The organism is Aquirufa sp., assembly GCF_044377215.1.
In the GTDB taxonomy this organism is placed as follows: Bacteria; Bacteroidota; Bacteroidia; order Cytophagales; family Spirosomataceae; genus Aquirufa.
In genome coordinates, this window is the sequence record NZ_JBILJM010000004.1 from 1 (window position 1) to 113,574 (window position 113,574).

A 113,574-nucleotide genomic window follows, 5' to 3' on the forward strand; every position below is an offset into this window, starting at 1 on the left:
TCCCGTAAAATAAAAGAATCCACCCTTTTGAGGTGGATTCTGGTGGTCCCACTAGGATTCGAACCTAGGACCCCCTGCTTGTAAGGCAGGTGCTCTGAACCAGCTGAGCTATAGGACCAATGTGTTAAATTGGTTTGCAAATATCTGTCTTTTATTTTTTTTATGCAAGTCGGCACTTGAATAAACTTGATTTTTTTTATCTCTAAGGCCTATTTTTTGATTATCTGCCTGAAACACACCATCTTTGCAAGCAAATAAATTTACCATGGAATCGCTTTTTAGTCTACACAATCTCATTAGTCTTCTTACATTAACCTTTTTGGAAATCGTTTTGGGAATCGATAATATCATTTTCATTTCCATTACAGCTTCCCGACTACCCCAAGAAAGTCAAGCGAAAGCCCGAAACATCGGTTTGGTCTTAGCCATGGTATTCCGTGTCATCTTGCTTTTTGGTATTTCCATATTGATTTCGCTGCAAAAGCCCTTCATGCACATTGATACCACATACTTTAAAGTTGCACCCACCGGTCAAGGCGTGATTTTGTTCATCGGAGGATTATTTTTGTTGTACAAGGCTACCAATGAAATCTTTATGAAACTAGAAGGGGAGGAGGAGCACAGTACTAAAGCCGGTAAGGCGATAAACAGTGTCGCTAAAGTAGTGACTCAAATTGCACTGATTAACCTAGTATTTTCAATTGATTCCATCTTGACGGCCATAGGTCTTTCAGATAATATGTGGATTATGATCATCGCCGTTGTTGTGTCGGCTGTCATCATGATGGCTTTTTCGGGGCCTGTTGGCCGCTTTGTCAACAACCACCCGTCGCTTCAAGTACTCGGTTTATCTTTCTTGATCATGATTGGTTTTATGTTAATCGCTGAAGCTAGCCACGGTTCTGAACTAAGCATCCTTGGAAATAGTATCGGTGAGATCCCCAAAGGCTATCTATATTTCTCCATTGCATTTTCGCTCTTTGTAGAATTTATCAATATCAAAATGCGTAAGCGTTCTAAACCGGTGGAGCTTAAAAACTAAATGAAGTAAGAGATGAGAGGTAAATAAAAAAGCCCAGGAAAATTTCCCAGGCTCTCAATATCTCTCACCTCTTACCTCTTACTTCTTTATTGCCTTCGCTACGCCCAACAACTCCTTAGCGCCACCTTGTGGTAAACCCAATACCTTCTTTTTTACTTTGCCAGACGCATCCATAAAGAGTATCGTTGGGTAGCCTTCAATTGGATACATATTTGCCAAAGCAGGACCTTCACCTGCTTCCATGTCGACACCAATCGATACGAAATTCGCATTGATATAATCACCCAACTCTTTATTAGGGAATACTTTATTCTTCAATACTTTGCACGGTCCACACCATGTGGTGTAGGCGTCCAACATGATTAATTTGTTTTCCTTCTTTGCCTTCTCTTTCGCCTGGCGAAATGTTCCCTCAAAGAATCGAACCCCATCACCTTCCGCTGCGATAGCTGGGAGAGTTAAAAGGGCTAATGCAAGGATACTTAGTAGTTTTTTCATTATGTTTCAGTTGTCTGTGGTCAGTATTCAGTGGTCAGTTGGATGGGTTATGTATAATGATAAGAATTATACTGATTACTGACCACTGAATACTGGCTACTGTTTAATTGTAAGAATTTAACATCACCGGCATCACCAGCAACAACACATCTTCGTGCTCATCCTGGTCAGACGGTATAATTAAGCCAGCTTTATTTGGCTCACTTAATCTAATATCTACAAATTTCGAAGATAAATTACTTAGTAATTCAGAGATCAATTTGGCGTTGAAGCCGATTTCCATGTCCTTACCACCATATTCGCAGGCCAACGACTCATTCGCCTCATTGGAGTAATCTAAATCTTCCGCCGAAAGAGTCAATACATTCGCCGTTAACTTCAAGCGAATTTGGTGCGTCGTCTTATTCGAGTAAATCGAAATACGCTTAACCGAACTCAAGAATTCCAAGCGATTAATCGTCACAATCTCATTGTTCTCCTTCGGAATCGCATTCTCATACTCTGGGAAACGCTCATCGATAATCCGACAAATCAACTGGAAACTTTCAAAACTAAAGAATGCATTCGATGCACTAAACTCAACCGTCACCTGCGTGTCCGTCGTAGGCAATGTCGACTTCAACAATGACAACGCTTTCTTAGGTAAAATCAAGCTGCTTTGCGCCTCTGGACGAATGTCCGTTCTGCGGTAACGTACCAAACGATGTCCATCCGTCGCCACAAAATTCGTGTGATCACCCATCATTTGAATCAACACACCCGTCATCGCCGGACGCATATCGTCATTTGAAACAGCTAATAAGGTATTGGCAATCGCCTCACCCAATGTCAACGCAGATAATGAAATTGATTGGTTCTTAGCAACCTCTGGAATCCTCGGGAAATCAATTGGATTCTCCCCACTCAATTTAAACCGACCATTCTGTGTCGAAATCTCTGCTCCAAATGTGCCTTGATCCGCGCCAAATGTTACCGGTTGATCCGGTAAACTACGCAACGTCTCCAACAATAAACGTGCCGGCAACGCGATAGATCCATTCTCAAATCCTTCCACATCCAAGGTCGTAGTCATCACCGTCTGCAAATCAGACGCCGTTAATTTTAAGGTATTACCCTCCAATTCAACTAAAATGTTCTCCAAAATTGGGATGATTGGATTACTTGCGACAACCCCATTAATGGCGGAAATCTGCTTCAATAACACATTGGAGGCGACTAGAAATTTCATTGCTTATCGTTAATTTATGACGTACGTTTTCAAACCTCGAAGTTAAAAGAATTAAGCTACAAAGCCAAGCCCTTTAGCGATTGTATTTATTCCTGCGATAGAGCACCACCGCCAAACTAAACAAGCCACCAAACAAAATAGGTAGTAGCATATTTATGCCTTGCCAAAATCCCTTCTCCGCCTGAATCTTTCCTTTATCCAAAGGACGAAGTCGGATGTTTTTGCTGCGGGCCAACAAAGCCTTTTGGTCATCCAAAAGGTACTGTAATCCATTCAAGATAAAGTCCACATTCGCAAAGGTATGCTTGGAAAATGGATCAAACCCCAAAGCCAACAGTCCCTTCGTTTCCGGATCAATGCCATTCAATGCAATGTCACCGTCACCTACCAGAATCAACCCGCCCGCTTGATCGGATTCACCTACAAACCCTTTTTGTAAACTATCGTTTGGCAAAGGCCTATTTTGAAATACCGACTTAAATCGACCTTCCAATAAATAGGCTACCACCTGAACACCCGCTTTGTATTTTGCCGGATCAAAATCCTTACCCGTTGATGCAAACGGCAAGGTCGCCGGTGCCTGCTGCACTTGTGTATAGGTACTCGTCTGCAATAATGGGGTCTTTTTTAATGAATTAGCACTTGCTACCGTATCTATACTCGACACAAAACGGCCATAGACCGCATCTAAATTCTTAGTTATCAACGTTGCGGGATTACCACGCAATAACGGAAACGCAGGCCAAGGCATTAATTCGATACGTGGTTTATTTCCATAATTGCCTATGGCCAAAGGAATCGCCCCACACAATGACGCATCTTTCACCCAATTGCTATTCAAGCGTAATCCATATCGGTAGAAAAGAGCATTTAAGCCAACATCCATCACTGAACTTACCAAACCCTGATTCGCAATGGTATCCGTCCGTACACCCTCCATAAAAAAAATACCCTTACCTCCTTTGACCAAAAACTGATCAATCTTGTATTGATCCGACGGGCTGAAAACACGGTCTGGCTGAATCAAACAAATGGCATCCAATCCATCTAATGTCGCCGAAGCGCCTAAATCAACTGGATATAAATCGTATCGCTTGCGTAAAGCCGCAATCAGACTTAACTGATTTATTGCCGGGATGTGATTGTAATCCATCAGAAAACCGATCTTCTTACGCTCTGTTTCTGCCAGACTTTGTATGCCCTGCATAATCTCATACTCCAATCCCTCAATCGACTGATTCAATACCTCTTGCGGATTCGCTAATTGATTGCCTTTAAGTAATAAAACGCCTACCGATCTTTCCCCTTTTGTAATTACCAAGCCCGGAAAAGCCAATTGCTGCACCTGCTTCCCATCCTGCTTATTGACAATATTCGTCGGCGGTAACCCCAAGGAATCCAACTGAAAAATCATCCGCTCCCGTTCCTGCTCATCTGGGTACTCCGCGTATAAATCAATTTGCTCGATTTCGATAGTCTGAGGGCTTTGACTTTTTATATCTGCCAATATACTCATCGTCGCCTGCTCGAGGCGCTTAAAGCCACCCGGAAGTCCATCGCCACCTAAGTAAACTTGAACACGAATGGGCGCATCCAATGCTTGTAGGTTCGTCAGCGTAGATGCACTTAACGTAAATTTTTTATCCTCACTGATATCCCAACGCATACGAATGAATGGACTCGCAACTAGTAGCGCGATACCCAATCCAAGCCATAAGATCCAACGATTTTTTTTCATGTTTAGCTTTCAAAAAAGAAAAGCATTCCTTACAGAATGCTTTTCGATCTATCTTTTAACAAACGATCAATAAAATTTGTACCGCTTATCTTCAATTTTCGCATTTTCTTTAATCGCCTCATTAATGTAGAACGAAGTACGTTGCAAATTCATCGATTGAATTTGATTTTTGTAAACCGAATAATCAGCTAAAGCAGGTGCTACCATTGAACTGGTTTTCTCTGCGATAAACACGCCATTTTCGCCTACGAATACCGAACTACGTTTTCCATTTTTCAAACCTGCTATGCGGCCTAAGGCAATCGCATCTGGTCCAGCTGTATTTAACATACCTGTAGATAACGTAATATCTTGAACAGATTCAACCAATGCCCCTGCACCATATTTCTGTGCAATTTGCTCCAATGAACCTTTGATTCCCGCAAGCTTCGTTGAAATCTGCTCACCTTTCATTTGATTACGAACCATGGCAGTCAACTCCTCACGGAAGTCGTTCACTTTTACATTTTCTTTCTCTGTTTTTCCAGTTAAATAAGCCACAATGTATTGATTATCTTGTTCGAAAACTTTCTTCGAACCATCACCTATCGATGTGTTATCATCAAATGCCCAACGAACAATTTCACGTGCATTACTTAAATTATTGATCGCTGAGGAATTCTCTAATAAACGTTCAGCACGCATCATGATAATGTTTTTGTCTTTCTTTATCGCAACTTCAAATGCAGCTTGTGTTCCGTTTGCATTCGCAAAAGCATCTGCTTGTGTGAATATTTTATCCAATGTAGCCTGTGAAGGAGCAATCGTTTTGTTGATGGCTGCCAATTTATAGCTCGTATTTGTTTTGGCATCTGTTACTTTAACTACGTGGAATCCGAAATCAGTTTCAACAACACTAGGCATTAGACCAACACCATTATAGCCAAACAATTCTTTTTCAAATGATTTGACCATCGACCCGTTGTTTTTGAAATAACCTAAGTCACCACCATTTTGAGCAGTGCCATCCATGCCATTCATTTGAGCCAATGTCTCAAAACTTCCACCACCTTTAACTTGCGTTAAAATAGCCTCCGCACGTTGTCTTGCCTGTGCTTTGGCCGAATCAGATTTATTGGCAGGAGCAATCAAAATATGACTAGCACGCATCGTAAACAATGAGTCTTTCTTCACGCCACCATATTTATAGATCGAGTACGTTAACCCTTCTTTAAATGGACCATAGATTCCACCCACTTGGAAAGTACCTAGTTGAGTTTTAACCACTTCTGGAATTTCAGCGTATGGTAATAAGTATGGAGTCCGAACATCTGAATTTAACATTGCAAATGCTGAGTCATTCGGTGCAACCGCTAAATCTTTCGCTAATTTTTTGATTTGTGAATAGAATTCGGCTGTGTCTTGCTTCGTTGGAATAACAGGGAATGTCGCATACTGAATAGAGCGAGTATTTGTTCCCTTGTATTGATCTTTATGCTTAGCTAAATAATCTTCCAATTGCGAATCTGTCACTTTAAGAGTAGAGTCCGAAACAGAGAAGAACGGTACATATAAAAAACGTGCATTGAATTTAGATGTCTGCGCTTGGTATTCTTTCGCCGCATCTGCCTGTGTCACGTAGTTCGACATACGCATCAAATTCTCATACTTCGCGCGGATACGATCTTGTGCAATTGATTTCTCAAAACTCGCCCAGCCTTGTTGCTGTTGTACCGGCATTGTCTTCAAATTCTTTAAAAACTGAATGACAAAGGTCTTGTCAAATTGACCCGTTTGTGGATTAGTGAATTGTTGGCGCACCGAAGGATGAATGTAATTTCCTTGGACCATATCAATTAATTCTTCCTCTGAAACACGTAATCCCAACGCATCAAACTCTTTTTTATAAGCAATATCCAAAACGTATTGGTTCCAAACTTGATCGCGAATCATCGTCGCCTCTTGCTCGGACGGGCCTTTGCCTGTTTGTGCTGTGTAATTTGCCGTCGCCTCTTCTACCTTTTTTTGGAAATCTTGAATGAGAATACTTTCACCGGCAATATTGCCAACCTCCTGTGAGCTTCCACCGAACAAGGATGATTTTCCTTGGAAAATATCACTTCCTATGAGAAACAACACTAAACTGATCGCGATAGCCGCTGCTGCAACCCCTGATTTCTCTCTAATTTTTGTAATTAATGCCATTGGTATGAATAAATAATTGTTTTTAATTTCTCTTTAATTGCCGATAATTTCGTGAACAAAAGAAACGCAAAATAATCACATTTCTATTCAAAAAGCAAGTCGGAACTAAACTAATCTATGCCTTTAAGGTCTTTGCCAAACTTTCTAAGAACCGATCTGCAATGGATTGGTCTATGCCTAAACTTGGTAGTAACCGTAAGGTGTGTTTTCCAGCGTAGCCGCAAAAGATGCGATGGGTGTTCAATAACGTATCACGGACAGGTCCTACGGGGGCTTCAAGTTCAATTCCAATCATCAAACCACGGCCACGTACTTCCTTGATTCCGGAGATTCCTGCCAATTCTCCCATTAGATAATCCCCTAGTTGTGTGGCATTTTCCAGTAATTTTTCTTCCTGAATGATGTCTAATACCGCATTCGCTGCCGTACAGGCTAGGTGATTTCCACCAAAGGTCGTCCCCAATAAGCCATAACTTGCTTGAATATGTGGTGCGATTAAAACGCCACCGATCGGAAAACCATTTCCCATGCCTTTTGCTGTGGTCATCATATCGGGATGAATATCGGCGAATTGGTGTGAAAAGAATTTACCAGAACGTCCGTAACCACATTGCACGGAATCTAATATTAATTGTGCGCCCGTTTCATCACAACGTGTTCTTAACGCTTGTAAAAATGGGTTAGATGCTACTTGAATTCCACCTACGCCTTGAATTCCTTCAACAATTACTGCTGCTGTTTCTTCGGTAATTACCTGTGCCAAACCCTCAATTTGATTGAATGGGTGGAAGCTTACATGCGACGTGTCATTGATAGGAGCGACGATGCTTGGGTTGTCAGTGACTGCCACCGCACCCGCCGTTCTTCCATGAAATGCTTTGGTAAATGAAACTACTTTCTTGCGTCCTGTATGAAATGAGGCCAATTTTAAGGCGTTCTCATTGGATTCAGCACCTGAATTCGTTAAGAATAATTGGTAGCTTGGATAGCCTGAAACGCGACCTAATTTTTCGGCTAATTCTTCCTGACCTGAAATGATAATGGAGTTCGAATAAAAACCAATATTACGTAGTTGTTCCGTCATCTTCGCCACATAATGTGGGTGCGAATGCCCGATGGAAATCACGGCATGACCTCCATATAAATCTAGATATTCTTTCCCATCTTTGGCCCATACCGTACTTCCCTGTGCTTTCACAAGTTCGATCGGGTAAAGTGGGTAAACGTCGAATAGTTTCATAAATCAGTTGTCAGTGGTCAGTAGTCAGTTGTCAGTCGTCAGTTGTCAGTGGTCAGTAGTCAGTTGTCAGTCGCTAGTCACTAGTTTATTATTTAGTTCTTAATTCTTACCTCTTACCTCTTACCTCTCACCTCTTACCTCTCTAAAAGCTTGCTGCCTTCAGCCTCAACCCCGCCGTTTCGTCCCAGCCGAGCATTAAGTTCATATTTTGAACTGCTTGACCGGACGCACCTTTTAGTAGGTTGTCGATCACGGAGCTAATTAAAATTTGGCCTTCGTGAACTTCTAGGTGCAAAAAGCATTTGTTCGTGTTCACCACTTGTTTGACATCCACCGCTTGGGGGCTGACAAAAACAAAGGGTGAATCGCGGTAGTAATTTTCGAATAATTCCATCGCCTCTTCCTGAGTTCCCGCGAAATCCGTGTACACATTCGCCATGATGCCTCGAGTAAAATTACCGCGATATGGAATGAAGTTGACCTTAGGCGCAGGGTACTCAGACCCCAAAACCATGCCTATTTCTGTCAAATGCTGATGTGTGAAGGCTTTATAGATGCTAACATTGTTATTTCTCCAGGAGAAATGACTCGTTGGCGATAATGCCTGTCCTGCACCCGTGGAACCTGTAATCGCTGAAACATGCACGGCTGATTTGATCAATCCTGCGGCGGCTAATGGCATCAAGGCTAATTCAATCGACGTGGCAAAGCAACCCGGATTGGCAATTTTGTTCGCAGTACGGATTTTTTCCTTTTGAAATTCAGGTAGACCATAGACAAATCCCTCCGATTCATCCCGGAAATCTGTGCTCAAATCCACGATTTTGGTATGCCAAGGAACCTCGTTGGCAGCTAAAAATTTCTTCGATTCCCCATGTCCAGAACATAAAAACAATACATCCACAGGACATAGCTGATCGCAGAATCGCGCATGCGTCGAGCCTAGTAAGTCGGTGTGCACATCTGAAACCAATTTCCCAGCCTGTGAATTTGACATAATACACGTCAAAACTACATCGGGGTGGTTCACCAAAATGCGGAGTAATTCACCTCCCGTGTAACCTGCCGCACCTACGATTCCGATCTTTGCCATTAGTTTGATTCGTTAACTTTCCGGTGGATCATGGTTTGGTTCGAAACAATTTTCGAGAATCCACGTACATCATCGCCCGTCCAGGCTTTATTCATTTCGCCATATGCACCAAATGCGGATGACATTAAGTCAAATTTAGACTCAATTCCTGTTACTTGGAATTGGTACGGCGACAATACCACATGTACCGTTCCCGTCACATTATCTTGGGTATCTGCTAGGAATGTTTCAAAATTACGCATCACTGGCTCTAAGAATTGGCCTTCGTGCAACAAGGTTCCATACATATCACCAATGTTCTGCTTCCAGTATAATTGATGTTTGGTCAACACATGTTTCTCTAATAAATGATGTGCCTTGATGATGATCAATGGGGCAGGAGCCTCAAAACCAACACGGCCTTTGATGCCAATAATCGTATCGCCCACGTGAATGTCCCGACCAATCGCATAGGCACCCGCTCGTGCTGTTAACTCGCGAATCGCATCTACCGTGCTTGGGAAGGTGTTTCCGTCGATACCTACCAATTGGCCATATTCAAATTGTAATGAGATTTTAGTTGGCTTCGTTTCTGTCAACTGCGTTGGCCAGGCTTCTTCGGGTAAATAACCATCCGAAGTCAGGGTTTCTTTTCCGCCTACCGACGTTCCCCAAAGACCTTTGTTGATGGAATAGGTCGATTTATGCCATTCCTGAACGACACCTTTAGATTTCAAATATTCGATTTCAGCTTCTCTAGATAATTGCAAATCGCGAATTGGGGTAATAACCTCGCATTCAGGAGCAAGTATACGGAAGACCACATCGAAGCGCACTTGGTCATTTCCGGCACCTGTACTGCCATGCGCAATTGCTTTCGCACCAATCTTTGCTGCATATTTAGCTACGGCTGTGGCTTGAAAAACGCGCTCAGCAGATACAGAAAGTGGATATGTATTGTTTTTCAACACATTGCCAAACACTAAATATTTGATGCAGTCTTGATAATACGATTCAACGACATCCAAAGTTACATGGGATGTAACGCCTAAGGAATATGCTTTTTCTTCAATGGTTTTTAATTCTTCAGGAGAAAATCCGCCGGTGTCAACTAAGGCTGAATGCACTTCCATGCCGCGTTCCTCTGTTAAATACTTGACACAATAGGAGGTATCTAATCCGCCACTAAAGGCTAAAATTACTTTCGGCTTGCTCATATTTACTTCGTTTTTCCTTTCGAATGGAAAGGCATTAACAATTTTTCTTTCATTTTTTTCAGCTGCATGAAGTCGGCAATATTCTTCAAGAATATCCACTTCTCATCTTTTTCAATGTTAACGGCAGCTTGGTTTGGGTCGAAAATCATGCCCGTACACAAGCAGATTTTACGTTCCGTACGGGTCAAAATATCGTAGTTCACGCAGGATTGACAACCTTTCCAGAAATTATCATCTACGGGTAACTCGGAAAAGGTGGTGGGCTCATAGCCTAAGTCACTATTGATTTTCATCACAGCGAGCGAGGTGGTTATACCAATGATTTTTGCGTCCGGATAGCGTTCGCGTGACAATTCAAACGCTTTTTCTTTGACAGCTTTGGCTACGCCAAATTGCCTGTAGCTAGGTCTGACGATTAAACCAGAGTTAGCAACAAATTTACCGTGTTGCCAGGTTTCGATGTAGCAAAAGCCTACAAATTCGCCCGTAACATCATCGGTAGCGATGATTGCTTTGCCTTCCGACATCTTCTCTTGAAGGTAATCAGGGGTTCTTTTGGCGATTCCGGTGCCTCTTGCTTTGGCAGATTCCGCCATTTCGTGGCAGATTGATTCCGCTAAGTCATAATGGGATTGACTGGCGACTTGAACAGTGTATGAATTCATGAATGATAATCAGAAATAAATAATTTATTGAGTACGTGAAACTGCACAGGGTATCAAACCCTGAAAATAAACCTTCGTCGTCGGACGGAGGTAATGACGTATTTAATTGAATTATTTATCTTCATGTTCTTGTTAAACAGCGGATAAAGCCGCTAATTTGTCGCCAATTAAGCGCCAAATTTCACTAATTTGATGGGTAATTCCCAATAAACCTCCAATTATTTCATGGAAAATAATAATTCCTTGAGCACGGATCAGTTGATCTACGCATATGCCTCCGGTGTTTTTCCGATGGCGGATGCGGAATCGGGAGAGATAAATTGGTATCGACCTGATCCTCGGGCGATTATTCCTATCGAAACTTACCAGCCAGGACGTTCGCTCAAACCCATACTTAATAAGGGTATTTTTGAGATTCGGGTGGACCACCAATTTAGACGTGTGATGGAATTTTGTGCTGCGCCGCGCGCGCATGAGTCGGAGACATGGATTTCCGCTGAGATTATTGACGTATATACCGCATTGCATGAAATGGGTCTAGCTCATTCCGTTGAAGCCTATGTAGCGGGGGAGCTGGTGGGTGGATTGTATGGTGTACATATTGGCGCTGCTTTTTTTGGTGAATCGATGTTTACACGTGTTTCGAATGCCTCTAAAGTTTGTTTTCATAATTTGATTCTTATTTTACGTGCAAATCAGTTTGAATTGTTGGATTCTCAGTTTATGAACGATAATGTGCAGCGCTATGGGGCTATTGAAATTTCGCGGGGGGCCTACGAAAAACGGTTAGTCAAAGCGATTAATCGTTCGTGCAACTTTGTATTTAAACCTGTATAGAGCTCAAATTTCAGTCTAAAAGCCTAAATTGCATTTTTAATTTTTTCCTTATGTCAAAGCCAATTCTCGTTATCAAGTTCGGTTCGTCTTCCATCACCCATGCAAATGGGGAGGTTAATGAGCTGACATTAGCGAAAATTGCCGAGCAAGTGGCTTCGTTAAGTTCACAGTATTCCATCGTTTTAGTTTCATCAGGTGCTGTGGCTGCGGGTAAATCAGCGTTGCATAATTATAAGGCTACACTTTCAGAACGTAAGGCTGCGGCTGCCATAGGTAATCCAATTTTGATTGCGAAATACAGTCATTACTTCCAAAAGTATGGCATTTCTATTGCGCAAAGTTTGTGTGAACGCCATCATTTTTCGGAACGAGAATCCTTTCTACAATTGAAGGAGACGTATCAGGAATTATGGCGAAGTGGGGTAATTCCCATTGCGAATGAAAATGATGTAGTTAGTAATGTCGAATTAAAGTTTTCAGATAATGATGAATTAGCGACATTGATTGCGACGGGATTTGGGGCGGAGAAATTATTGATATCTACGTCGGTAGGTGGTTTATTAGACGCACAAGGTCAGATCATCCGTCATGTAGAACGCATTGATTCAGACATTTTAAATGTAGTAAATACCGAAACGTCGAGTACTGGTTTGGGAGGGATGATTTCCAAATTAACCTTTACGCGGTTAGCGACACGGATGGGAATTAAGGTCGTGATTTTCGGACTTGATCAGGGTCAGGGAATCGTAGATGCCCTCCATGAAGAAATAGGCACGGTTTTCGAGGCACAGGAGGCTTCATTTACGGCTCGCCAAAAATGGTTAGCCTCCGGAAGTCTAATTGCCGGCAAAGTAGTCTTAGACAAAGGTGCTGTAAAAGCCATCCAAAATCGCAAAAGCCTATTATCAGTGGGCGTCACTGAATACCTCGGCGAATTCGACAAAGGCGAAGTGATCGAAATCCTAGATGTCCAAAAAAATCCGATGGCTGTAGCTCGAGCCCGCTATTCTAAATCAGAATTGCAGCAGGCAAATCAGGGGATGGAAGTTGCGCATGCGGATGATATCGTTCTTTATTAGACGCTAGACTTTAGACGTTAGACGCTGGACGTTGCACTGATTTTGTATTAGACGCTAGACGCTGGACGTTAGACGCTGGACGTTGCACTGATTTTGTAGAGACGCGATTCCTCGCGTCTGGTTATCATCATATGAGTTTACTTATTTTAATTTCGCTTTATCAGTTTCTCAATAATTAATACTCTCTTATTTCTTTTCCTTTACTTCCCATGGAGAATCAAAGGAAATTCGAAAATCTGTTAGTCTGGCAACGCTCAGTACTTCTGACCCAAAAAATCTATTTTCATTTTAATGTATCAGACGATTTCGGATTTAGAAATCAGATTCAGCGTGCAGCCATTTCAATTTCCAATAACATAGCAGAAGGTTTTGATCGTAAATCAGACCGGGAGTTTAAGCGTTTTTTAGCGATTGCTTTAGGCTCCCTAAGTGAAGTTAAATCAATGGTTATTACTGCTTTTCACTTAAGTTACATTAATGAAGAGGATCAACAGGAACTAGTTGGTCATATCGATGCCATCGGTAAAATGACAAATTCCTTGATCAATTTCTTAACCAAGGAATTAGCGAAAAATAAATAATATTTTGTCCAACGTCTAACGTCTAGCGTCTAGCGTCCAGCGTCTAATGTCTAGTGAACGTCTAACGTCTAAGATATCACAATCGCTCTCCCACTCTCCACATCCGCCTCCACAGCCTTGTACTTTACATTTTCCTTAATACTACCATCTACGTATTGAACCGTCACGCGCTGATTTCTGTCCGCGATTTTAATCGCCTGACGTGGTGCGACACGCTCTTGAGTCGCTTCGGATGGATCGTAATATCCGGGATCTTCTTGTGCGCCAGATAGGCCGCCCAACAGCGATGATAATGCCTCATCTTTGCTCATCTGTAATTTAGGAGCCTTTTCTTTCGGTGCTTTTGCCGCCGATTGATTCGTCGACTGCACCGCCGGAATCTCCGCCTTAACCACAAAACTAATCGTGTCCATATTCACCCGAGCCACAAAACGCTGGAATAAATTCACCGCCTCAAATTTGTAAATCAACAAGGGATCTTTTTGCTCGAATACAGCATTTTGCACCGACTGCTTTAAGTCATCCATCTCACGCAAATGTTCTTTCCACTCTTGGTCAATTAAAGTCAACGTGATGAATTTCTCCATCTCTGTAATCACTTCCTTACCCTGTGAAAGAATTGTTTTATCTGCATCAACTACAATTCCAGTGACCATTTGGCCATTCGAAATAGGTACTTGAATGCCTGAAAAACCCTGACGTTTTGCCTCTTCCGCCACCTGAATCACCTGATTCGAAATCACCTCATTCTTCCCTTTATAGTGCTGCTCCGCCGCCAAGAACAATTGTTCCGTCTTGCGATCAGGTGCCAAACGACTAAATTCCTCCGCCGTAAACGGAGGCTCCATACCCAAAATCTCAATCACCTTTAATTCTAATTCGGTGTAGTCGGTGTAGTTTGCCGACAAATCTTGGCACACGTCAAATAAAATATTAACGATGTCCAACGATAAACGCTCGCCCAAAAGTGCATTTTGCCGACGCTTATATATAGCATTTCGTTGGTAATTCATTACGTCATCGTATTCCAATAAACGCTTACGAATACCAAAGTTATTCTCCTCCACTTTCTTCTGCGCACGCTCAATCGACGACGTAATCATCGAGTGCTGAATCACTTCTCCCTCTTCCATCCCCAAACGATCCATCACTTTCGCAATACGATCCGACCCAAACAAACGCATTAAATTATCCTCCAAAGACACAAAGAATTGTGACGAACCCACATCCCCTTGCCGTCCCGCACGACCACGTAACTGGCGATCGACGCGACGCGATTCATGTCGCTCCGTTCCTATAATGGCCAAACCTCCCGAAGCTTTCGATTCTGGACTTAACTTAATATCCGTTCCACGACCAGCCATGTTGGTGGCAATCGTAACCTTGCCCGATTGACCCGCTTCCGCCACAATCTCCGCCTCGCGCGCATGTTGTTTGGCATTCAATACATTGTGCTGAATCTTACGAATACTCAATAAACGACTTAATAATTCTGAGTTTTCAACAGACGTTGTACCCACTAAAACCGGTCGGCCTGCCGTAACTAATTCCTGAATCTCCTCCGCAACGGCATTGTATTTTTCGCGGACCGTACGGTATACTTTGTCCTCATGATCCTTTCGTTGAACCACACGATTGGTTGGGATGGATACGACGTCCAACTTATAAATCGTCCAAAACTCACCCGCCTCTGTTTCCGCTGTTCCTGTCATACCACCTAATTTATGGTACATCCGGAAATAATTTTGTAAGGTAATTGTCGCGTAAGTCTGCGATGCATCCTCCACATTTACGCCCTCCTTTGCCTCAATCGCCTGATGCAATCCATCTGAATAACGACGACCCTCCATCACACGACCTGTTTGCTCATCGACAATTTTCACTTTCCCTTCAACTAAAATATATTCAGTATCTTTTTCGAATAGGGCATAGGCTTTCAATAACTGGCTCACCGTATGAATACGGGATGCTTTTTCATTGTATTCGCCAATTAATTGTTCTTTTTGAGCCAAACGCTCACCATCACTTAAGTCTTTATTTTGTTCGATTTTGTTTAAATCAATCGACAAATGGGGCAACACGAAGAAATCAGGATTTTCTGTATTCCCACTCATAAAGGCCAAGCCTTTTTCAGTCAATTCAACCTGATTGTTTTTCTCCTCAATCGTAAACAATAAAGGCTCATCCGCTTGTGGCATCAGTTTTTGATTCTCTGCCAAATAGATTGATTCCGTCTCATTCATCAATTGCTTCATGCCGCTTTCCGACAAGAATTTAATTAATGGCTTCGACTTAGGAAGTCCGCGGTGAGCGCGAAATAATGCTAATCCACCTTCTTTGCGGTCTCCCGCAGCGATCAGTTTTTTAGCCTCAACTAAGAAATTTTGTACGATTTGTTTTTGGGCTTCAACCAATTTGTGAACGCGCGGTTGGAACGCCTCAAACTCCTGTTCATCACCTTTGGGAATTGGTCCCGAAATAATTAATGGAGTACGTGCATCGTCAATCAATACGGAATCGACCTCATCCACCATCGCAAAATGGTGTGGTCTTTGCACCTGATCTTCCAAACTTCGTGCCATATTATCGCGCAAATAATCGAAACCAAATTCGTTATTTGTGCCATACGTAATATCCGCCATATAGGCTTGTCGGCGCTCATCCGTATTCGGCTCATGCTTATCAATGCAATCCACTTTCAAGCCATGGAATTCAAACAAAGGTGCATTCCACTCGGAGTCACGCTTCGCTAAATAATCATTGACCGTTACAATATGCACGCCACGCCCAGCTATCGCATTTAGGTAAGTTGGCAGCGTAGAAACCAACGTCTTACCCTCACCCGTACCCATTTCAGAGATTTTTCCTTGATGCAAGACAATGCCACCGATCAACTGTACATCGTAATGTATCATCTCCCAAGTAATCTGATTGCCTGCCGCGAGCCATTGATTATGCCAAATTGCTTTTTCGCCCTCAATAACCACATTGGCTTTTTTGGATGCGATGAATTTATCTTCTATGGTTGCCGTAACGACTAATTTTTTATTCTCTGTAAATCGACGTGCCGTTTCCTTCACAACAGCAAAGGCTTCGGGCAAAATGTCTAGAAGTACAACCTCCAATTGCTTGTTGCGCTCTTCATTTAATTTATCAATTTGTTGGAAAAATGTCTCCTTCTCATCCACATCAGCCGTAGCCATTCCTTGTGTATGTAATTCAGTAATTTGCGTGTCGATTTCCGAGAGAAATTCGGCAATACGCTGTTTAAATTCGGAGGTTTTGCCACGAAGTGCATCATCTGAAATCTCATGCAGCTGGGCGTAGGCTTCTTTAATTTTATCAACAATCGGAAGAATTACTTTGATGTCGCGGTCCGATTTAGTACCAAATATCTTTGTAACGGTTTTGCTTAGTATCGAAAACATGTTTGACAGTGCCTACCTAGGCTTGGTGAAAATTTAAATTGCAATTTACCAATTTGAATTTTTATCCGTGCTATGTTCGAACAATTAATCCAGTTTTTTTGAGAATTTGAACCTATAATTGGTTTATTTTGTATTCCAAATTTCATTTTCCATGGCTGATTATCCCGTATCACCCCGCCGTACCCCGCGCAAAAAGTTAAAAATGCCAATATTTGGTGGCATGATGGGTGGATCCTCTTCAGGTCCTGCAGATACAGGAAAGAATTTCACCACCTATCTGATTGCCATTGTAGCTGTCGCATTAATCGCACAAATCTACTTGCCTCAATTCTGGGCTGAAAATTTATATGACTCTCCAGATGAACTGACTGAGATGACTTTAGATGGAGCGATTCGAAAGAAGTATGCGGACGCATCAAATAAAAATGAAATCCATTATATTTTAGTTGTTAAAGAAAAGGGCAATGCGCGAAAAAAAATTGATTTGTATTTAGCTGACCCTAATTTTTTCGATCAGGTAGCTGTTCCTTTTCGTGTCAAAAAAGAAGCCGGTAGCCTCGCAGTGCGTGTCACACGCTTCGCCAAACCCGATACTGTATTGAATATCAATCTGTTAAAAAAATAATCAATTAGTTGATTATTCGGTTATGACTTTTATATTTGCGTTATAACATACCTCTATGCCTGGCGCAACTGCATCAAACATTAGACATCTTTTATCTAGATCTTTATTCGGTTTTTCTGCTAATGACTATGAAAAAGCGATGGGATATGGGTCACTAACTTCTTTAGTGGACCAAGCTTTATTAGCCCCAGTTCCACTTCCTGCTGCTCCTAATGCGTGGGTTTCGCTCGTTCCTGCTCAGGCCCAACAAGATTCCGGCGATGCTGGACGCTGGTATACGGAATTAACGCAATGGTGGAATAAACGCATGTTTACTCAGGGTTTAAGCATGCAAGAAAAAGTCGTTTTATTTCTGCACAACCATTTTTCCTGTGAACGTGCCAAGGTGAATTATCCCCAACACATGTATCAGCAGAATCAATTGTTTCGGAAATTTGCCTTTGGCAATTTTAAACAGCTTGTAAAAGAAATAAGTGTAGATCCCACCATGCTGATTTATCTTGATGGTAATAATAGCCGCGGGGCAGCGCCAAATGAAAATTATGGTCGGGAATTATTGGAACTCTTTACGATCGGTATCGGTAATTATTCGGAGAATGATGTTAAACAAGCTGCTAAAGCTCTCTCTGGATACCAAGTGCGTGGCTTAACGGTTACCTATGATCCAGCCCGTTCCTACACAAATGCCTCACTTACCATTCTAGGTAAAACAGCCAAGTTTAATGTTAATTCGTTGGTCGACTTAATTTTCGAGCAAAAAGCAACGGCTGAATTTATATGCCGCAAGATTTATCAACATTTCGTATACTATAAAGCGGATGAAGTTTTTGTAAAGAAAATGGCAGACGTTTTTCGATCCAATAATTTTGAGTTGAAACCAGTATTTCGATTTTTGATGCTTTCGGATGAGTTTTACCAACCAAGTATTTTGGCTAGTCGGATAAAAAATCCACAAGAATTAATGATTGGGTCATTAAAGCTTCTGCAAATACCAGTGCCAGATTGGAACAATGTATTTGAGCTAGCAAGAACGTTGCAAATGCAATTATTTCAACCACCTGATGTCGCGGGCTGGCCCGGACAACGGGAGTGGATAAGCTCGACGACCTATTCGCACCGAGGCGGATTTACGGATTCGTTACTATCTGGAAAGCGGTTCAATGGCGCTAATGTTACGGGCAAATTGAATCCTTTGGTATATGCGCGAAGTTTTGCCAACTGCGAGAAAGCGGTGGCCTTTGTCAATCAACTCATTGACCTATTTATAGTATTTCCAATTTCGGATACTAAGCGTGCATTTTTGCTAGAAACGATGTTGGAAGGCACGATTGCGGCCAATTGGTCTACAAATACACCTCAAGCAGATGTGCGTATTGCTCGTTTAATTAAGGCCATGATGCGCATGCCCGAATATCAATTGAACTAAGGATGAAAAAGAAGATCAGTCGGCAATCATTTTTACAATCGATGGCAGTTTTGTCCGGAGGCGTTTCGTTTGGCATTGGTTCGATACCAGGTAAAGCCTTTGCACAGATTCCTTCTGCTCTTGCAGGTCAAGCAGAGCCCGGAAAAGTTTTAGTAATCATTCAGTTGGGTGGAGGAAACGATGGATTGAACACCGTGATTCCAGGTGAAGATGATAAATATTACTCAGCCCGTCCCAATATTGCTATACCAAAAGCAAGTGCCCTTAAGTTAGATCAAGACATGTATTTGCATCCCTCGATGGTAGGGATTAAAAAATTATATGATGCGGGCCAAGTAGCCATTGCCCAAAATATTGGGTACCCGAACCCGAATCGCTCGCACTTTAGAGCTACGGATATTTGGAATACAGGTTCTGCCTCAAATGTGGTTTTGGAGGAAGGTTGGGCTGGCCGTTATTTACTGACGCAGTACCCTAATTTCCCGATTCAAATGCCTAAGCATCCGATGGCGGTCCAATTGGGCTCTGTTGAATCCTTGGCTTTCCAGTCAGATCTTGGCCGTTTTGGCACTGTTTTTGAAGATCCGAACCTATTTTATCAATTGGTTAGTGGTTCCACTGCTGATATAGATGCTCCGCCGAAAACGCAGGCAGGAGAGGAGTTAGGTTTTTTAAATCAAGTGGCAGCAGCTTCGATTCAGTTTGCTACGGTCATTCAGTCCAGTGCGGCTAAGGGGAAAAATTCGTTAACCTACCCAAGTACAGGTTTAGGTAGGCAGTTGGGAATCGTGTCAAAGTTGGTGTCTGGAGGCTTAGCCACCCCCATTTATCTAGTTAATATAGGTGGATTTGATACGCATTCGAATCAATTAACGCAGCATGCCAATTTGTGGCGAACGATTTCAGAGGCTGTTTCTGCTTTTCAAACAGATTTGAAGAATCAAAATTTGGCTGACCGGGTAAGTGTGATGACATTCTCGGAGTTTGGTCGGCGCATTAATCAGAATGGATCATTAGGTACGGATCATGGAACGGCTGCGCCTATGTTTATTATTGGAAAAACGGTTCGTGGAGGTATTGTGGGTGCTAATCCGGATTTAACTTCCGTGGATGCAAATGGTGATTTGAAATTTAAATACGATTACCGTCAGGTATATAGTACAGTTTTACGGGATCACCTAGGCTTAGATAATGTGCGCACGGCGACGATTTTTCAATCTACTTTTGAGCGACTTCCTTTGTATAACAATTCGATCGAGGGAATGCCTGAGCAACATACGATGGAATTATTGGTGCCTTGGCCGAATCCGATTCGCCAAACTGGCTTAATTCAATATGGTATTTTTGTGGAGACGGATGTATTAGTAGCAGTTTACGATATTCAAGGCCGCTTAATTCTGAATTTGTTTGAAGGAAAGCGCGCGGTAGGTTCTTATTCTGTAACCTTGGAGGGTTCTTTGCTAGCCTCAGGTCATTACATTCTGAGTTTGCAAAATCTTCGTGGTGGCCGAATAACACGAAGTATCCAGATTCAAAACGATTAATTTTTTCCGGCCAAGCAATATTTGTTACCTTTGATGAATCAAATGCAGGCAACAATTCTACATTTTGGTCGTTATTCATCAAATTTTAACTAATGCGTTTATTTCTGCTAGCAAGTTTTTTGTTGACCGGGTTTACTTCAATAGCTCAAAATCCGTTTTGGTTTTTAGGTCAACGGTCTGGTGGGTATACCGATCGCTTTGATGCCCATTCTACCGTTTCGATCGGTATGGGATCTTCGAATTATATAGGAGATTTAGTTCCCTTAGGTGGTTTTACACAGGCCGGAATTCAGTCGATGCGCTGGAATCTAGGAGCTCAGTTTACACGTCATTTTTCAAAAAATTTCAGTGCTCGATTTGGTTTGTCGTATGTGCGACTTGCCGGGGACGATAATTATTTTGATCAAAATGGGGACTTTTCAGGCAGTTATTACCGCAATTTGCACTTTCAAAATGACTTAAAGGAGTTAACTGTTTTAGGTGTTTTTGAACTGATGGGTAATAAAGAATTCATTCGCAAAAGACCCCAATTTGCACCATATGTAATGGCGGGAATTGCGGCATTTTCACATGACCCCCGGGCTCGAAAAGATGCTGTTATGTCGAATGGGACATTAGTCAAAGGAAATTGGATTAGTTTACATGGTCAAAATACCCCATCCGAAGGAAATTCCTACAGTTTGGTGGGACTGGCCATTCCGGTGGGCGTAGGTTTTCGCTACCGTTTGACGGATGATTTTGATCTTGGTTTTGAAATCATGCACCGCGTGGCGTTTAGTGATTATTTGGATGATGTATCAGATAATCGGAGCAGTATTTCGCCAGCAACTAGTTTTTATACGAATCGCTCTACACTTAGCGTTGCCCCCAATACCTTAGCTGTTCGAAATACGACCAAACCCACTGTTGTGCCCGAATATTCATGGGGAGTAGATCAGTATTTTACCACCCAAATTCAGTTGGTATATCACATTCCTAAAAAGTAGTCTGTTGAACCGCTTCCTTTTTTTTGTTGGTTTATTTTTGAGCTGTCTGACGTTTGATACGCTAGCACAACGCTGGGCCTTATCGGCCACGACAGGAATGAATCTATATAAAGGAGATGTAAGTGATTGGAAGTTATTGCCAAATTTTGACCAAATTAAAAATTTAGGCTCTACAGTAAAATTTAATGTTCGTTATCAACGTACGCAGGCTTATGCATATCGGGCACAGGTAAGCATTGGTAGTATACGAGGTAATGGAGTGAATAATCCAGGACCCAATTCGACATTTAATTCGTCGACATTTACTTCGCCTTTAGTCGAAATTTCAGGTATTGTGGACTATAATTTTTTGGATTATCAGACTGATAAAAGGATTAAGAACTGGTCGCCTTATGTGTATGGTGGTTTGTCGTATGTATTTGCTAGCCCTAAAGGTGGAATACCATCAATGAATGCTTTAGGTAAAATCCCCTTTTTTACCTGGGCCATTCCGTATGGGGTGGGCGTTAAGTATCAATTAACTCCTCGGTTGGGATTGCAGTGGGAGTTTGGTTCGAGTAAAACTTTTACAGATGTATTGGACAATGCCCCCTCTGATATATTAAATCAGAGTCACTTTACGACCCAACAAACGGATCAGGTTTTACAGAGTTCAATTACCTTAACGTATGTGATCAAATCCGTTTTTTGTCCTCGCGAATAATCCCTACCTTTGCCACCTATGTGTAAGTTTAGTTCATTGTGAATCAGAATTTAAAAGAATCTATTGACCTGGGCAATCTGCCTGCTCACATTGCCGTTATTATGGATGGTAATGGTCGCTGGGCAAAACAGCAGGGATTTGCGGATCGAATTTTTGGTCACCGCAATGCGTTGACGGCTGTTCGGGAAACAATTGAAGGGTGTGGAGAGCTGGGAGTGGGGTATTTGACATTGTATGCATTTTCTACGGAGAACTGGAATCGTCCACAATCTGAAGTAAAGGCATTAATGAGTTTGTTGATAAGTACCATTCACGATGAATTACCATCGATGATGAAAAATAAAGTGCGTTTGCAAGCGATTGGTGATTTAAGTTCGTTGCCTGTGAACTCCCAAAAGGTTTTGCAGGATGCGATAAACCAAACGGCTGAAAATACGGGTTTGACTTTAGTTTTGGCCTTATCTTATTCAGGTAAATGGGATTTAGTCCAGGCAACTAAGCAGGTGGCGTTGAAAGTAGCTGCTGGTGAATTATCGGCTGATGCGGTGAATTCAGAAGTGATTGATCAGCATTTGGCTACGGCGGGAATGCCGGATCCGGATTTAATGATTCGGACGGGTGGGGATCATCGAATTAGTAATTTTATGTTGTGGCAATTAGCCTATGCAGAGTTATATATTTTTGAAGAGTTATTTTGGCCTGATTTCCGAAAAGAGCATTTACATCAGGCAATTTTAGATTTCCAAATGCGGGAACGTCGGTTTGGGAAAACGAGTGAACAAGTTAAACGCGAGGGCTAAGCCTATTCATGAAAAATATCAAGTGCATGCAGTTTCAAAAAGTGTCTAATCAATTTAAATTGTTCCGATTTATAGTTTTGGGATTATTTCTTTTAGGTAGTCAATTAGGTTTTGCTCAAATACGTGGGGGTAGATTATTTCCCTCTACTGCACCGTCAGGTCCCACATTTTCCTTTGCTGATCCTCAAGAATTAGAGATTGCGGGTATCGAGGTAACTGGTTCACAGTTTTATGATGGAAACTCGATGATTAATATTTCGGGTTTACAAGTTGGTGATAAAATCAAAGTTCCAGGAGATGCGATAGCGACAGCAATTCGCAAGATTATGGATCAAGGAATTTTGGATGATGTGGAGATTTATGTGGTTAAAACGGAAGAATCTAAAATTTGGTTAGGTATTCAATTAAAGGAGCGTCCTAGATTGTTTGCGTTAAAATATACGGGTATTCGTAAGGGGGAGACGGAGACTTTGAATGAAAAAGTCAAGACATATAAGGGTAAGATTATTACGGAAACGTTACGCAAAAATCTGGAACTAGTTATTCGAAAGTATTACCAAGAAAAAGGGCGATTGAATATCAAAACGAAGTCACAAATCGTAGTAGATACCTTACGTGGTAATAATGCTACGCTTGTAATTGCGGTAGACAAAGGTGCTAAAGTTAAGGTGAATAAGATTATTTTGAATGGAATTGAGGCTAAACAAAGAGCATTAATCCTACGAAAAATCAAGAATACCAAGCAGCAGCGATTTGGTCGTGTTTTTAAGCCTTCTAAATTTGTTCCTAAGAAATGGGATGAGGATAAGGAGACATTACTTGCGGCGATGAATAAGTTGGGTTTCCGTGATTTTCAAATTGAATCTGACTCAGTTTCTCGATTTAATGATGAGTCTGTTAACTTAACAATTAATTTAGTTCAGGGCAAAAAATACTTTTACCGGTCGATCATTTTTGATGGGAATTACATATATCCGGACTCGGTTTTGAATGATGTTCTGGGTATAAAAAAGGGAGATGTGTTTAACACGGAAGAGTTAGATAAGAAAATGGCTGGAAATCCAGGTGAAGACTTGAGCTCTGTTTACATGGATAATGGGTATTTGTATTATAATGCTGAGGCTGTAGAAACAGCTATTGTAGGTGACTCGATTGATTTAACGATTCGTATTAGTGAGGGAAAGCAGGCGACCATCAACAAGGTTGTGTTGAATGGTAATACCAAAACTTCTGACCATGTTGTTATGCGCGAAATTCGTACGCTTCCAGGTCAGAAATTTAATAAGTCGGCAATCATCCGTACTGTTCGTGAGTTATCGACCATTGGTTATTTTAACCCAGAAAAAATTACACCAAATCCAATTCCGAGACCGGATGGTACGGTGGATATTGAATATAATGTGGAGGAGAAACCTTCTGATCAGATTGAATTATCTGGTGGCTGGGGTGGATTCATTGGTTTTGTGGGAACATTGGGGGTTGTTTTTAATAACTTCTCTGCGAAAAATTTAACAAAATTGTCGGCATGGCGTCCTTTGCCAGCTGGAGATGGTCAAAAATTATCGGTTCGTTTTCAGGCGAATGGTGCGGCTTTTCAAAACTATAGCTTAACGTTTACGGAGCCTTGGTTAGGTGGTAAAAAACCTAATTCATTTTCTGTTTCGTTGAATCGAAGTGTATCGTATCCGTATCAGTTTCGGAATACGGGATTTGGTGGTCAAAATCAGTTTGGTGGAGGCGGTTTCGGTGGAGGCGGCTTTGGTGGTGGTGGTTTTGGCGGCGGTGGATTTGGCGGCGGCGGCTTCGGTGGTGGTGGTTTAGGAGGATTTAATGGTGGTTTGGGTGGATTTAATTCCTTTGCTGTTCCTGATTCATTACGTACGGCGCACTTTAATGTGACTAGCATTACGTTCAGTTTAGGAAAGCGCTTAAAATGGCCAGATGACTATTTTTCGTTAAGTAATTCCCTAGCGCTTTCTTCGTTTGATGTTGACCGTTATTACACATGGGCTTATCCACAGGGTATTTCTACTTCGATTACCTTCATGACTAACTTCTCTCGGAATAGTATTGATAACCCAACTTTTTCGCGAAATGGTTCTAGTTTTTCACTGACAGGTTCCTTGACTCCACCTTTTTCTTTATTGGGCGGGAATAAATCAGGAACCTTGATTGAATATCATAAATGGATGTTTGATGCTAGTTGGTTTACCCCTTTGATTGGCAAATTGGTACTTCATACCCGTGCCCACTTGGGTTTCTTGGGGGCTTATGGCAATCGGGAGACAACTCGTTTCGAGCGTTTTGATGTGGGTGGTTCCGGTATGGTGCAAGGATTTCAATTTAACCGCGATATCATCGGGTTAAGGGGTTATAAAGATAGGTCGATTGGGCCATCAGGTTCGTATGGTAATGGAGGTGTCGCGTACAATAAGTTTGTATTGGAAGCGCGTTATCCTGTTTCGTTGAATCCCTCGGCAACGATATTTGTTTTGGGATTTGCTGAGGGAGGAAATAATTTTTCTTCTTTAAAAGAGTATAGTCCGTTTAATTTGTATAAGTCGACAGGTATAGGCGCGCGTATTTTTATGCCTGCTTTTGGTATGATTGGTATCGATTATGGTTTTGCGTTGGATAAGCCGCGTCCTGGGGAATCGGATTTTGGCCGACAAGCATTTACGTTTTCGATTGGTCAGCAAATTAGATAAGCATGAAAAAGTCGATTTTTTTCTTAATTTTGGTGCTTGCATGTATAGGTCAACGGACCTTTGCGCAGAAATTTGGATATATCGACACGGAGTTTATTACATCTAAAATGCCAGAATATCAGAAGGTTCAAGTGAAAATTGACCAAATGACCGAGGCTTGGATGAAAGATATTGAGCTAAAAAACGAAGAAGTTCGGAAGTTGGAGAAAGACTATCATTTGGAGGAATTACTTCTTACAGATGAGTTGCGTCGGCAGCGATTAGAGCAGATTCGATTAAAAAATAAAGAGGCAACTGATTTTCAAAATATGATTTTCGGATCGGAAGGTGAATTATTCAAAGCCAAATTAAATGGATTTAAGCCCATTTTAGATGAAATTTCGAAGGCAGTTGAGCGTGTAGTGCGCCAAAAACGCTTGGATTTTGTCTTCGATAAGGCAAGTGAAGGTTTAGCAATGATCTACACGAATCCGGTACATGATTATTCTGATTATGTGTTGGAGGAACTAGGATTGGAATTAGACCCTAACATAAAAAAGTAGCGACTTGTACGTTGCGCAGTTAGTAGATAAAAAAAATAAAAAACAACTAGATTAAACTTTTATGAAAAACAAACTATTCTTAGCGATGAGCCTTGTGTTTGGTATGGCTATTTTACCAGCAAAAGCACAAGTTAAAATTGGATTTATTAATGCGGATTATATCCTAAGTCAAATGCCAGAAGCAAAGCAAGTGGAGGAAGATTTGAAAAATACGCAAAAACAATATGAGACCTTGTATCAAGGAAAGGTGAAAGATTTTCAAGATAAGTTAGCTGCGTTTGAAAAAATGAATGCAGATCCAAAAGCTGCTGACATCATTAAGCAGGACAAAGAAAAAGAATTGCAAAATTTACAAACGTCGATTCAAGAGTTTCAGCAAAACTCACAGTCTTCATTGCAAAAGAAGCAAGCGCAATTGTTGCAACCTCTATTGAAGAAAGTTGAAGAGAACATGCACGCAGTGGCTACTGAAAATCAATTTACATACGTATTTAACTACGATGCAGGTATGGGAACAGCGCCTATTTTATTGCACTACCCAACAGAAGCAAATATTTCAGATTTGGTATTGAAGAAAATGGGTATTACACCAAAGCCAGCTACGGCGGCAGCGGCTCCAGCAGCAGCACCAGCACCCAAGAAAAAATAAGTTGAGTTAGAATCATTTTAGAAAGCCCTGACGAAAGTCGGGGCTTTTTTTGTTTCGTAGAGACGCGATACTTCGCGTCTATTATGTCGCGTCTATTTTGATTTAGACGCGGGGTATCGCGTCTTTACATGTTACCAGAAAAATCGAATAGTTTGAACAATGGAAGTCAAAGCAATTACGCTTAAGACAACGAAATGAAAGCTTTTTTCGGGGATTCGCTTAAGTATTAATTTGCCTATATAAGATCCTGCGATACTGATTAAGATTAAAAATGGGATTAAGATAAGGTGATCCTTAGTAAAATACCCACTAGCGATGTAAACTGCTGCCCGACTAGAATCTACGCCTAGGTCAATAATAGCAGAGGTAGCTATAAATACATTTTTTTCAAGGCTGAATGCCGTTAAGATTATCCCGCGAACGGCTCCGCCTGTGCCAATTAAACCTGCTAGAAATCCTGAAATTGTTCCTCCTACATAAAGATTTGTTGATGTTTCCTTACGTGTTTTGGCGTGTCCAGAAATTAAATAAAGAGCAAGCAAGAGAATTAGTATATTCATCGCTAGTTCAATCGACTTTTGTGGGATGTAATTTGTCAATAAAGCCCCTATTGTCACGAAAATTACGGCCGGTATGCCCAATTTAAGAACGATTTTCTTGTCGATTCCTTCGTGGAAAAAATAGATTTTGGCTAAGTTACTGAACACATGAAAAACAGCGGTTATTCCAAGAACGACTTTAAAGTCAAGAAAAATGGATGCTATTGGTACGAAGAGAATGGATGATCCGAATGCGCTGACAGTACCAATGATTTCAGCGAGTAATGCCAATAAGAAAAAAAGCGAATAGTCGCCCATGTACCTTATTCTTCTTTTTGGAGAAGTTTATTTTGAAAGAGTAATATAATGACTACTCCACAAAAAATGGCGGCATCTGCAAAATTAAAAATGGGTGTCGAATAGTAACTACCGCCCCAAACAGGAATCCAAGATGGTAAAATACCTTCCCAAAAATCAAAGAAAAACATGTCAATAACTTGACCATGAAACAGGCGGAATGGCGATTCCAGTGGAGCATTGTCAAACCAAACGCCATAGAATACCGAATCAATCAGGTTACCTACAGCCCCGCCTAAAACAAGAGCTACACATGTTAAAAATAAGGGCTTGTTGTTTTTAACCGTTAATTGGTATAGGAAATAACCGATACCAAACATGGCTACAATTCGAAATAAAGTTAAAATCAATTTCCCATAAGCCGACCCTAATTGCATTCCAAATGCCATACCTGGATTAAGGGTATAGTGAAGTTTTACGTAGGATCCGATTAGCTCTATTTGGCCAAAATAGCCTGGCTCCATAAAAAAGTGGACGCTAATTTTAATGAGTTGATCCATGCAAATAATCAGCAAACTGAGCAAAAAATACCGGTAGTTAGATTTCATTAGGTAGTTTTTCTTCGACGAACTTCTTTTTGTAATAGGGCAAATTCTCTGGATGTTTGGCCAGCAATGGAACTGTTTTCATCTGCCCGACGGAATAGATACGGCATTACTGACTCGATTGGGCCATATGGCACATATTTAGCCACATTGTATCCTGCAGCTGCTAAGTTGTAACTGACATTATCCGACATCCCTAATAATTGCGCAAAATAAATATGTTTGTGATCATTCGAAACTTCGGCCGCATGCATTGCCTCTGTTAATTGCAAACAACTTGCTTCATTATGCGTTCCAATGCAGAAATTAACTTTATCGATGTGCTGGAGGCATACTAACATACCCTGATTAAAATCGTGGTCTGTTGCCGATTTTTCTTTATGTAGCGGTTCTGAATATTCATCTTCATGCGCCCTTTGTCTTTCTTTTTCCAAATAGGCACCACGCACGAGTTTAACCCCTAAATAGTATCCTTTCGTTTCAGCCGTAGCAATCGCTTCGGTGAGATTTGCCAACATATCTACGCGGTACATTTGGTACGTATTGAATATGATGGCTTCGTCTTTATTAAACTTTTCCATCATTTCGTACGCCAAAACATCGATCGTTGTTTGAATCCAACTTTCTTCCGCATCAATAAATAATTTCACATGTAGATCAGCGGCTAATTGGCATATATCAATGAGCAAATCTTTGCTATGCTGGTAAGCAGCCTCATTTTCTTCGGCAAGACCTACTTCTGTTTGAAATTCTTCTAATAGTTCAATTTGAAAAATACCGGTCATCTTAAAGACTGCAAATGGAATAGCGGAATCTATGTGCGCCTTCCGAATTGTTTCTTGGATTTCGTTTTTCGTTTTTTGGAAAGACTTTTCGCTTTCTTCACCTTCCACAGAGTAGTCCAGGATAGTTCCGATTTTTCCATTGTGAAGTTGTGTAATTATTTTTTGACATTCTTCAATGCTTTCACCCCCACAAAATTGTTCGAAAAGAGTTGATTTAATCAGTTTTTTGATGGGAAAGTGAAGGAAAAGGAGCAATTTGATAAAAAAAGTCCCTAACTTTACAATCCAAATTTGATTCATAGCAGCAAAAATCCAATAGGATTTACTGAGTTTGAAATCAGATTTTGATGAGAAGGCAATTTTTGTGTCTTCGAATGATAATTGATTCAAGGTCTTTGAATACGAAGGTTGATTCATTTATTTCAAAAGTAGGGTGCAAATATAAGAGAATATATCTTCCGTTTTTCGGAAATTTTATAAATTAATAAACAAAAATTAGGGGACGCGTGTCCTTGTTAATCCAATAAATATGAATGCCAATTTAGACATAGTACCGATGCAGGAGTGGATTCAGACTGGTGGAAAACCGTTAATTATTGCGGGTCCATGTTCTGCTGAAACTGAGGAGCAAGTGTTAGAAACTGCTCGCCGTATCAAAGCGGAAGGTTATGCACACATTATGCGTGCTGGTGTATGGAAGCCACGTACACGTCCAGGAAGTTTTGAAGGGATGGGAGAGCCTGCTTTAAAATGGTTGGTAGAAGCGAAGAAAGAAACAGGTTTGCCGCTTGCAATTGAAGTAGCAACTCCAGAGCACATTGAATTGGCATTGAAATATGGTGTAGATGTTTTGTGGATTGGTGCGCGTACGACAGTTAATCCATTTAATGTTCAGGATTTAGCTGATGCATTAAAAGGAGTAGATGTACCCGTTTTGGTAAAGAATCCAGTAAATCCTGATTTAGCTCTTTGGGTAGGTGCTTTTGAGCGTTTACAAGGTGCAGGAATTAAGAAATTAGGTGCTATTCACCGTGGTTTTTCGAATGCTCAAGAAACAAAATACCGTAACTCACCCATGTGGGCAATGGCTGTTGAATTGAAACGTTTATTTCCGCAAATGCCATTGATAGGTGATCCTTCACACATGGCGGGTAAGCGTGCGTTATTGATGGAATTATCTCAACGGATTTTGGATTTGAATTACGATGGTATGATTATCGAGACGCACCGTGATCCGGATGCTGCTTGGTCTGATGCTTCGCAGCAAGTAACTCCTGAGAAATTAGGCGAGATGTTGCGTGAATTAGAAGTTCGCAATGCAAATTATGGGGCTGATTTCTCTGATGAATTAGCGAGTCTTCGTGAGAAGATTGATAATATTGACCGTGAATTGTTAGAGGTTCTTGCAGCACGTATGTCGGTCGTTGAGAAATTAGGGGAATACAAGCGTGACAATAATGTAGCTGTTTTGCAATTAGATCGTTGGAAGCAATTGCACAATGATCGGGCTAACCAAGCAAAAGGCTTAGCCTTATATCCAGAATTTGTAGAAGAATTGTTTAAGTTGGTGCACCTAGAATCAATCCGTAAGCAAACGGAAGTAATGAATTCTGCAACAGCTTAACACATATTGAATTAAGAGGTAAGAGGTGAGAGGTAAGAGGTGAGAGGTAAGAGGTGAGAGGTGAGAGGTAAGAGGTGAGAGGTGAGAGGTAACATGGTTCACCTCTTACCTCTCACCTCTTACTTACCTGATAGCTCCCCCAAAACACAAGTCCCATCCCGATACATACAAGGAAAGATGGGAATCCGTGTCCTATAATGATTTCTATCAAGATAGAAAATAATACGGCGCTGTTGCCTACGGCACCAGCAATACTTGTCTTTTCATTGAGAAGGGCCTGTGTTGTGAAGTATTGAACACCAAGTGCCAATAAGCCCATAATCAACGCCCATGCCCATTCCGCTCCTTGAGGCGTCACCCATTTTCCAGTAAAAAAACTATTGGGATAATCTCCCCACGTACCTAAGGCCAATGAGACACTGGATGCAATAAATCCCGCCGCCATAAACGATACCACCACCCAACGCGAATCATAATATTTTTGAGCTTCTTTAATTGCTAAATAGCCTAATGCCGTTCCCATAGCATAAATAATCCCAGTAGCATGATGGAGTAGCTGGCCTTGTGCCTCTGGTTGAAAAATTAAAAGAATTCCCAAAAAGCCAATTATCAAATACAAAATCTGTCTAGACGTAAGTCGTTCATTGGGGAAAATAAAGAAGCTAAAGATTGCAATGAAAAGAGGGAAGGCTTGACCATAGGTATTTGTTAAGGAAAGGCCGAGGTGCTCCAACGTGAAAAATAGGCAATATAGGGTAAAAGCGCCCAATAAACCGCGCATTATGATGAAGTACAATTTACCCCCAGTTTGAATGGCTGGGGTACGGTATAAACTAGTCAATAAAAATGGTAGGCCCACAGCGCTGCGAAAAAATACGAGTTCAACAGATCCGAATCGGGTGCTCATGGATTTGGCGATTGCCGACATGAGGGCAAAACACAAAGAGGAAAGTAGCATATAGCCAATTCCCTTATTTAGAAATAGTAGTTTTTTGAAGTCTATTTGCATGAAAAATCAGTCACAGGCCCCACGGGGATTCGAGCAAATTTTGGTAACTTGCGTCTCAATTTCAAAGGTATGACAAAAAAGATTATTTTTTCTCCTGATGCTCCAGCGGCCATAGGTCCTTACTCGCAAGCCGTGGAAGTAAATGGCATGTTATTTGTATCTGGCCAGATCGCATTAGCTGCGTTTGAAGCAGGTGTTTCTATCGAGGATGAAACGGAGCAAGTGATGAAAAATTTGGGTCATATCTTAGCCTCTGCTGGATATACGTATCAAAATGTCGTAAAATGCACCATTTTCGTGAAAGATATGGGACATTTTGCTCAAATTAATGCCGTTTATGGCTCCTTTTTTAGTGAAAATTTTCCTGCACGTGAAACTGTTGAGGTAGCTCGTTTACCCAAAGATGTTCGTGTAGAAATTTCTTGTATTGCCCATAAATCATAAATCATGTCTCAAAAAGTTCGCGTTCGCTTTGCTCCAAGTCCTACAGGACCCTTGCACATTGGAGGTGTTCGAACAGCTTTATATAATTATTTATTCGCTCGTAAAACAGGTGGTACGTTTATTTTACGTATTGAGGATACAGATCAAGCACGTTTTGTGCCCGGTGCCGAACAATATATTTTAGATAGTTTAGCTTGGCTTGGCATTAGCCCAGATGAGGGCGTAGGAGCCGATGGGCCACATTCGCCTTATCGTCAAAGTGAACGCAAAGTGCTTTACAGGCAATATGCTGATCAATTATTAAAAGAAGAGAAAGCATATATTGCTTTTGATTCTTCCGAGGAGCTTGAAGCCATGCGTACGCTCTACGAAAGTAAAGGCTCTGCATTTCAGTACAATGCCCTAACACGGGTAAAACTGCGTAATTCGTTGGCTCTTTCAAAGGCCGAAGTTGACGCATTACTGGCCTCGGAGACTCCCTATGTAATCCGGCTAAAAGTTCCAGCGAAAGGCGAAATTCGATTTCAGGATAGCGTTCGGGATTGGGTGCACGTACATACTTCGAGCATGGATGATAAGGTTTTAATGAAATCAGACGGTATGCCTACCTATCATTTAGCCAATGTTGTGGATGATCACATCATGGAAATAACCCATGTTATTCGAGGTGAAGAATGGTTACCATCCGCTCCATTACATATTTTATTATACCAATCTTTTGGTTGGCAAGCACCCCAATTCGCTCATTTGCCTTTATTGTTAAAGCCTGAAGGGAATGGAAAATTATCAAAGCGCGATGCGGATTTAGGTGGATTTCCTGTTTTCCCAATGGAGTGGACCGACCCACAATCAAGTGCTATTTCAAAAGGGTTTAAGCAAGAAGGCTATTTGCCAGCAGCAACACTTAATTTTTTAGCTTTTTTGGGATGGAATCCCGGTACAGAACAAGAATTGTTTAGTTTGGATGAGTTGGTTGATGCTTTTTCATTGGAGCGCATCAATAAAGCAGGTGCTAAATTTGATGTTAATAAGGCGAAATGGTTTAACCAGCAATATTTAAAGCAATCGGATAGTAAGGAATTAGCGCAAGTCTATTTACCTAATTTGCCAGCGAAAGATGCTGATGCCTTTGTTCAGTTGTTTTTGGATCGTGTTACTTTTCCGCAGGAATTAGGCCAATTGGTTCATGAGTTTTCTCAAAAACCTCATGCGTATGATGAGGTTGTTTTAGCTACTAAGTGGAATTTAGAAGCGCAAAAAGGGCTACATGTGCTCGCTGCTTCATTACCTACCTGTTCCACTTGGGATGCCGATGGTATTAAACATGCGATTCATGTTGCTTTGGAGGAAACTGGAATTAAAATGGGAAAAGTGATGCAGATATTACGTGTTGCATTGAGTGGGAATGGTGCAGGTCCGGACTTGATGATCTCCATGCAATTATGGGGAAAGGACGAAGTAAATGAACGAATAAATGCGGCTTTGTCCGTTTTTCCTAAACTTGCGTCATGAAAGGTAAATTGAAATCCATTCCGAAAGTACCTAAAGTTCATCCCGATTTGGCTGGCTTTGAAATGAATATAGATTCATTTGGTCAGATAACGACGACGTTAAATCGAGATAAGTTGAATACCTTTTTAGATAAAGAAATGCCTGAGGATAAAAAAAGAAAGTCGAAAAAAGATGAAAGTAACGAAGGATGATGTAGTTAAGATTGCGCATCTAGCCCGTTTAGAGTTGAAAGATTCGCACGTGGGTGATATGCAGGATTCCATCAATAAAGTTTTGGACTGGATGGAAGCGTTAAATGCCGTAGATACAACGGGTGTGGCTCCTTTGGTGCACATGACATCTTCATTAAATCACTTTCGGGAGGATGTGGCTAAGGAGGGTTTGGATCGGAAGATGGCATTGGTATTGGGTCCCGATACAAATGAGAAATATTTTAAAGTTCCTCAGGTAATTGAATAATTAGCCGATGTAATAGGCAATTGCCTTTTTCATTTCGGATGTTGAAACCGGTATGTCATATCCGCAATCTCCGATACCTGTAAGTAATGAAAAACGAATTTCCCCTCCTCTGTTTTTTTTGTCTTGAGCCGTTAATTTGATGATGGCAGGAATTTCGTCTATAGTTAATTTCACTCGACCGTAGGTTTCAAAAAGATAAATCTCAATCGACTCAAGTTCTTCTTGACTAATTAAGCTGCGATGATAGGCAATAAATGCCTCCATGATCATGCCTACAGCAATCGCTTCTCCGTGTAAAATTCGTCGTTTACCTAAATTTAGTAAATACGTTTCCACAGCGTGGCCGAGGGTATGGCCAAAATTTAATATTTTGCGCAATCCTGCCTCTTTGGGATCTTCAGCAACGACCGCTTTCTTTATTTCTACTGAATGGCTAATAAGGTCAGCAAAGTTGATGTTTTCAAAACCTTTGTGGCTAATTTCTTCCCATTTTTCTTCATCACGAATCAAACAATGTTTGATGATTTCGGCATAACCAGACAGTTTTTCCCGTTCAGGAAGTGTTTGGATAAATTCAGGGTCTATCAGCACCATTTTGGGTAATTGAAAAACGCCAATGTGGTTTTTGTAATGTTGAAAGTCAATGCCTAATTTTCCACCAACACTTGCATCTACTTGGGCTAAAAGTGTAGTTGGGATTTGAATAAAATCGATACCTCGTTTATAGGTTGACGCACAAAAACCGCCCATATCGCCGATTACCCCACCACCTAGATTAATCACCAGGGCGTGTCGGTCCATATTAGCTTTCGTCATCGCATCCCAAATGCGCGCACACGTTTCAATGGTTTTATTCTCCTCGCCAGATTTTATGATGATTTTTGTGAATTTACTTGGCAGTAGTGATTTGATTTTGGGTAAGCAATATTTGTTTGTATGTTCGTCGGCAATCACCGCGATATGCGAATACGAGTTCTCGGCTAAATAGTGGTAGAGCGATGTGGAAATTGGGCCGATTTGAACAGACATGGATGAAAAATTTCGAATTAAATTCAAAAATACAAGGAATTTAGCAAAATGGGTGATTTGTAACCTGAATTTTGGTTTTGTGGAATGCTTTTTCTTGCCTAATTTTGTCACCGCTTGAGTAAGTCCACAACTTAGAACATATTATGAGAGAAATTCAATTTAGAGAAGCCTTGCGTGAGGCGATGCAAGAGGAAATGAGACGTGATGATACGGTCTTTTTGATGGGAGAGGAAGTTGCTGAATACAATGGTGCTTATAAAGTTTCTCAAGGCATGCTGGACGAATTTGGTCCTGATCGCGTGATTGATACGCCGATTGCTGAATTAGGTTTCGGTGGTATTGCGGTAGGAGCATCTGCGAATGGACTTCGCCCGATTGTTGAATTCATGACCTTCAATTTCTCGTTAGTTGCGATTGATCAAGTTATTAATTCAGCAGCAAAATTGATGTCTATGTCCGGAGGCCAATATTCTTGCCCAATTGTTTTTCGTGGTCCTACGGGAAATGCAGGTCAATTATCTTCACAGCATTCGTCTAATTTTGAAAATTGGTTTGCCAATACACCTGGTTTAAAAGTAGTTGTTCCTTCAAATCCTGCGGATGCAAAAGGTTTGATGAAATCAGCTATTCGTGATAATGATCCTGTTATTTTTATGGAGTCGGAAGTGATGTATGGTGACAAGGGTTTTGTTCCAGATGGTGAATATTTAATCCCAATAGGTAAAGCTTCTATTGTTAAGGAAGGAAAAGACGTTACGATCGTAACATTTGGAAAAATGCTTTCACGCGTGGTTATGCCTGCGGTAGAAGAATTGGAAAAACAAGGATTTAGTGTTGAAGTGATTGATTTACGAACTGTTCGTCCAATTGACTATGCAACTGTTGTTGAATCTGTCAAGAAAACGAATCGCTGTGTGGTTGTTGAAGAAGCAAATCCATTGGCAGCTATTTCTTCTGAAATCACCTACCATTTGCAACGCTGGGCCTTCGATTATTTAGATGCTCCAGTTGTGCGTGTTAACTCACGAGATTTGCCTTTACCTTATGCACCTACGTTGATCGATGAGATTTTACCAAGTGTTGAGCGTACGATTGCAGCCGTAAAAACGGTAACATATCGGAAGTAGTCTGCTAGTCGTCAGTCGTCAGTCATCAGTCGCTAGTCGTCAGTCATTAGAATAAAAATTTAATATAAAAAAGCCCTACCTGGATCTCCAAGTAGGGCTTTTATTTTGGTTTAAACTAGCGACTAGCGACTAGCGACTGATGACTAGCGACTGACGACTGACGACTAGCGACTATAGTACATAAATAAACCGGGATCCATCGACATCCACACCTTCAAGTTTTGTTCTCCCTTTGCGAGCCTCTAGTAATTCAGCGGCTTCTTTTGGATTGGTTACCACCTTATCGTTTATTTTGGTGATAATTGAACCTTTTGATAAGCCATACATTTCGAGGCGGCCATCTGGTAAAACATCAACAACCTTTACGCCTGAACTGACATTAAATTTCTCTTTATCGGCATTGGTAATCGGGCCAAATTTAGCTCCTAAGAATTCTGATTTATAGGATTCACTAGATTCGCCTTTTAGAATGGACGTATTACCATCCTTGTTTTTAAGCATTACGTTAAATTCCTTTGTTTGGCCATCACGGTTAACTGTGACACGCACGGCCTCACCTGGACGTTTGCTACCTACAATTTCCATTAATTTCGACGTTGTCTTTGTCTCTATTCCTTCCACTTTGGTAATGACATCGTTAATTTTCACTCCGGCATCCTTGGCTGCGGAATTCTCTGAAAAGCCACCTACGTAAATTCCCGTGGATATTTTAAGATCTTTTTCGTCTACTAATTTAGCGTTGACCTCTGAAATATTTACGCCAAGGAATCCACGTTGTACGTTGCCATATTTAATAAGATCCCCTGAAACTTTTTTGACAATGCTTACAGGGACAGCAAATGAATAACCGGCAAACTGGCCTGTGCGGGAATAAATGGCTGTATTTATTCCTATCAATTCCCCTTTCAGATTAACTAAAGCTCCACCGGAATTACCAGGATTTACGGCCGCATCTGTTTGAATAAAGGATTCTAATGGGTTTGCGGCTCCGTCGCCATCGCGATCGATAATATTTTGACGGCCTTTAGCTGATATGATTCCTGCCGTTACTGTTGACTCTAAATTGAAAGGATTTCCTACGGCAAGTACCCATTCGCCTACTTTTACATTGTCAGAGTCACCAAAATTCAAAAATGGCAATCCAGTTGCCTTAATTTGAATTACTGCCAAATCAGATGATGGATCTGTCGAGATAACCTTAGCTTTAAATTCGCGTTTGTCATTCAACATGACCGTGATTTCAGAAGATTCAGCTACTACGTGATTGTTTGTGACAATATATCCATCTGAACTTATGATTACTCCTGAACCCGATGCTTCTTGTGGCTGAGGTGATTGGCGGCGACCACCACCTCCAAATGGATCTCCATATCCGCCAAATAATTCTTCGAATGGGTTAGATGGCTGGCGTGATCGTTGTTGCATTTTAGTTTTAATGTGCACGACAGCAGGCGTTGTTTTTTCAGCTGCATAGGTGAACTCTCCAGGGTTCCCTGGTGCATTTATACTTGAAATATTACTTGTAAAGGCTGATGGCGCATTGCTTATAGAAGCCGACGAACCTAAATCGAATAATTGATAGGCCCCTAGTGTGGCTCCACTAGATAATAAGGCTATGACTACATAGGATTTTAACTGATTTTTCATTTCCATTTTTTGCTTTTTTTATTTGTTACGAATTTAACGTAAAAATGAATTGCTTATTGACTTATTAACAAGTTTTAAGAATTTGTAGAAAATTTTATTTGCCAATGGAAATGGCTATTTTTGTTGCTTTAATTTTACCCAACGAACATTCGAATGATTTTAAGTGAGCAAGAGCAATTAAGGCGTCAAAAACGGAATGAGTTAATCGCATTAGGTATTGATCCGTATCCAGCAGCTGAATATCCGGTTAATGTTCATTCGGATGAAATATTGGCTCAATATAAACCAGATGAAAATAACTATCAAGAAGTAGTTTTAGCTGGTCGCTTGATGGGTTTTCGAATCATGGGTAATGCCTCTTTTGCTGAGTTGCAAGATGCTGAAGGGCGTATTCAATTGTATTTTCGTCGAGATGATTTGTGTCCTGAGGAAGATAAAACCTTGTATAACACTGTTTTCAAGAAGTTATTAGATATTGGTGATATTATCGGTGTTAAAGGATATGCATTTACCACGCAGGTGGGTGAAATTTCCGTTCACGTGCGCGAGTTTACGATACTTTCCAAAGCCCTCCGCCCTTTACCTGTTGTCAAAGAAGCTGAAGGTCAAACGTATGATGCCTTCTCTGATCCAGAAATGCGTTATCGTCAACGTTACGTTGATTTGATTGTCAATCCACATGTAAAAGATATATTCATTAAGCGTGCCAAAATCGTTTCTACCATGCGCAGCATGTTTGATTCACGTGGCTGGCTTGAAGTTGAAACGCCCGTATTGCAAGCGGTTCATGGAGGAGCGGCTGCTCGTCCGTTTAATACACATCATAATACGCTGGATATGCCGCTTTATTTGCGCATTGCAAATGAGTTGTATTTGAAGCGTTTGATTGTTGGCGGTTTTGACGGCGTATACGAGTTTGGGAAAATGTTCCGTAATGAAGGAATGGATCGGACACATAATCCAGAATTTACTTCATTGGAATTCTATGTGGCCTATAAGGACTATCATTGGATGATGGATCTTACTGAGACTATTTTCCAAACAGTTGCACAAACACTGCATGGCCAAACCAAAATACAAGTTGGCGAAAATCAAATCGAATTTGCCGGACCATACCCGCGTTTAACAATCTCAGGTGCAATCTTGCAGTATGGGGGAGTGGATGTAGATGCGATGTCTGAATCTGAATTGCGCGCACATTGCTTGAGTTTAGGAATGGACGTAGATAAGCAAATGGGTAAAGGGAAATTGATCGACGAGTTATTTGGGGAAAAGGTAGAGGCGAATTTAATTCAGCCTACGTTCATCACCGATTACCCCGTTGAAATGTCCCCATTAACCAAAAAACACCGTTCAAAGCCAGGCTTGGTTGAGCGATTTGAACTGTTTGTCAATGGAAAAGAGATTGCGAATGCCTACTCAGAATTAAATGATCCGATTGATCAGAAAGAGCGTTTTGAAGATCAATTACGTTTGGCTGAAAAAGGAGATGATGAGGCCATGGCGATGGATTTCGATTTTTTGCGCTCGTTGGAATATGCGATGCCACCTACATCTGGAATTGGTATTGGCATTGACCGTTTGACCATGTTGATGACCAATCAATCATCTATTCAAGAAGTATTGTTTTTCCCTCAAATGAGGCCAGAAGTAATTAAAGAAGTTTCTTCAGACAGTGATTTCGTACAAGCAGGTGTCCCTGAAGTTTGGATTCCGGCCTTGCAAAAAATGGGAATTTTAACATTAGCTATACTTAAAGAAGCTAATCCTAATAAATTATTTAATGACTTAGGAGGTATGCGCAAGAAGTTGAAGATTGATGTGGCATTGCCTTCCAAAGAAGAAATTATCGCCTGGATTGGATAGAACATAAAAAAAGCCTTCATGATGAAGGCTTTTTTTTCTCTTTAACTAGAGATCAATGGGGCAATAAATATATATTGAAATCTACTGATTTGCTCTAATCAAAAATCCGAAAGAAAAATTAGATTTTCTTTACGTTGATTGCGTTTGCTCCACGCTTTCCATCAGTAACTTCGTAAGATACTGAATCATTTTCGCGAATTGTAACACCTGAAAGGCCAGTTACGTGTACGAAAATGTCTTCACCTGTTTGATCGTCAACTACAAATCCAAATCCTTTGGTCTCGTTGAAAAATTTTACTTTACCAGTTTGCATAAAAAAAATGTTAAAAATTAATACCTAAATAAACCTTTCTGCGATCAAGTCGAACGTTGCGAAATCTAGAATCAAAAACTAATTAAAGAGGAAGATACTAGAGAGGGCAGGTCTGAGCTATGGCTGAATTAAATCTTTTAAGTGGTCAAATGTATAAAAAATTATATTGTATGCAAGCAATTTAAAATAAATTATCAGTTTATGAAAAATAATTTAGTATTTTATTTATAATTTATATAATATTTTTAATTATATGAATTTTAATTCTGTAAATACTTATTTTTCAAGTATTTTTGAAAGTTATTTTTTTTCACTTTATGAACAGAATAAAATACTTCGTTGAGAATCAAGCCTTTGGAGTCTGTACACATATCGGTGAAAAATTTAAAATCTCTACAAGTAGCATTCGCTTATATTTTATTTACACCTCATTCCTGACATTGGGTTCCCCAATCATCATCTATCTGTTTTTAGCTTTCTGGATGAATATCCGTCGGTATTTACGTCAGCGAAATAATCCTTCTGTTTGGGATATTTAGAATCGTATTGATTGAAAAGATTTTATTCCTTGAATGAAATATGCCCAAATGATTGATTTTGAATAGCTTTTTATCCAGTATTTTTGTTGGTGCGCAGCTAAATTATTCTTCTGATTCGACCACAAATAGCCATAAAAACTCTTGTGAGCCTTTAATATAGCTACTAGCTGGTTTATTTCGCCTTTTAGCAAAAATTGAATGCCTGCTATTCCATCTAATGCCATACGTCCAAAAATCGTTTGCCATTTCGTTTTTGGATCCCAATTTTTATAGAGTAAGATTAAGTTATTTCTAAAATTCAGGTAAGTTTTCTGCGGATTCCCTTGTGGCAGTGTTCCCCCACCCACATGTAGAACTTCACTCGTAGCTATGGCAGCTACTTGATAGCCGGTGCGTTGTAGGCGCCAACAAAAATCAATTTCTTCCATGTGGGCAAAGAAGTCTGCATCTAATCCACCAACTTCCCAATATGCTTTAGCCCGTACCACTAAACAAGCACCTGAAGCCCAATTGACTAAACTGGTTGGGTATTGATTTAAATTTTCCTCAACGGTATCAAACAGTCGTCCGCGGCAGAATGGGAAACCATAGTTGTCCCAATACCCACCCGCAGCACCTGCATATTCAAATTTAGTTGGATTGTCATAGGCAAGTATATAAGGTTGAGCAGCTGCTACTGTTGGGTTATCCTGCATGTAGGTCATTAATCCATTTAGCCAATTGGCTTTTGGTTCAATATCGGAATTCATTAATACATAATATTCAGTATCTACTTGCGCTAAGGCGGTGTTGTAACCACCTGCATATCCTTCATTTTTAGTCGATTGCAATAATCTAATTTGTGGATAATTTATTTTCATCCACTCGACTGAGTTATCCGTTGATCCATTGTCGGCAACAATTACCTCAGCCAGCACGCTTGTTTCAAGTACTTTGGGTAGGAATTTTGCCAAAAAATTTTGGCCATTAAAGTTTAGGATAACCACAGCGATCGACATGTCGCAAAGGTAAGTGTTTTCGTTTAATTAGAATTTCTTTGATAAAGATGTATTTTTGTTTCTTTGTCAATAAATGAAACGTATGTGGGAATCCTTATTTAGAAAGAAGTCAATCGATAAAATCATTTCGGATCAAGCGGAAATGGAAAATTTGGCTGGAAATCATCTAGTTCGCAATTTAGGTGTGCGCGATTTGACTTTTATGGGAATTGCGGCCATTATAGGTGCAAGTATTTTTTCTGCCATTGGGCAGGCATCTGCGAATGGCGGGCCTGCTGTTTCCATGTTATTTGTATTTACAGCCATGGCCTGTATGTTTACCGCTTTTTGTTATGCGCGTTTTGCTGCCACTGTACCTATTTCTGGTAGTGCCTACACCTACGCTTATACTAGTTTAGGTGAAATTGTAGCTTGGATTTTGGGTTGGAATTTATTGTTGGAATATGCTATTTCTAATGTAGCGGTCGCTATTTCGTGGTCCAAATACTTTGTTGACCTACTAGAAGGCTTAGGCTTCCATGTACCTGAATATTTAACCATGGATTATTTGTCCGCGAAACGTGCCTTTTCAGCAGCTGAAGTGGGTATGCAATCTGGCCAATCACTTGAATCAATGTCTGTCAATATTAGAGAAGGATATGCTGCTTTTGCATCTGCACCTACCATATTCGGTTGGCATTTTGTTGCCAACATCCCCGCATTGTTAATTACAGTTGCCATAACTTACTTAGTTTATATTGGAATTAAGGAATCGAAAAACACCAACAATGTTTTAGTTGTGTTGAAGTTGGCCGTCATCGCTCTCGTGGTAGGCGTAGGCGCCTTTTATGTTCAAGTTGAAAATTGGACTCCATTTGCGCCGAATGGCATTTCGGGTGTTTTAAAAAGCGTGGCTGCCGTTTGCTTTGCTTACATTGGTTTTGATTCTATTTCAACAACGGCAGAGGAGTGTAAAAATCCACAACGTGATATTCCCAAGGCCATGATGTGGGCTTTGTTGGTTTGCACGGTTCTCTATGTCATGGTGACGTTGGTACTTACGGGTATTGTGCCATCTCATTTATTGGCTGGAATTGAAGATCCTTTGGCATTTATGTTCATGAAGGTTAATCTACCTGGTGTCGCTGGTGTTGTCGCTGCAAGTGCAGTTATTGCCTTGACTTCGGCTTTGCTTGTCTACCAACTTGGTCAGCCACGGATTTGGATGACGATGTCACGTGATGGATTATTGCCAAAAGCTTTTGCGCGCATTCATCCAAAATATCACACGCCATCTTTTTCTACGATCATGACTGGAGTGTTGGTTGGAATTCCAGCGCTATTTGCGAATTTGGAGGAGGTAATTAACTTAAGCAGTATAGGTACATTATTTGCTTTTGTACTTGTTTGTGGCGGGGTTTTAGTCCTGGATTTGGATCCAGAAAATCAGAAAAAATCAAAGTTTAAGATTCCATATTTGAATGCAGGTATTTGGGTTGGTGCTACATGGCTTGTGGCCTTGTATCTTTCACTCCCAGATGGACAGTCGTGGTTATCGTGGATTCAAGGATATGTCGAAGGTGATTCCAAGGCAGATCATGTGATTATGTCTGGCTTTTTCCTGATTTGGTTAGTCTTGTCAATTTTTAGTTTTACCCATAAACTTTCGTTAATTCCAGTCCTAGGTTTATTGGTTAATTTATACCTGATGACTCAAATGGGCGCCACAAATTGGGAGCGCTTTTTATACTGGTGCTTGGCCGGGATTGTTATTTATTTTGGGTATAGTTATCGGAAGAGTAAACTTAGGGGAAGTGAGAACTAAGAGGTGAGAGGTAAGAGGTGAGAAGTAAGAGGTAGTTATTTTAGGCACACCTCTCACCTCTTACCTTATCTAGTCTTCTCTTCTCCCGCCCAACAAGTTAACGTAGTAAAGTAATTGAGCTAACATGCCTAGTGCTGCGACAACGTACGTCATTGCTGCCCACCAAAGTGCATCTTTGGACATGCTATATTCTGCCGGAGTAACAATGTTGTTTGCTTTAATCCAGGCTAATGCTCGATTAGAGGCATCAAATTCTACCGGTAGTGTGATAAAACTGAAAAGTGTAGCCATGGCGAAAAGGATTACACCAATTTGTAAAACGGTCGTATTTCCTGTTGAATACAACAGCATCATGCCGCCCATTAACAATAAGGGCATAAACCCATTTGCGAAGTTTAGCATGGGAACCATCGCACTGCGGAATTGTAAAAAACTGTAAGCGCGCGCATGCTGAACGGCGTGTCCACATTCGTGCGCAGCAACTGCCGCAGCGGCTGCATTTCGACCATGAAAGACATCCGCGCTCAAATTGACTGTTTTGTCTGCTGGGTTATAGTGGTCTGTCAACTTCCCATCTACGGTAATAACGCGCACGTCTGAAATGCCGTGGTCTGCAAGCATGCGATTCGCGATTTCTTCACCGGAAAGATTACTTTGCAAGCTTTGTTCTGAATACGTTTTAAACTTGGATTTTAAGCGCCATGAAATAAGCATGCCAAGTACACCAAAAATGATTGCTATTAAATACATATTTTTATTGTTTTAGTTTTTGAATAATTCCTGTTGTTGAATAACTAGGTACTAATGGAATAGTTTTAACCTGACCACCTGCCGCTATAACTTCTTTTGCCCCCACAATTGTTTCAAAGGAATAATCGTCTCCCTTGACCAATATATCAGGAAGTAGGATATTGATTAATTCCAATGGTGTTTCTTCGTGAAAAACGATCACAAGGTCAACAAATTGCAACGAGGCAATAATGCGCGCACGCGCATATTCATTGTTGACAGGTCGCTCTGGGCCTTTCAGTACTCGAACTGATGCATCTGAATTTACGCCAACAATCATTTTTGAGCCTGTTTGATGTGCTTTTTCAAGGTAATCAACATGGCCTAAATGTAAAATATCAAAGCAGCCGTTGGTGAAAACGACTTGCTCGCCCGCCGACTTCCAGTCGTCTCGGCGCTGCAATGCTTCTGCTAATTCGCAAATTTTATATTGAGTTGACACCGGCATGTTTCTTAGGTAAAAATAAGGTTAATAAGAAACTTAATCCGCCCAATAACAAGATGAGGGCCATTTGAGTTCCATGAAAAAAGGTGGCTAATAGGGTAGCCTCTTTAAGTGGAATTAAATAAAATCCAAGTGCCGAGGCCACCAAACTATGGTAAGCTCCAATACCTCCTTGTGTAGGTGTGGCCATGCCGAATGTTCCCATAACGAGAACAGTTAATGCAGCAGAAAATCCCAAAGAGGAACTAATTGGGAAGGCTAAAAATAAGGTGTACGTATTAGCAAAATAAGCAATCCAAATGGCTATCGAGTAAAAAACAAATTTACTCGGTTGGCTAACTTCTTGAATACTGGAAATTCCGAGCACCCAACCATGGATTTTTTTTCCAATACTTGAGTTGCTCGTAAACTTATTCCAGCGTTCCAAAATCACCGGTTTTTTAACCCAGAGTAGGGCTAAAATGGCAATTAATCCACTAGCTAATCCGGCTAACGTCAATATTGAGGGCAATTGAAAGTTTGGAAACAAGAATTGTTGGATCGGTTTCCACTCAACTAAAAAGGTTAGTCCAACCAGGATCAATAGTCCTAGTAAATCCACGATCCGCTCTGTTATTACTGTTCCAAATGATTTTTCAAATGGAATATCCGCCGTCTTTTGTAAGGACCCACAACGCGATACTTCGCCCATGCGGGGAACAAGAAAATTAGCAAAATAACCAATCAATACGGCTGATAAGGTTCGTGTCGTTCCTGGATAATAGTGCATGGCGCCAAGCAACTGCTCCCAACGTAATGCCCGAAAAATATGCGATATCAGTGCTATTAGTATCGATATACCCACCCAGGTGTAGTTGGCCTGCTGAAAAGTAACGTAAATATCATTCCAACGTAAATCACTTTTGTCTATGGCCCAATAGAGCAATGCGGCTGCTAGTAGGGTTGAGAAGGCGTATTTGAGGAATGATTTGATCATTAGGGCGTTTCGAATTCGGAATCAGATGCCAAAATAAAGACCTTTGGTGAATTAATGATGCGGATTTACGATTAATTTTTTATATTTTTGCATTTGTTTTTTGGGATAATCTCCCCTAACTAATTTTAGCATGTCTAAATTACGTATTCTTTACGTTTCCAGCGAGGTCGATCCGTTCCTCAATACTTCCAAAATAGCTGATTTTGTTCGCGCGTTACCTACTGCAATGCAAGAGCGTGGTATGGAAATTCGAATTTTGGTGCCTCGTTTTGGTTCCATCAATGAACGTAAAAATCGCTTACATGAGGTAGTTCGTCTTTCTGGAATTACAATTCCAATGGGAGATGAGGAGAAGCCGTTGACGATTAAAGTAGCAAGCATACCTGCTGCCAAACTTCAGGTATATTTTATTGATAATGAGGATTATTTCCAGCGGAAATATGTGCTGACCGACAAGGATGATGCTTTTTATGCTGATAATCATGAGCGTGCCATATTTTTCTGTAAGGGTGCATTAGAGACAGTTATCAAATTAGGTTGGTCGCCAGATGTAATTCATTGCAATGATTGGATGGCTAGTTTGGTGCCTTTATACATTTCAACATATTACCGCAGTCATCCGATATTTAAAGATTCAAAAACAATTTTCTCTCCACACAATTCGGGCTTTGATTTTACGTTTTCATCCGACGATTTGAACGAGAAAGTTAAAATAGGTGACATGGATGATTCCGGTTTATCTAGTTTACAGACAGCTGATTATGCTGCATTTATTAAAATTGGGGCAGAGTTTGCCGATAAAATAGTATCCTTAGAAAACGCGGATAATACCCGTATCCAATCGATTATTGATGAATTTCAAGATAAAACCTTCCAAAATATTGCCGATAATGACCTCGATTTCTTCGAAAAAGCCTACATTGAATTGGCTGGCAACTAAATGGTTGGGGATTTTTTCCCTTTTTCTAGCTTCATGTGACACACCAAAAGAAATTGGTGCTGACTTATTTAGCGTTGAGGTGGGTTTGAATTTTACGGATACCCTGCAGATTGAATCGTCTACTGTTCTGATAGATTCTATTCAAACGGGCGGGAGCAATTCATTTTTGATTGGTTCCTATCAGCATCCTGACTTAGGTACGTTCCAGTCTTCGTTCTTTGCGCAAATTTCAAATGCAGATACGTTGACTTCAAAAAGTACTTCCATCATGGATTCCGTTCGTATGAGTTTGGTTTATACGAGTTTTCAAGGAGATACATTGCAGCCCCAAACAATTTCGATTTATAAATTAAAGGACAGTTTAAGCCTTTCGACTAGCTACTTTACGAATTCCAATGTTGCTTATGATGCAAATCCAGTCGCTCTACATACGTTTAAACCACGTGTCGTTAAAGCGCGTTCGTTCAATGGAGATTCCTTAAAATTAGATACATTAACTTTTCGTATGTCGGCTGCATACGGGAGTGAATTGATTAAAAATTATACAGATAAATCATTATCAGGAGGAGGCAAATTATTTCGAGCTTCATTCCCCGGTTTGTATATTAAATCTTCGAGTGCCGCTAAAGCCGCTTTACTAGGTATCTCTCCAGCTTATTCTAAAATGACACTTTACTGGCATAATCCAGGTGATGAAACGAAGTATTATCTGAATTACTATTTTAGTTTGTCTACTGCGCGTTCAGATGAGGTTCAAGCAAGATTCAATAAGTTTGAAATTACTAGATCGGGAACATTAGCTGCTTTAGTAAAGCCAGGAGATATTATTTCTTCCAAGAAGACGAACAATACAACTTATGTACAGTCAGGTTCTGGAATTGTAACTCGGATTAATTTACCTACGTTATTGAATTTGAAGGGCAAGAACAATGTGGCGGTCAATAAAGCAGAATTGGTTCTGTCCGGGATAGATGGCTTAGATCTTAATAATACCTTGGGCCAGTTATCTTTGATATTAGTTGATGGTGCAAATAAACCCTTACGTAATTCCAGTGGCTTAGGTTTTGTAGTTTCAGAAGGTGGTGGTGGTATTCAAACAGCAACTTATAATGCAGCCTTTAATAACTATACGTTCAATATTACGACCGAATTGCAATCAGTTTTGGCAGGTCGTAAGTCAAACTTAGGTTATTTGGTAACGCCAACGTTAGCGAGTTCTTCCAATGGAATGACAAAATTGGTTAGTGAAAGTGCACGTTTCGTGCCACTCAATGCGCTAAAAGCTAAGGTTCGCTTGTATTATTCCTATATTGCCAAATAAATTTTCGGCAACATGTCTCTGTCTAGTTTAAGCTTACGTGTCAGTTTAGTTCAAACTGATTTAGTTTGGGATAGTCCAATTTCTAACTGCGGGCAGTTAGAGGAACAGTTAACTCATTTAATTGGCAAGACTGACCTAATCATCCTACCTGAAATGTTTACCACCGGATTTAGTATGTCGGCATTACATGCTGAAATACCTCAAGGTCCAAGCACGCAATGGATGATCATGCAAGCCAAACGTATCCATGCGGTTATCTTGGGTAGTTTAAAAATCAAAGATAAAAAAGGCTTGGTTAATCGGCTTGTAGTCGCTTTTCCGGATGGTTCTATTCAGACGTACGATAAAAAACATTTGTTTCGTATGGGTTTGGAGCACGAAAGTTATCAGTCGGGCACTGAAAAATTGGTGTTTTCCTATAAAAATTGGCGTATCGCCCCTTTTATTTGTTATGATTTACGTTTTCCTGTTTGGTCTCGAAATGTTGATTTGGGATATGATTTAGCAATTTACGTGGCTAATTGGCCCGCTGCTAGATCGCAAGCTTGGGATGTTTTGTTAAAAGCTAGAGCAATCGAAAATTTGGCTTTTGTGGCGGGTGTTAATCGAATTGGAATAGATGGGAATGGGCTTGAATATGCGGGCCATTCTGCCTTAATATCATTTAAAGGAGATGAATTAGTTCAATTGGGTTCGGAGGCAAATATCCAGCAATACAGTCTGAGCTTTGATGATTTAACGACATTTAGGAATACTTTCCCTGCCCATTTAGACGCAGATGCGTTTGAGCTTATTTAGTTTTGTCTTGAAAAAAAGAAGTTAAGCCTCCAGGGTATGCCTTCGCTTCGCTGATGCTACAGTCCGCCATTAATTTCCCCTGATTGATCAAAAGAATTCGATCGCAAATGCTTTCTACTTCACTTAGCAAGTGACTCGAAAATAAAATGGTTTTGTTTGATTTTAATGAAAGGATCAACTGTCGTATTTCCTCCATTTGATTTGGATCGAGTCCGCTAGTAGGTTCATCCAGAATTAGGATGTCGGGATTATGAAAAATAGCTTGAGCAATACCGACGCGTTGTTGGTACCCTTTTGATAATTCGCCTATTTTTTTGGATTGTTCGCGGGAAAGACCTACTAGTTCAACGACCTCCTGGATGCGTTTTTGGCAATTTTTGTTGGTGTATCCATGTAATTTCCCAATAATCTCTAAAAATTCTTTGACATACATTTCGGGATAAATAGGGTTATTTTCCGCTAAATAGCCGATTTGTTTTTTAAGAGCGAGGGTATTTGATTGAATATCAATTCCCTGAATTTGTGCCGATCCTTCGGTTGGCGGTAGTAAGCCGACGAGCATTTTTAGGGTACTTGATTTTCCTGCACCATTGGGTCCCAAGAATCCTATAATTTCTCCTGGTTGTGCCTGGAAATTCAAACCTTGTACAGCCCATTGTTGGCCATATTTTTTACCTAAATTTGAAACGAAAATTGGCATAGCTGTTAAGGCATATTTTATCTGACAAAGGTAGGAAAATGGGAACTAATTCTGATTACCTTTGTGTTTTCGTTTCAAAATCAAATTCATGCAAGAGGAAAGTATACGTTTAGATCGTATTGAGGATGCCATTGAGGATATTCGTCAAGGTAAAATGATTATTGTTGCTGATGATGAAAATCGGGAAAATGAGGGTGATTTGATTTGTGCTTCGGAAGCCATCACACCAGAGATCGTAAATTTCATGATCCGTGAAGCGCGTGGACTGATGTGCGTTTCGTTGACTAATGAGCGTTGTGCTGAGTTGGGACTCGAAATGATGGTTGATCAAAATACAACTTCGCACGAAACTCCGTTTACGGTCTCCGTTGATTTATTAGGCCATGGCTGCACGACGGGTATTTCTGCACAAGATCGATCCAAAACAATCAAAGCTTTAGTTGACCCAGCTACAAAACCTACTGATTTAGGTCGACCGGGTCATATATTCCCACTTAAGAGTAGATCAGAAGGCGTATTGCGCCGCACTGGTCACACGGAGGCTTCCATGGATTTTGCCAAATTAGCCGGATTTAAACCCTCAGGCGTTTTAATTGAAATCCTAAATGAGGATGGTTCCATGGCGCGCCTACCTGATTTGCGCATAATTGCTGATAAGTTCAATCTTAAGTTGGTGACCATCAAAGATTTAATCGAATATCGATTAAGTACAGAATCGTTAATCCAGCGTGAAATTGGCGTAGATATGCCTACTGAATGGGGTCATTTTGATTTGATAGCATTTAAGCAAAAAAATACGGATGATACACATTTAGCTTTAATTAAAGGTACGTGGGAGAAAGACGAACCTGTATTAGTTCGTGTACACAGTTCGTGTGTAACTGGTGATATCTTTGGGTCTTGTCGGTGCGATTGCGGTGGTCAGCTCCATAAAGCCATGGAAATGGTTGAAAAAGCGGGTAAAGGCGTTGTCTTATATATGTTTCAAGAAGGTCGGGGAATTGGTTTGTTGAACAAACTTAAAGCATATAAATTACAGGAATTGGGCCGTGATACCGTGGAAGCTAATCTAGAATTAGGCTTTGCGATGGATGAGCGCGATTATGGGGTAGGGGCTCAAATTCTGCGCGATTTAGGCGTACAGAAAATCCGATTGATTTCGAATAATCCTAAAAAACGGGCTGGACTTTTAGGATATGGTTTAGAGATTGTTGAAAGTCTCCCAATTGAAATTGCTTCAAATCCACACAATGAAGCTTACTTAACCACCAAGCGAGATAAGATGGGTCACACCATTTTGAAAGCATAAAAAAAGCTCCTGATGATTATCAGGAGCTTTTTTTGTTAATTATTTCCAAGTATGATTGGGGTTGATTTTCCACCTCCCATGATGATTACCTTGGCATTGGGTGATTTAGCTAATTCTTTTTGAGCAATGATAGCTTCATATTGCAATTGTTTGTCGCTAAGACCTGTAGAAAGAATTTTTTGATAATCCGCGATACCTTGCGCTTCTACTCGTTTACGTTCTGCTTCTTGCTTCTCTTTTTGTAAGACAAATTGCATCTTTTGAGCATCCTGCTCCGCATTAATTTTAGATTCAATCGTTTGCTTAACGGAGTTAGGTAAATTGATATTGCGAATTAGCAATTGTTCAAGAACCAGTCCACGCTTTTTAAAATTCTTTTCTATATCGGCATAAATTCTGTTTTGGAATTCATTCCGTTTTAACGAATATAATCCCACGGCATCATAATAGACAGCATTGTCACGAATCATGGTACGTGTTACCGGTCTTACAATTTTATCACGATAATCTTCGCCAATTTCCCTAAGTATACGTGGAGTTTCAGATGGCAAAATACGGTATAGAATGGTTAGATCTACAACAACCTCAAGTCCATCTGCCGTTAATACGCGAATAGCGTCATCTCCGCTTTTATCTCCTTCATCATGTACACCAGACATCGTATAATTCTGCGTTTTGGTATCAAAAATAGTGACTGTGGCAATTGGGTTGATAAAGTTTAGTCCACTAGTAAGTGTCTGGTTTTGAACTTTACCAAAGATACTTTGTACGCCCACTTCCCCCGCGTTCACTTGTTTGATTACGGAGGTTGAAATACCTAACAAAAAAAGAACAATTGCGACGATCCGTAAAGAATTCGCATACTTTGAGAAAACTAAATTAGGGTTTGAGATGGCGCGACTTGCTATGAACAAAATAACGCCAATAAATATAAAAAACATAGGTTAGTGATTTAGGTTTTGTCTCTGAGAGAACACAATAGTACAAATAATTTGCTTGTAAAGATAGGAGTAAAATTAGTTTATAAGTTTTTGGGACTCTTATTTTGCCAACGATTATTTGGCAAAAAATCCCTAATTTTGGGCATGATTGAGATCAAAAATATTCATAAAGAATTTGATGGCCGCATAGTTTTGGATGACATTAGCGCTGTTTTTAAGCAGGGTAAAGTTAATATGGTGATTGGAGGTAGCGGGACAGGTAAATCAGTTCTTTTGAAATGTATGATTGGGATTTTAACACCTGAGCGAGGTGCTGTCATGTACGACGGGCGAGACTTTATCAAATCTGACCTAGATCAAGTGAAGGAAATTAGGCGCGAAATGGGTGTTTTATTTCAAGGTGGGGCTCTTTTTGATTCCAAGACTGTTCTCGAAAATGTTCGTTTTCCCTTAGATATATTGACTTCCCAAACCCCAGAGGAAAAAAATACACAAGCCATGTTATGTTTGCAGCGTGTTGGCTTAGAAGCATCTGCTCATCAGATGCCCTCAGATATTTCGGGTGGAATGAAAAAACGGGTTGGCATTGCTCGGGCTATCGTCATGAATCCGAAATACCTTTTTTGTGATGAACCCAACTCGGGGTTAGACCCATTAACGGCCGTAAAAATTGATTTATTAATCCAAGAAATTACGAAAGAATTTAATATTACTACGATTGTGATCTCTCATGATATGAATTCAGTCATGCGTATGGGTGAGTATATTATTTTTTTAAAGGATGGCAAAAAGTGTTGGGAGGGTAATTCAACTAATATTCTTCAAACGGAGACTCCAGATTTACAAGAATTTTTATCTACGAAATTAACCTAATATGCCTCAAGTTTATTCGGCACCGCTTGTCGTAGAAAATGTATCGTTGAAGCAATACAATACCTTTGGGATTGATGTATCAGCTCGCTATTTTGTTGAAATCAATCATTTGCAAGAATACGTGCAGTTAATTCACGAACAAAAATATGCGCATATTGACCACATGTTTGTAGGTGGAGGAAGTAATTTGCTGTTGACTCAGGATGTGAATGCCTTAGTTGTTAAAATTTCATTTGCAGGAATTGAGGTACTTGACGAATCAGCTGATTTTGTGTGGGTTCGTGCAGGTTCAGGTGTTAATTGGCATGATTTTGTTCAATATGCAGTTGATCATAAGTGGGCAGGTATTGAAAATTTATCGCTCATTCCAGGTACGGTTGGTGCAGCACCTATGCAAAATATTGGCGCCTATGGGGTAGAAATTAAAGATACATTTGATCATTTGGAAGCCCTAAATTTAGAAACATTACTCATTGAGCGATTTGATTCGGAGGCATGCCAATTTGGTTACCGAGAAAGTTATTTTAAACATGCCGGTAAAGGACGTTATTTGATCGCCTCTGTATGTTTTAAATTAGCCAAAAAGCCAACACTCCATATTTCGTATGGCGCTATAAAAGATGTTTTAACTACAAATGGTATTGTCAATCCAGGGATTCGCGAGGTTGCTGATGCGGTGATTTCGATCCGAAAAAGCAAATTGCCTGATCCAAAAGACATAGGTAATTCTGGGAGCTTTTTTAAAAACCCTACGGTTTCAGCTGCCGAATCAATCCGATTGCAGCATGATTTTCCAGGTATTCCGCATTATGCTGTACCGGAAAGTACGGATATAAAGTTTCCAGCTGGCTGGTTTATTGAACAAGCTGGGTGGAAAGGTTACCGCTCAGGGGATGCCGGTGTCCATGTAAATCAAGCTTTGGTACTTGTGAATTATGGTCAAGCAACAGGCGTTGAGATTAAAGAATTATCGGAGCAAATAAAAGCGTCCGTATTAGCTAAATTTGGTGTTCCTCTGGAAACCGAAGTAAACATCATATGATATGCAATTACCTAGTGTAGCCTCCATTGAAAAAGGACCTTTTTTTTTAATGGCTGGAAGTTGTGCGATTGAAAGTAACGATTTAGCTTTTGAAATAGCGGAACGTATTCATGTTATTACCAAATCGATGGGGATTCCCTATATTTTTAAAGGTTCCTACCGCAAGGCTAATCGAACGAAAATCGATTCATTTACAGGGATTGGGGATATTAAGGCACTCGAAATTTTAAAAGCAGTTGGTGATCATTACGACATTCCTACCGTCACTGACATTCACGAAAGTGGCGAAGCGGCCATGGCAGCTGCTTATGTGGATGTACTTCAAATTCCAGCTTTTTTATGCCGACAAACAGATTTGTTGGCCGCCGCAGCCCAAACCGGTAAAGCTGTCAATATAAAGAAAGGGCAATTTATGTCGGGAGCTTCGATGAAATTTGCCGTTGAAAAAGTGCTCCATGAAAATCCCAACGCACTTGTTTACCTGACAGACCGCGGGAATTCATTTGGTTATGGTGATTTAATAGTTGATTACCGTAATCTGCCCGAAATGGCTTCCTTAGGTGTACCTGTTATCATGGATTGCACACACTCGTTACAGCGTCCCAATCAAGGGAATGGGGTGACGGGTGGCCAACCAGCCTTAATTGAAACGATAGCTAAAGCGGCCATTGCCGTGGGTGCTGATGGTATTTTTATAGAGACTCATCCAAATCCCGCAGTCGCAAAGTCAGATGGAGCTAATATGCTTCCGTTGGACCAACTAGAACGATTACTTGAAAAATTAATGAAAGTGCGTGAAGCTATTGTTTAATATCCATAAATGAGTTGAAGTCCAATATCTGTTTTATGCGATTTTGGTATTAAGTCTAGGCCAGATCCACTAGTTTCTTTTTCGAAATATTGGGTTCTGGCTATTTTTATGCCTAATTCCCAATGTTTGGAGAGTGTATAACTTAGCAAAGCCAAATTTCGCATGCTAGGGTCGTAATAGGCAGGAAGGCTGAATGAATAGGCTAGTGTAGGTTCAAATGCGTATAAACGTGTATCGTAACTCGGCGTGTGTACCCAAGCGATGCGTGTTTGAAGTTTCCAATTTCGATGTGAATATTGAATGTCATGTAGCCACATGGCACCCAATTCATTTTGGTCTGGAGAGACTAGGTAGCTGAGCATCAGTCGGCTATGCCATTTGACATGACTTATTAAATCCCGATGAAGATCAAAACTGGCTTGTAAATGATTTTTTCGCTGGTTAGACTCAATGGATTGATTAGTCCATTTTAACTGAGAAAAATAGTGCCCCTTTTTTTTGCGATCCCATTGAAATCGCGTAAGTATTTCAACGCCCCAAGCACGATTAAATGCATACGTAAAATTTTGTTTAGGAAAATAGAAATAGTCAATGTAAGATGAGAGTCGTTGATATTTTGAAATTTGGAATTGGTTTCCTACGAATATGCCGACTTCATTTTTTGTTTGCGAACCTTCCCCAAGCGATTGAGCCATTGGACTGAAATATCCTGTGCCATAATATCGAAGTAAAGTGGAAAAATCTAGTTTTTGTGAAATAGGGAATGCGATTGATTCAATACATGCAATGGCTTTTGAATTAGTCGAAGCGAATTCACCAGCCAAGAATACGTTTTTCCAAGGGATATGATGAGCGATTGCATAATTTGTCAACTGGTCCCCTTGCCATTCTGTTTGATTATAAACTTGTGTATTACGCTTTGGAATGTCCCATTGATGTTGTGTGGAAGAAAAACTGACGTAGCCTTGTGCAATAGGAACTAACGCTTGGAAGCCCCAAGCGTATTCAGTAAGGCTAGATTTGTTCTTTAATTCGGTACTTGTTCGGTGATTTCCGTCCACATCTATACTCCGGTAAAATGGACGGTTTAAACTGTCTTTGGATATGGATGCATCTAGATTTCTAGTTGATTGAAATATGGCAAAAGTGACGGGTCCCCAATGAGCTTGAAGATTCATGCCTCGGTAAAAAGCGGATTCGCCGCTAGATGAATAGGGGAGACCACCTAAATTGAATTTTTGGGTGGCACGAATACTTTCATAAGTCTTTCCAAGGGAAAAGCCGCCAGATTGGATTAGCCCTTGTCCCCATTGATTGATGAAGTCGCCTAAGATTAATTTATCCACCCATTTTTGGGGCTTGACCTCCAGGTAAAAACTTTTAAAATTGGTTAAATCAGATTCTCCCGCATCTTTTTGTAGCGTGAATCCAGCTCGAATAGTACGATTTAGTTTACCTCGATAACGAATATTTTGTGCCCAAGGATTTCCGACATATCTGATTTTGCCTCTTGCGGTGGGTGGACTAAATCCCACTTTTTCTTCAAGCGTTCGTTCGAATTTCACGAGGAGTTGTTCGCTTACTTGCTCGCCCTGATACCATTTTTTTTGTGGAGTTTCACATATAAGTATCCCTACTGTTTTTTGCAGTGTTTCTAGGTCCCACCCCGCAATAATCTGTAGTTCGTGCATGGATATAAATGGCCCGTGGGAATTTCGATAAGCCCAAAACGACTGTAATTGACTTTCTGAAAAGAGATGTAAGCCTTGCATCTCCTCTGATGTCACGAAGTTAATGTCAAATGGATTTTGTTGGAAGAATTGTAGGCGTGTTTCCTCCACTTCGCGTACTGCGTCATGAACTTGCGTTTGCGCACGGGCGCCAAAAGAAAAGAAGAGTAATAGAATACAATACCTCACGAACTAGTTTTTACGAAACTAGGCGATACGTATTGAAATTGAGGGTAAAAAACTGATAATGAAAATCAACTAATTGAATTTTCGGTCAACTAGAATGTAGAATTCGTTCCACGTATCTTCATTTTCTGGATGTAAGTATTGACCGAACCGACTCTCAATTTCTGATTTCCACTGAGTTGCAGTGGCATCTGAGTCGACAAATTCGATGAGTCGTTGGAATTCATCTGCATTCCCATTAAACAAGTCTTGAATGAAATTCAATTTTTGAAAAAGGGAAATACTCTCCCAAAGGGAATTTGTCATGTTAATCTCCACCATATTTTTTAATGACGGGTCTGTCACTTGAATGGTGTCTATTACTTTTTCTTCACTCGATTCCGCATGGATTTCATTGATGGATTTCGATTTTTCCAGTTCAATTGGCGCCTCTGTAATTTCAGGTTCTTCTACTTGCTCTATTGGAAGAATGATTTCAGGAAGCTCATCTTTTGCTTCGAAATAATCAGGAATCGTTTCTGCTTGGTTTACGCTTATGTCTTTCTCTTCAATATCTGGAAGTGAATCAATCGGTGAAGCATAATATACCTCAGAGCTTAGTAACTCAGCAAAGCTTGGTACTTCTGTTTGGGTAACGGGGGATTGTTGGCCCAGCGAGTCAATCCATCCTTGCCAAATGAAGTTTGGTAAAATGACATGGGGTAGGAGTAGGTTCACTGCCGACTGCCATTTTTCTTGCATGCGGGCATTTTGCCAGTCGAAATTCGGTAATTTTTCAGCCAAACCAGCGCCCGATAACTGATGTACTAATTCTTCTTGAATGACTGTTAATATTTCAGGTGCAACATCAGATTGCATGATTTCCAGAAAAGAGACAACCGCTTCGTCGCTGTTGTAGTAATGAAGAAAAATATTGGGCGTTTGCATAGGTACCGTTATTTAATTGCTAAGGCTTCGCAGGCTTTCATGGCTGCATTTTGTTCTGCTTTTTTCTTAGAATATCCTTTGCCGCTACTGATTTTTTCTCCTTCAAGTAAAACGAGCGCAGTAAATTCTTTGTCGTGGTGTGTTCCTTCTTCATCCAAGGTAAATTGTATTTTTTTACCTTCTTTTTGAGCCCACTCGATGAGTAACGATTTAAAATTGGGATTATTTTGAACGACTGTATCTAAATCAAAATATTGGGTCAAAATCTTTTTGACGATGAATTTTTGCGTAAATGCAAATCCTTTATCGAGGTAAACAGCACCAATAAATGCCTCTAATGCATCGCCATGCATACTTGAACGTGACATGGAACTACGCTTTAAGCTTTCGTATTCGATGACTTCTTCTAAACCCAATTTGCGGCCAAGCACATTTAATGATTCTCTGCTTACCATACGTGAGCGTATTTCCGTTAAGAATCCTTCGTCTTTAAAAGGGAATTTTTGGAATAGATAACTGGCTGTAATCATGCCAAGTACGGAGTCGCCTAAAAATTCAAGGCGTTCATTTGACTCTTTGTATGATTTAGCAACAGATTCTTTTGAGGCCGAGGCGTGTAAAAATGCCAGTCGGTATAAATTCAAATTTGTGGGACTAGCCCCAATAAGATGTTTGACTGATTTATAAAGGTGCTTCTCACGTTCGTCTTTAGCTTTTTGAAAGAACAACGAGAACGATGAAAAAATCGTCATAAATTAGATTTTTCTAAAGATAACGGTCGCATTATGTCCTCCAAATCCAAAGCCATTACTTAAAGCAACATTGATTTCACGCGATTTTCCTACATTTTCTGTCAAATCGATGCGCTGGTCAATTTCAGGATCACGATTAAATACGTTGATTGTTGGCGGTACAAACTGATGTTTTATCGCTAATACAGAAGCAACAGCTTCCACGGCTCCAGCTCCACCTAATAAGTGGCCTGTCATGGATTTCGTCGAGGAAATAGATAACTTATAGGCATGTTCCCCAAAGCAATCTACGATTGCTTTGATCTCTTGTGGATCACCAATTGGAGTAGATGTTCCGTGGGTATTAATGTAATCTACTTCTTCAGGTTTGATTTGAGCATCTTCCAATGCGTCAATCATGGATAATAAGGCACCATATCCATCTGGATGTGGGGCTGTTATGTGATGGGCATCTGAGGAGAATCCACCGCCGATTAACTCTGCGTAAATTTTGGCACCACGCGCTTTTGCGTGCTCATATTCTTCCAATATCAGTGCACCAGCTCCTTCACCTACGACAAAACCATCACGGTCAACATCATAGGGACGTGAAGCGGTAGTTGGATCGTCATTACGCGTAGACATCGCGTGCATCGCTGTAAATCCACCAACAGACGCAATTGTTACGGGTGCCTCGGAACCTCCTGTGACACAAACGTTTATACGTCCTGTTCGGATGTAATTAAATGCATCAATTATAGCGTTGTTTGCGGATGAACAGGCAGAAACAGTTACATAGTTAGGTCCACGAAATCCATTACGAATGGAAATTTGGCCTGAACTAGAGTCTGCAATCATTTTAGGAATGAAGAATGGATTGATTTTTGGTGTCCCATCTCCTTGTCCGAAATAAATCATTTCGTCCTCAAAGGTTTTAAGTCCACCAATCCCTGATCCCCAAATTACGCCTACTTTATTTTTATTTAAAGTTTCCATATCAAATGCAGCATCTGCAATTGCTTCATCTGCTGCAATCACCGCATACTGCGTGAATGGATCCATTTTTCTAGCTTCTTTGGTATTGATGTAATCTTCTACCTTGAAGTCTTTTAATTCACAAGCAAAACGAGTCTTGAATTTTTCAGCATCAAATCGGGTGATAGGAGCACAACCACTTTTTCCGGCAGCTAAGCCTTCCCAAAATGTGTCTACCGTATTTCCAATCGGTGTTAGAGCCCCTAGGCCCGTTACTACTACACGTTTTAACTCCATAATTTGGTATAACTAGATTTGTTGCAATAAAAAATGTCAATTAGTATAGGGCATTAACCTAGGAATATATCCGAAGGAATTACCATGTACCAATTGACATCATTTTTTATCGTAAATCGATTACTTTGCGTTTTCTTCCAAATAAGTAACTGCTTGAGCTACTGTCTGGATGTTTTCAGCTTGGTCATCTGGGATAGAAACATTGAATTCTTTTTCAAATTCCATGATCAATTCTACCGTGTCTAAGGAGTCAGCTCCCAAATCGTTTGTGAAAGATGCCTCAGGAGTAACTTCTGATGCTTCTACACCTAACTTCTCAACGATGATGCTCTTAACTTTTTCTGCAATATCTGACATTTTATAAAAATTTTGGGGTTCAAAAACGTTGCAAAGATTAGAATTAAATGTTACAATATCAAACAAATTTTATTCCATTTTGCACTTTAAAAATATATAATATAATTCAACTAATTCTTTTTGGAAAATATTCAATTGGAAGTGGCTCTTTCAATTAAAAACAAAGTGATGCTGCACCTAATAAGCCTGCATCATTCCCTAATAGCGCCTTTTTTATCGTCAACTTTTCTAGGTAGGCAGGTGTAAGCCAGTAGTTTAGTTGCTTCTCCATACTTGGTAAAATAAAATCATATGATGCCGATAAACCTCCGCCAATAAATATGTTTTTAATGTCTAAAATTCGAATTAAAGAAACGAGCATATCGCCTAAAAGGGTTCCTATTTCGTTCCAAATGGCTAAGGCTAATTCATCCCCTTCTTCCGCGGCCACGACCAAAGCCGTAGTTGAAATTGTTCCATCTGAGGTCAACAATGTTTTGCCTGTATAGGAAGCGCGCATTTCGGTTGCCAGTTGCAATATTTCTTTTTTACCTACATTTCGTTCTAATACCTTTCCATTTTTAGAGGGTACATGTCCAGGTTCCATGGCATTGCCATCACCTCCTAAGAATATTTTACGATCAATAACTGCTGCGCCACCCACACCTGTACCTAAGGTGATGAAGACAAAATCTTCCGGCATCGTAGCCTTCTCAGGTGAGAAGTAAAACTCGCCTAATGCCGCCGCATTGGCATCATTTTCCATAAAAAATGCATGCTCGGGAAATCTTTTTTCTAGCATATCAATCATGGGAGATCCATCGATTTCAGGTATTGCCGTGATTTCAATTAATGTCCGACGGTTTTTAGTTAGGATACCAGGTAGGCCGATGCCTATTTTTTTAACGTTTTTATGTTGGTACAATTGCAATGCAATCGCATCTGCCAAACGCTCTAAAAAGTGATTTGATTCTCTCCAGGTCGCTGTATCATAACTTTGAAAATTGTTGATTTGGCCGGTGTCCGAATGAACGATTCCCATTTTAACGCCGGTACCTCCTACGTCTATTCCTAAGTATTCTACTGCTGCCATAGTTTTGATTTATTGAGTTACGAAATTGTCGAATTTTGCCGTGAATTTCAAATCAAAAGTGGCTCAAGGGTAAATTAGCTCGATTTTTTCTAGTATTTGAGTAACGGCAGGGCAGATGAGGGCATTCTTTTGCGTTAAAGATAAAATCCCCATGATATTCTTGCGATTCGTATGTGGATATTCTCGGCACGCTTTGGGGCGGTGATCGTAGATCCCACATTTGTTGTCTGCAAGATCTAAAAATGGGCAAGGAGCTGCCGGGTAAACCCAATCTCCATCGGAATCCTGAACTAAATATTCATCCAAAAATGCGGATGTCTTCATCTTAAAAAGATGTGAAACCCGTTGAATGTCCGTTTCATTCCACATGGGACTTGTCGTTCGGCAGCAGTTGCCACAAGTCAAGCAATCCGTTTTCTTGAAAACTTCTGTGTGAGCCTGAAAAAATTGTTGATCTAAATTCTTAGGTTTTCTAGCGACTAGTCGCTGCATTAATTTCCGGTAGGAGGGGTCTTTTTTGTCCTTGGGCATACTTAAATCGAGGCTTGAAAACAGGCTCTGCAGCGCGCTTGATAGGATTCCGTTTCCCCCAATAGAACGGTTTCTTCTTTGTCAACAATCCTATACGAGTAATTTGCGACGGCACCACATTGAACGCAAACCGCATGTACTTTGGTCACATATTCTGCGATGGCCATTAAATGAGGCATAGGACCAAATGGAATTCCTTTAAAGTCCATATCCAACCCAGCAATGACAACACGCTTACCTTGATTCGCTAAGGAATTAGCTACTTCAATAATGGATTCATCAAAAAATTGCACCTCATCAAGGCCTACGACATCACAATCTCCAGCTAGTAATAGGATTTCACTGGCACTTAGAACGGGAGTGGAGCGAATGGAATTTTGATTATGAGAGACGATATCTTCATCATGATACCGGGTATCAGAAGCTGGTTTAAAGATTTCTACCCGTAATTTTGCGATTTTAGCCCGCTTTAGGCGGCGGATTAGTTCCTCCGTTTTGCCCGAAAACATAGAGCCACAAATAATTTCAATCCATCCGAGCGATGGATTATTTTGGGCAGATCTAGCATGTGTAGGTTCTAAAAACAAGGGCGCAAAAAGCCCTTGAATGAAATTTCAAGGGCCATTATATGAAAATTATTTTGAACTAAATGTTGATGAGAAATATTCACGATTCATACGCGCGATATTTTCTAGCGAAATGCCTTTAGGACACTCAGCTTCGCAAGCACCGGTGTTCGAACATGCACCAAATCCTTCCTCATCCATTTGGGCAACCATTGCCTCAGCTCTTTTTCCTGCCTCTACTTGTCCTTGCGGCAATAAAGCTAATTGTGAAATTTTAGCTGAAGTAAATAGCATGGCGGAAGCATTTTTGCAAGCTGCAACACATGCGCCACAGCCGATACAAGCTGCCGCAGCAAAAGCTTGATCTGCATTTTCTTTTGGTATAGGCAATGAGTTGGCATCTTGTGCATTTCCCGTATTTACGGAAACGAAGCCACCAGCTGCAATAATACGATCAAAAGCTGAACGGTTAACAACTAAATCTTTAATGACAGGGAATGCACTTGATCTCCAAGGTTCCACGGTGATTGTTTGACCATCTTGAAATGAGCGCATGTGCAATTGACAAGTTGTTACACCGCGGTTTGGACCATGTGGTCGGCCATTAATGTACATCGAGCACATACCACAAATACCTTCTCGGCAATCATGGTCAAATGCTACCGGATCATCTCCTTCTTCGATCAAACGGTTGTTTAACACGTCAATCATTTCCAAAAATGACATATCTGTGGAGATGCCGCTTACCTGGTATGTTTCAAATTTACCAGCTACGCTTGCATTTTTTTGTCTCCAAATTTTGAGTGTCAGGTTTAAATTTCCTTCCATTGTATCGAATTATTTATAAGATCTTTGAGCAATTTTGATGTTTTCGTATTTCAATTCTTCTTTGTGAAGTTTGAAAGTCGATTGTTTTTGGTATTCCCAGGCGGCTACATAGGCGTAGTTCTCGTCATCACGAAGGGCTTCCCCGTCTTCTGTTTGGTATTCCGTACGGAAGTGACCTCCACAACTCTCGTTGCGATCTAAGGCATCAATACACATTAACTCGCCTAATTCAAGGAAGTCGGCCACACGACCCGCTTTCTCTAATTCAGGGTTTAAATTATCGATTTCACCAGGAATTTTGACGTCCGACCAGAATTCTTTCTGTAGGGCTTGAATCTCTTTAATGGATGCTTTTAGGCCTTTTTCGCTACGTGCCATTCCGCATTCGTCCCACATGATTTTTCCTAAACGCTTGTGGAAATAATCAACGGGTTTATTTCCTTTGATGTTCATCAAGGTTTCTAGACGATCACGTACTTCTTTTTCAGCTGTCACAAACGGCGCTGAATCAGTTGACATAGCCGGCGTACGAATTTCAGATGCCAAGTAATTCCCAATCGTGTATGGAATCACGAAATAGCCATCTGCTAAACCTTGCATTAAGGCCGATGCTCCTAAACGGTTAGCACCGTGATCAGAGAAGTTGGCTTCGCCCAGCGCATATAAACCTGGCACTGTTGTCATTAAGTTATAATCAACCCAAAGTCCACCCATCGTGTAGTGAACTGCTGGATAAATACGCATCGGCACTGTATATGGATCTTCACCTGTAATTTGCTTGTACATATCAAACAAATTGCCATATTTCTCTTTGACGACTGCTTTACCCATTGCTTGAATTTCTTCATCTGATGGATTGTGCATGTTATGCTTGTTAGCTTCTCCTTGGCCGTAGCGAATAATTGCCGCAGCATAGTCTAAATAAACAGCCATTTTAGATGCGCCTACGCCAAAACCCGCATCACAACGCTCTTTGGCTGCACGTGATGCAATGTCACGAGGCACTAGGTTTCCGAATGCAGGATAACGACGCTCTAAATAATAATCTCTTTCCTCTTCTGGAATCTCATTGGCTTTACGGGTATCGTTTTCCTTTTTAGGAACCCAAATACGACCGTCATTACGTAGTGACTCCGACATTAACGTTAACTTCGATTGGTGATCACCTGAAACTGGTATACAAGTGGGGTGAATCTGAGTGTAACATGGATTTGCAATGAAAGCACCTTTTTTGTGCGCTTTCCAAGCGGCTGTTACGTTCGATCCCATTGCATTGGTGGATAAGTAGAAAACGTTTCCGTAACCGCCCGTACAAAGCAATACAGCATGTCCAAAATGACGCTCTAATGCACCTGTAACTGAATCACGCGCGATAATACCACGCGCTTTCCCGTCGATGGTAACAACATCAAGCATCTCATGGCGTGTGTACATTTTTACATTTCCCATTCCCACTTGGCGTTGCAAGGAAGAATAAGCACCTAATAACAATTGCTGCCCAGTTTGCCCAGCCGCGTAAAATGTCCGTTGAACTTGCGTTCCACCGAAAGAACGGTTAGAAAGCAATCCGCCGTATTCACGTGCAAATGGTACACCTTGTGCCACACATTGATCTATTATACTACCAGACACCTCGGCTAAACGGTGAACGTTTGCTTCTCGCGAGCGGTAGTCACCGCCTTTGATGGTATCATAGAATAAGCGGTAAACGGAGTCCCCGTCATTTTGGTAGTTCTTTGCTGCATTAATACCTCCTTGTGCTGCAATTGAGTGCGCACGGCGTGGAGAATCTTGGAAGCAAAATACTTTTACTTTATATCCTAGTTCAGCTAACGAGGCTGCGGCAGATGCACCAGCCAAACCTGAACCAACAATGACGATTTCTAACGAACGTTTGTTGGCAGGATTAACTAATGGCACGCTTGAGCGGTACTTGGTCCATTTTTCAGCCAGCGAACCTTCTGGAATTTTAGCATCTAATTTTGTCATAATCGTATCGGCTGAGGAATTATTGAATCAAATTAAAATAGAAGGCGATTGGCATTGCAGCAAATAATGCGGCAATAATGATCGAATAGATTGCGCCAATGGTCTTAATTGTAGGTGTGTACTTAGGGTGATTCCATCCCATCGTTTGGAATGCGCTTTGAAAACCGTGCAATAAATGATAGCCTAAAGAAATGCAACCTAATACATAAATGAGCACAACGATTGGACTTTGAAATACTATTTGCATTTCATTATATAGGGTATGTGTTTCGGTTAAGTCATTTGTCAAACGGGAGAAATACCAGAAATGTCTTAAGTGTACGATAAGAAATATCAATAATAATGTCCCTAACAAACCCATTGATCGCGAGTACCATTTACTATTGGCTGCTCCATCTACAACCGCATAGGCTACGGGACGTTTCTTTTTATTAGCTAGCCAAAGACGAAGGCCATCAAAAATGTGTAGCAATAAACCGCCAAATAAAACAATTTCCATCGTTCGTATAATCGGGTTATGTGCCATAAATTCGGCCCCTTCGTTAAATGCGGCACCCCCATCATTCAAGAAAATCGTTGCATTTAAACCGCAATGTACAAGTAGGAAACTGATCAAAAACAGGCCGGTGATGGCCATGATGAGCTTTTTGCCTAGTGAAGAATTAAGTGATTTTGCTAGCCAAGCCATAAATAAGGTTGTTAGATTTAAGTAAAAACAATCAAAGCGATTGTTGATTTCAACAATGCTGCTGAATTTTAGCCTCCAAAACTACATTCCAATCGCTTCTCAATCAAATTAATCGCTTAAAAAATCTATTTTTTTTAATTATTAAATTTCGCCTTGTTAACTTGCTCATCTTCTCATTTGTTTTATGCGGAAATATATTTTTTTCTTCTTTTTGTTCTTCATTTCGGGCAGCCGCTTACTAGCTACGCACCTAAAGGGTGGGGAGATCACAGTTAAACGTATTTCGGATAAATCGCTGACCTATGAGTTTACGTTAACAACCTATACGGAAAGTAATGCTGCGAATGATCAGCAGGAAGATGTCAACTTTTGTTTCGGGGATGGTTCGGGTATTTTTAAGGCTAAACGTTGCTGTGGGACACCCATAAATTTGGGCAATGGGACATTGAAGAATATCTACAAGATTGAATATACGTATCCCGCACCCTCGCTCGTTTACCGTGTTTCAGCAGCTATCCCAAATCGGAATGATGGCGTTCGAAATATGACGAGATCTGTTGATGTTGCTTTTTATGTGGAAACAAGTTTCTCCATTAATTCCGGACTTGGTTTAAATTCCACGCCTTTACTGTTAAATCCAGCTATTGACCTCACGGCTATTGTTGGTCAAAAATTCATTCATAATGCGAATGCGGTCGATGCTGAGGGTGACAGTTTAGCTTACCGATTGTCTGTTTCAAAGACTGGCGAAAGTGAAACATGTAATTCGGCTAGTCGTGGGATTACAACACCTAATTTTAGGCAACCAAACGAGGTATCTTCGATCAAATCTAGTTTTGATATAAATCCGCTTACGGGTGATTTAGTGTGGGATACTCCACAAGAACTTGGACTTTATAACTGTGCATTTATAGTTGAAGAATGGCGAAATGGGGTTAAAATCTCCGAAACTGTTCGCGATATGCAAATCGAAGTGAAGGATGCGGATAACAGGGCACCCAAGTTAACGGTTCCCGCTGATGTATGTGTGTTAGCTGGAACGAACATTGTTCAAACGATAACGGCAGATGATGTGGCCTCCAAAACTGGACGTCTCGACCCATTGACCATCTTTAGTTCGGGTAATGTATATGCGAATGTTGATCCAATTTATGCCGTATTACAACCATTTGCCTCATTTAATTCGATTCCTAGGCAAACTTCACCTGCAAGGGCAACGTTTTCGTGGCAGACGGCGTGCCAACATATCCGAAAGGAGCCGTATGATGTTTTGTTTAAAGTTGAAGATAATCCGCCAACGGCCATTGGAAATGCCATCAAATTGGTTGATAGTAAAATTTGGAAAATACGTGTTTTTGCACCTGTGGTTCAAGGATTAAAAGTAGTCACTGGAGCTTCCAGTGCTACATTGTCTTGGACTCCATATACCTGTTTATTGCCCAATACCTCATTGATTATTTATCGAAAAACAGGGCCTTGTGTTACGGTTGTCAATAAGTCGTGTGGGACGGGAATGACATTACCTGGTTTTGTGGAGATTGGACGTTTGAAGGCTACTGAAACCAGTTTTGAGGATAAGTCACTACAAAAGAATACCAATTATACGTATGTCATTGTCGTTGCATTTACAAATTCAAAGGGTTTAGAGGATTTTAGTCCGATGTCATCTGGTGTATGCGCATTGATAGCTACTGCGGCGCCTGTAATGACGCAAGTATCTGTATTGAAAACATCGAAGACACAGGGTGAAATCAGTGTTCGGTGGTCGAAACCGCTAAATTTAGACACACTTTCATTTCCAGGTCCATATCAATATCAGCTAAAGCGTGCAGAAAGTATTTCAGCTGTCGAATTCAAAGCAGTGGGCTCGCCGATAACCGATACCGTTTTTGTGGATAAGGGATTGAATACCTTGGAACGGGGTTATCGATATCAAGTGGATGTATTTTATGTTAAAAATCAAAAATTAGAGTTGTTGGATTCGCCCACTCCCGCGAGTTCGGTTCGTTTACAAGGAGTGGCTGCAGGTAAGACCATTAAATTAAGTTGGGAAGCCAATGTGCCTTGGAATAATAGTTTTCAGGTACATCGCATTTACCGCGCTCGTGGCAACGGAGTTTTCAATCAAATTAATGAGATCTCGGTAGGTGACCCAGCTACGTTTCAGTACACGGATTTAGGTGTGGATTTTGTGACAACAGATGGGAAATTTGATGTAGCGATTTTGCCGGATTCAACCTATACTTATTTTGTTGAGACTGTTGGCGAATACGCTCGTCCTACATGGGCTAAAGGACTCGTCAATGCGTCTCAATCGCTAGCAATAAAATCATTTATTGAACTTAATCCATGCCCCCCGGTGCTGAAAATAGGGTCTAATCCATGTGATTCGCCGGGTGGAGATTGTTTGCCAACTAGTTTTACAAATACGTTAACGTGGACGCCAACTGTGACGAATTTGTGTGATCCTCAAATTGATTTTTACCGGGTTTATTTTTCAAAGACGGTGGATGGGAAGTATGGGTTTGTGGGGGAGAAAAAGGGTTTATCTTTTTTACATAGTCAGTCAAGTTCATTTGTGGGCTGTTATTATGTGACCGCAGTCAATTTTGATGGGAAAGAAAGTGCGAAGAGTAATACAGTTTGTCAAGATAATTGTCCTGCATTTGATTTGCCTAATTTATTTAGTCCCAATGGAGATCAAAAAAATGATCTGTTCTTACCTATGCGATGCCCAAGTTTTGTCAACCAAGTCACTTGCACGATAGTTGACCGATTCGGTCAAGTCGTTTACAACTACGATGGACCATTACTTGGTTTTGGTTGGAATGGTAAAGGATTGAATGGTCGGGATGTGCCACCGGGATCATATTTTTATACCTGTGATGTCCAGTTTGAGGTAGTTGATGAATCGAAGAAAAAGAAATCACTGAAGGGATGGGTGGAGCTAATTCGTTAGTCGTTTTTATTGATGGGGATTGTGGTTTTTGTCAATGGGCCAGTGGTATCCTTCGTCGGATTTCAGCTGAGGAGTTGGCTATTTATCCGCAATCCACGGCGCTATGTAAGTCCTATCAAGAAAAAATCCCAGATTCTCGGTGGTCGTTAGCTACTGTTCAGGTGGTTACAAACGGTCGATTGTATATCAAATCTGCGGCGATTGCCGAGGTACTCAAGCATGCAAAATGGCCATTTTTGCCCCTCAGGGTGTTATTTGTATTGCCTGAAAGGCTTTTGGATCGAATGTATGATTTCGTCGCCAAACATCGGTACTTTTTCAACGGGAAAGAAGCGTGTGAAATTAATTCGCAGGGATAAAAGGTTTCGAAACCTGGAAGAAAAGTGGAGTAAGAACTTCTTTCCACTGGATGGCGGCGATTTCTAAGGCGGCAAAATTGTAGTGAACACCATCCCAACGCATGCCACCGTCTTTAATAAATTCAAGATTTGCACCTTCGAAGGTATTGGGTATTTCCTGAAGCATTCTTTTTTGCGCACGCCTTACCTTAATTTGCTCTGGTATATTTTGTCCGGCATTTGATTTCGAAATCAGAAATGGTAATTGAGGATGATTTAATAATTCGCGCGTTTTTTGAATGTAACGACCAGTGAAATAAACGATATCATTTTCTGCAGTCCAATAATCATTTTCACCATGAACGACAAATATTGCTCGTAGACCAGTTTGTTTAATTTCATTAACTAATCTCTGTTCAAACCTTGCATAGGGTTGGCGTTGCCTCCATGGATAAAAATCATGTTCTTCAAATTGTTCTCCATAAGCTGATTTGCCCCATTGAACTGAAGTAGATCCTCCTTGACCCGTATTGAAAATCATGACTGGTACATTGAACCTTTTTTTTGTGTATTCCGCTACTCTTCCCCAAAAACTTGGATTAAAATATATTTTTTTTTCCGTCAATGGAGGCCATAATTTAATTTGGCACCACGTTCTGTCGTAATCCAAAATGACATAGGGTTCCTGACCTTCTGAAATAGAATGGCCAATCACAGCAAAGACTTCACCTACATTTATTGTCGTAGGCAATAGACCATCAGTTACTACTTTTCCGTCTGTAATAAGTTGAATTTGAGGATAGTAACCGCCGCCAACTAATTTAAATTTACCCGAAAATTGTTTGTTGGCCACATCCACAGTCAAATTCTGCCAATCAGTCGCTTGGCCACCTAGTCTGTTTATGAATTTAATTTTGGCTGTTTGGAATGTTGCTCCTGCTTGTCCTTTAATGATAATTTCTCCTTCGTTGCTGTTCGATCTTTGCACAAAAGTTTTACTTTTTTCGAGGTCAATGCTTGCTGTCGCTGGTGCGAGAAAGGTGTCGTTAGGTGAAATCGGCTCTTGGTCTGAGGTACATGCTCCTAAGACAAAAATGCTGATAAAAAGAATGCTTACGGTTAATAATCGTTTGTGCATTTGATGGCCTTGTTTTTAAAACCGACTAGAAAAAATTATCTTTGCCGAGCTAAAATTTAGTCCAAATTTAATAAATATAATATGAAAGCATATATTTTTCCGGGTCAAGGTTCTCAATTTCCGGGCATGGCGAAGGATTTGTACGAGCAATTTGATTTAGCTCGTTCGATTGTGGATGAGGCGGATTCAATTTTAGGATTTTCGTTAGCGAAGGTAATGTTTGAGGGGACGGATGGGGAATTGAAGCAAACGCGCGTGACCCAGCCAGCTATTTTTTTGCATTCTGTTTTGGTTGCTAAGTTGGGCAAAGATTTTAATCCCGGCATGGTTGCAGGGCATTCGTTGGGTGAATTTTCAGCCTTGGTTGCTGCCGGAGGATTGGCTTGGCAGGATGGCTTACAGTTAGTATATAAGCGTGCATTAGCCATGCAAAAGGCATGTGAAATTCAGCCGAGTACCATGGCGGCAGTTTTAGGATTGCCAGATTCAACAATTGAAGAGATTTGTGCAGCTTATGGTTCATCGGTTGTTGCCGCGAATTATAACTGCCCGGGCCAAGTAGTAATCTCGGGTTCTGTAGAAGGAATTGAGGCGGTTGGAATTCAGTTAAAAGAAGCGGGGGCAAAGCGCGTATTGCCCTTACCAGTGGGAGGAGCGTTTCATTCCCCTTTTATGGAGCCAGCGCGAATTGAGTTAGCGGCAGCTATTGAGGCAACGGCAATTGCGAATCCGGTTTGTCCGATTTTTCAAAATGTCAACGCGCAGTCATCACAAGATTCAGGTCAAATTAAGGCTAATTTAATCGCGCAATTGACCGGTGCGGTTCGTTGGACGCAATCAATAGAAGCGATGGTTTCCGGTGGTGCCAGTGAATTTATTGAATGTGGCCCTGGCAAAGTTTTACAAGGCTTAGTTCGTAAGATTCACGCGGAGGCCGTAGTATCGTCAATGGAATTGGCTGATTTATAAGAAGTAGTCCCGTCAGTGCTCAAATAAATCATTTTTTTTTAAGCGATATTTGATTATTTCCTAGATAGACCTTACTTTTGCATCACATTTTGGTATTGACCTATGGTGTAATGGTAACACACCAGTTTTTGGTTCTGGTTTTCTAGGTTCGAATCCTGGTAGGTCAACAGAATAACAAATTAAAGCCTTCTACAGCAATGTGGAAGGCTTTTTGTTTGTTCAATTTTTGAGTAGACGCTTTAAAATTTCATCACTTTCTGATTTTTTAAATTCCTTACTTTGTTTCCCCCATGTCCAAATCGTTAAAGGAAGCGTAATACCGCGCTGCAATTCCTCCGAGATGCCTGGTGTTGCATCACCTTTAATCGTACTTATGACAACTACGCCATTTGCTCCACGTACTCCATACATAGCGGTTTGAGATGGATCTTTTAAAACTGTCACCGAAGCAATGTCATTGGGATTTATGGAATTAATATTTCCGCTGATTGGGACTCCATCGACGACATATAAAGGGCTATTTGCATTTATCGAACCAATTCCTCGAACACGAACCATAGCTCCTCCGCCAGGTGAATTATCATTCCCAATCGTCACTCCGGACACTTGACCTTGTAATTTTTGATTGACTGTGGCTACATTTACTTGGTTTAATGTTTGATTGTCAACCTCATTAAGCGATTTTGATGTTATTTTTTCTTTTGAATTTGAGGGAATTAATTGCATTCCAATACCAGGCTCACCTTGGGCATTTCTACCATTTATAAACTTTACCTCATGAATTTGTTTTAATGGAATCGCAGAAGTATCCCTAAACTCTTGCCGATTTACTTTGTCGGCAGGCTCATGCCAAATAACCCACATGGTGTCTTTGCGGATTGTGATTTGTTGGCGTTCAGCATGAAAGTATTTTTTAAGAATGCTTTCCGCTGTTTCAGATTGTCCGAACGTTTGGTAGCCCAGTAGCATAAAAATTAAGATTTTTTTCATTTGTTTAATTCGCCTAGTTTCTCATACGAGAGAATCATCGAACGAACGTTATGGTAGTTGATTTTCCAATTATGGGACATGTGACGCCAGATAGGCTCACCTTCACGCGTCATGAGTGGCCACCATTCACCTGTGAGTTGATTAATCATTTTGTCAAAAACAAAACGGTGAACTTGTTTATGCGCTTCTAAAAATCTAGGATCTTTAGTTAGTTGGAATGCGTCTAACATGCCGATTAGCATTTCGGCTTGTTGCCAAAATTCCTTCTCGAAATCCGATGCTTCACCTGTATGTGAACCTTCCACGTAAACGCCACCAAATTCCCAATCAATGCCGTGGTCTAAGGCATGATAAAAAGCTTTTTCTATGTTTGGACGATATTTCTCCAGATCAAATCCACCGATTTTGATGGCATGCATGAGGAGCCAACCGAATTCCGCGTTGTGTCCGTAGGAGGTATTGTCTGTTGATGATGCTTTTTGGCCTCCATCCGCAAAACGGTCCCAGCCCCAAACAATGTCAAATTTGATTTGTGGGGCTACGTCCCAATTTGCCCAAAACTGCGGAATACCTGTTCCAGTAACCGGATGCATGATTTTGTGAATCAAAATTTCGATCACTTCTTCTAATTTTCGACGATGGAGTGATTTGCCGCTCGCCTCATATAAGGTGGTAAAGGCTTCCATTAAATGCATGTGGACATCTAGCGTTTTGCGATCTCCTCCGGGCGATCCTGGTCCCATAAGTGACCAATCTGCCGCAAAAAATTCCCAGTAACCACCGTGATATGTGTCTACTGCATGTTTTTGTAATAGATCAAAAACTTTCTCTGCATATTCCAAGCCGATGGGGTCACCCGTTGCAAGCGTATACTCACTTAAGGCATAAATAGCAAAACTATGTCCATAGCCTATTTTTTGTTTGTTTGTGGCCTTACCCGCCCGATCCGTCATCCAATAAAATCCACCATGTTCTGCATCCCACATTTTTTCGAGAAGAAATTTGACTCCATGTTCTGCCATTTCTTTCATGATTGGTCCCCCAAAACCATGTCGGTACGCTTGCGCATACGTGAAGACGGATCGCGTTTGTGCAATTAAAGATTTTTCATCATCTCCGGCATCGTTCCCAAATTCATCAAAATGGGTGAGGAAGCCTCCTTGATTTTTATCGATTGTTCTCGATGTCCAAAAGGGTAGTAATTGATTTTCCGTGTAGGTTTTAATTTCCGATTGCATCATGAAGTTGTTTAATTTCGTGTGGGCTTGCACTGCCCGTTTCTCCTATTTTTTGAATGCTAATGTGAACAGCTAAACTCGCGAATTTACATGATTCTGCGATGCTAGCTCCCGTTGCTTTTGCCGCACTAAATGCAGCGACGACCATGTCACCTGCGCCCACGGTATCGATCGGGCCTAGCACAGGTATTGCTTTTTCCCAGTGAAATTCTGTCGGACTCGCATAGATCATACCTTGCTCTCCTAAGGTTACAAGGGCTGGTTTATTGCGTTGAACAACCCATTGCTTAATTTGAAATTCGAGGTCAGTTACCTCGCCAATTATGTTTTTAAATTCCTCTTCATTAACCTTCAAAAGGGTATTTTGGGCTTCATTTCCCAAGCTACGAAGGTCGGCAATAGCCTTTTCGTTGGTAATGTTTTGTAGTAGGTTTAAGCTTTCCTTATTCAGTAATGGGTACTTGAATTGTTCGTTGATAATCACCCAATGATACGTATCGATTCGTTTTTCAAGTGTGTCAATTAATTGTTTTGCATACGTGTGAAATTGCAGATTGCGCGTGCCAAAATCCAATCGATTTTGTTCATCATACACCCGCATAGGCTTGGTGTATGTGGGTGTATCTAATTCGTCAATCACTGAGAGGTGTTTCGTTGAAATGTGCCATTTTCCGGCCTCATGACTCATTTCGCGCCCAAATAAGTCGTTGCCTCGAACGCCAAAAGCATCTACTTGAACACCAAGGCTAGCTAAATTTTTTGCCACATTACCTGCTCCACCTAAATATGCCTGCGGTTTTTGGCAGATATGCACTTCTTTGCCTGTTTCGACTGAAATTTCTGAACTATCTGGGTTGATATCAAAATAGAAATCCAACGCATAATCACCGATGACGGCCATCTTAAGCTGGCTGATTTGCGCTAAAAGAGCGTCTAATCGATTGGAATTCATGAATTTAAATTTGTTGATTTGAAATTACACAAAATAAGTTTTGAAGTCAATTTATTATCTTCCCACTTACCTTTGGCAATCCTCCAAGGTTTGCCAAAGGTATGGGGCAGATTGATTTTTTCAAGCTGAAAAACTGATAAATCGCCACTTAATAATTGATAATATTCTGCGTGGAATTTATTATTTTTGGGCTTTTATTTACCTTATCTTCTTTGTTTTGGCATTAATTAAATCTATTTCAGGCATCCGTGGAACGATCGGAGGAAAACCTGGTGAAGGCCTGAGTCCAATTGATATTGTTACGTTTGCCGCCGCTTATGGCGCTTGGTTAAAAGGAACCAAACCCATATCGAACCAAATTGTACTTGGTCGTGATGCGCGGATTTCGGGTTCCATGGTTTCTTCATTGGTAGCAAATACGCTTATTGGGCTTGGTTGGGATGTTTTGGATATTGGTTTATCGACAACCCCTACGGTTGAGCTTGCTGTCCCATGGACGAAATCTGCAGGTGGAATTATTATTACCGCCAGCCATAATCCAGCCCAATGGAATGCACTTAAATTGCTCAACGATGCTGGAGAATTTATTTCAGATGCAGATGGGAAAGCGATGCTCGAATTAGCTGAAAATCTTGATTTTGTTTTCGCAGAAGTAACTCAGTTGGGTAAAATCACGCACGATGATTCGTTTTTGCAACAACACATTGATCATGTCTTAGGACTTCGTTGGGTAGATAAATCAGCGATTCAAGCGAAGAATTTTCGCGTTTTAGTGGATGCTGTTAATTCAACCGGAGGAATCGTGGTGCCTCAGCTTCTTAATGCGTTAGGTGTGATGGATGTGGATGTGATATTTGGAGAACCTAATGGACATTTTGGTCATAATCCGGAACCGTTACCAGAGAATTTGACTGAAATGATTGCCAAAATGAAGGCTGGCTCATACGATTTAGGTATCGTTGTTGACCCCGATGTAGATCGTTTATGTTTCATCTCGGAAGATGGAAGTGCATTTGGTGAGGAATATACATTAGTTGCTATTGCGGATTATATTTTGTCGATTGTAAAAGGGAATACAGTTTCCAATCTGTCTTCAACTCGGGCTTTGGCAGATGTGACGCAAAAACATAATGGAATTTATTTTGCTGCTGCTGTAGGTGAAGTTAATGTGGTGACAAAAATGAAAGCTGAAAATGCAATTATTGGCGGTGAAGGTAACGGTGGGGTTATTTTCCCAGAGTCGCATTATGGACGCGATGCATTAGTTGGCATTGGATTGTTTTTAACACATTTAGCCCGTAAAAATAAAAAAGTTAGTGACTTGCGCGCTGAATATCCTGCCTACATTATGTCGAAAAACAAAATTGAACTTTCGGCAAATTTGAATGTTGATTTAATCTTGGCGACTGTCGCCGAACAATTTAAAGAAGAACGTGTAAACACCATTGATGGTGTTAAAATAGATTTTGCTGATCGCTGGGTCCATTTACGCAAATCTAATACGGAACCAATTATAAGAATTTATTCTGAGGCACCAACGGAGTCCGAAGCGAATGGGTTAGCCCAACAAATTATGCAGGTAATCAAAGCGATTGCCAGCAAATAAGAATGACATGACATCAACAACTAAAACACCAATTTACCTCGATAACGCGGCAACTACTCCGGTGGACCCAGCTGTTTGGGCCGAAATGCAGCCTTTGTTTGAGCAATTTACCGCAAATCCATCGTCTATTCATGCGCATGGCCGACAAGCCAAAGTTGTCGTAGAAAAAGCAAGGAAGGCCGTAGCTGCTTTGTTAAATACGTCACCAGCTGAAATATTTTTCACGTCCGGAGGTACAGAAGCGGATAATACGGTGATTCAATCGGCAGTTTTATACGGCGGTGTCAAGACGATTATTACATCGCCCCTAGAACATCATGCGGTTTTACATACAGCTGAGGCATGGGGAAAATTAGGTGTAGCAGAGGTGAAATTGGTTCAAATTAATTCTCAAGGTGACATTGATTTAGCTCATTTGGAGGAACTATTGGCTGGAAGTTCAAAGGCTTTGGTTAGCCTCATGCAGGGTAATAATGAAATTGGAAATCTATTGGATCTGCATGCGGTTGGTACATTATGCCAAAAATACGGAGCTCTTTTTCATTCGGATACGGTTCAAACAATGGGGCATTTTTCACACGATTTACAAGCTTTACCTGTTGACTTTATCGTAGGTGCCGCCCATAAGTTTCATGGACCTAAAGGTATTGGATTCTTGTATGCACGTGCTGGGGTAGGTTTTCACCCATTGATGCACGGGGGTGCACAAGAGCGAAATCAGCGAGGCGGAACGGAAAATGTATATGGTATGGTGGGTTTAGCAAAAGCATTAACGATGGCTTATGAATCCATGGACGCGCACATGTCTCATATTAAATCCATTAAATCTTATTTTATTGAAGGGCTTAAAGTGCGTTTTCCGGGAGTTGAATTTAATGGTCGGTCAGGCGAAGTAGATAATAGTTTATATACTGTTTTGAATGTGCGCTTTCCAAGCGTTCCAGATGGTGATATGCTCTTGTTTCAATTAGACATTGAAAAAATTTCTGCTTCGGGTGGTAGCGCCTGTTCTAGCGGAACGTCGGTGGGGTCGCACGTACTTTCAGCCTTAAATCCAACGGCAACCGGAGCCGCAGTACGCTTCTCGTTTTCGAAGAATAATACCAAAGAGGAGATTGATCGCGTACTTGAGGTGCTGGAAAGTTTGGTCAAATAGATTAAAAATAGACGCGAAACTTGAACTGTACCCAAAAAGTTGGACAACTTATTGGATGCAGTTCACACTCCGCGTCTTTTTTGTTTTAGACGCAAGGTATTGCGTCTCTACGATTAATAAGCACGCGCAAACATCACACGTTTATTAGACGGATTACCTGTCAAAATACATTTGCCAACTTCCTCTTTTGCATCTAATGGAATACAACGAATCGTTGCTTTCGTTAAATCCTTTATTTTTTCTTCCGTTTCAGATGTACCATCCCAGTGGGCTGAAATGAATCCACCGATGTCTAATTTGGCATTAAATTCATCCCACGAGTTCACCTCAAATGTATTTTCGGTACGGAATGCCAATGCCTTCGCATAAATTTTTTCCTGAATATCCGCTAATGTGTCAACCACCACCTGCTCAATTCCTTCGAATGCCATGGATGTTTTTTCACGGGTATCTCGACGAGCTAATTCAATGGTCCCATTTTCCATATCTCGGTTTCCAATCGCTAAGCGAATAGGCACACCTTTTAATTCATATTCGGCAAATTTAAAACCTGGGCTTTGGTTTTCCGATACATCAAATTTAACCGAAACCCCTTGCTTACGTAGCGTTTTTACAAGTGGATTTACTTTATCCTTGATTGCATTTAATTGGTCTTCTCCCTTATAAATAGGCACAATTACTACCTGAATTGGGGCTAATTTAGGTGGTAAAACCAATCCTTGATCATCCGAATGAGCCATAATTAAGGCACCCATTAAACGTGTAGAAACGCCCCACGAAGTTCCCCAAACATAGTCTAATTGGTTTTCTTTACTTAAGAATTTCACGTCAAATGCCTTGGCGAAATTCTGACCTAAAAAGTGAGACGTTCCGGCTTGTAAAGCTTTTCCATCTTGCATAAGTGCCTCGATACAATAGGTTTCATCTGCTCCAGCAAAGCGCTCATTAGCTGTTTTAATTCCCTTGACCACGGGCAAAGCCATGAAATTTTCGGCGAATTCGGCATACACATCTAACATCCGCTCCGTTTCTTCAATGGCCTCTTGCTTGGTTGCATGTGCCGTGTGCCCTTCTTGCCAAAGAAATTCTGCGGTACGTAAGAAAAGGCGCGTACGCATTTCCCAGCGAACAACATTTGCCCATTGATTGATCAATAATGGTAAATCTCGATAGGATTGAATCCAATTTTTGTAAGATGACCAAATTACTGTTTCGGACGTAGGCCGCACGATTAATTCCTCCTCCAGTTTGGCATCTGGATCCACAATAACACCACCTCCATTGGGGTCATTTTTTAGTCGGTAATGGGTAACAACAGCGCATTCTTTGGCAAAACCTTCCACGTGTGAAGCTTCTTTTGAAAGAAAAGATTTAGGTATAAACAAGGGAAAATAGGCATTTTCGTGACCAGTTTCCTTGAACATATCATCCAGAGCACGTTGCATTTTTTCCCAAATGGAATAGCCATAGGGTTTAATGATCATACATCCGCGAACGGCCGAATTTTCAGCCAAATCAGCCCGCTTTACTAATTCATTATACCATTCTGAATAATTTTCGGAACGACTAGGTAGGGATTTACTCATAAGATTTATTTCGCAATTTTATATTCTCGTTTCATTGTTCTGCTAGTAAGTGTTTAGGTTCTACCATTTTTGTTCTATAACTTAGACTAAAATTCCTAGACCTAGCGTTAATACGTATAAATAATCGAACTTTGAGCGCCAAAGATACGTTATTGTCTGTAGTTTTAACTTATAATTTAATCACTTTAGCCATGAAAAATTATTGGAATGCCTTCGTAGTTGTGGCCAGTTTATTTATTTTTTCCGCGTGTTCGCTCTCGCAACCCGGAAGCCAGCAGTCTTTAGTGGCTGATGATTTATATGATTCTTTTCAAAAACCTGCTTCCGCATATACCCCTAAAAAAAGTTCACATTACCTTAATCCAGAAGAAGACGCTACCTTAATTCAAGAAGAAGAGGGAGTTATGATTCGTGAGGATGAAACTAATTTTTTGAATTCGCGCAGTGTTTATGCGAATTCGTATGCAGACGGGTTTAATTCCGGTTTTCAGTCAGGAATGTTTTCCGCCAATCCTTGGAATAATTGGTACAATAATCCCTTCATTTCATTTGGTATGGGAGGATTCTATGGTTCGCGCATTATTGCGCCAATCAACGCATGGGGAATGTATGATCCATTTTTAAATCCTTTTGCGTTCAATCGTTTCTCCGGGTTCTACGACCCTTATTTTGGATTTAATGGATTTCGTAACCCGTATGCGTTCAATGGTTTTGGCATGGGTGGCTTTGGTATGGGCGGTTTTGGTATGGTAGGCTTCGGTAACGTGGGAAGCTTTGGAGGTATTAATGGCTATGGGAATACAAATTATTATAGCACCCCTTCATCTATCAATACAACGCGTGAACCTGCCATGCGACCAAATCGTGGCCCAAGAGAAGAGCGCTCAACGAATCGATACGGTGATGGAAATATGAATAACTCACCTAGAGGAGGTAATAATTCGTATAATACGCAAAGTACGAACCAACCACGCGTAACGAGTGGCCAATCTAGTAATGCTCCAGTTCAGGCCGCACCGCGACGTAATTCTAATTTTGAATATAGATCTGCGCAGCCTCAAACAAACTACAGCCAACCGCAGCAGAATTATTCAGCTCCATCCTCAAATTATAATTCAGGAGGGTCTTATTCAGGTGGTAGTGGTGGCGGTTCTTCACGTGGTCCAAGATAAGGTATTCATGAAAAAGCTTCTTTTATTCTATGTATCTGTGCTCACAGTGACACAGATGCACGCGCAGATTTATTCCTATCCGAATTTAGCCAGACAATTTAGTTCCAGTTATGCGACAGGATCTGCCCGTATGCAAGGTCTAGGGGGTAGTTTTGGCGTTCTAGGTGCCGACTTGAGTTCCATAGCCGGTAATCCTGCTGGATTAGGGTTTTATACCCGTTCTGAAGTTGGAATGAATGTTGGTGTTCTAGATGCACAGACTACATCAAATTACTTTGACCAATCAACCCAAGAGTCAAATACAAGTTTACATATACCCAATTTTGGTGTTGTTATTACCGGAGATTACATGAATCGGTCGGATTGGCGAGGAACTTTTGGTTTTAGTTATTCCCAACGTACCGTATTTACGCAACCTCTAAAAGTTGAGGGATTAAATAATCGCAGTTCATACTTAGATTTTTTAATTGAAAAAGCGAATAGTCGGTATAATTATGCTGGAGGTGGTGATATCGATGGCAACGTAATCGATGATGAATATGATTCTTTTAGTAAAGCTGCTAATACCCTTGAAGGCGTTGCCTATCAAACATTTTTAATCAACAATTCAAGTACTGGTGGTGCTCCTTTTAATCGATTTGAGCCGAATTTGCCAACGAACCAATTTGGTGTTGCTACAAATTCAGGTGTAGTTTCGCAATGGAATTTTAGTTACGGGGCTAATTACAAGGAGCGTTTATTTATAGGAATTGGTCTACATTTTTCGAAATTAAAGTCCATCAATGATTTTAGTTGGACCGAAGAATTTATCGGAGCCAATTACATTGCCGGTTTTGAAACGAATGAAAAACTGGAGACTTCAGGTTCAGGCATATCGGCAACTCTAGGCTTAATTTACAAATTAACACCAAGTTTACGCATTTCGCTAGCTGCTGAGTCGCCTATGTATTACGATCAAATGGCAGAACGATTGACTGGAATTACATTTCCACGCGTTTTTGGTGTTCCTTCCGAGTTAAATGGTAATCCCATAACGATTACAAAAGTTAATCCCGTTCGACTATTGCCAAACGAGTTTAATTACCAAATGACAACCCCACTAAAGTTTTCAGCGGGAGCTGCCTATTTTTTCGGTAAGCGTGCTCTAGTAAGTTTTGATGCTGAATATATGAACTACCCTGGAATTCGTCTTGCTGCGGTTGAATTGGGCGCGTTTGCCAATCAGCAATTTAAAGATAAATATAATGGACAAGTTAAGGCCAATTTTCAGTCAGCACTTAACCTTAAAGTAGGCGCTGAAATTCGAGTTAGTTCCGCGTGGAGCGTTCGTGGGGGAGTGGCAACGTATGGACAAATTTACGCTTCAGATTATGATTTAATTGATCGAAGCCAGTTTCAAATTTCAGCCGGGTTGGGTTATCGTTCCAATGCCTTTTATCTAGACTTGGGTGTTTGGCAACGTACCGGGAAGGATGCTTACACGCCATATGTATTAAAAAATGCAGCTGATTATGGTTCAGCTGCATTGCAAATTTTGAATACCCAAGTAGTAATCGGGGGCGGTGTCTATTTTTAGACAGGAATGTATTGTTCTAAAAGCCAAAGGATCTGACTTACTGTTATTTCTCCGTCTACTTGAATATCAGATTTTTGATATTCAGGAAGGCGTTCCTGAAATGTTTTCTTAATCGTTTCAATGACTACTTCCTCACTTTGCGTTTTGTCCAATAATGGACGATTATTTCCTTGAGCCTTATAAAGTCGTTTTGCCAAATCGTTAACATCCACATTTAAAAAGATACTTACGCCATTTTGCTTTATGAATTCCATGTTATTATTAAAGCAAGGAACGCCGCCACCTGTTGCAATAACCATCGATTGATCCGGCTGAAAGCCATGCAATGTCTTCTTTTCTAATTCCCTAAAGTGGGCTTCGCCATAATTTGAAAATATTTCTGATACAGTTTTTTGTTCCCTTGTTTCAATCAATTTGTCCATATCAGTAAAGCTGTATCCCAAATTCCGCGCTAATTCTTTCCCTAATGTGCTTTTTCCTGATGAGGGCATTCCGACTAAATAAATATTTTTCATTCCTGTACTAGTTTAAACTTTGATGAATTTGATCCGCGGTAGGAAGGCTATAGGCCGACCATTTTCCTTTGACGGTTCCTTGGCTAATAAGCCAAAGACCGGGACTTGAGCGAATGATTGTTTTTAAAACTTTGGTATCTGCTGATAAGGCAGGGAAGGCCAATTGGTATTGATGTCTCAATGCATTCACCTCTTCATCTGTAGACGCACTGATTAACCAAATAGGTACTTTAAGTTCTTTCGCTAGGGTTGCTATGGTTGAAAACACTTTTTCATGTGTGTGATGTACATTAGGGACGATGACTAAAACATGATTGCCATTGAATAGCTTTTGTGTATAATTTGTGGTGTCACCGTCCACCCAGAGCTGGTAATCCGTAATCAATGGCCTAGCTTCTTTTTCATTAATAGCTCGCATGGAAACATATTCTGCCTTAGGATCTGTGGGCATCTCCGATAATTCGGTTTCCTTCCCATTAATCTTGTAGATGTAACTAAATTTCAGTTCCTCCCGGTTTTTCATGTTTTTGGGAATGTTTTCTCCAATGGCATAGGGTAAACTATCCCAAATAGGTAGAAAAAAGTAGGAATATACACCAAAACCAATGCTGAGTAGGGCACTCAATAAAACCCATTTGCCGCTTTTTGAGCGAAGAGTAGGCTTATCTGTAGCAAATAATAAACCTGTCAAGACTAATAAAAAGATATCTTTACCAAATGACGTCCATGGAGTCAATTTGATGGCTTCCCCAAAACACCCACAGTCGGTGACTTTATTAAAATAAGCCGAATAAAACGTTAGAAAGCTAAATAATAGAATTAATCCAATAAAGCTGTAGAGGATTTTTTTCGTTTGGAAATTGAGCCATAAAGCAATCGCGAGCACTACTTCGGCGCTACTTAACAGAATGGAAAGGAGTAAGGCTTGAGGAATAAGTAATTTCCAAAACCCAGACATCCACGGAAAGTCAACAGAAAAGACGTCAAAGTATTCCTCCAACTTAAGTTGAGTTCCTATGGGGTCATTAAGTTTAATGAGCCCAGAGAAAAGAAATAGTCCTGCCAGTAGGAATGTGGCAATTTGACGGGTTAGTTTCATGTAATTTATTGTTGCTGCTGAGCCATTTGAATTTGCCCTTGTTTCAATTGAATTAGGCAGAAAACAGCATAATTCAACATGTCTTGGTAATTGGCTTCCACTCCCTCTGAAACGAGTGTAACTCCTTGATTGTTTTCAATTTGCTTAGTCCGGAAAATTTTCATGAGGATCAAATCGGTCATGCTGCTGATGCGCATATCGCGCCACGCTTCACCGTAATCATGGTTTTTATTTCGCAATAATTCCAGGGTTATTTCGACTTGTTGGTCATAATGCTGGCCAATTTCTGATGGGCTAAATTCCATTTGATCCGAATTTTCAAGCGATTTTTGAATTAATGCAATAATACAATAATTGATGATGCCTATGAATTCACCTTCGATGCCGTCCTCAATTTTTTGAAGACCCTTATCTTGGATACTGCGAATGCGTTGGGCTTTAATGAAAATCTGGTCAGTTAGACTTGGCAAGCGTAAAATTCGCCAGGATGTACCGTAATCTTTGTTCTTTTTATCGAACAAGGCTTTGCAGTATGCAATTACTTGGCGATATTCGATTTCGGTTTGGGAAGGCGATGAGTCCCTATTCATACGGTCTTAATTTTTACGATGCTCGTTTTCTTTTAGCCTACAAAAATATTTAAATTATCCTAAATTTCAGCTGATTTGAAATCTCTTTTTCCATCTTTTCAAACTATTCGATTGCAAGATCGAATTTTGTCGTTTGAGCGCCCGGTGATCATGGGGATTTTAAATAGTACACCGGATTCTTTTTATACAGAAAGTCGGGTGGCTAATCTTGAAATTTGTCGAGAACGCGCGGCGAATATGGTTGCGCTCGGAGCTACTTTTTTGGATGTTGGTGGCCACTCAACACGCCCAGGAGCTGCACCTGTCAGCACTCAGGAGGAAATTGATCGCGTAATTCCTGTAATTTCTATGCTTCGAGAAGCGTTTCCTGATGTCTTTATTTCTGTTGATACATATCGTTTGGCTGTTGCCCAAGCTGCGTTTGCTGTTGGCGCCCATCTATTTAATGACATTGGAGCCGGTCAAATGGACGATGGTATTTTCGAATGGGTGGCAGCACATAAAATTCCTTATGTCTTGACACACAGTGTAGGTAAGTTTACTGAGGTACATGATGTGCCAAATTACAAGCAAGTTGTTGAAGATGTCTGGTCTGATTTGGCTTTGAAATTACAGGAATTACGCCAATTAGGTGCTGTGGATATTTTTATTGATCCTGGTTTTGGATTCTCCAAATCGTTAGAACACAATTATGAGTTAGTAGCACACTTAGAAAACTTTACAAATTTGGGTGCTCCGGTGCTAGTTGGCTTATCGCGCAAAACCATGATTTATAAAGAATTAGGCATTTCAGCGGCAGAATCTTTAAATGGAACGAGTGTGTTACATACGATCGCCTTGCAAAAGGGAGTATCTGTTTTGCGCGTACATGACGTTGCGGAGGCTGCTGAAGTCATTCATTTGGTTGAAAAAATAAAACAATATGGAATATCCGATTTGGTTTAATGGTTCTTGGAAAAAGGCCTCCGAAGTACATGTTTCGGTGAAGGATGTTGGCTTTTTAAGGGGCTATGGCATTTTTGATTTTTTCCGAATTATGGATGGGAAACCGGTGTTTTTGTCTGACCATCTTGATCGATTTATGCGCTCAGCAGACTTGATGGGGTTGAAGTATAGTTATTCGAAAGAGGAATTAGCTGCATGTATTCATGAATTAGCGGCTTTGTCTACGGATGCTTGTTTGGGCGTAAAAATGGTGCTGACAGGCGGAGAAAGTAGTAATGGTTTTGAGCCTGCTGAAACTTCTAATTTGTGGATATTACCTGGTGTTTTTCAATTTGCGGATCCAATCAAAGGCATGCGTTTGATTAGTCAGGTGTATGTACGGGAAATGGCTGAAATCAAGTCGTTAAATTATGCGTTTGCGATACGGAATTGGGCACAAGTAAAAGCCTCCGGGGCGGATGATTTAATTTATTATACCATGGAACACGGTGTGTCAGAATCTTCGCGGAGTAATTTGTTCTATGTCAAAGATGGTGTTATTCATACGCCTAATGTCCATATTTTGGAAGGGATTACGCGTAAGCATGTGATTGATTTGGCTTCTGAAATGTATCAAGTCAACATTGGGCCATGTTCATTGGCAGATTTTCTTCAAGCTGATGAGGTATTTACGACAGGTAGTACGAAACGTGTTGTTCCCATTTTAGCCATTGATGGCAAAGAAATAGGCAACGGAGCGCGTGGACCAGTGACGAAGCAGTTGTATGATTTATTAGTTGAGTCCGAAGGGAAATAGTCCGAAGTCTAACGTCTAGCGTCTAACGTCCAGCGTCTAACTTTTGGGCCTAAACGCCTTCATATTTTCCTCATTGCATTCCAAATAAGGCCCACCTATCAGATCAATGCAATAGGGGATGGCAGGGAAAACGACTTCTAAACATTGGCGAATTGCCTTTGGTTTTCCCGGTAGATTGACAATCAGAGTTTGATTCAAAATCCCAGCGGTTTGTCGGCTTAGTATCGCCGTAGGTACATATTGCAGGCTTACTGACCGCATTAATTCACCAAAACCAGGGAGCATTTTTTGGCAAACTGCCTCAGTGGCCTCCGGTGTAACATCGCGTAAGGCTGGACCTGTACCTCCAGTGGTCACCAACAAGCAAACTTCTTTACTCATTTCAATCATTTTGGCTTCCAACAATGATTGCTCATCTGGAATAACGGCATAAACGACTTCGAATTTTGAGGTCAAATATTCGTTTAATAATTCAACAACTGCCTTGCCCGGGATATCTTCATAGATACCCGCACTCGCTCGGTCAGACACATTGATGACGCCTATTTTGATCATTTTCGTTTCGATTTAAGTTTCTTCTCCATCGGGATGGGCTCGTCGAGTAAATCTCGAATGACAATGGATGCCATGACGCCTCCAAAAGCAGCTGGAAGATAGGAGATGGTGCCGTAGGCCGACTTCTTAAAGTTGCTCCCATCGGTCAAAATAAGGGATTCATCTTTTACTTTTTCGAGTGAAAATACGGTTTTGATGCCTTTCCCGACACCCATTTTTCGGATACGCTTACGAACTAATGACGCTAAATAACACTGACGTGTATCAAATAAATCTCCTGTACGCAATTGTGTTGGATCCATCTTTCCACCTGCTCCCATCGAACTAGCAATTCGGTAACCTAAATCATAGGCCGTTTTTAAAAGCGTAATTTTAGGCGTAACCGAATCAATGCAATCCATGACGTAATCAAACTTGGTATTCTCTAGAATTTCCTTTGCCGCATCTGGACTCAGAAATGTTTCATGGGTAGTTAAGTGCAGGGCAGGGTTGATGGCCAACAACCGTTCTTCCATAATCTGTGCTTTTGATACGCCATGATTGGTAGACAAGGCCGGTAATTGTCTATTTCGATTGGTCGGATCCACCACATCACCATCCACAATGGTCATGGTTCCTACGCCCGATCGAGCGATAAATTCGGCCGCAAATGAACCGACGCCCCCTAGGCCAACGACCAATACGTGCGCTTTTTGTAATGTTTGAATTCCAGTTGAGCCAATTAATAGCTCAGAGCGACTGAGCCAGCTAAGATCATTCGTTTGCATACTTAGGCAATTTCTTCCTTGATTTGGTATTGAGTTGTTTTGTCTGAATTCGTTATGAGCAATTCACCTAAGAATCCAGCAACAAACAATTGCACGCCTAGAATGATGGCCACCAAGGCTAAAAAGAATAGCGGATTATCCGTGACGTTCCGGTATTTCAGTTGGTTTGCAATGTTATATAATTTTTCGCCGATTAACCAGATGGTAATCAGGGATCCAGAAAAGAACGATAAGATCCCCAAGCTACCGAAAAGGTGCATCGGTCTTTTACCAAAAGTTTGGACAAACGTGATAGATAAAAGGTCCAAGAAGCCATATAAAAAGCGCTCTAAACCGAATTTAGTCACACCGTATTTTCTTGATTGATGTTGGACTACTTTCTCTCCAATATTTGTAAATCCATTCCATTTGGCTTGAACCGGAATATAGCGATGCATTTCACCGTATAATTTAATGGTCTTGACTACTTCAAGTTTATAGGCCTTCAAGCCGCAATTGAAATCATTCAATTTTACTCCTGAAAGTGCGCGGGTAGCGGCATTGTATAATTTGGTGGGAATTGTTTTAGAAATTGGATCAAAACGTTTTTGCTTCCAACCAGAAACTAAATCCAATCCATCCTCCTTGATCATTCGATATAATTCCGGGATTTCATCTGGAGAATCCTGCAAATCAGCATCCATGGTAATAACTACTTCGCCACTGGCTAGTTGGAAACCTTCGTGTAGTGCTGCCGATTTGCCATAATTTCTGGCAAACGATATTCCTTTTAGGGACTTATATTCTTTGGATAATGATTGTAGGACAGACCAAGATGTGTCCCGACTTCCATCATTCACAAAGATCATTTCGTATTGAAATGAATTTGCCTGCATCACGCGGTCGATCCATGCGCATAGCTCGGGCAAGGATTCGGCTTCGTTATAAAGGGGCACTACGATGGATATCTGCAACATATTGTGGTGTCAAACGGACAAAAATACGAATTCTCGTGGATATTGTTTAGTCGAAAATTAAATAGTAGGGTTTCAGCAGGTGGATGAATTCAGCGGTATAGCTTTGGTCGGGATTTTTGATGCAAATCATTTCTCTTTTTTGCACGCCAATATGGCGTGAACCTAAAGCCATGACGCGTAAAGTTTCTCGGTCTTTTTGATGTTTTACTTCTACCAAATGATTGATAAAAAGCCCTAGTTTTTTCGCCTCAACTTCGAATTGTTTCATGCCAAATGGCGGATACAATACAGCAAATTGACCATCCGGATTTAGGTTTTTTGAAATTCCCTCCGCAAGTTCTGCCGGACTTAGGTGGTCCGTGTGCATAGCAATTTGCTTGCTTGCATTCGGATTCGCCAGGTGATCCATGAAAAAGGGTGGGTTGCTAATAATGAAGTCGAAGTGATCTACGAACCTTTGAATGGATTCGGTGATAATTTCGATGGAATAAGGCAAATTGACCACATTTTCGCGTGCGAGTACCGCCAAGTCTGCTTGAATCTCTAATCCCGTCAATGTGTAATTAGGATTTTCTTGAGCGATCATGCAAGCTAACAATCCACATCCAGTACCAATATCGAGCACTTTTCCTGAAGCAAATTGCTGGGCCCATGCGCCGAACAAACAGGCCTCCGTTGTGATTTTAAGACCTGGATTTCCATGTGCCAGTTGAAATTTTTTGAATTGAAAGATTGATCTACTTTCGGCCATAATCCGCTGGATTTTCACCCCAATCTTCCGTTTCCCATTTCAGGATTTGTGTGGTTGTTGGGTTGTTTTTTAGCCAAGAAATAGCCTTGTCAACTAAATCGAATAGCTCCTCTGTTTGTGCATTTCGCTCTAGATTAGTCTTTATCGCTTTATTTCGAACCCAGGCAATAGCTGTTCTTGAATCGGAATAGAGTGGGTATGGACAATTGATTTTTTTCAAATACGAAAGGCCGTGAACGATGGCAAGGAATTCACCAAGGTTTACAGTACCCACTGGGAAAGGCCCACGTTTAAATAACACTTCTTTAGTTTCTGTATTGACACCTTGATACTCTAAAACACCTGGATTTCCTGCGCAAGCAGCGTCCACCGATATGCTTGGTTTAATGCAAGGAGCTGTGTTTGCCGTACGTAAAACAGATTTGGCTTTCGGGTTTACACTCGCCCAATAATTCTTTTTTGAAGCGGCATAGGCTTCATCCCGTGTATCGAAGGATTTATATTGTGCCCCAGCAAAACCTTTAATATGCTTTTCTGTCTCAGCCCATGAATCAAAAATACCTTTTTGATGGCCTTCCCAAATCACATAATATTTTTGCTTTTTTGCCATGTTAGAACATTCGTGTCTTGAATATCTTAATTGCAATGGCAATTAAGATAACGCCAAAAACCTTGCGTAAAACCTGTGTGCCTGCATTGCCCAGTTTCTTCTCAATCCAAACGCTGGAACGTAAAACGAGGTAAATGAATATCAAGTTGATAAATATACTCACCATGATATTCTCTTCCTCAAATTGCGATTTCAATGAAATAAGCGTTGTCATCGTCCCTGCTCCGGCAATGATTGGAAATGCCAATGGGACAATACTATGCGATGCTCCTTCTTGAAGTTCTTCTGATTTGAAAATATTACGCCCTAAGGTCATTTCAAGGCCGATTAAGAAGATGATTAATGCACCTGCCATGGCAAATGAATTCGTATCAACTCCCAGAAAACGTAAGATTAATTTACCTGCAAAGAAAAAGCCAACCATTATGAGGCCTGAAACCAAGGTTGCTTGTTCTGCATGAATGTTGCCATTTTTCTTCCGCAAATCAATGATGATTGGAATAGATCCCAAAATATCGATTACTGAAAATAGAATCAAAGATGAGGAAAGGATTTCTTTGAGGTCGAATTTCATAATGTTAATATGTTGATGAGTTGACGAATATCTGCTTCTGTATGACTTGGGAAATTGGCTATTCGAACGGTATTGGATTTCCATTCGCCATAGCCTTTGCCTAATTCTATGCCATGTTGTAGGCAGGTTGATTGAATTCGGTCTATTTCCGTGGCAGGACCCGTTAAGGCAAGAACCGTTGGTAGGCGCAATGCTTTTTCAGGAACTAAGAAGCGTAAATCCCACGCTGGTTGGGTATTCCAAAAATTCTCCCAGAGGGCTACTTTTCGATATGTCTCTTGTTCGATTTCACGTAAACTAGGCAGTGTTTGGGTGAGTCTGCACATTAAATATATGCTCAACACGTTGGGTGTATAATGTGTTTGGAAGCTTTTTCGATTGTCTTCCATGAGCAAAATATCATTGTAATGTATGCGATGGTTCAAGCTATGTGCGCGCTGCAAGGCTTTCGGCGAACAAATCATAATACCAAGGCCAGCCGGAATTCCAAGACATTTTTGTACCGAAGCAAACCATACATCGGCCTCTTCCCAAGGCAGAACTATTCCTCCCATGGAAGAAGTAGCATCCACCGCAATGAGTACATCGGTTGGGTAATCTGCTCGACAAATTTGTTGGCCAGTCCCATTCGACGTTTCACTTTGGACTAAACAAACTGTGTCGACATCTGACGCTAATTTTCCAGCGTTTTCAGCCAACGATTCATGTAAGCCAAAGGAAATCAATTGGGTATTCGGATTGATTTGCGAGGCATATTGGCCCCATTTTTTCCCAAAAGCGCCATTGTAGAAATGAGCGCTTTTTGAACCAACAAGCGATTGAGCCACAATTTCCCATGCTTCCGTAGCTGAGGAAACAAAATAAATCGTATAATCGGCTGGAATTTCCCAAGAAGCGGTCATAGCTTCCATGGTTTCTTTTAATAATATTTCGAAGCGTTTGCTTCGGTGATTGATGCTAACAATACCTTGGTCAAAGGCCTCTTGAATGAAATCAAGCGCCTGAGGATAAACCTTAGATGGACCCGGGTAAAATGAAAGCATCTTTTTATACGAAAGAGTATAAACCTAACTCGTATCCACGTAAGCCAAAACCCACGATTATACCTTTGCAATTTGGGCTTAAATAACTGTGTCCTCTAAATGATTCTCGAGCATGTACATTTGAAATATGTACTTCAATGACCGGTGTTTTAATCGATGAAACGGCGTCAGCAATCGCTATAGAGGTATGCGTGTATCCACCCGCATTTAATAAAATGCCTTCATACGTGAAGCCCACTTCATGGAGTTTATTGATGATGGCACCCTCTTCATTGGACTGAAAATACTCGATGTCCAATTGTTTTTCGAATTTCTCTCTCAAGATATCCAAGAACTGTTCAAATGTTTGATGCCCATAAATTTCTGGCTCGCGGGTGCCTAATAAATTTAAGTTGGGCCCATTCAGGATGAGTATTTTTTTACGTACCATGGTCTACAAATAAAAGCGAAACAGTTTTCAAATTTCTCCTAAATTTACGGGATAGTTTGAATATTATGTCCATGTGGGAAAAGGAAATCCAATTGTTTGGTAATTATCTGAAAATTGAACGTGGCCTTTCCGGACATTCACATGAAGCCTATTTGCGAGATGTGCGCAAATTTGCCCATTACTTGGCACCCTTGGTGGGTGAAGAATTCCCGATTAATCAAGTTGTAGAAGATCACATTCTTGATTTTTTTAATGCATTGCATGGCTTGGGAATTGAGGCTAGTACGCAAGCACGTTGCTTGTCGGGATTGCGGAGTTTTTTTCAATTTGTAGGCACTGAAAATCCATTGATTTCAGATCCGACTACCCATATGAAGTCCCCGCAAAAAGGACGTCATTTGCCTGATACCTTATCATATGATGAGATTGAATTGATTTTGCAGGCGAATGATTTGTCGACAAATGAGGGTGTGCGTAATCGTGCGATGTTTGAATTACTGTATGGATCTGGGTTGCGGGTGTCTGAGCTGGTTGGCCTGAAATTATCGGATATTTATGCAGATTTAGGCCTATTAAAAGTACGCGGAAAGGGTGATAAGGAGCGTTTGGTGCCCATCGGACGTGAGGCATTTCATTATTTAACTTTATACCGTGAGCAAGTTAGACCGCGTATTTCGTTGAAAAAGGATGCACACAATGTCCTATTTTTAAATAGGCGTGGCGCGATGCTGAGTCGGGTGATGGTCTTTTTGATTTGTAAGGATTTGTCAGCAAAAGCGGGAATTCAAAAATCCATTAGCCCGCATACCTTTAGACATTCATTTGCAACCCACTTGATTGAGGGTGGGGCAGATTTACGGGCGGTACAAGAGTTGCTCGGTCATGAGTCCATTTTGACAACTGAAATTTATACCCATTTAGATCGAGCATACCTAAGTCAAATGGTTCAGGATTTTCATCCAATGAATCGAAAAAATTAAGCCTCGTCGGGATAAGGAATAAATACAAAATTGGTGAATTGACCATCCACCACAAATAAGCAGGCGAACTCCTCGACGTCTTTGTAGTTTTGCTCAAACAGTTCGCGATTTTCTTCAGCAACTAACTTGCGTTGGATAAATTCCTCGAGTAAGGACGCATGGTAATTCCATTTGTTTTCATTCAATTCAGCGACGCCAATTAGCTTTTGACCAATTTCGATTTCCCGCTGCGAACAAACAAAAATTGGAAAATCTGAAAAGCCACGTTTTTTGATTTGGTATGCAGCCTCCTTCAGTGAGTCAGCCACTTTGATGAAATCACTAGAAATAAGTCCTAAATATTTGCCATTTAACTCGGGTGAATTAGGCGCGTTTGATAGGGCGGTGTAGTCTTCGATCATGGAATTAGCTTCTACTTAGTAATAATAACTGAATGTCTTTCACTGCTTTTTTAAATAACTTACCCATGTGGCCGTTGGTCACATGGCCTTGATAGCAATAAATCCCCTTCATAAAGGATTTTCCTTGCCAAAGCATCTCCTCAATTCCCCCTGTTTTACCCGCTTTTAAAATAAATGAGGTCAATAAATTACTCATGGCTAAGCTAGCGGTCTGGGCAACTAAGGAAGGGATGTTGGGAACGCAATAGTGCGTGATGCCATATTTGGTAAATGTAGGTTTGCCCAAATGGCTTAATTCGGATGTCTCAAAACAGCCTCCTTGGTCGATACAAACGTCCATAATCAACGTTCCCGGCTTTAATTTGCTAACCATTTCTTCTGTGATGATGCAAGGAGTAACACCTGAATCGGAACGGAGGGCACCAACGATTAAATTAGCCTCCTTTAGGGCATTCGGGAGGTTTTCGGAATCAATTACTTGCGTGACCAATGGGAACCCGAGGCTTTGTTTCAAGCGTTGCAGCTTATAAATATCTTTATCAAAAACTTGAACTTGAATGCCCGCATGCCAGGCTGCACGAGCGACTTGCTCCACTACATTTCCGGAGCCTAATAAGACGATCCGACAAGGCGAAACGCCGGTTACATTCCCTACTAAAATGCCACCACCTTGAGAGGCGCTTAGTATTTGACTGGCTATGGGCATGACCATTTGGCCAGCGATTTCTGCCATGCTTTTGACAAAAGGCAATCCTCCACCATTATCTTCCACATATTCCAACCCAATAGCCATGACTTTTTTGGCATTGATTTGATCAATTGCCTCTGCGCTTAGCTGATACTTGGCTGCACTCGCAACAAAAGCTTGACCGGGTTTCATGTAACTAATCTCTTCGATAGTCGGCGCATTAATTTTTAACACGAGGCCACATTGCCAAACTTCTTGAATTTGATCCGTTACCGAGGCGCCTGCCAATAAATAATCAGCATCACTGAATCCCGCCCGATCCGCCGCTCCTCTTTCCATGATGAGCTCGTGTCCATTGGCCACCAGTAATTGAACTGCCTGCGGACTTAGACTAATGCGATTTTCGTAGGTGGAGCTTTCTTTTGGTAGACCTATTTGAATGCTTTTTGCATTCTGCTTCGTCCAAGACATCGCCTCCTTGGGCATAATACCCTGTTGCGCAAGTAGTTCGTGAAAAGGATTAATGGTGCTCATGGAGTGTCAGACTTCGTGTATTTTCGTTAATGGGTGTTATGTCAAATTCCACATGAGGAATATTCCAAAGTTCTTCTGCTTGTTCAGGCCATTCGATTAGGCAAATTTTCCCTGAATCTAAATAATCTTCGATGCCAATGTCTAAAGCCTCTTGTGCATTTTTCAATCGATATAAATCGAAATGGTAGATGTCCGAATCATTTGCGCGTGCATATTCGTTGACCAATGCAAACGTTGGGCTTTGCACATGACCGGTAACGCCTAATTGACGTGTGATTTCTTTGACAAGCGTTGTCTTTCCAGCTCCCATTTGGCCTCGAAATAACCAGATAGAGCTATGGGCTAAGGCGACTGGAATTAATTCCGATGCCACCTGAGCCAAATCCGTTAACGCGTATGCTTGCCAAGTTCTCATAAATCAATATCGCCCAATTGTGGTCTAATGAGGATTTCTTCCAATACAGTCGATGGGTTCATTTGATAAGCTGCCCATATCGTGGACGCAATATCATCCGCGGGTATAAATCTTTCCGTGGGTAATTCCACGCCATCCCAAGACGGGGTTAATGTGGCACCTGGTAATATAGCTGTCACCCGAATTCCTTGTGTTTTAGTCTCCTCGCGCAAGACTTTAGTCATACCCAATAAGGCAAATTTGCTAATGCAATAGGAGCCACCTAAGGTGTATGCCGTTATTGAAGCTGTTGAACACATATTAAAAATATGCCCTGATTTTTTAGCCTGAAACGTAGGCAACAAGGCACGTGTCAAATGATATGCACTATATAAATTGGTCTCAATTTGCTTTTCCAATACCCCATCTTCTTCATTTTGAATTTGACCTGGAAGAAAAACTCCCGTGTTATTCACTAAGATGTCGATGGATGAAGAGATGTTAAGTACCCATGCCGCAAAGGCTTGAACTTGTTTTTTGTCACTCAAATCTGCCGCATAGGTGTGCAAGCGTGGATTGTTGTATTCGTGTGCTAAGGCATTTAACTTCTCCTGACTCCGTGAACAAGTAAAAACTTGGAAACCTTCTTGAAGGAATTTTTTTACTAATGCCTTGCCAATTCCCTGACTTCCGCCACTAATTACTATCGATTTATCCATTATCTTTGGTGCTCATTGTTTGTGCAACACATGTCAAAATTAGGCAAATATTTACTCTTCCTAGGTAAGCTTTTTACAAATCCTGAAAAATTTCGGGTGAATTGGAAATTGATTATGCAGGAATCAAAGGATATCGGCATTGATTCTATGTTGATCGTCACGATCGTTGCCAGTTTTTTAGGAGCCGTAACTTGTGTTCAAACAGCGGCCAACATGGAAAATCCATTTGTGCCCAGATACATCATCAGTTTAATTGTACGTGATTCGACCATTTTAGAATTGGGACCTACGATTACGTGTGTGGTTTTAGCGGGTAAGGTGGGGTCTAATATTGCGGGCCAACTAGGCACGATGCGGATTACGGAGCAAATTGATGCACTTGAGGTCATGGGAATTAATTCTTCGTCTTATTTGGTGCTGCCCAAAATGATTGCGGCCATGTTGACCTTTCCCATGCTCGTGACCATGGCTTGTTTTTTGGGAATCTATGGTGGTTATTTGGCGGGATGGTTAACGGGATCAGTGACTCCACAAGATTATATTTACGGTTTACAATTCGATTTCAAGCCCAATTATGTGCTTTTTGCCCTGATCAAATCGTTGGTTTTTGGCTTTTTGGTTGTCTCTATTTCAGCTTTCCAAGGGTTCTACACGAAAGGTGGTGCATATGAAGTGGGCAAAGCCGGAACCGCCGCAGTGACGAATGCATGTATTGCCATCTTGGTTGCAGATTATCTATTGGCCCAATTACTCGTGGGCTAAACGCGTTGAATAAACACTTCAGTCAGTAATGTCGATGTCGCCGCTCCTCGATACGTTCCATAAACCGGTGTGATTTCCTCTGGAAGGCACGAAGCTGCCAAAGGGATATGATTGCCTGCTACGACTTCGTGTTGCGTTGGATCATATCCACGCCAACCGCCACCTGGCAAATAAACCTCTACCCAAGCATGTAAATGGTGCGTTTGATTCGGTACATCGACCGGAGCAATGCCTGTGTAATATCCAGAAACGAATCTGGTGGCTAATCCCATGGCGCGGCAAAGTGCTGAAAATAGTACCGCATAATCCCGACATGAACCTTTGCGGTTCATTAATGTAAATTCTGGGGTATTAGGTGCTCCTTCTTCGCGAATTTCGTAGGCAAATTGTTTGTAGATAAACGCATTAACATCACTTAAGAATTCAGAAGTACTCCACTGTACTTGAGATGCTAGGTGACGAGCTGTTTGTTCAATCACAGGTGTGACTCCGTCTAAACCTAAGTAGGGAGCAAGTGTCTTCACATAAGCGTCTGAATAGCGCATGGGAAGTCGTTTGCTTTCGAAAGGGAAATACACAAAATCAAATGGATTGAATTCTGTAGTCTCAACAACAGCATTTATTTTAATGGCTAAGCTGCTGGTGGGCTCCTTAAAGAATAAGATATTTTGGATATTCCCCTCAGGATCTAAATTTTTTGAAATTTGGACGGGTGTTGGGGAGATACTTAGGTCAAATGCTTTGACCGTTAGTAATGAACTTTTACGGGGATGAACATATAACACATGCGGCTCCAAATAAACAGGTTCGCTGTACGTATAAGCTAAACTGTGGTGGATGTTAGCGATCATTTCGGGAGCGAAATTAGGTCTTTCATCCAATTTTCCTCAATGCCTTCCAGTGACTTGCGCAAGGCTTGATTCCAGTCATCTGAAATTTTCTGCATGTCCTCTTTGTATAAACGCACTTCTTTGGCCTTAAAGGTGCCTTTTTCGTATACGACTACGTCAATGGGGAAATCGACATCATTGGTACTGACTTGCGTGGCATCAAACGAAAGAAACCCCATTTTTAACGCATCCTTTAGTGGCGTATCGAAATGTAGGTTTCGATTTAGCAGAGGTTTACCATAATTAGAATTACCTATAATCTGGTATTTCAGTCCATCGTTTATCTCGATCCAATTACCCTCTGGAAAAATGAGGAATAACTTATGGGTGTCATCTTTGGGCATTTGGCCACCTACGATGGCATGTAGGTTAAACTGATAACCTTCTTTTTCTAATGCTTCTCGATCTTCTTGAGCTACTTTTTTAAGCATTTGGCCAAACGCTGTGGCTGCTTGAAACATATAATCATAACTCGCTTCTTCTTCGTCGACAGTCTGATTAAAGTACGTCACAGCTTTATCACGTACGGAGCGTAAGCCGGCAGTCATGATGAATAAGCTGTGATTTTTAATCTCGTGAATGGAGATTTTTTTATTGGAATACATCTCATTTCCTGCCGTGATACGTGTATCCGCAATGGCAATGAGTCCTTCTTTAACGGTGATTCCTAAGCAATAAGTCATATATTCAATAGTGGCAAAAGGGAGCGCAATATTACAAATTTTTCTGGTATGCCACGGTTAGTTGACAGGCTTCAGGTCGAAATAGGTATTGAAAATGGTTTGGCCTATTTCGTTATTTTTCGTTTGGAAATTATCTAGAAATTGGTGTAATCCAGTTAATAAGATATCGTCAATTTCAGTGAATTGAACTTCTGAAAGCAATTTGGAAACCTTTTTTTCGGCCAAATTTGAATAGCCATGTTCAAAAGAAGTTCCAGAAATCGCATATAATGACAATTCAGATTCTTGCAAGCAATGTACCACGGATCTTGGAAAGCTTTTTTCTAAAATCAAGAATTCCACGATGTTACGCGGGTTAATGACTTTGTACTGTTGGCGAAACATATTGTATGCGGAATTCGACTTTAATACGGCTGACCACATGAGTAAGTCCAACGGCGAACCGATGGCCTCTATGTCAGGCAAAAGCGTGAAGTATTTGACATCTAGAAATCGGGTTGTTTTATCTGCCCGTTCAAGCAATTTGCCTAGTTGGCCAAAATGCCAACCTTCCCCACGGGTTATCGTAGAATCCACAATCCCGTAGAATAATTGGCTACCTGATTTAATTTCTTCCAGGAATCCTTGATAACGCGAAATTTCCCATTGCTTACTTCCTTCTACGCGGTCTTTTACTTTCCAGTAAACTTGGTTGACATACTCCCACATCTCCCGAGAAATACTTTCGCGAATGGTACGTGCATTTTCACGTGCGCTGTACAGGCAAGAAAGAATCGAGTTAGGATTTAGTTCATCGAAGGTCATAAAATACAAGACATTTTCGCGATTGGCCTTGGGGTAATGTTCAAAGAAATTGTAGTGATCTGCCGTGGCGACAATAAGTGGTTCCCATTGTTCGGGAACATTTGGAGGTAAATCAAGCGCTAAATTAAAATTCACTGAGATAAAGCGGGCATAGTTGTCGGCTCTCTCAATGTAGCGATTCATCCAATAAATGGAATTGGCAACACGACTTAACATAGGCTTACTAATTTTTTAAATGCTTGATTACCAAAAAGGTTGATTTAAAATTAGCCTTTTTCAGTAAAGTGTCATCATGTCAAAAAGATTTTTTTAAAATGTCTCAGGAATCTTCAGATAATCCTTGATTTATTTCCATTATCTAGGGGGCATTTTGTATTTTTGTTGCTTCGTTAAAATTGCAAGCATTTTATGATTTATCAAAAGCTAATTAAGCCATTCTTCTTTTTGTTTGACCCAGAACGCGCACATTATTTATTGGCTGATTTGCTTACATTCTCAATGAAAATACCAGGTGTTTCTAGCCTTTTTCGTGCCATTTACGGGTACGAGCACCCTAGCCTTCGTCGAACTGTTTTTGGTATTGAATTTCCGAATCCGGTAGGTTTAGCGGCAGGCTTTGATAAAAATGCTGTTTTGGTAGATCAGTTGGCCACCTTAGGTTTTGGATTTATAGAGGTTGGAACGGTTACCCCCAAGCCACAAGATGGAAATGAGAAACCACGTTTATTTCGTTTGCCAGAAGATTCGGCCATTATTAATCGCATGGGATTCAATAATGATGGGTTGGCTCAAATGAAAAAACGTTTAGAGGCTAGGCAGGCTCCTGTGATTATTGGGGGTAATTTGGGAAAAAATAAAGTGACGCCCAATGAATTAGCAGATGATGATTATTGCCAAGGATTTGAAACCTTATACCCCGTGGTGGATTATTTTGTGGTGAATGTGAGTTCACCTAATACGCCTAATTTACGTGCATTACAGGAAAAAGAGCCTTTGAAGCAATTGCTTTCCCGCTTACAGGATTTGAATCAACGCAAACCTAAATGGAAACCTATCTTATTGAAAATTGCACCAGATTTGACGAATGAGCAATTGGATGATGTCGTTGACATTGTATTGGAGACAGGAATAGCAGGTTTGATCGCTACAAATACGACACTTTCGCGGGAGGGTTTACGGGCTAATCCTATGTTAACGGCGGAAGCTGGGGGATTAAGTGGAAAGCCGGTAGGAGATAGGTCTACGGAGGTGATTGCCTACATACATAAGAAGTCAAAAGGAAAGATTCCGATGATTGGTGTAGGTGGGATTCATTCAGCCAAAGATGCGATTGAAAAATTACGCGCAGGCGCATCATTAGTTCAAATATATACCGGTTTTATTTATGAAGGGCCAGGATTAATTCAAGAAATTAATCGTGCCATTGTTTCTGAAGGACTTTAATATTTGATTTTGTAAATCAAATCAAAAAGTCGAAATTTATACGTTATTAATACTCCTGCATTAAATGGCCAAAAAGATTGTTAATCCTACCAGTACGCTTCAAATTAATTTTGACAAGGAATCGAAAAAAGACCGTGTCCCAGGTGAAGTGACTTATCGCATTCGATTGATTTTAGGTTGGTTTTTATTTTTTATTGGAACATTATTGACTCTTTCTTTTGTATCCAGTTTTGTTGTAGGCGTGGCTGATCAAAGTGAAGTTGAACTAGGGGCTGCCGATGTTATTGCTGGGTCTGATATTCCTGTGAAAAATTGGGCCGGATTGTTGGGTGCCAAAATTGCACATTTCTTTATTTTTCGCACATTCGGGTGGTCGTCGTTTTTATTGATTCCGTTGTTCTTCTTGTCGGGTCTTAAACTTGCTTACAAAAGAGAAATTTACTCGGTCGATCGCTTGTCGTGGCAAGTATTATTCTACATTATTTGGGGGAGTTTAATTGCTGGATTTGTGGTTTATCAATTGGATTTACCACATTCTTTTGGCGGGGGCGTTGGTTTTTTTGTTACCGAGAAATTGACCCAGCTGCTTGGTTATTTATCAATTTTTCTAGTGCTATTCCTAGGTTTGGTATTTTTTGTTCTTTTCTATCAATGGAATCCTTCCAAGCCGAAAGCTGCCTCAGCTGTTTTAAATAAGGAAAATGAGCTAATTCCTGTGGAAGATGAGGCGTTTTTGGATGATGATGAAAGTTTTCGTGTTGACAATGAAGATTTGGAGACGTATCGTCCGCATGTTCCCCCTGTTAAAGTGGGAGATGAAGTGGATGGTGTATTACCAGCAGATTTGCCAATTATAGAACAACAGCTAGCTGAAAATGCTTTAGAGGAAGTAGACGAAACTCCTTTTACTTTCAAAGTTGCTGACGAAGATGATGCAGCCATTGAGGAAGTAGAAGAGGCTCCGATGAACTCGGCTGTGCAGGCGAATGATTTAGTAGCACAGTTTGGTTTATACGATCCTACTGCGGATCTACCCAAGTATGTGTATCCTACGTTAGATTTATTGAAGGAATACGATCAAAAGAATCAAACAACTCAGGTGACGATGGATGAGTTGAAGGAGAATAAAGAGAAGATTGTCGAGACACTTTTGAACTATGGAATTGGTATTCAGAAGATTGAGGCAACGATTGGACCCACAGTTACGTTGTATGAGATTGTTCCCAAAGCAGGTGTTCGTGTGAGCAAAATTACTTCATTAGAAGATGATTTGTCGCTGTCGTTAGCCGCTATGGGCGTTCGAATCATTGGTCAAATGCCTGGTAAAGGAACGATTGGTATTGAAGTTGCCAACAAGAACCGTGAAATGGTTCCAGTTCGTGCGGTGATCGGTTCTGAGAAGTTTCAAAAGTCTACATTTGATTTGCCAATTACCTTAGGTAAGACTATTTCCAACGAAATATTTGTAGCTGATTTAGCCAAAATGCCTCACTTATTGATGGCAGGGGCCACAGGACAAGGGAAGTCGGTGGGCCTAAACATGTTACTGACTTCGTTAATTTACAAGAAGCACCCAGCAACGTTGAAGTTTGTGTTGGTGGATCCTAAAAAGGTGGAGCTTTCTTTATTTAATAAATTGGAACGCCACTTTTTAGCATGTTTGCCAGATTCAGCGGAGGCCATTATTACCGATACAAAAAAGGTTGTTGCCACCTTGAATTCCCTTTGTAAGGAGATGGACATGCGTTATGACAAGTTGAAAATAGCGGGTTGTCGGAATATCAAAGAGTATAATCAAAAATTCATTAATCGTCGGTTGAATCCGAATGAGCATGATTTCATGCCTTATATCGTGTTGGTGATTGATGAGTTGGCCGACTTGATGTTGACCGCCGGAAAAGAAGTAGAGCATCCAATTGCCCGTTTGGCGCAGTTGGCTCGTGCGATTGGTATTCACTTAGTGGTTGCCACGCAACGTCCTTCCGTCAATGTCATTACCGGTACCATCAAGGCAAACTTTCCAGCGCGTTTATCGTTTAAAGTTATGTCTAAAATAGACTCGCGTACGATTTTGGATGCAGGTGGTGCGGATCAATTGGTTGGCATGGGAGACATGCTATTATCGATGGGTTCGGAAGTAATCCGTTTGCAATGCGCGTTTGTGGATACACCTGAGGTAGAAGAGATTTGTGATTTTATTGGGAACCAACAAGGCTATACGACGGCTTATTTGTTGCCAGAACCAGACTCCGATGAGATGGGAGGTCAAGATCGTGGGGATATCGATTTAGGAGATCGCGATGCTTATTTTGATGAGGCAGCACGTTTGGTGGTAATGCATCAGCAGGGGAGTACTTCGCTGATTCAACGCAAGTTGAAATTGGGATATAACCGGGCTGGACGATTAATCGATCAGTTAGAGATCGCTGGTATTGTTGGTTCATTTGGGGGGTCTAAAGCACGTGAGGTATTAGTCAAGTCCGAAACTGAATTGGAAGAAATTTTGAAAAATTTATAAATATGAAACAGGTAATTGTATTCGTTTTACTTAGTTTAACGGCCTTTGGGCAATCGAATTCTGCGGTTAGTTTGATTGACAAGATGCAGCAGAAATACAAGGGAATGGGTTCGTTCTCGGCTAATTTTAGTTATCAAACAGACGGTAGTGCAAACATGACTGGATCGATTACAGTTAAGGGGACAAAGTTTCGTTTGAAGACGGCGGGGCAGGAGATCTTTAATAATGGTAAGGAAGTTGCTACCTACATCAAGGAAATTAATGAAGTGAATATCTCTTCTTTTGATCCTGCTGATGGAGACTTAAATCCTGCAAAAATTTACACATTTGATAAGAAAGGCTACAAGTTTAAATTAGTGTCCCAAGTTGGCGGTATCGCGACGGTAGACATGGCACCCGGTGCTAAATCGACTCAAGTCAAACAGATTACGCTCAAGATAAACACCGCGGATTACACCGTCAAAGAATGGACGATTGTAAATAAGGCAGGTAAAAAACAAGTATTCAAGGTGACTAAATTAAATCCAAAAGCGGGTGTAGATGATGCTTATTTTACGTTTAGTAAAAAGGCATTTCCAGGGGTAGAGATTAATGATTTACGTTAGAAAATACATGTATAGACGCGAGGGTATCGCGTCTATACAATTAAACCAATTGAAGCACCAATTGCTTCATGATTTCCAAGCCATCCGTGTTATTCAAATCTGGATCAGCTGCGCGTTCTGGGTGTGGCATTAATCCAAATACATTCCGTCCTTCATTACAAATTCCAGCAATGTTTAATAAGCTGCCATTTGGGTTAGCGGCATCAGTCACTTGGCCTACCTCATCGCAATAGTAAAACAATATTTGATCATTTGCCTGCAAGGAAGCTAAGGTAGTGTCATCAGCAAAATAGCGGCCTTCTGCGTGCGCAATTGGTATTTTATAGGCTTTTTTTAGATCTAATTCTTGGGTTAAAAGGGCGTTGTTTGTGGCCGCTTTTAGGTAAATATTCTTCGAGATGAATTTCTGTGAATTGTTACGCAATAAAACACCAGGTAATAAGTGCGCTTCTACTAAGACTTGGAATCCATTGCAAATCCCCATTAAATAGCCTCCGTTATTTGCAAACTCGATGACATGTTCCATAATGGGTGAAAAACGCGCAATGGCACCAGAACGTAAGTAGTCGCCATAAGAAAAACCGCCCGGAACGATAATGAAATCACAACCTTGTAAATCCGTGTCTTTATGCCATAATTTAATAGCTTCATGACCTAAGCTTTGAATAACACCTACGGTATCATCGTCACAATTTGAACCCGGGAATACAATTACACCAAATTTCATATCTTTTTCTTTCTTAATTTGAGGCAAATTTAGGGCTTTTCGCCGATTTATTTTAGCAAAATTTGCATAAAAAAAGCTGCACTTTCGGTGCAGCTTTTCAAGTTAAGTAAACCTTATTTCTAGTAACGGTAGTGTTCAGGCTTGTATGGTCCCGCTTGAGGAACACCAATATAATCAGCCTGCTCTTTCTCTAGTTTCTCTAATTTAGCACCGATGTGCGCTAAGTGCAAGAAAGCTACTTTCTCATCTAAATGTTTAGGTAAGATATATACTTTGTTCTCGTAATTTTTTGCATTTGCCCAAAGCTCCAATTGAGCCAATGTTTGATTACAGAATGAGTTCGACATCACGAAAGATGGGTGACCCATCGCGCAACCTAAGTTAACCAAACGGCCTTCAGCTAAAACGATTACGTTTTTGCCATCGATCGTGTACATATCCACTTGTGGTTTGATTTGGTCTTTAGTAGAACCGTAATTTCCATTCAACCACTCCATGTCGATTTCGTTATCGAAGTGACCGATGTTACAAACGATCGCTTTGTCTTTCATCGCTTTGAAGTGTCGATCACGGATGATCTTCACGTTACCAGTCGCTGTAACAAAGATGTTTGCGCGTGTTGCTGCTTCGTCCATTGGAACTACTTCGTAACCATCCATCGCTGCTTGTAATGCACAAATAGGATCGATTTCAGTTACTAAAACACGGCAGCCCGCACCACGTAATGAATCTGCAGAACCTTTTCCTACATCACCATAACCTGCTACTACGGCTACTTTGCCTGCCAACATTAAGTCGGTGGCGCGACGGATCGCATCAACTAATGACTCTTTGCAACCATATTTGTTATCGAATTTCGACTTCGTAACTGAGTCGTTTACGTTGATTGCTGGCAAGAATAAAGTGCCATTTTTCATACGCTCATATAGACGGTGAACACCAGTCGTAGTTTCTTCTGATAAGCCTTTGATGCCTTCGATTAACTCAGGATATTCGTCAAAAACCATATTCGTTAAGTCACCACCATCATCCAATATCATGTTCAATGGTTGCTTTCCTTCACCAAAAAATAACGTTTGCTCGATACACCAGTTGAATTCTTCTTCGTTCATGCCCTTCCAAGCATAAACTGGAATTCCTGCTGCTGCAATCGCAGCAGCAGCGTGATCTTGTGTAGAGAAAATGTTACATGATGACCAAGTAACTTCTGCTCCTAAGGCTGTTAATGTCTCAATCAAAACGGCTGTTTGGATTGTCATGTGCAAACATCCTGCGATACGCGCTCCCTTCAAAGGTTGTGCTGCGCCGAATTCTGCACGCAATGCCATTAAGCCTGGCATCTCTGCTTCCGCTAGTTGAATTTCTTTACGACCCCAATCGGCCAATGCAATGTCTTTTACTTTGAACGGTACATACGTACCAGCTTGTGATGCCATTATGTGTAGAATTATATTTCGAAATCTTATTAAAGTGCAAATTTACTTCTTTCTTGTAGACCAACAAATTTTTGTTTGCCGTAAGGGCGAATTCTTATCTATTGGTTACTCATTGGCTAAAAAAGGCAATACACTTTCCAACTGAATTCCACGTGAGCCCTTGACTAATAAGAAACTTGATTTAATTGGTTGATCTTGTAACCAGTTATGAAGTCCAAATTTATCAGGAAAGTAAAATGCTTTGGGTAAATGAGTTAGGGCGTGTTGCATATGCTCGCCGATTAAAAGAACTTTTTCAAATGAAAAAGAGGCAATTAGTTTACCAAGAGCCTTATGTTCAACTGCGGATAAATCACCTAATTCAAACATGTCTCCTAAAATCAGAATTTTGGGTTCGTTATCTGTTTCCGCAAAATGACTGATTGCTGCTTGCATCGAGGATGGATTCGCATTGTATGCATCCATTAAAACTTGGTTAGATCCAATTTTAATGTACTGAGATCGATGATTTGTTGGCTGGTAAGTCTCTATACCCTCCCGACATTGCGCGTCGGATAAATTAAAAAACTTGCCCACCGCGATAGCCATTTGAATATTTTCAAAGTTGTATATACCTGGTAAGTGTGACTGAACAACTGTTTTGTCTGCACATGAAAATCGAATATAAGGTTTCGCTTCAAGTAAATCAGTGGGCATCGCTGAATTGGCTAAAACCACTTCCGTGATTTGGCGCTCTTCAGACATTTGATGTACGATGTTTTTTTCTTTGGGTAAAAAGACGATTCCACCATGTGCGGAGACATAGTCAAATAATTCCCCCTTGCCTTTAATGACACCTGCTTCACCGCCGAACCCCTCTAAATGCGCTTTACCTATATTGGTTATTAAGCTATGTGTAGGTTGAGCTATATCCACAAGTTCTTTGATATCTCCTTGCTTATTTGCACCCATTTCAATGACTGCGATTTCATGTGTAGGTAAAATGGAAAGGATGGAAAGTGGTACCCCAATGTGATTATTCAAATTACCTGATGTGGCGAAGCAATGGAATTGTTGAGATAATACAGAGAAAATCAATTCCTTCGTGGTTGTTTTTCCATTGGATCCTGTCAGGCCAATAATCGGTATGGATAAAGTATTTCGATAGGCTGTGGCTAAATCTTGAAGAGCCTTGAGTCCATCTGAAACGAGTAGTGTGTTTGCTCCTGTTTCATAGGCTGCGTCGTCAATGACCGCGCAAGATGCTCCTTTGGCTAAGGCTTCTTCTGCTAATGCATTGGCATTGAAATTTGGCCCTTTTAAGGCAAAAAACATATTTCCTTTTTGTATTTTCCGGGTATCCGTACAAACGCCGGTCGCGGATTGGAAATGTGCTAATAAAGATGAGTTTGATATCTTCATATGGATAATCGTCTGCCATTTTGCATATTGCGACTACAAATATCGAATGAAAAATCTTTTAATCCTTTATTTAGCGCTGATTCCTCTGCAATTCATGGGGCAAGGGATCAAATTGACGCAAAATTCACGGTTAGCTGTTCAGAAATCAGGCCAAAATTTGTTGAATGCGCTAGCAGGAGGCATGAATGCGACCCAGTTTGAATCGGTCGATTTGACTCTAGATGGTCGGGAAGATATCGTTACTTTTGATCGTACCACGGAGCAGCGGGCTGTTTTTGTGAACCAACAATCAGGCTTTGTGTATGATCCAGTTTTGTCGAGTCAGTTGCCTAAATTCACCCATTGGATGCGTTTTGTTGATTACGACAATGATGGTAGAAAAGATTTGTTTTGTGCCGCACCTGCAGGTATTCAAGTATTTAGAAATACCAGTACGCGTGGTAATCTTTCATTTGAATCGATTGCAAATCCACTATATACGGAAGGTTTTTCTGGTCGGATAAATCTCTATGTTTCCAATGTGGATATTCCAGCCATTGCTGATATCGATGGCGATGGGGATGTGGATGTACTCGCATTTGACCCCAGTGGACACTATGTGGAGTTTCACCAAAACCAGTCTAAACAATCAGGTAAGGTTCTAGATTTTAAGAAAATTGGGGATTGTTGGGGTGACTTTGTCGTTCGTTCATGTGGAGATATTGTTTTAGGAACGCCATGTTCTGCGGATATTGCCTTGGAGTCTGTCCAACAGCCCAACCGAACCTTTCATGCGGGTAATTCGCTCAGTGTGCTATTTCGCAATGGAATTCCTGATTTGGTTTATGGGCATATTGGCTGTCGAGATCTTATTTATCTAACAAATGAGGGGACTCGAAACTCCCCCAAGTTTACCAAATTTACCGTTGGATTTCCTAATTCAGTAAATCTTGGGACATTTCTACACGCATCCGTGATAGATGTGACGGGTGATGCCCAACCTGAACTGATCGCTTCCTTGTTTTCAACGGACAACAATGGATATATGCAGGACTTCCAGCAGTCAAATGTTCTTTTTTCGAATGTTAATGGTACCTGGGTGGCATCAGCAAAGACTTTTTTACAAGCTGAGATGATTGATGTAGGGGAGCAGGCGAGCCCATGTTTTTGGGATGCTGATCAAGACGGCGATTTGGATTTACTAGTTGCTAATGCTGGAATTAGGGAAGGAAACGAGGTGAAAGCTTCCATTAGTTTTTTTGAGAATAAGGCTGGCGTATTTGTATTTATTACTTCGGATTATTTGAAGTTAAAAGATCAGTTAAATGCAACCAATTTAATGCTGCAAACCATTGATTATAATTATGATGGAACTAAAGATTTAATTCTATCGGGTCAAACAAGTCTAGGACCACGTGTTTTTGTCTTATTCAAGTCGGGTTTAAAGGCGGTAGATATTCCTGAGTTGGGATTCAATGAGGTGCCTATTTTTACGGATTGGAATCAGGATTCCCAGATTGATTTGCTCATTGTTAATCGAGCGGGCAAAGTTAGAACCAATGGAAATTCGGATTGGGGGAAGTTAGGTGCGCTAACGGATTGGCGTTTACGCAGTTTTTCGATGGCTGATTTGGATGGTGATGGTTCAATTGAATTTATAGGACTAGATCAAGATGGGGCAGTGCACATAGGAAATTTTGATACCGTGAAAAATGAATTAGTTTGGAAAACACAGGATTTTGCAGGGATATCAGTAGGTCGCAATGCGCGAATTTTGTGTGAAGATTATAATTCCGACGGTAAGAAAGATTTGATTTTTGGTACCGGTGCTGGCGGTGTCCTCATCTATGATAATCAATCAAGTTCACCTGTTTGGGATAATCTGAAGACATCTATTTTTCAAATTTGGCCTAATCCGGCCGAGGATTTTAGCTATGTTCTCTCCAATGTGGCAGGTACAATACATTGGGTTGATATGACGGGAAAAATTATTGAGCAACGAAATACCAAGCCGAGTGAAGTAATTCGATTTGACACCAAAGGGCTTAGTAGAGGTGTTTATTTACTCCGATTTGTTTCAGATACTGGCCAAACAGAAACGCAAAAGTTTGTGCTGAATTAGAAAAACTTTCCTGCACCTAAGACAATTTGACGCAGGCTGACGACGATAATGACGATGCCAACTAATATCATCATGCTTTTTACGGGAAGTTTGTTGGCTAATCGGGCTGCAATGGGTGCAGCAACAACTCCACCTAGAATTAATCCAGCAATTACTTGCCAGTAGCCGAGACCAATGACCGTGAAAAAGGTTAGTGATGAGGCTAGTGAAACGAAAAATTCGGTCAAATTAACGCTACCAATCGTATATTTTGGATGACGTCCCGATGCAATTAATGTGGAGGAAACGATTGGTCCCCAGCCACCTCCGCCGATTGAGTCTAGGTAACCCCCGAAAAGTGCTAACCATCCCACACGTTTTAGTTGACGTTTTTCTTGTCGTTTAACCAATGCTTTCCGGATGATAATCGCTCCTAAAAATAAGGTATAAATGGATACGATCGGTTTAATGTATCCTGAATAATCTTCTAAGGACGAAAGGACGTATGCGCCTAAAATTGCGCCTATTATGCCGGGTATCACGAGCGTCCTGAAAAGTTTCGAATTTACGTTGCCGAATTTCAAATGCATATAGCCTGAAACGCCCGAAGTAAATACTTCAGATGCATGCACACTGGCTGAAGCAGCGGCGGGGGTAATACCCACCGACATTAAGAATGTGGTTGCAGTCACGCCATAAGCCATTCCCAAGGCGCCATCAATCATTTGAGCAATGAATCCACCTAAGATGTAGTATAAAATTTCTGAATTGACAGTGCTAAATACGGCAATTACGTTTTCGGCAGTTAGGTAACTGAAAATTAAATGCCCTACAATCATGAGGGCTAAGGCATTGCTAATGTGAATGATTACTTCCGTAAGGCTACGTTCTCGTTTCCAAATGATGTTTATCGCTTTTAATAAACTAGGAAATTTTGGCTTGTTGGGCGTGGAGTCAGTTTGTAATGACATACGGTTAAATGATTATCCTACAAAACTAATAGACTTTATTTAATCTACCAATAAAGTAGAGTAAATATTTTTCACAAAAATTCCCGTAAATTGCATGCCCTTTTGAAAAACAAATAGTTATATGCGTTCAGAGTATCAATTTCGTGACATCGAAAAAGCTTGGCAAGGATTTTGGGAGCAAAACCAAACATTCAAAGCACAAGTAAATCCCAATAAACCTAAGTATTATGTGCTAGACATGTTTCCTTATCCTTCGGGTGCTGGATTGCATGTTGGCCATCCACTCGGGTACATTGCATCAGATATCATGGCGCGTTATAAGCGTTTGAAAGGGTATGAAGTGTTGCACCCGATGGGATTTGATTCCTTTGGTTTACCTGCGGAGCAATATGCAATCCAAACAGGCCAGCATCCCGCGATAACAACTGAACAAAACATTACGCGTTATATTGAGCAATTGAAAAACATGGGTTTTTCATTCGATTGGTCACGAGAGGTGCGTACATCTGATGCTTCTTACTATAAATGGACGCAATGGATATTTATGCAATTATTCAATTCTTGGTATAATCAAGAGTCGGATAAAGCGGAGTCGATTGAATCCTTAAAGGACATTTTGAATGTTAAAGGTTCTGTTGGCCTGAAAGCAGTTTGCGAAGATGATGTTGAGCGTATTTCAGCTGAGGTTTGGAATGCAATGGGTGAGGATGAGCAGTATGCCTATTTATTGAATTTTCGTTTGGCTTATTTGGATGATTCGGTTGTCAACTGGTGTCCACAATTAGGTACAGTTTTAGCGAATGATGAAGTGAAAGATGGCCTTTCTGAGCGTGGAGGATATCCTGTTGAGCAGAAAAAAATGCGTCAATGGTCCATGCGCATTACAGCATATGCGGATCGTTTATTACGTGGCTTGGAGGAGGTAGATTGGTCGGATTCATTGAAAGAACAACAGCGTAACTGGATAGGAAAGTCGATTGGTACGGATGTTGAATTTGCGATTGAAGGTATTTCAGATAAGAAAATCAAAGTTTTTACAACACGTGTAGATACCATTTACGGGGTTTCATTTATGGTTTTGGCACCAGAGCATGAGTGGGTGGCGGAATTAACGAAGCCAGGCCAACAAGCTGATGTGGATGCTTACATTACCTGGACAAAGTCACGTTCTGAATTAGATCGTGTTTCGGAGGTTAAAACAGTTTCTGGTGTATTCACGGGATCGTATGTGATTAACCCATTAAATAATGAGCGCGTGCCATTGTTCTTGGCTGATTATGTATTGGCGGGTTATGGAACGGGTGCGGTTATGGGTGTGCCTTCAGGTGATCAACGTGATTGGAATTTTGCCAAACATTTTGATTTGCCTATTCCAACTATTTTGGATGGACAAAAAGATATAGATAAGCAGGCTGATAATACCAAAGAGGGAAAATACATTAACTCGGGTATTATTAATGGCATGGGGTATAAAGAGGCTACGGATACATTAATTCAGTGGTTGGAGGAACGAGGAATTGGAAAGGGAAAAGTGCAGTATCGGATGCGCAATGCGGTATTTTCACGCCAACGGTATTGGGGAGAGCCGGTGCCGGTTTATTTCAAGCCTACTGCTACTGGCCAACTATTACCTTATTTGATTCAGGAATCTGAGTTGCCTTTGGAATTGCCTAAAATCGACACGTATTTACCTACAGAAACAGGGGAGCCACCTTTAGGGCGAGCTGCGGATTCATGGAAATACCAAGGTCAGTATGATTACGAGTGGTCGACAATGCCAGGTTGGGCAGGATCTTCTTGGTACTGGTATCGCTACATGGATGCTCAGAATGGTTCTGAGTTTGCCTCTAAAGATGCTGTCAATTACTGGAAAGCCGTCGATTTATATATCGGTGGTTCAGAACATGCGACCGGACACTTGTTATATTCTCGTTTTTGGAATAAGTTCTTGAAGGATTTAGGCTATGTAGCTGAGGAAGAATTTGCCAAGAAATTGATCAACCAAGGAATGATTCAAGGTCGGTCAAATTTCGTTTATCGTTTGAAAAATTCAGATAAGGTGACTTTTGTTTCTCATGGTTTGAAAGATCAATATGATGTAGCTGCGTTGCACGTGGATGTGAATATTGTGGAGAATGACATATTAGACGTAGAAGAATTTAAGCGTTCTCGAAATGATGTTCCTTCAGATGCGCAATTTATCTTGGAGGATGGCAAATATATCTGCGGTTGGGAAGTCGAGAAAATGTCCAAATCGAAATTTAACGTGGTTAATCCGGATGATTTAATTGCCAAATACGGTGCGGATACCTTACGTGTATATGAGATGTTTTTGGGGCCATTGGAGCAATTCAAGCCTTGGAATACGAATTCGATTTCAGGATCACATAACTTCTTACGCAAGGTATGGCGTTTATTCTTTGATGAGCAGGCTCAAAAATCGGTTTTGGTGGATTCACCTGCAACGCCTGAAGAATTAAAAGTATTGCATACGGCAATTCGTAAGGTGCAAGATGATTTGGAGCGTTATTCATTTAATACGGTCGTTTCAACTTTGATGATTTGTGTGAATGATTTAGGCCAATTGAAATGTCATAAGAAATCGGTTCTTCGTGAACTAGTCTTATTGCTTTCCCCTTATGCACCACATGTGGCAGAAGAATTATGGTTGGCCTTAGGCGAAGAGGCTGGTAGTATTTCCCACGCCAAATTCCCTGTATTTAATCCGGAGTTCTTGGTGGAAAACGAATTTAATTATCCCATTTCATTCAATGGTAAGGTGAAGTTGACCTTAGCCTTTTCAGCCACAGCAAGTCCTGCGGAAGTGGAGGCGGCGGTGCTGGCTAATGAGCAAGTCCAGAAACATTTGGATGGGAAAGCCCCATCCAAGGTGATTGTTGTACCGAAACGGATTGTCAATATTGTTTTAGGAAAATAGATCGAAGGGGCTGAGGAATCAGCCCTTTTTAGTTTTGGACGACTAAATCAATGATTTTAAATAGCGTGAGGCAAAAGGTCATCAAGCCGAGTGTCCATTTTATGTTTGATTTCATTGTCTTTTCAATGGTGGCCTCCATTCTTGACTCAAAAGAAATGAATCTCGCCTCTAAGGTTTCGAATCTCGCTTCGAGCGTTTGAAACTTACCTTCAAGTGCATGAAATTTGCCTTCAAGGGCATAGAATCTACTTTCAAGATGATGGAATTTTACCTCAAGTTCAGAAAAGTCTAATCGTAGCTGTGCTACATCCGCGGCCAACTCATCCAATCGCATTTCGAAATGATTGATGTGATTGAATGCTGATTTCAATAAAAGTGTATTGACATCTTGATCTGACAACGCTTCTCCATTTGAAAATTTGTTTTCAATCAGCTGTATTCGAGGCTGAATCATTTCTAGGAGCTGATTCTCAATTTTGGTATTCTTTCTCATTATCCGGGCTAGGTTTGATAAATCAAATTTCCCACGATAAAATCCCGTTTCCTATTCAATAAATGACTAATCGAAAGATTATTAGTTTAATGATTTAATCCACTCACGGATGAGCGCGACGCCCTCTTGATGTATAATAGACCGACCGAGTTCCGGCATCATGACGCCCGGATCATGTGAATTCATGCGGTAATGTAGAATGCTTTCGGCAGGTTTTCCTGCAACAATATCATATTGTAATCCACCCGAACCCCGGCCCGCCGCCACAGGTGATTTCATCATCCCATATGCCGTTGTGCCATAATAGCGGTAATCAAGAAATAAGCCAGAGCTTTTTGCAGGCCCTTTCGGGTTGTGGCAATGCGCACAATTGATATCTAAATAAGCTTTAACGCGTTCATTTAATGATGCACTTTCGTCTATATACGAAACAAATTGTGGACGGGATGTTGCAACGTCACGCATTTGATTCGTCCGACTCCAATAGTCCAATTGGTTTTCATTCCCGTGCGCATACTGCATCGATGCATTCATCTGCCGCGCTGAAGGACCTATCGGAGTCATCGTGCCATCGCGCTCGTGACATCCCTTACATTGATTAACATTGGGTACAACATAATTCACCTGCTGCTTTTTGCCTTGTTGGTTCTTAAACTCCACCAAACTTGTTCCTCCAGCCACCTCTAAATACGCCTCCGTTTGCTCCTCATTCCAAATATAAGGTAAGGCCACCCAGCCCGTTGGTTCATGGCTGAGGATACGTGTTTCCATGAGGCGCCGACTGCCATTAGGTTTGCGCTCATCCATGGGAAAATAAAAGGTTTTAGCAATACGGGTACCTACTGGAAATTGGAATACCGAATCGGGATTGTAAGCCACAGATTTGCCCGATGGCAATTGTATAAAACGTAATTTATGTGCGTAATCTGAAAATAAAGGAGATATTAACTCATAGGGAGTCACACCGGAATGGGGGAATTGATTTTTCAATTCCCCTTCAAACAAGCCATAATCCGATAATTTACTCGGAAATTTCGGCCCCGGTTGATAAGAAAATAAGCCCAATAACAAGATAAATCCTAGGTATCGCATCGCTAAAATTGATTCGATTTGACATATTCCTGTACACAATCAAGCTCCTTGGGATTGCGACGCACGTTCTTAAAATCATGTTCCGCATCCATATTAGCCACAGATTGGTTTAAATTTTGATGCACGCAAATCCGATGCTGAGGTAAATATTGCCCATCACTTCCACAGCGCGTTGAATCCAATACGCCATCATAAACGATATGTGGTACATCACGACCAAAACGTAGTTTGAATCGGTAGATCTGTGCAAAGCGTCCCTCTAACGGAACGCGTCCAAGCCTACGCTCAAAGGTGTTTTTGTATACCGAAATGGCGGTCGGGTAGGGGTCATATTCTTTATCTTTAATGGCTATTTCTGCCATGAAATAAGAAATGATACCTACGCCGACAGTGCGATGATTTAAGATTTTATTGTCGAAAATGTCCACGTTGCTCGTCGCAAGAATTAACATGCCAGTTCCGCGGGGAACTTTGCCAACAATATTGCCTTTTG

Annotated in this window: 107 protein-coding genes, 2 tRNA genes and 1 pseudogene; 46 read left to right on the forward strand and 64 right to left on the reverse strand. The window is 40.9% G+C overall.

Annotation, left to right across the window (positions count from 1 at the left end):
• Positions 1-40: 40 nt before the first annotated feature.
• Positions 41-118: transfer RNA gene (locus tag ACIQ6T_RS02420), tRNA-Val, on the reverse strand.
• Between the two features lie 147 nt (positions 119-265).
• Here ACIQ6T_RS02420 and ACIQ6T_RS02425 point away from each other — a divergent pair.
• Complete coding sequence (locus tag ACIQ6T_RS02425; RefSeq protein WP_395783860.1) at positions 266-1,042, forward strand: TerC family protein; 777 nt, start codon at positions 266-268, stop codon at positions 1,040-1,042.
• 78 nt (positions 1,043-1,120) lie between these two features.
• On the opposite strand, the gene ACIQ6T_RS02430 is transcribed toward ACIQ6T_RS02425, so the two are convergent.
• The 8 genes from ACIQ6T_RS02430 to ACIQ6T_RS02465 form a co-directional block, all read right to left on the reverse strand.
• A complete protein-coding gene (locus tag ACIQ6T_RS02430; protein ID WP_395783862.1) occupies positions 1,121-1,540 on the reverse strand; it encodes a thioredoxin family protein in 420 nt (139 codons plus the stop codon).
• 103 nt (positions 1,541-1,643) lie between these two features.
• On the reverse strand, positions 1,644-2,768 hold the full coding sequence (gene dnaN, locus ACIQ6T_RS02435; protein WP_395783864.1) for a DNA polymerase III subunit beta: 1,125 nt from the start codon (positions 2,766-2,768) through the stop codon (positions 1,644-1,646).
• Between the two features lie 73 nt (positions 2,769-2,841).
• Positions 2,842-4,506, reverse strand: coding sequence for a gliding motility-associated ABC transporter substrate-binding protein GldG (gene gldG / locus ACIQ6T_RS02440; protein WP_395783866.1), 1,665 nt, complete (start codon positions 4,504-4,506; stop codon positions 2,842-2,844).
• 66 nt (positions 4,507-4,572) lie between these two features.
• Entirely contained in the window at positions 4,573-6,690 is a 2,118-nt protein-coding gene (locus ACIQ6T_RS02445; protein ID WP_395783868.1) for a peptidylprolyl isomerase, read from the reverse strand.
• A 115-nt stretch (positions 6,691-6,805) separates the two neighbouring features.
• The gene (locus tag ACIQ6T_RS02450; protein WP_395783870.1) at positions 6,806-7,930 is read right to left on the reverse strand and encodes an aspartate aminotransferase family protein; all 1,125 of its coding nucleotides are present in this window, start codon (positions 7,928-7,930) and stop codon (positions 6,806-6,808) included.
• A 142-nt stretch (positions 7,931-8,072) separates the two neighbouring features.
• Complete coding sequence (argC, locus tag ACIQ6T_RS02455) at positions 8,073-9,023, reverse strand: N-acetyl-gamma-glutamyl-phosphate reductase (RefSeq protein ID WP_395783872.1); 951 nt, start codon at positions 9,021-9,023, stop codon at positions 8,073-8,075.
• On the reverse strand, positions 9,023-10,219 hold the full coding sequence (locus ACIQ6T_RS02460) for an argininosuccinate synthase (RefSeq protein ID WP_395783874.1): 1,197 nt from the start codon (positions 10,217-10,219) through the stop codon (positions 9,023-9,025). Before ACIQ6T_RS02460 ends, argC begins: the two co-directional genes overlap by 1 nt.
• Positions 10,220-10,221: 2 nt before the next feature.
• The gene (locus ACIQ6T_RS02465) at positions 10,222-10,884 is read right to left on the reverse strand and encodes a GNAT family N-acetyltransferase (RefSeq protein ID WP_395783876.1); all 663 of its coding nucleotides are present in this window, start codon (positions 10,882-10,884) and stop codon (positions 10,222-10,224) included.
• A 225-nt stretch (positions 10,885-11,109) separates the two neighbouring features.
• Here ACIQ6T_RS02465 and aat point away from each other — a divergent pair, with 225 nt between their 5' ends.
• The 3 genes from aat (at position 11,110) to ACIQ6T_RS02480 (ending at position 13,381) form a co-directional block, all read left to right on the forward strand.
• Positions 11,110-11,721, forward strand: coding sequence for a leucyl/phenylalanyl-tRNA--protein transferase (gene aat / locus ACIQ6T_RS02470; RefSeq protein ID WP_395783878.1), 612 nt, complete (start codon positions 11,110-11,112; stop codon positions 11,719-11,721).
• A 50-nt stretch (positions 11,722-11,771) separates the two neighbouring features.
• Positions 11,772-12,800, forward strand: a complete 1,029-nt coding sequence (gene proB, locus ACIQ6T_RS02475; RefSeq protein WP_395783880.1) for a glutamate 5-kinase — start codon at positions 11,772-11,774, stop codon at positions 12,798-12,800.
• A gap of 209 nt (positions 12,801-13,009) precedes the next feature.
• On the forward strand, positions 13,010-13,381 hold the full coding sequence (locus ACIQ6T_RS02480; protein WP_395783882.1) for a four helix bundle protein: 372 nt from the start codon (positions 13,010-13,012) through the stop codon (positions 13,379-13,381).
• A 68-nt stretch (positions 13,382-13,449) separates the two neighbouring features.
• Here ACIQ6T_RS02480 and secA read toward each other — a convergent pair whose 3' ends face one another.
• Positions 13,450-16,809, reverse strand: coding sequence for a preprotein translocase subunit SecA (gene secA / locus ACIQ6T_RS02485; protein WP_395783884.1), 3,360 nt, complete (start codon positions 16,807-16,809; stop codon positions 13,450-13,452).
• Between the two features lie 151 nt (positions 16,810-16,960).
• On the opposite strand from secA, the gene ACIQ6T_RS02490 reads away from it, so the two are divergent.
• The 9 genes from ACIQ6T_RS02490 to ACIQ6T_RS02530 all read left to right on the forward strand — a co-directional run bounded on the left by ACIQ6T_RS02490 (position 16,961) and on the right by ACIQ6T_RS02530 (position 26,792).
• On the forward strand, positions 16,961-17,434 hold the full coding sequence (locus tag ACIQ6T_RS02490; RefSeq protein WP_395783886.1) for a hypothetical protein: 474 nt from the start codon (positions 16,961-16,963) through the stop codon (positions 17,432-17,434).
• A 55-nt stretch (positions 17,435-17,489) separates the two neighbouring features.
• Complete coding sequence (locus ACIQ6T_RS02495) at positions 17,490-18,860, forward strand: DUF1800 family protein (protein ID WP_395783888.1); 1,371 nt, start codon at positions 17,490-17,492, stop codon at positions 18,858-18,860.
• Positions 18,861-18,862: 2 nt separating this feature from the next.
• Positions 18,863-20,404, forward strand: a complete 1,542-nt coding sequence (locus ACIQ6T_RS02500; RefSeq protein WP_395783890.1) for a DUF1501 domain-containing protein — start codon at positions 18,863-18,865, stop codon at positions 20,402-20,404.
• Positions 20,405-20,496: 92 nt separating this feature from the next.
• Positions 20,497-21,390, forward strand: a complete 894-nt coding sequence (locus ACIQ6T_RS02505; protein ID WP_395783892.1) for a DUF6089 family protein — start codon at positions 20,497-20,499, stop codon at positions 21,388-21,390.
• A gap of 4 nt (positions 21,391-21,394) precedes the next feature.
• Positions 21,395-22,093 carry a DUF6089 family protein gene (locus tag ACIQ6T_RS02510; protein WP_395783894.1) on the forward strand — a complete coding sequence of 233 codons (699 nt, stop codon included), beginning with the start codon at positions 21,395-21,397 and terminating at the stop codon, positions 22,091-22,093.
• Positions 22,094-22,194: 101 nt separating this feature from the next.
• The gene (uppS, locus tag ACIQ6T_RS02515) at positions 22,195-22,893 is read left to right on the forward strand and encodes a polyprenyl diphosphate synthase (RefSeq protein WP_395784064.1); all 699 of its coding nucleotides are present in this window, start codon (positions 22,195-22,197) and stop codon (positions 22,891-22,893) included.
• Between the two features lie 8 nt (positions 22,894-22,901).
• Positions 22,902-25,601, forward strand: coding sequence for an outer membrane protein assembly factor (locus tag ACIQ6T_RS02520; protein WP_395783896.1), 2,700 nt, complete (start codon positions 22,902-22,904; stop codon positions 25,599-25,601).
• Positions 25,602-25,603: 2 nt separating this feature from the next.
• Positions 25,604-26,143: an OmpH family outer membrane protein gene (locus tag ACIQ6T_RS02525; RefSeq protein ID WP_395783898.1), complete on the forward strand. Its 540-nt coding sequence runs from the start codon at positions 25,604-25,606 to the stop codon at positions 26,141-26,143.
• 61 nt (positions 26,144-26,204) lie between these two features.
• Positions 26,205-26,792 (forward strand): OmpH family outer membrane protein, encoded by a 588-nt coding sequence (locus tag ACIQ6T_RS02530; RefSeq protein WP_395783900.1) that lies wholly within the window; start codon positions 26,205-26,207, stop codon positions 26,790-26,792.
• A gap of 131 nt (positions 26,793-26,923) precedes the next feature.
• Here ACIQ6T_RS02530 and ACIQ6T_RS02535 read toward each other — a convergent pair whose 3' ends face one another.
• From ACIQ6T_RS02535 to ACIQ6T_RS02545, 3 genes are read right to left on the reverse strand one after another with little or no spacing between them, the layout of a single operon-like run.
• Positions 26,924-27,649, reverse strand: a complete 726-nt coding sequence (locus ACIQ6T_RS02535) for a sulfite exporter TauE/SafE family protein (RefSeq protein ID WP_395783902.1) — start codon at positions 27,647-27,649, stop codon at positions 26,924-26,926.
• A gap of 5 nt (positions 27,650-27,654) precedes the next feature.
• A complete protein-coding gene (locus ACIQ6T_RS02540) occupies positions 27,655-28,236 on the reverse strand; it encodes a lipoprotein signal peptidase (protein WP_395783904.1) in 582 nt (193 codons plus the stop codon).
• Positions 28,236-29,435 (reverse strand): proline dehydrogenase family protein, encoded by a 1,200-nt coding sequence (locus ACIQ6T_RS02545; protein ID WP_395783906.1) that lies wholly within the window; start codon positions 29,433-29,435, stop codon positions 28,236-28,238. Before ACIQ6T_RS02545 ends, ACIQ6T_RS02540 begins: the two co-directional genes overlap by 1 nt.
• Before the next feature lie 112 nt (positions 29,436-29,547).
• On the opposite strand from ACIQ6T_RS02545, the gene ACIQ6T_RS02550 reads away from it, so the two are divergent.
• Positions 29,548-30,642 (forward strand): chorismate mutase, encoded by a 1,095-nt coding sequence (locus ACIQ6T_RS02550; protein WP_395783908.1) that lies wholly within the window; start codon positions 29,548-29,550, stop codon positions 30,640-30,642.
• Positions 30,643-30,754: 112 nt separating this feature from the next.
• Here ACIQ6T_RS02550 and ACIQ6T_RS02555 read toward each other — a convergent pair whose 3' ends face one another.
• Entirely contained in the window at positions 30,755-31,651 is an 897-nt protein-coding gene (locus ACIQ6T_RS02555) for a DMT family transporter (protein WP_395783910.1), read from the reverse strand.
• Between the two features lie 69 nt (positions 31,652-31,720).
• On the opposite strand from ACIQ6T_RS02555, the gene ACIQ6T_RS02560 reads away from it, so the two are divergent.
• Genes ACIQ6T_RS02560 through gatC form a run of 4 tightly spaced genes read left to right on the forward strand, consistent with a single transcriptional unit; the run spans position 31,721 to position 34,066 of the window.
• Complete coding sequence (locus tag ACIQ6T_RS02560; RefSeq protein ID WP_395783912.1) at positions 31,721-32,095, forward strand: RidA family protein; 375 nt, start codon at positions 31,721-31,723, stop codon at positions 32,093-32,095.
• Positions 32,096-32,098: 3 nt separating this feature from the next.
• Positions 32,099-33,607, forward strand: coding sequence for a glutamate--tRNA ligase (gene gltX / locus ACIQ6T_RS02565; protein ID WP_395783914.1), 1,509 nt, complete (start codon positions 32,099-32,101; stop codon positions 33,605-33,607).
• Positions 33,604-33,798, forward strand: coding sequence for a hypothetical protein (locus ACIQ6T_RS02570; protein ID WP_395783916.1), 195 nt, complete (start codon positions 33,604-33,606; stop codon positions 33,796-33,798). The genes gltX and ACIQ6T_RS02570 overlap by 4 nt, the downstream gene beginning before the upstream one ends.
• Positions 33,779-34,066 carry an Asp-tRNA(Asn)/Glu-tRNA(Gln) amidotransferase subunit GatC gene (gatC, locus tag ACIQ6T_RS02575; RefSeq protein WP_395783918.1) on the forward strand — a complete coding sequence of 96 codons (288 nt, stop codon included), beginning with the start codon at positions 33,779-33,781 and terminating at the stop codon, positions 34,064-34,066. Before ACIQ6T_RS02570 ends, gatC begins: the two co-directional genes overlap by 20 nt.
• On the opposite strand, the gene aroB is transcribed toward gatC, so the two are convergent.
• The gene (aroB, locus tag ACIQ6T_RS02580; RefSeq protein ID WP_395783920.1) at positions 34,067-35,095 is read right to left on the reverse strand and encodes a 3-dehydroquinate synthase; all 1,029 of its coding nucleotides are present in this window, start codon (positions 35,093-35,095) and stop codon (positions 34,067-34,069) included.
• A 143-nt stretch (positions 35,096-35,238) separates the two neighbouring features.
• On the opposite strand from aroB, the gene ACIQ6T_RS02585 reads away from it, so the two are divergent.
• Complete coding sequence (locus tag ACIQ6T_RS02585; RefSeq protein ID WP_395783922.1) at positions 35,239-36,222, forward strand: pyruvate dehydrogenase complex E1 component subunit beta; 984 nt, start codon at positions 35,239-35,241, stop codon at positions 36,220-36,222.
• A 171-nt stretch (positions 36,223-36,393) separates the two neighbouring features.
• Here the strand turns inward: ACIQ6T_RS02585 and ACIQ6T_RS02590 are convergent, their stop codons facing one another.
• Positions 36,394-37,869: a Do family serine endopeptidase gene (locus tag ACIQ6T_RS02590; RefSeq protein WP_395783924.1), complete on the reverse strand. Its 1,476-nt coding sequence runs from the start codon at positions 37,867-37,869 to the stop codon at positions 36,394-36,396.
• Positions 37,870-38,022: 153 nt separating this feature from the next.
• Here ACIQ6T_RS02590 and lysS point away from each other — a divergent pair, with 153 nt between their 5' ends.
• Positions 38,023-39,735, forward strand: coding sequence for a lysine--tRNA ligase (gene lysS / locus ACIQ6T_RS02595; RefSeq protein ID WP_395783926.1), 1,713 nt, complete (start codon positions 38,023-38,025; stop codon positions 39,733-39,735).
• 118 nt (positions 39,736-39,853) lie between these two features.
• On the opposite strand, the gene ACIQ6T_RS02600 is transcribed toward lysS, so the two are convergent.
• Positions 39,854-40,048: a cold-shock protein gene (locus ACIQ6T_RS02600; RefSeq protein ID WP_395783928.1), complete on the reverse strand. Its 195-nt coding sequence runs from the start codon at positions 40,046-40,048 to the stop codon at positions 39,854-39,856.
• A gap of 317 nt (positions 40,049-40,365) precedes the next feature.
• On the opposite strand from ACIQ6T_RS02600, the gene ACIQ6T_RS02605 reads away from it, so the two are divergent.
• Positions 40,366-40,587 (forward strand): PspC domain-containing protein, encoded by a 222-nt coding sequence (locus ACIQ6T_RS02605; protein WP_395783930.1) that lies wholly within the window; start codon positions 40,366-40,368, stop codon positions 40,585-40,587.
• Here the strand turns inward: ACIQ6T_RS02605 and ACIQ6T_RS02610 are convergent.
• Positions 40,584-41,585 carry a glycosyltransferase family 2 protein gene (locus tag ACIQ6T_RS02610; RefSeq protein ID WP_395783932.1) on the reverse strand — a complete coding sequence of 334 codons (1,002 nt, stop codon included), beginning with the start codon at positions 41,583-41,585 and terminating at the stop codon, positions 40,584-40,586. The genes ACIQ6T_RS02605 and ACIQ6T_RS02610 overlap by 4 nt on opposite strands.
• A gap of 82 nt (positions 41,586-41,667) precedes the next feature.
• Here ACIQ6T_RS02610 and ACIQ6T_RS02615 point away from each other — a divergent pair, with 82 nt between their 5' ends.
• Positions 41,668-43,389: an amino acid permease gene (locus ACIQ6T_RS02615; RefSeq protein ID WP_395784066.1), complete on the forward strand. Its 1,722-nt coding sequence runs from the start codon at positions 41,668-41,670 to the stop codon at positions 43,387-43,389.
• A 69-nt stretch (positions 43,390-43,458) separates the two neighbouring features.
• On the opposite strand, the gene ACIQ6T_RS02620 is transcribed toward ACIQ6T_RS02615, so the two are convergent.
• The 3 genes from ACIQ6T_RS02620 to ACIQ6T_RS02630 are packed head-to-tail and all read right to left on the reverse strand — an operon-like array spanning position 43,459 to position 45,599.
• Positions 43,459-44,139 carry a zinc metallopeptidase gene (locus ACIQ6T_RS02620; protein WP_395783934.1) on the reverse strand — a complete coding sequence of 227 codons (681 nt, stop codon included), beginning with the start codon at positions 44,137-44,139 and terminating at the stop codon, positions 43,459-43,461.
• Between the two features lie 4 nt (positions 44,140-44,143).
• The gene (rfaE2, locus tag ACIQ6T_RS02625) at positions 44,144-44,626 is read right to left on the reverse strand and encodes a D-glycero-beta-D-manno-heptose 1-phosphate adenylyltransferase (protein ID WP_395783936.1); all 483 of its coding nucleotides are present in this window, start codon (positions 44,624-44,626) and stop codon (positions 44,144-44,146) included.
• The gene (locus tag ACIQ6T_RS02630) at positions 44,604-45,599 is read right to left on the reverse strand and encodes a lysylphosphatidylglycerol synthase transmembrane domain-containing protein (protein WP_395783938.1); all 996 of its coding nucleotides are present in this window, start codon (positions 45,597-45,599) and stop codon (positions 44,604-44,606) included. Before ACIQ6T_RS02630 ends, rfaE2 begins: the two co-directional genes overlap by 23 nt.
• A 130-nt stretch (positions 45,600-45,729) precedes the next feature.
• On the opposite strand from ACIQ6T_RS02630, the gene ACIQ6T_RS02635 reads away from it, so the two are divergent.
• Genes ACIQ6T_RS02635 through ACIQ6T_RS02645 form a run of 3 tightly spaced genes read left to right on the forward strand, consistent with a single transcriptional unit; the run spans position 45,730 to position 48,658 of the window.
• Positions 45,730-46,539 (forward strand): glycogen/starch synthase, encoded by an 810-nt coding sequence (locus ACIQ6T_RS02635; RefSeq protein WP_395783940.1) that lies wholly within the window; start codon positions 45,730-45,732, stop codon positions 46,537-46,539.
• Complete coding sequence (locus ACIQ6T_RS02640) at positions 46,490-47,860, forward strand: DUF4270 family protein (protein ID WP_395783942.1); 1,371 nt, start codon at positions 46,490-46,492, stop codon at positions 47,858-47,860. The genes ACIQ6T_RS02635 and ACIQ6T_RS02640 overlap by 50 nt, the downstream gene beginning before the upstream one ends.
• Before the next feature lie 12 nt (positions 47,861-47,872).
• Positions 47,873-48,658, forward strand: coding sequence for an amidohydrolase (locus tag ACIQ6T_RS02645; protein WP_395783944.1), 786 nt, complete (start codon positions 47,873-47,875; stop codon positions 48,656-48,658).
• Here ACIQ6T_RS02645 and ACIQ6T_RS02650 read toward each other — a convergent pair.
• Positions 48,651-49,358: an ABC transporter ATP-binding protein gene (locus ACIQ6T_RS02650; RefSeq protein WP_395783946.1), complete on the reverse strand. Its 708-nt coding sequence runs from the start codon at positions 49,356-49,358 to the stop codon at positions 48,651-48,653. The genes ACIQ6T_RS02645 and ACIQ6T_RS02650 overlap by 8 nt on opposite strands.
• Before the next feature lie 88 nt (positions 49,359-49,446).
• Here ACIQ6T_RS02650 and ACIQ6T_RS02655 point away from each other — a divergent pair, with 88 nt between their 5' ends.
• Positions 49,447-50,667, forward strand: a complete 1,221-nt coding sequence (locus tag ACIQ6T_RS02655; RefSeq protein WP_395783948.1) for a bifunctional 3,4-dihydroxy-2-butanone-4-phosphate synthase/GTP cyclohydrolase II — start codon at positions 49,447-49,449, stop codon at positions 50,665-50,667.
• Between the two features lie 35 nt (positions 50,668-50,702).
• Here the strand turns inward: ACIQ6T_RS02655 and ACIQ6T_RS02660 are convergent, their stop codons facing one another.
• Positions 50,703-51,608 (reverse strand): prohibitin family protein, encoded by a 906-nt coding sequence (locus tag ACIQ6T_RS02660; protein WP_395783950.1) that lies wholly within the window; start codon positions 51,606-51,608, stop codon positions 50,703-50,705.
• 144 nt (positions 51,609-51,752) lie between these two features.
• Between ACIQ6T_RS02660 and ACIQ6T_RS02665 the strand changes: the two genes are divergently transcribed.
• The 3 genes from ACIQ6T_RS02665 to kdsA are packed head-to-tail and all read left to right on the forward strand — an operon-like array spanning position 51,753 to position 54,334.
• On the forward strand, positions 51,753-52,481 hold the full coding sequence (locus ACIQ6T_RS02665) for an ABC transporter ATP-binding protein (protein WP_395783952.1): 729 nt from the start codon (positions 51,753-51,755) through the stop codon (positions 52,479-52,481).
• 1 nt (position 52,482) lies between these two features.
• Positions 52,483-53,523, forward strand: coding sequence for a UDP-N-acetylmuramate dehydrogenase (gene murB / locus ACIQ6T_RS02670; protein ID WP_395783954.1), 1,041 nt, complete (start codon positions 52,483-52,485; stop codon positions 53,521-53,523).
• A 1-nt stretch (position 53,524) separates the two neighbouring features.
• Entirely contained in the window at positions 53,525-54,334 is an 810-nt protein-coding gene (gene kdsA / locus ACIQ6T_RS02675) for a 3-deoxy-8-phosphooctulonate synthase (protein ID WP_395783956.1), read from the forward strand.
• On the opposite strand, the gene ACIQ6T_RS02680 is transcribed toward kdsA, so the two are convergent.
• The 11 genes from ACIQ6T_RS02680 to ACIQ6T_RS02730 all read right to left on the reverse strand — a co-directional run bounded on the left by ACIQ6T_RS02680 (position 54,331) and on the right by ACIQ6T_RS02730 (position 65,211).
• Positions 54,331-56,253, reverse strand: a complete 1,923-nt coding sequence (locus tag ACIQ6T_RS02680; RefSeq protein WP_395783958.1) for a hypothetical protein — start codon at positions 56,251-56,253, stop codon at positions 54,331-54,333. The two genes, kdsA and ACIQ6T_RS02680, sit on opposite strands and share 4 nt — an antisense overlap.
• A 69-nt stretch (positions 56,254-56,322) precedes the next feature.
• Complete coding sequence (locus ACIQ6T_RS02685; protein ID WP_395783960.1) at positions 56,323-57,177, reverse strand: hypothetical protein; 855 nt, start codon at positions 57,175-57,177, stop codon at positions 56,323-56,325.
• An 8-nt stretch (positions 57,178-57,185) separates the two neighbouring features.
• Positions 57,186-57,929, reverse strand: a complete 744-nt coding sequence (gene rnc, locus ACIQ6T_RS02690; protein WP_395783962.1) for a ribonuclease III — start codon at positions 57,927-57,929, stop codon at positions 57,186-57,188.
• Between the two features lie 3 nt (positions 57,930-57,932).
• Positions 57,933-59,180: a beta-ketoacyl-ACP synthase II gene (gene fabF, locus ACIQ6T_RS02695; protein ID WP_395783964.1), complete on the reverse strand. Its 1,248-nt coding sequence runs from the start codon at positions 59,178-59,180 to the stop codon at positions 57,933-57,935.
• 120 nt (positions 59,181-59,300) lie between these two features.
• Positions 59,301-59,537, reverse strand: coding sequence for an acyl carrier protein (locus ACIQ6T_RS02700; RefSeq protein WP_395783966.1), 237 nt, complete (start codon positions 59,535-59,537; stop codon positions 59,301-59,303).
• 154 nt (positions 59,538-59,691) lie between these two features.
• A complete protein-coding gene (locus ACIQ6T_RS02705; protein WP_395783968.1) occupies positions 59,692-60,609 on the reverse strand; it encodes an ROK family protein in 918 nt (305 codons plus the stop codon).
• Between the two features lie 63 nt (positions 60,610-60,672).
• A complete protein-coding gene (locus tag ACIQ6T_RS02710; protein WP_395783970.1) occupies positions 60,673-61,140 on the reverse strand; it encodes a YkgJ family cysteine cluster protein in 468 nt (155 codons plus the stop codon).
• 2 nt (positions 61,141-61,142) lie between these two features.
• Positions 61,143-61,727, reverse strand: a complete 585-nt coding sequence (locus ACIQ6T_RS02715; RefSeq protein ID WP_395783972.1) for a thymidine kinase — start codon at positions 61,725-61,727, stop codon at positions 61,143-61,145.
• Positions 61,728-61,775: 48 nt separating this feature from the next.
• The gene (locus ACIQ6T_RS02720) at positions 61,776-62,534 is read right to left on the reverse strand and encodes a succinate dehydrogenase/fumarate reductase iron-sulfur subunit (RefSeq protein WP_395783974.1); all 759 of its coding nucleotides are present in this window, start codon (positions 62,532-62,534) and stop codon (positions 61,776-61,778) included.
• Positions 62,535-62,543: 9 nt separating this feature from the next.
• On the reverse strand, positions 62,544-64,523 hold the full coding sequence (locus ACIQ6T_RS02725) for a fumarate reductase/succinate dehydrogenase flavoprotein subunit (RefSeq protein ID WP_395783976.1): 1,980 nt from the start codon (positions 64,521-64,523) through the stop codon (positions 62,544-62,546).
• Between the two features lie 19 nt (positions 64,524-64,542).
• Positions 64,543-65,211, reverse strand: coding sequence for a succinate dehydrogenase cytochrome b subunit (locus ACIQ6T_RS02730; RefSeq protein ID WP_395783978.1), 669 nt, complete (start codon positions 65,209-65,211; stop codon positions 64,543-64,545).
• Between the two features lie 184 nt (positions 65,212-65,395).
• Between ACIQ6T_RS02730 and ACIQ6T_RS02735 the strand changes: the two genes are divergently transcribed.
• Positions 65,396-68,170: a gliding motility-associated C-terminal domain-containing protein gene (locus ACIQ6T_RS02735; protein ID WP_395783980.1), complete on the forward strand. Its 2,775-nt coding sequence runs from the start codon at positions 65,396-65,398 to the stop codon at positions 68,168-68,170.
• Positions 68,149-68,529, forward strand: a complete 381-nt coding sequence (locus ACIQ6T_RS02740) for a thiol-disulfide oxidoreductase DCC family protein (RefSeq protein ID WP_395783982.1) — start codon at positions 68,149-68,151, stop codon at positions 68,527-68,529. The genes ACIQ6T_RS02735 and ACIQ6T_RS02740 overlap by 22 nt, the downstream gene beginning before the upstream one ends.
• On the opposite strand, the gene ACIQ6T_RS02745 is transcribed toward ACIQ6T_RS02740, so the two are convergent.
• The gene (locus ACIQ6T_RS02745) at positions 68,513-69,646 is read right to left on the reverse strand and encodes a hypothetical protein (protein WP_395783984.1); all 1,134 of its coding nucleotides are present in this window, start codon (positions 69,644-69,646) and stop codon (positions 68,513-68,515) included. The two genes, ACIQ6T_RS02740 and ACIQ6T_RS02745, sit on opposite strands and share 17 nt — an antisense overlap.
• A gap of 81 nt (positions 69,647-69,727) precedes the next feature.
• On the opposite strand from ACIQ6T_RS02745, the gene fabD reads away from it, so the two are divergent.
• Together fabD and ACIQ6T_RS02755 are read left to right on the forward strand one after the other, a co-directional pair.
• On the forward strand, positions 69,728-70,615 hold the full coding sequence (gene fabD / locus ACIQ6T_RS02750; protein ID WP_395783986.1) for an ACP S-malonyltransferase: 888 nt from the start codon (positions 69,728-69,730) through the stop codon (positions 70,613-70,615).
• Between the two features lie 96 nt (positions 70,616-70,711).
• A tRNA-Gln gene (locus ACIQ6T_RS02755) sits at positions 70,712-70,782 on the forward strand.
• A gap of 52 nt (positions 70,783-70,834) precedes the next feature.
• Here ACIQ6T_RS02755 and ACIQ6T_RS02760 read toward each other — a convergent pair.
• Genes ACIQ6T_RS02760 through ACIQ6T_RS02770 form a run of 3 tightly spaced genes read right to left on the reverse strand, consistent with a single transcriptional unit; the run spans position 70,835 to position 73,795 of the window.
• Positions 70,835-71,605 carry a TonB-dependent receptor plug domain-containing protein gene (locus ACIQ6T_RS02760; protein WP_395783988.1) on the reverse strand — a complete coding sequence of 257 codons (771 nt, stop codon included), beginning with the start codon at positions 71,603-71,605 and terminating at the stop codon, positions 70,835-70,837.
• Entirely contained in the window at positions 71,602-72,846 is a 1,245-nt protein-coding gene (locus ACIQ6T_RS02765) for an AGE family epimerase/isomerase (protein WP_395783990.1), read from the reverse strand. Before ACIQ6T_RS02765 ends, ACIQ6T_RS02760 begins: the two co-directional genes overlap by 4 nt.
• Positions 72,827-73,795 (reverse strand): bifunctional heptose 7-phosphate kinase/heptose 1-phosphate adenyltransferase, encoded by a 969-nt coding sequence (locus tag ACIQ6T_RS02770; RefSeq protein ID WP_395783992.1) that lies wholly within the window; start codon positions 73,793-73,795, stop codon positions 72,827-72,829. The genes ACIQ6T_RS02765 and ACIQ6T_RS02770 overlap by 20 nt, the downstream gene beginning before the upstream one ends.
• A 217-nt stretch (positions 73,796-74,012) precedes the next feature.
• Here ACIQ6T_RS02770 and glmM point away from each other — a divergent pair, with 217 nt between their 5' ends.
• Positions 74,013-75,401, forward strand: a complete 1,389-nt coding sequence (gene glmM, locus ACIQ6T_RS02775; RefSeq protein ID WP_395783994.1) for a phosphoglucosamine mutase — start codon at positions 74,013-74,015, stop codon at positions 75,399-75,401.
• 7 nt (positions 75,402-75,408) lie between these two features.
• Entirely contained in the window at positions 75,409-76,557 is a 1,149-nt protein-coding gene (locus tag ACIQ6T_RS02780; protein WP_395783996.1) for a cysteine desulfurase family protein, read from the forward strand.
• Positions 76,558-76,670: 113 nt separating this feature from the next.
• Here ACIQ6T_RS02780 and proS read toward each other — a convergent pair whose 3' ends face one another.
• A complete protein-coding gene (gene proS / locus ACIQ6T_RS02785) occupies positions 76,671-78,143 on the reverse strand; it encodes a proline--tRNA ligase (protein WP_395783998.1) in 1,473 nt (490 codons plus the stop codon).
• 191 nt (positions 78,144-78,334) lie between these two features.
• Between proS and ACIQ6T_RS02790 the strand changes: the two genes are divergently transcribed.
• Together ACIQ6T_RS02790 and ACIQ6T_RS02795 are read left to right on the forward strand one after the other, a co-directional pair.
• Positions 78,335-79,315 (forward strand): hypothetical protein, encoded by a 981-nt coding sequence (locus tag ACIQ6T_RS02790; protein ID WP_395784000.1) that lies wholly within the window; start codon positions 78,335-78,337, stop codon positions 79,313-79,315.
• Between the two features lie 7 nt (positions 79,316-79,322).
• The gene (locus tag ACIQ6T_RS02795) at positions 79,323-80,891 is read left to right on the forward strand and encodes an OmpP1/FadL family transporter (RefSeq protein ID WP_395784002.1); all 1,569 of its coding nucleotides are present in this window, start codon (positions 79,323-79,325) and stop codon (positions 80,889-80,891) included.
• On the opposite strand, the gene ACIQ6T_RS02800 is transcribed toward ACIQ6T_RS02795, so the two are convergent.
• Genes ACIQ6T_RS02800 through ACIQ6T_RS02810 form a run of 3 tightly spaced genes read right to left on the reverse strand, consistent with a single transcriptional unit; the run spans position 80,888 to position 83,095 of the window.
• Positions 80,888-81,406, reverse strand: coding sequence for a shikimate kinase (locus ACIQ6T_RS02800; protein ID WP_395784004.1), 519 nt, complete (start codon positions 81,404-81,406; stop codon positions 80,888-80,890). The genes ACIQ6T_RS02795 and ACIQ6T_RS02800 overlap by 4 nt on opposite strands.
• Before the next feature lie 7 nt (positions 81,407-81,413).
• Positions 81,414-82,505 carry a BT_3928 family protein gene (locus ACIQ6T_RS02805; protein WP_395784006.1) on the reverse strand — a complete coding sequence of 364 codons (1,092 nt, stop codon included), beginning with the start codon at positions 82,503-82,505 and terminating at the stop codon, positions 81,414-81,416.
• 5 nt (positions 82,506-82,510) lie between these two features.
• Positions 82,511-83,095, reverse strand: a complete 585-nt coding sequence (locus ACIQ6T_RS02810) for a DUF1599 domain-containing protein (RefSeq protein WP_395784008.1) — start codon at positions 83,093-83,095, stop codon at positions 82,511-82,513.
• A 75-nt stretch (positions 83,096-83,170) separates the two neighbouring features.
• On the opposite strand from ACIQ6T_RS02810, the gene folP reads away from it, so the two are divergent.
• Both folP and ACIQ6T_RS02820 read left to right on the forward strand, forming a co-directional pair.
• Positions 83,171-84,040, forward strand: coding sequence for a dihydropteroate synthase (gene folP, locus ACIQ6T_RS02815; RefSeq protein WP_395784010.1), 870 nt, complete (start codon positions 83,171-83,173; stop codon positions 84,038-84,040).
• Positions 84,018-84,836 (forward strand): aminotransferase class IV, encoded by an 819-nt coding sequence (locus tag ACIQ6T_RS02820; RefSeq protein WP_395784012.1) that lies wholly within the window; start codon positions 84,018-84,020, stop codon positions 84,834-84,836. Before folP ends, ACIQ6T_RS02820 begins: the two co-directional genes overlap by 23 nt.
• 36 nt (positions 84,837-84,872) lie before the next feature.
• Here the strand turns inward: ACIQ6T_RS02820 and mog are convergent, their stop codons facing one another.
• From mog to aroQ, 8 genes are read right to left on the reverse strand one after another with little or no spacing between them, the layout of a single operon-like run.
• Complete coding sequence (mog, locus tag ACIQ6T_RS02825; protein ID WP_395784014.1) at positions 84,873-85,391, reverse strand: molybdopterin adenylyltransferase; 519 nt, start codon at positions 85,389-85,391, stop codon at positions 84,873-84,875.
• Complete coding sequence (locus tag ACIQ6T_RS02830) at positions 85,388-86,158, reverse strand: ThiF family adenylyltransferase (RefSeq protein WP_395784016.1); 771 nt, start codon at positions 86,156-86,158, stop codon at positions 85,388-85,390. Before ACIQ6T_RS02830 ends, mog begins: the two co-directional genes overlap by 4 nt.
• A 2-nt stretch (positions 86,159-86,160) precedes the next feature.
• Positions 86,161-87,114 (reverse strand): glycosyltransferase family 2 protein, encoded by a 954-nt coding sequence (locus tag ACIQ6T_RS02835; RefSeq protein ID WP_395784018.1) that lies wholly within the window; start codon positions 87,112-87,114, stop codon positions 86,161-86,163.
• Between the two features lie 46 nt (positions 87,115-87,160).
• Positions 87,161-87,865: a tRNA1(Val) (adenine(37)-N6)-methyltransferase gene (locus ACIQ6T_RS02840; protein ID WP_395784020.1), complete on the reverse strand. Its 705-nt coding sequence runs from the start codon at positions 87,863-87,865 to the stop codon at positions 87,161-87,163.
• Positions 87,852-88,475, reverse strand: a complete 624-nt coding sequence (locus ACIQ6T_RS02845; RefSeq protein ID WP_395784022.1) for a viroplasmin family protein — start codon at positions 88,473-88,475, stop codon at positions 87,852-87,854. The genes ACIQ6T_RS02840 and ACIQ6T_RS02845 overlap by 14 nt, the downstream gene beginning before the upstream one ends.
• Position 88,476: 1 nt before the next feature.
• The gene (locus tag ACIQ6T_RS02850) at positions 88,477-89,049 is read right to left on the reverse strand and encodes a MarC family protein (protein ID WP_395784024.1); all 573 of its coding nucleotides are present in this window, start codon (positions 89,047-89,049) and stop codon (positions 88,477-88,479) included.
• Positions 89,046-90,092: an aminotransferase class V-fold PLP-dependent enzyme gene (locus ACIQ6T_RS02855; protein WP_395784026.1), complete on the reverse strand. Its 1,047-nt coding sequence runs from the start codon at positions 90,090-90,092 to the stop codon at positions 89,046-89,048. Before ACIQ6T_RS02855 ends, ACIQ6T_RS02850 begins: the two co-directional genes overlap by 4 nt.
• A gap of 4 nt (positions 90,093-90,096) precedes the next feature.
• A complete protein-coding gene (gene aroQ / locus ACIQ6T_RS02860) occupies positions 90,097-90,522 on the reverse strand; it encodes a type II 3-dehydroquinate dehydratase (protein ID WP_377983898.1) in 426 nt (141 codons plus the stop codon).
• A 65-nt stretch (positions 90,523-90,587) separates the two neighbouring features.
• Between aroQ and xerD the strand changes: the two genes are divergently transcribed.
• The gene (xerD, locus tag ACIQ6T_RS02865) at positions 90,588-91,502 is read left to right on the forward strand and encodes a site-specific tyrosine recombinase XerD (RefSeq protein ID WP_395784068.1); all 915 of its coding nucleotides are present in this window, start codon (positions 90,588-90,590) and stop codon (positions 91,500-91,502) included.
• Here xerD and ACIQ6T_RS02870 read toward each other — a convergent pair.
• From ACIQ6T_RS02870 to ACIQ6T_RS02885, 4 genes are read right to left on the reverse strand one after another with little or no spacing between them, the layout of a single operon-like run.
• Entirely contained in the window at positions 91,499-91,903 is a 405-nt protein-coding gene (locus ACIQ6T_RS02870; protein WP_395784028.1) for a hypothetical protein, read from the reverse strand. The two genes, xerD and ACIQ6T_RS02870, sit on opposite strands and share 4 nt — an antisense overlap.
• A gap of 4 nt (positions 91,904-91,907) precedes the next feature.
• Entirely contained in the window at positions 91,908-93,125 is a 1,218-nt protein-coding gene (locus ACIQ6T_RS02875; protein ID WP_395784030.1) for an alanine dehydrogenase, read from the reverse strand.
• A complete protein-coding gene (tsaE, locus tag ACIQ6T_RS02880; protein WP_395784032.1) occupies positions 93,112-93,540 on the reverse strand; it encodes a tRNA (adenosine(37)-N6)-threonylcarbamoyltransferase complex ATPase subunit type 1 TsaE in 429 nt (142 codons plus the stop codon). The genes ACIQ6T_RS02875 and tsaE overlap by 14 nt, the downstream gene beginning before the upstream one ends.
• Complete coding sequence (locus ACIQ6T_RS02885) at positions 93,537-94,238, reverse strand: SDR family oxidoreductase (RefSeq protein WP_395784034.1); 702 nt, start codon at positions 94,236-94,238, stop codon at positions 93,537-93,539. Before ACIQ6T_RS02885 ends, tsaE begins: the two co-directional genes overlap by 4 nt.
• A gap of 30 nt (positions 94,239-94,268) precedes the next feature.
• Here ACIQ6T_RS02885 and ACIQ6T_RS02890 point away from each other — a divergent pair, with 30 nt between their 5' ends.
• Positions 94,269-95,000, forward strand: coding sequence for an MlaE family ABC transporter permease (locus tag ACIQ6T_RS02890; protein ID WP_395784036.1), 732 nt, complete (start codon positions 94,269-94,271; stop codon positions 94,998-95,000).
• Here the strand turns inward: ACIQ6T_RS02890 and ACIQ6T_RS02895 are convergent.
• Genes ACIQ6T_RS02895 through ACIQ6T_RS02905 form a run of 3 tightly spaced genes read right to left on the reverse strand, consistent with a single transcriptional unit; the run spans position 94,997 to position 97,593 of the window.
• The gene (locus ACIQ6T_RS02895) at positions 94,997-95,851 is read right to left on the reverse strand and encodes a transglutaminase domain-containing protein (protein WP_395784038.1); all 855 of its coding nucleotides are present in this window, start codon (positions 95,849-95,851) and stop codon (positions 94,997-94,999) included. The two genes, ACIQ6T_RS02890 and ACIQ6T_RS02895, sit on opposite strands and share 4 nt — an antisense overlap.
• The gene (locus ACIQ6T_RS02900) at positions 95,848-96,573 is read right to left on the reverse strand and encodes a peptidase (protein WP_395784040.1); all 726 of its coding nucleotides are present in this window, start codon (positions 96,571-96,573) and stop codon (positions 95,848-95,850) included. Before ACIQ6T_RS02900 ends, ACIQ6T_RS02895 begins: the two co-directional genes overlap by 4 nt.
• 57 nt (positions 96,574-96,630) lie before the next feature.
• Positions 96,631-97,593 (reverse strand): alpha-E domain-containing protein, encoded by a 963-nt coding sequence (locus ACIQ6T_RS02905; protein WP_395784042.1) that lies wholly within the window; start codon positions 97,591-97,593, stop codon positions 96,631-96,633.
• A gap of 195 nt (positions 97,594-97,788) precedes the next feature.
• On the opposite strand from ACIQ6T_RS02905, the gene ACIQ6T_RS02910 reads away from it, so the two are divergent.
• From ACIQ6T_RS02910 to ACIQ6T_RS02920, 3 genes are all read left to right on the forward strand, one after another.
• Positions 97,789-98,820 (forward strand): quinone-dependent dihydroorotate dehydrogenase, encoded by a 1,032-nt coding sequence (locus tag ACIQ6T_RS02910; protein WP_395784070.1) that lies wholly within the window; start codon positions 97,789-97,791, stop codon positions 98,818-98,820.
• A gap of 64 nt (positions 98,821-98,884) precedes the next feature.
• On the forward strand, positions 98,885-101,338 hold the full coding sequence (locus ACIQ6T_RS02915; RefSeq protein ID WP_395784044.1) for a DNA translocase FtsK 4TM domain-containing protein: 2,454 nt from the start codon (positions 98,885-98,887) through the stop codon (positions 101,336-101,338).
• A gap of 2 nt (positions 101,339-101,340) precedes the next feature.
• Complete coding sequence (locus tag ACIQ6T_RS02920; protein WP_395784046.1) at positions 101,341-101,943, forward strand: outer membrane lipoprotein carrier protein LolA; 603 nt, start codon at positions 101,341-101,343, stop codon at positions 101,941-101,943.
• A 40-nt stretch (positions 101,944-101,983) separates the two neighbouring features.
• Here ACIQ6T_RS02920 and purQ read toward each other — a convergent pair whose 3' ends face one another.
• The 3 genes from purQ to murF form a co-directional block, all read right to left on the reverse strand.
• A complete protein-coding gene (purQ, locus tag ACIQ6T_RS02925) occupies positions 101,984-102,670 on the reverse strand; it encodes a phosphoribosylformylglycinamidine synthase I (protein ID WP_395784048.1) in 687 nt (228 codons plus the stop codon).
• 119 nt (positions 102,671-102,789) lie between these two features.
• Complete coding sequence (gene ahcY / locus ACIQ6T_RS02930) at positions 102,790-104,106, reverse strand: adenosylhomocysteinase (RefSeq protein WP_395784050.1); 1,317 nt, start codon at positions 104,104-104,106, stop codon at positions 102,790-102,792.
• A gap of 105 nt (positions 104,107-104,211) precedes the next feature.
• Positions 104,212-105,507 carry a UDP-N-acetylmuramoyl-tripeptide--D-alanyl-D-alanine ligase gene (gene murF, locus ACIQ6T_RS02935; protein ID WP_395784052.1) on the reverse strand — a complete coding sequence of 432 codons (1,296 nt, stop codon included), beginning with the start codon at positions 105,505-105,507 and terminating at the stop codon, positions 104,212-104,214.
• A gap of 46 nt (positions 105,508-105,553) precedes the next feature.
• Here murF and ACIQ6T_RS02940 point away from each other — a divergent pair, with 46 nt between their 5' ends.
• Positions 105,554-107,608 (forward strand): T9SS type A sorting domain-containing protein, encoded by a 2,055-nt coding sequence (locus tag ACIQ6T_RS02940; protein WP_395784054.1) that lies wholly within the window; start codon positions 105,554-105,556, stop codon positions 107,606-107,608.
• Here ACIQ6T_RS02940 and ACIQ6T_RS02945 read toward each other — a convergent pair.
• Entirely contained in the window at positions 107,605-108,558 is a 954-nt protein-coding gene (locus ACIQ6T_RS02945) for a sulfite exporter TauE/SafE family protein (protein ID WP_395784056.1), read from the reverse strand. The two genes, ACIQ6T_RS02940 and ACIQ6T_RS02945, sit on opposite strands and share 4 nt — an antisense overlap.
• Before the next feature lie 121 nt (positions 108,559-108,679).
• On the opposite strand from ACIQ6T_RS02945, the gene leuS reads away from it, so the two are divergent.
• Complete coding sequence (gene leuS / locus ACIQ6T_RS02950; RefSeq protein WP_395784058.1) at positions 108,680-111,496, forward strand: leucine--tRNA ligase; 2,817 nt, start codon at positions 108,680-108,682, stop codon at positions 111,494-111,496.
• A gap of 28 nt (positions 111,497-111,524) precedes the next feature.
• Here leuS and ACIQ6T_RS02955 read toward each other — a convergent pair whose 3' ends face one another.
• The 3 genes and pseudogenes from ACIQ6T_RS02955 to ACIQ6T_RS02965 all read right to left on the reverse strand — a co-directional run.
• Positions 111,525-111,989 (reverse strand): hypothetical protein, encoded by a 465-nt coding sequence (locus ACIQ6T_RS02955; protein WP_395784060.1) that lies wholly within the window; start codon positions 111,987-111,989, stop codon positions 111,525-111,527.
• Between the two features lie 81 nt (positions 111,990-112,070).
• Entirely contained in the window at positions 112,071-113,081 is a 1,011-nt protein-coding gene (locus ACIQ6T_RS02960; protein ID WP_395784062.1) for an SO2930 family diheme c-type cytochrome, read from the reverse strand.
• 2 nt (positions 113,082-113,083) lie between these two features.
• Positions 113,084-113,574 (reverse strand): annotated as a pseudogene (locus tag ACIQ6T_RS02965) (hypothetical protein); the annotation flags it as partial.

Excerpts from the sequence above, each read along its gene's own strand:
- ACIQ6T_RS02830 (WP_395784016.1), bottom strand. The coding sequence starts at position 86,158 with ATGCAAACGAATGATCTTAGCTGGCTCAGTCGCTCTGAGCTATTAATT.
- ACIQ6T_RS02610 (WP_395783932.1), bottom strand. The coding sequence starts at position 41,585 with ATGTCGATCGCTGTGGTTATCCTAAACTTTAATGGCCAAAATTTTTTG.
- ACIQ6T_RS02740 (WP_395783982.1), top strand. The coding sequence starts at position 68,149 with ATGGGTGGAGCTAATTCGTTAGTCGTTTTTATTGATGGGGATTGTGGT.
- ACIQ6T_RS02800 (WP_395784004.1), bottom strand. The coding sequence starts at position 81,406 with ATGAAAAATATTTATTTAGTCGGAATGCCCTCATCAGGAAAAAGCACA.
- ACIQ6T_RS02560 (WP_395783912.1), top strand. The coding sequence starts at position 31,721 with ATGACAAAAAAGATTATTTTTTCTCCTGATGCTCCAGCGGCCATAGGT.
- ACIQ6T_RS02820 (WP_395784012.1), top strand. The coding sequence starts at position 84,018 with ATGGAATATCCGATTTGGTTTAATGGTTCTTGGAAAAAGGCCTCCGAA.
- ACIQ6T_RS02955 (WP_395784060.1), bottom strand. The coding sequence starts at position 111,989 with ATGAGAAAGAATACCAAAATTGAGAATCAGCTCCTAGAAATGATTCAG.
- ACIQ6T_RS02905 (WP_395784042.1), bottom strand. The coding sequence starts at position 97,593 with ATGTTAAGTCGTGTTGCCAATTCCATTTATTGGATGAATCGCTACATT.
- ACIQ6T_RS02445 (WP_395783868.1), bottom strand. The coding sequence starts at position 6,690 with ATGGCATTAATTACAAAAATTAGAGAGAAATCAGGGGTTGCAGCAGCG.
- ACIQ6T_RS02545 (WP_395783906.1), bottom strand. The coding sequence starts at position 29,435 with ATGAATCAACCTTCGTATTCAAAGACCTTGAATCAATTATCATTCGAA.
- ACIQ6T_RS02810 (WP_395784008.1), bottom strand. The coding sequence starts at position 83,095 with ATGAATAGGGACTCATCGCCTTCCCAAACCGAAATCGAATATCGCCAA.
- ACIQ6T_RS02805 (WP_395784006.1), bottom strand. The coding sequence starts at position 82,505 with ATGAAACTAACCCGTCAAATTGCCACATTCCTACTGGCAGGACTATTT.
- fabD (WP_395783986.1), top strand. The coding sequence starts at position 69,728 with ATGAAAGCATATATTTTTCCGGGTCAAGGTTCTCAATTTCCGGGCATG.
- ACIQ6T_RS02700 (WP_395783966.1), bottom strand. The coding sequence starts at position 59,537 with ATGTCAGATATTGCAGAAAAAGTTAAGAGCATCATCGTTGAGAAGTTA.
- ACIQ6T_RS02850 (WP_395784024.1), bottom strand. The coding sequence starts at position 89,049 with ATGAAATTCGACCTCAAAGAAATCCTTTCCTCATCTTTGATTCTATTT.
- ACIQ6T_RS02890 (WP_395784036.1), top strand. The coding sequence starts at position 94,269 with ATGTCAAAATTAGGCAAATATTTACTCTTCCTAGGTAAGCTTTTTACA.
- ACIQ6T_RS02570 (WP_395783916.1), top strand. The coding sequence starts at position 33,604 with ATGAAAGGTAAATTGAAATCCATTCCGAAAGTACCTAAAGTTCATCCC.
- mog (WP_395784014.1), bottom strand. The coding sequence starts at position 85,391 with ATGATCAAAATAGGCGTCATCAATGTGTCTGACCGAGCGAGTGCGGGT.
- aroB (WP_395783920.1), bottom strand. The coding sequence starts at position 35,095 with ATGTCTGTTCAAATCGGCCCAATTTCCACATCGCTCTACCACTATTTA.
- ACIQ6T_RS02895 (WP_395784038.1), bottom strand. The coding sequence starts at position 95,851 with ATGATCGCTAACATCCACCACAGTTTAGCTTATACGTACAGCGAACCT.
- xerD (WP_395784068.1), top strand. The coding sequence starts at position 90,588 with ATGTCCATGTGGGAAAAGGAAATCCAATTGTTTGGTAATTATCTGAAA.
- purQ (WP_395784048.1), bottom strand. The coding sequence starts at position 102,670 with ATGAAATTTGGTGTAATTGTATTCCCGGGTTCAAATTGTGACGATGAT.
- ACIQ6T_RS02915 (WP_395784044.1), top strand. The coding sequence starts at position 98,885 with ATGGCCAAAAAGATTGTTAATCCTACCAGTACGCTTCAAATTAATTTT.
- ACIQ6T_RS02655 (WP_395783948.1), top strand. The coding sequence starts at position 49,447 with ATGCAAGAGGAAAGTATACGTTTAGATCGTATTGAGGATGCCATTGAG.
- ACIQ6T_RS02620 (WP_395783934.1), bottom strand. The coding sequence starts at position 44,139 with ATGTATTTAATAGCAATCATTTTTGGTGTACTTGGCATGCTTATTTCA.
- ACIQ6T_RS02550 (WP_395783908.1), top strand. The coding sequence starts at position 29,548 with ATGAATGCCAATTTAGACATAGTACCGATGCAGGAGTGGATTCAGACT.
- ACIQ6T_RS02635 (WP_395783940.1), top strand. The coding sequence starts at position 45,730 with ATGTCTAAATTACGTATTCTTTACGTTTCCAGCGAGGTCGATCCGTTC.
- ACIQ6T_RS02495 (WP_395783888.1), top strand. The coding sequence starts at position 17,490 with ATGCCTGGCGCAACTGCATCAAACATTAGACATCTTTTATCTAGATCT.
- leuS (WP_395784058.1), top strand. The coding sequence starts at position 108,680 with ATGCGTTCAGAGTATCAATTTCGTGACATCGAAAAAGCTTGGCAAGGA.
- ACIQ6T_RS02730 (WP_395783978.1), bottom strand. The coding sequence starts at position 65,211 with ATGGCTTGGCTAGCAAAATCACTTAATTCTTCACTAGGCAAAAAGCTC.
- ACIQ6T_RS02725 (WP_395783976.1), bottom strand. The coding sequence starts at position 64,523 with ATGACAAAATTAGATGCTAAAATTCCAGAAGGTTCGCTGGCTGAAAAA.
- ACIQ6T_RS02555 (WP_395783910.1), bottom strand. The coding sequence starts at position 31,651 with ATGCAAATAGACTTCAAAAAACTACTATTTCTAAATAAGGGAATTGGC.
- gltX (WP_395783914.1), top strand. The coding sequence starts at position 32,099 with ATGTCTCAAAAAGTTCGCGTTCGCTTTGCTCCAAGTCCTACAGGACCC.
- ACIQ6T_RS02520 (WP_395783896.1), top strand. The coding sequence starts at position 22,902 with ATGAAAAATATCAAGTGCATGCAGTTTCAAAAAGTGTCTAATCAATTT.
- ACIQ6T_RS02745 (WP_395783984.1), bottom strand. The coding sequence starts at position 69,646 with ATGCACAAACGATTATTAACCGTAAGCATTCTTTTTATCAGCATTTTT.
- ACIQ6T_RS02500 (WP_395783890.1), top strand. The coding sequence starts at position 18,863 with ATGAAAAAGAAGATCAGTCGGCAATCATTTTTACAATCGATGGCAGTT.
- ACIQ6T_RS02845 (WP_395784022.1), bottom strand. The coding sequence starts at position 88,475 with ATGGCAAAAAAGCAAAAATATTATGTGATTTGGGAAGGCCATCAAAAA.
- aroQ (WP_377983898.1), bottom strand. The coding sequence starts at position 90,522 with ATGGTACGTAAAAAAATACTCATCCTGAATGGGCCCAACTTAAATTTA.
- ACIQ6T_RS02760 (WP_395783988.1), bottom strand. The coding sequence starts at position 71,605 with ATGAAAAAAATCTTAATTTTTATGCTACTGGGCTACCAAACGTTCGGA.
- ACIQ6T_RS02855 (WP_395784026.1), bottom strand. The coding sequence starts at position 90,092 with ATGCTTTCATTTTACCCGGGTCCATCTAAGGTTTATCCTCAGGCGCTT.
- proB (WP_395783880.1), top strand. The coding sequence starts at position 11,772 with ATGTCAAAGCCAATTCTCGTTATCAAGTTCGGTTCGTCTTCCATCACC.
- ACIQ6T_RS02425 (WP_395783860.1), top strand. The coding sequence starts at position 266 with ATGGAATCGCTTTTTAGTCTACACAATCTCATTAGTCTTCTTACATTA.
- argC (WP_395783872.1), bottom strand. The coding sequence starts at position 9,023 with ATGGCAAAGATCGGAATCGTAGGTGCGGCAGGTTACACGGGAGGTGAA.
- ACIQ6T_RS02585 (WP_395783922.1), top strand. The coding sequence starts at position 35,239 with ATGAGAGAAATTCAATTTAGAGAAGCCTTGCGTGAGGCGATGCAAGAG.
- ACIQ6T_RS02765 (WP_395783990.1), bottom strand. The coding sequence starts at position 72,846 with ATGATGCAATCGGAAATTAAAACCTACACGGAAAATCAATTACTACCC.
- ACIQ6T_RS02615 (WP_395784066.1), top strand. The coding sequence starts at position 41,668 with ATGTGGGAATCCTTATTTAGAAAGAAGTCAATCGATAAAATCATTTCG.
- ACIQ6T_RS02630 (WP_395783938.1), bottom strand. The coding sequence starts at position 45,599 with ATGATCAAATCATTCCTCAAATACGCCTTCTCAACCCTACTAGCAGCC.
- ACIQ6T_RS02945 (WP_395784056.1), bottom strand. The coding sequence starts at position 108,558 with ATGTCATTACAAACTGACTCCACGCCCAACAAGCCAAAATTTCCTAGT.
- tsaE (WP_395784032.1), bottom strand. The coding sequence starts at position 93,540 with ATGAGAACTTGGCAAGCATACGCGTTAACGGATTTGGCTCAGGTGGCA.
- ACIQ6T_RS02530 (WP_395783900.1), top strand. The coding sequence starts at position 26,205 with ATGAAAAACAAACTATTCTTAGCGATGAGCCTTGTGTTTGGTATGGCT.
- gldG (WP_395783866.1), bottom strand. The coding sequence starts at position 4,506 with ATGAAAAAAAATCGTTGGATCTTATGGCTTGGATTGGGTATCGCGCTA.
- ACIQ6T_RS02875 (WP_395784030.1), bottom strand. The coding sequence starts at position 93,125 with ATGAGCACCATTAATCCTTTTCACGAACTACTTGCGCAACAGGGTATT.
- ACIQ6T_RS02665 (WP_395783952.1), top strand. The coding sequence starts at position 51,753 with ATGATTGAGATCAAAAATATTCATAAAGAATTTGATGGCCGCATAGTT.
- ACIQ6T_RS02540 (WP_395783904.1), bottom strand. The coding sequence starts at position 28,236 with ATGAAATCTAACTACCGGTATTTTTTGCTCAGTTTGCTGATTATTTGC.
- aat (WP_395783878.1), top strand. The coding sequence starts at position 11,110 with ATGGAAAATAATAATTCCTTGAGCACGGATCAGTTGATCTACGCATAT.
- lysS (WP_395783926.1), top strand. The coding sequence starts at position 38,023 with ATGATTTTAAGTGAGCAAGAGCAATTAAGGCGTCAAAAACGGAATGAG.
- ACIQ6T_RS02770 (WP_395783992.1), bottom strand. The coding sequence starts at position 73,795 with ATGAATTCCAATCGATTAGACGCTCTTTTAGCGCAAATCAGCCAGCTT.
- ACIQ6T_RS02900 (WP_395784040.1), bottom strand. The coding sequence starts at position 96,573 with ATGACTTATTGCTTAGGAATCACCGTTAAAGAAGGACTCATTGCCATT.
- kdsA (WP_395783956.1), top strand. The coding sequence starts at position 53,525 with ATGCAATTACCTAGTGTAGCCTCCATTGAAAAAGGACCTTTTTTTTTA.
- ACIQ6T_RS02465 (WP_395783876.1), bottom strand. The coding sequence starts at position 10,884 with ATGAATTCATACACTGTTCAAGTCGCCAGTCAATCCCATTATGACTTA.
- ACIQ6T_RS02645 (WP_395783944.1), top strand. The coding sequence starts at position 47,873 with ATGTCTCTGTCTAGTTTAAGCTTACGTGTCAGTTTAGTTCAAACTGAT.
- ACIQ6T_RS02460 (WP_395783874.1), bottom strand. The coding sequence starts at position 10,219 with ATGAGCAAGCCGAAAGTAATTTTAGCCTTTAGTGGCGGATTAGATACC.
- ACIQ6T_RS02480 (WP_395783882.1), top strand. The coding sequence starts at position 13,010 with ATGGAGAATCAAAGGAAATTCGAAAATCTGTTAGTCTGGCAACGCTCA.
- ACIQ6T_RS02525 (WP_395783898.1), top strand. The coding sequence starts at position 25,604 with ATGAAAAAGTCGATTTTTTTCTTAATTTTGGTGCTTGCATGTATAGGT.
- ACIQ6T_RS02790 (WP_395784000.1), top strand. The coding sequence starts at position 78,335 with ATGAAAAATTATTGGAATGCCTTCGTAGTTGTGGCCAGTTTATTTATT.
- ACIQ6T_RS02590 (WP_395783924.1), bottom strand. The coding sequence starts at position 37,869 with ATGAAAAATCAGTTAAAATCCTATGTAGTCATAGCCTTATTATCTAGT.
- ACIQ6T_RS02640 (WP_395783942.1), top strand. The coding sequence starts at position 46,490 with ATGACCTCGATTTCTTCGAAAAAGCCTACATTGAATTGGCTGGCAACT.
- ACIQ6T_RS02720 (WP_395783974.1), bottom strand. The coding sequence starts at position 62,534 with ATGGAAGGAAATTTAAACCTGACACTCAAAATTTGGAGACAAAAAAAT.
- ACIQ6T_RS02735 (WP_395783980.1), top strand. The coding sequence starts at position 65,396 with ATGCGGAAATATATTTTTTTCTTCTTTTTGTTCTTCATTTCGGGCAGC.
- ACIQ6T_RS02505 (WP_395783892.1), top strand. The coding sequence starts at position 20,497 with ATGCGTTTATTTCTGCTAGCAAGTTTTTTGTTGACCGGGTTTACTTCA.
- ACIQ6T_RS02885 (WP_395784034.1), bottom strand. The coding sequence starts at position 94,238 with ATGGATAAATCGATAGTAATTAGTGGCGGAAGTCAGGGAATTGGCAAG.
- ACIQ6T_RS02795 (WP_395784002.1), top strand. The coding sequence starts at position 79,323 with ATGAAAAAGCTTCTTTTATTCTATGTATCTGTGCTCACAGTGACACAG.
- ACIQ6T_RS02870 (WP_395784028.1), bottom strand. The coding sequence starts at position 91,903 with ATGATCGAAGACTACACCGCCCTATCAAACGCGCCTAATTCACCCGAG.
- fabF (WP_395783964.1), bottom strand. The coding sequence starts at position 59,180 with ATGGAGTTAAAACGTGTAGTAGTAACGGGCCTAGGGGCTCTAACACCG.
- dnaN (WP_395783864.1), bottom strand. The coding sequence starts at position 2,768 with ATGAAATTTCTAGTCGCCTCCAATGTGTTATTGAAGCAGATTTCCGCC.
- ACIQ6T_RS02705 (WP_395783968.1), bottom strand. The coding sequence starts at position 60,609 with ATGGCAGCAGTAGAATACTTAGGAATAGACGTAGGAGGTACCGGCGTT.
- ACIQ6T_RS02920 (WP_395784046.1), top strand. The coding sequence starts at position 101,341 with ATGAAACAGGTAATTGTATTCGTTTTACTTAGTTTAACGGCCTTTGGG.
- murF (WP_395784052.1), bottom strand. The coding sequence starts at position 105,507 with ATGAAGATATCAAACTCATCTTTATTAGCACATTTCCAATCCGCGACC.
- ACIQ6T_RS02450 (WP_395783870.1), bottom strand. The coding sequence starts at position 7,930 with ATGAAACTATTCGACGTTTACCCACTTTACCCGATCGAACTTGTGAAA.
- ACIQ6T_RS02490 (WP_395783886.1), top strand. The coding sequence starts at position 16,961 with ATGGCTGATTATCCCGTATCACCCCGCCGTACCCCGCGCAAAAAGTTA.
- secA (WP_395783884.1), bottom strand. The coding sequence starts at position 16,809 with ATGTTTTCGATACTAAGCAAAACCGTTACAAAGATATTTGGTACTAAA.
- ACIQ6T_RS02835 (WP_395784018.1), bottom strand. The coding sequence starts at position 87,114 with ATGTTGCAGATATCCATCGTAGTGCCCCTTTATAACGAAGCCGAATCC.
- murB (WP_395783954.1), top strand. The coding sequence starts at position 52,483 with ATGCCTCAAGTTTATTCGGCACCGCTTGTCGTAGAAAATGTATCGTTG.
- ACIQ6T_RS02940 (WP_395784054.1), top strand. The coding sequence starts at position 105,554 with ATGAAAAATCTTTTAATCCTTTATTTAGCGCTGATTCCTCTGCAATTC.
- proS (WP_395783998.1), bottom strand. The coding sequence starts at position 78,143 with ATGAGTAAATCCCTACCTAGTCGTTCCGAAAATTATTCAGAATGGTAT.
- ACIQ6T_RS02650 (WP_395783946.1), bottom strand. The coding sequence starts at position 49,358 with ATGCCAATTTTCGTTTCAAATTTAGGTAAAAAATATGGCCAACAATGG.
- ACIQ6T_RS02605 (WP_395783930.1), top strand. The coding sequence starts at position 40,366 with ATGAACAGAATAAAATACTTCGTTGAGAATCAAGCCTTTGGAGTCTGT.
- rfaE2 (WP_395783936.1), bottom strand. The coding sequence starts at position 44,626 with ATGCCGGTGTCAACTCAATATAAAATTTGCGAATTAGCAGAAGCATTG.
- ACIQ6T_RS02660 (WP_395783950.1), bottom strand. The coding sequence starts at position 51,608 with ATGTTTTTTATATTTATTGGCGTTATTTTGTTCATAGCAAGTCGCGCC.
- rnc (WP_395783962.1), bottom strand. The coding sequence starts at position 57,929 with ATGACGATTTTTTCATCGTTCTCGTTGTTCTTTCAAAAAGCTAAAGAC.
- ACIQ6T_RS02960 (WP_395784062.1), bottom strand. The coding sequence starts at position 113,081 with ATGCGATACCTAGGATTTATCTTGTTATTGGGCTTATTTTCTTATCAA.
- ACIQ6T_RS02685 (WP_395783960.1), bottom strand. The coding sequence starts at position 57,177 with ATGCAAACGCCCAATATTTTTCTTCATTACTACAACAGCGACGAAGCG.
- ACIQ6T_RS02430 (WP_395783862.1), bottom strand. The coding sequence starts at position 1,540 with ATGAAAAAACTACTAAGTATCCTTGCATTAGCCCTTTTAACTCTCCCA.
- ACIQ6T_RS02710 (WP_395783970.1), bottom strand. The coding sequence starts at position 61,140 with ATGCCCAAGGACAAAAAAGACCCCTCCTACCGGAAATTAATGCAGCGA.
- ACIQ6T_RS02840 (WP_395784020.1), bottom strand. The coding sequence starts at position 87,865 with ATGGCCGAAAGTAGATCAATCTTTCAATTCAAAAAATTTCAACTGGCA.
- uppS (WP_395784064.1), top strand. The coding sequence starts at position 22,195 with ATGGATGGTAATGGTCGCTGGGCAAAACAGCAGGGATTTGCGGATCGA.
- ACIQ6T_RS02600 (WP_395783928.1), bottom strand. The coding sequence starts at position 40,048 with ATGCAAACTGGTAAAGTAAAATTTTTCAACGAGACCAAAGGATTTGGA.
- ahcY (WP_395784050.1), bottom strand. The coding sequence starts at position 104,106 with ATGGCATCACAAGCTGGTACGTATGTACCGTTCAAAGTAAAAGACATT.
- ACIQ6T_RS02535 (WP_395783902.1), bottom strand. The coding sequence starts at position 27,649 with ATGGGCGACTATTCGCTTTTTTTCTTATTGGCATTACTCGCTGAAATC.
- gatC (WP_395783918.1), top strand. The coding sequence starts at position 33,779 with ATGAAAGTAACGAAGGATGATGTAGTTAAGATTGCGCATCTAGCCCGT.
- ACIQ6T_RS02780 (WP_395783996.1), top strand. The coding sequence starts at position 75,409 with ATGACATCAACAACTAAAACACCAATTTACCTCGATAACGCGGCAACT.